Consider the following 115343-nt stretch of genomic DNA (forward strand, 5'->3'; position numbering starts at 1 on the left):
CGTAGGTGTAACCGCTGGCTCTGAGGTATGCACCGGGATTGCCCAAACTGTTTGCCTGCGGGAATTCGAGGGGTAAGGGTGTTTCCCATGTCATGTTGCCTTTAACCGTTTCCAGTGCAATGATCTGAGATGGCCAACCTTGATTGGTGAATTCCATGCTGATGGCATTACCTCCATAACCACCGGTACCACGGTCGTGCACAATTGGACCGAAATAGCGCTCAATGTTTTTCAATTGGTAGTGACACGTATCTTCTTTCATTAATTGAATGGCAACATGGGCCGGACCAAAATCTTCAGCTCGGGTTTTTGGAATGCCCGATTTGAGATAGGCTTTTGAGTAGGATTCTTCAATTAAATTATCTCGGTATTTAGAAAGATAGTCTTCAACTACTCCAGGTGTTGCATCAAATTGCGATTTACCTGTTGTAACCAGCAATGCTCTGATGCTGTCTTTGCTGTTCGCTTCTACTTTTAAGTGAAACACTTTCCCGTAATTCGGTCCATCAACACCTACAAAAGTTATGACATGCTTGTCTGTAGCATGTTCGAGCAAACTGTCTAGTATTTTCGCGCGCTGATTGATTCTCGCTTCTTCATTTGAATTCTCATTGTATTGATCCACTTTTTCATACAATCCCCACAATGCCAAACCAACGATAATGAGCAAAGGACCGGCAAAAGTGTACCAAGGTGTTTTTACGGGAATATTCTGTCGCCGGATGGTTTCCATCATCGCCGACGGCACTTCATATAGTTTACCCTCTTTACGAATGGCCCATTTCTTTCCCAATCCAAAAAACGGAATCCAAAACAAATGGAAATACGATTGGCGCACTTCTACTCTGTATTCTGAAGTATCTGCTGTTGTTAGATTCAGCTCTTTTGGTGTGTAGGTTTTGATGTGGAAATTATTCCAACCGAAGACGATGCTCATGGAGGGGAATTAACAATTAATAATTAATAATTAATAATGAAACAGCCGGCCTGTTAGCCACACTGTTTCTGTGTGTTTGTTTGGTTAAGATTTTACTTTGTAGGAAGATACAAGGATAATTGAGAATTAAGAATTAATAAGTAATAATTAATAATTGAACAGCGGAATACAGGAGCGAGGATGCGAGGAGACGAGGAACGAGGAAAGACAGAAAAAAAGAGGGGGAGGTGCGGGGGAATATAGGAAGGAGGCTAGTTTTGCGCAGCCAAAGCAGTCCCGCAGGCTAGGCCGTTGCGGGAAGGGACGAAATACAGTGAGACTGCCAGCGCTGCGTAATCGCCGCGTTCGCTGCGCCGCTGCGGTTATATTTAGGAGGTAGGATGAGAGTAACGAGGAAATACAAGGAAAGAAGGATGATAAAGAACAGGAAGACGCAGAATAATAATTAATAATCCTGTAAATCCTGATCGCGGTCAGGTTGATTGAATAGCGGAGGCTAATCTGTGTAAATCCGTACTAATTTGTGTATTCTGTGGTCAAAAGAAGGACGAAGAAGTTTGCTACACGCTCTTTGAGTAACTTCTCCCTCTTCTTTAACCTTTGCGTTTCCAAGCAGCGAAGCTGCGCAAAACTCACTCAATAAAAAAAGGGATTCGTAAGAATCCCCATTATTAATCATTAATTGCTTAATTATTAATTACTCTGCTACCACCTCTCCGGTGATCTTCAACTCCACTGGTGTATCTACACCGGCAATTTTCACATAAATGCTTTTGTTGAAAGGGCCGGGAGAAGCTGCATTAAAACCTGCAATGATTTTATCAGATTTACCCTTCATAACCGGCGCTTTAGGCCAGGTTGGAGTGGTACATCCGCAAGAAGCATTGGCTGTTTCGATGATCAAGGGAGTGGTTCCAATATTCGCGAACGTAAATTCGTGGGTCACCGGAACACCTCTTTTAATTTTACCGAAATCGTATGTCAGTTCTTTGAACTTAACTACTTCATCACTTTTCTTCGCATTTTGAGCGCTCAATGATCCTACAAAAAAGATCACGGCTAAAAAGAGAACAACTGGTTTCATCTATTCTTAATTTATGTTTTTAAAATTAATTGCCTGTTTTAATGGATGCTACAACGGTGTTTGCCGGAGCCGATGAAGGCGGCGCTTTGTACACCAGCCCTTTGATATTCAATACCTTCGACATTCCGCCATTGTAAATGATCGTCACCGTTTTATCGAATGGACCTTCCGCCGCGGCATTGTATCCCACTTTGATCTTTGTACTCGCTCCAGGTAAAATGGGCGCTTTATTCCATTCCGGAGTGGTACATCCACAACTCGCTACCACATTTTCCAATACCAATGGCTCGGTTCCATTATTAGTGATCTCGAAAAAATGCGTCACAGGTCGCCCTTGTTGAATCTTTCCAAAATCAAAAGTCATTTCTTTTACGACGATGATCTCCTTTTGGTTGGTTGCAACCCCTGTTTGAGATTTTGCTGCCAAACCTGAAAAGAGTACTAGAACGACGAGGAGTTTTTTCATGTTTTTCTTAATGAATTTTAAATCCCTTAAACGCTTATTTCTGAGACCTTTAGTATATATTGCTGAAAAATAAGCGGCTTTATCCAAAAATACCAATTTGGATCATCAAAAGCCAACAATTTTTAGGCCAGTTGACATTTTTTTAACAGTGGCAACAAATGAGTGTTAGTTTCTTATTTTTGCGCCATGGAAATCACTTCAACACAGGAATGGATGGTTAATGAAAAATTATCATATGAAAATTTTCGTGCCGAAGTTCTCAATGATTATCGTTTAGTGTGCGAAAGCCGTGAAACGAGCTTATTAGGCCGAAAAGAAGTGCTCACCGGGAAGGCCAAATTCGGCATTTTCGGCGACGGAAAAGAATTGGCTCAAGTGGCCGCTGCCAAGTTTTTTAAACCGGGTGATTTCCTTACCGGCTATTACCGCGACCAAACCTTCGCTTTCGCAACCGGAGTAGCCACTGTTCAAGAGTTTTTTGCTCAATTATATGCCGATCCGAATGAAGCGCATGACCCTCATAGCGCCGGTCGACAAATGAACTCACATTTCGCATCACCACTTATTGGTGCCGATGGTGAATTCTTGGATCAAGTAAATCGTAAAAACATTACATCGGGAATGGCCCCCACTGCCGCACAAGTTCCCAGAGCACTGGGCTTGGCCCTTGCTTCTAAAATGTTTAGAAACGAACCCCGCTTAAAAAAATTCAACCACCTCAGCAACAATGGTAATGAAATTGCATTCTGTACCACTGGCGATGCTTCCACTTCAGAAGGTCATTTCTGGGAAACCGTGAATGCTGCCGGAGTTATGCAAGTGCCCATCGCCTTCTTTGTGTGGGACGATGGATACGGAATTTCTGTTCCCAAACATGTTCAAACTACCAAAGGATCTATCTCCGAAGCAATGAAAGGATTGCAACGCGAAAATGGAACCAACGGTATTGATATTTATAAAGTGAAAGCCTGGGATTATGCCGGCATGTGCGAAGTGTTCGAAGCGGGTATTCAAAAGATCCGCGATACGCATGTTCCAGCCTTGTTCCATGTTGAAGAAGTAACACAACCTCAAGGTCATAGTACATCGGGTAGTCATGAGCGTTATAAGACTCCTGAACGATTGACTTGGGAACGTGAGTGGGATGGCAACAAGAAAATGCGTGAATGGATTTTAGAGAATGAATTGGCTGCCGAAGATGAATTGAATGATATAGAATTAGCCGCCAAAGAAATGGTGCGTGAAAGCAAGGCTCGCGCATGGGATGCTTTCTTCAAACCCATTCAGGAGCAAGTGACGAGAACACATGCTTTGCTCGATCGTATGATTGAAGCCAGCGGTGAAGAGTCTGAAGCCTTGCAAGTCATCAAACAAAAATTGGCGATCAATAGAGAGCCTATTCGTAAAGATGTATTGTCTACACTGCATGCGGCTTGCATAGCTTCACCTGCTTGCTCAGCAAAAGACGAAGCCAATGCCTATTTCAATGAATTAAAAACAGAAGGATACAAATACTACGGTTCTCATCTTTATAGTGAAGCGCCTAACAGTCCACTATTGGTTGAAGGAACCGAATTGGAGTTTGCACCCGATGCCCCTATGTTGAATGGCTATGAAGTGTTGAATCGTTATTTCGACACGCTGTTTGCCAACAACGATAAAGTATTTGCTTTTGGTGAAGACCTCGGAAAAATTGGCGATGTAAACCAAGGTTTTGCAGGGCTGCAAGCCAAACATGGAGAGAACCGAATTTTCGACAGTGGCATTCGTGAATTGGCCATTATGGGTCAAGGCATTGGTATGTCGATCCGCGGTTTGAAACCCATCGCTGAAATTCAGTACTTAGATTACCTCGTATACGGTTTGCAACCTTTGACCGATGATGCTGCTACGCTGCATTGGAGAAGCAAGGGTAGACAAGCTGCTCCAATCATTGTAAGAACGCGCGGTCACCGATTGGAAGGTATTTGGCATAGTGGTTCACCAATGGCCTTGATGCTTGCTTCTTTGAGAGGCTTGCACATATGTGTTCCGAGAAATATGGTTCAAGCCTTGGGCATGTACAATACCGTATTGGGCGGAAACGATCCGGCCATCATTGTAGAATGCTTGAATGGCTATCGTTTGAAAGAAAAATTGCCTTCTAATTTGTTAGAATATAAGGTTCCATTAGGTGTTCCCGAAATTGTAAGAGAAGGGTATGATGTAACTTTGGTGAGCTATGGTTCTACTTTAAGAATTGTATTGGAAGCGGCAGAAGTATTGGAGAAGATCGGAATTAGTTGTGAAGTAATTGACGTTCAGACACTGTTGCCTTTCGATCGTTATCACAAAATTTTAGACTCTCTTAAGAAAACAAATAGAATTGCATTCATTGATGAGGATGTGCCCGGCGGCGCTACTGCTTACATGTACAACAAAGTAATGGAAGAGCAGGGTGGTTATCGTTGGTTGGATGTAGCTCCTCGCACCATCAGCGGACAACACCACCGTCCAAGTTATGGCAGCGATGGCGACTATTTCAGCAAACCCAATATGGAGCAAATTGTAGACGAGATTCGCTTTATGATGCAAGAATAAAACTGATCTCATGAAACTTACGGCTTATCATGTTGATGCATTTACCGATCATGTTTTCGGCGGTAATCCGGCATCTGTTATTCCATTGAAGAAATGGCTTCCCGATGCATTGATGCAAAACATGGCCATGGAACATAACTTGGCAGAAACCGTGTTTTTTGTTCCCTCAGAAAAAAAGGGAATTGATTTTGATATCCGTTGGTTCACCCCTACATTGGAAATCAATTTGTGTGGTCATGCTACCCTAGCTTCAGCTCATGTAATTTTTGAAGAATTGGGTTGGAAGAAAAATAAGATTGTTTTTGATTCGAAGAGTGGTCCATTGGTAGTTAAAAAATCGAAGGGCATTTTGGAAATGGAGTTCCCAAGTTGGAAGCCGGGGCTTTATCACGATTATCCATCACAGTTAGCAGAAGCCTTGGGTGGGGTAGCCATTCAACAGGTTCTAAAATACAGAGAGATCATTGTGGTGCTCGAAAATGAAACCGCTGTGATCAATTGTAAACCGAATTTCGGTTTACTCAAACAAATCGGCACCTTTGTAGTGATTACTGCGCCGGGCGATTCGGTTGATTTTGTATCACGCTTTTTTGCCCCCACCGCCGGCATTGATGAAGATCCGGTAACGGGCTCGGCGCATTCGCAATTGATCCCTTATTGGAGCGAGCGATTGGGAAAATCGAGAATGATTGCCAAACAGCTCAGTGCAAGGGTAGGTGATTTAATTTGCGAACAATTGAATGAGGAGCGTGTTTTGATGTGCGGTACTTGTGTTAGTTATATGAAGGCCACTATAAAAATTTGATCATGTTGACGACGGAAGAAGTTCGATTTATACGTAACTGGGACATCCAGCGAAAAGGAGGAAAAGGATCTTATTTTGGATTGTATCTTTCTGTAGGCACCATTGTAGGAAGCATCGGCGTGTTCTTCCTGATGTCGATGATAAAATTTGGACTGCCTCCACTTCCTATATTAGTAACCATTCCCGCCATCAGTTTCACTCTCACTTTAATTTACTGCATCTATAGTTGGAACAGCAATGAAAAGCGCTGGAAGAAAATTATTAAGCGAGTAGTTGAAGAGGGGAAGAAGGTGAGTGACTTTACTGAGGAGGAGAGGTTTAAGGAAGTTTAGAGTTTTAGGTGATAGGCTTTAGGCTTTGGGCCGTTTGTTTTTAACAGCAGCAACGCGCTTCGTAACTGGAGCTAACTTTGCGACTCCTTTGCGGCCTCTGCGCTCTCTGCGGTGAAAAACTCTAATCAAGAAACCTCGCCTTCAACTCCGGCGTAGGCACCCAACAAGCCTCTTTCTTTCCAAACCATTTATACCGGTTTTTGGCCACCCAATTGTACACTCCATCTCTAATAAATTTCGGTACAATAATAAACGCATAAAGCAAACTCCAAGCTCCACCTAAGTGCTTCAGCATTCGCAAAGCGCCGGTGCTCTTTGTATAGAGCTTACCATCTTCCAATAACATAAAGGAGTTGAACTCGTTCGTGGGCAAGTTAAATTTGCGAAGTGTTTCTTGCCCGTAATTTCCTTGAAGTGATCCGAACAAAAACTGCCCCTTCTTATCGTGTTTGATAATAAACTGTACACTTGAGTTGCACAGGTTGCAGACACTGTCGAAGAGAACAATTTTTTCCATATTTTTTAGCTCTTAGGCTTTAGGTTATTAGGCCTTAGGCTAATTACCTAAAGCCCAAAGCCTAAAGCCTAAAGCCTAATGCCTTTATCTATCCCATATTATGAAACACCTTCTGCACATCATCATCTTGCTCGAGGCGTTCAATGAGTTTACTTACATCTTCCGCTTGTTCGTCGGTTAAAGGAACTGTTGTGGTAGGGATCCATTCCAATTCAGCGCTGATTGGAGTAAGGCTTCTTTCTTCCAATGCTTTTTGCAGGTTACCGAAATCGGTAAAGGCGCAACGCAACACTAAAATGGTTTCACCATTCTCACCACTGCCTTCTCCCAATTCTTCCAAACCAAAATCGATCAATTCCAGTTCTAAATCCTCAGCGTTCAAACCCTCAGGTTTCAATTTGAAAACACCCATTTTTTTGAACTGAAACGATACGCTTCCGCTATTACCCAAGGCACCACCGCCTTTGTTGAAATGACTTTTAACGTTGGCTACGGTACGAACGTGATTGTCGGTAGCAGTTTCCACCAATAAGGCCACTCCGTGAGGTGCATATCCTTCGTAAAGAATCTCCTCATAGTTGTCCATTTCCTTACCCATCGCACGCTTAATGGCCGCTTCTACACGGTCTTTAGGCATGTTTGCACTCTTCGCGTTCTGAAAGCAACGGCGCAGGGCTGCATTGGTAGCGGGATCAGGTCCACCGGCTTTAACGGCAATCGCAATCTCTTTACCAATTCTGGTGAACTGTTTCGCCATGCGGTCCCAGCGGGCGAACATACTGGCTTTACGTACTTCAAAAATCCGTCCCATAGTAACTTGTTTTTGGTTCCTTTTTTAGGGGGTACAAAGGTAAGGAAAGAAAGGAAGAAGAGAAAGAACAAGGGGAGGAACAGGGGGGGGCTAATTAATAATTAATAATTAATAATGAAACAGCGGGAATACAGGAACGAGGATAAGAGGAGACGAGGAACGAGGAAATACAGAGAGAATGCCAGCGCTGCGAAAACGCTGCGATCGCTGCGCCGCTGCGGTAAAAAAAGAACGCTGCGACTTCTTTGCGGCAATTTGCGGACTCCGCGGTGAACCTAACATGTTTATCTTAATTTTACACTCAATACCCCGACAGAAGTTCCTGCCACTAATTTAATCCCCTCATTATCAGCCTGCTCTGTATGCTGCAAAAACAAACTCAATACTCCCTTCTCACTCCACAAGGCCGGATCCAAGCAGGGCTCCCAATAACCTAAGTTCAAATTAGCCAACGAACGCAAGGTCCAATGCTTTGGTTCTTTTAAATTGATGTAAGCCGTCATGGGCTTGTTGCCAAAAGCCTGATCCCGAAAAATGATCCAAACCTGGTAACGATCGTTTCGGGAAATGGCCACCACTTGCGGCCTTGAAATGGGGATTTGCTTGGTGCCCACACCCGATAAACTGAAATCGGTTTTTCGGAAACCTCCCGATATCGTTTTCCAAACTCCACTTACATTGGTCACCAATTGATACTGCGGCACCGAATCCTTTTCGCCCTTCCAATACCCCGCTATGAATACCGCTTGCTTGCTCAAGGCAAACAAAGAAGTTTGATTGATCAATTCCGATTTTTCCGGAATGCGCACTAATAGTTCTGCAGTTTGTTCTTTGATGGGAATTTTATACTGTTGTCCTTTTGATTGCTGCCAATTCAACCCTCCATCAGGCGAGTAAGCATAACAGAGATCGTGGTTGCTCGATACATCGGCCGATTCTCTCCAAACCCAACTTAAATGAACGCCTCCAAATCTGTCTACATTCGCTTGCCAATACGCACTTCTCTTTCCTTCGCCATCGATCAAATTTTTATGAACTGTGGTCCAGCGCTTTTCTTTCAATAAATACCGTTTAAGTACAACCGAACCATTGCCTGAAAATCCATCGCGGTAGAGAAACAAGAGATCGCCTTTAGGTAAGGCATAGAACTCAGGGTAGGTGATGGTTTTCTCCAATACGCCGTCCATCGTATTCAACAATTCCAATTCTAAAGAGAACGGAGCTTTCGATCGGGCATAATGTAGCGGATGACCGTGGTGGTCCCATGATACGTGCAAATATCCCTCGCCGTCTACAATGATGCTGATACTGTTGTGTGCATCGGCTGTATTGGCTTTGTAGCGAGTGGTGGATATCGTCCAGTGTTTACTGTGAATGAAACGTTTTCCTAATTCAAGGTAGCCATTGCTGTTATAATAGGCAATGAATTGGGTGTCTTTGAAGGTATAGAGGGCGTTCTTACGGAAGATGACGGTGTTGATGGAATTGGAGGACCAAGCGGAGGTGCTGACAGTATCTATAGTTTTTTGTGAATAGGTGCATTGAGAATAGAAAAGCAGTCCTATAAATATGATGAAAGTAATAGTTTTCATGAGTGGAAAGATAAGATTTGTGGAAAGAGTTTTGACCACAGATAGCACAGATTTTAAATACAAGATTGACACAGATTAGAGGCTGAGTTTTATGTATTGCTGATAGTATATTATAAAAGTTTAGTCTCTCCGAAAGTGCGGCTTTTTTCACCGCAGCGGCGCAGCGTCCGCAGCGGTAACGCAGCGTTGCTTCCAATTTTCGAAGCGCAATTCTGCTTTTAAACACAAACGGCCCAAAGCCTAATGCCTAAAGCCTAGCACCTAGCACCAAAAACAAAAAACCTCTTCCACCGAAATGAAAGAGGTTTACTTATATTAAAGATTAGCCTAAGCTTCTTCTCCGGCATTCAATTTACTCGCTTTGCGGCTGTACCCAAAGTACACCAACAAACCGATCAACATCCACACCAAAGCAACCGTAAGGGTTTGTTCATCCAAGGCTACAATCATACCGGTACAAACAACCATACCGAGGATCGGAACCAATGGAACCAATGGGGTTTTGAATGGACGAGGAATTTCTGGTGATTTCACGCGCAAGATCCACACACCGGCACTTACCAACACGAAGGCGAATAAGGTACCGAAAGAAGTAAGATCCCCTGCAACACTACCCGGAACGAAAGCAGCAAACAAACCTACAAACACAAACAAGATCCAGTTGGCTTTGTAAGGTGTTTGGTATTTAGGATGCAATTCACCAAATGCTTTTGGAATCAATCCATCGTTACTCATGGTGTAGAAGATACGGCTTTGACCCATCAACATCACCAAGATCACAGAGCTGAAACCTGCAAGGATCGCGAAGGTTACCGCAGTGGCCAACCATTTGTACTTCAACATATAAGTACTGATGGCATACGCAACGGAAGCTTCTTTACCAGCTGTTTTGAATTCAGTGTAGTTGGCTACACCGGTCAATACGTGTCCGAATAAGATATACAGAATGGTACATACTACCAGTGAACCGAGGATACCAATTGGCATGTCGCGTTTTGGATTCTTCGCTTCTTGCGCAGCAGTACTCACCGCATCGAAACCGATGAAGGCGAAGAACACGATGGCAGCACCACCGAGTACACCACCCCAACCATGCTTGAATACACCTTCATGACCAGGCGTTCCCGCAGGAATCATATAAGGCTCGTGGTTCGCAGGGTTGATGTATTGCCATCCCAATACGATGAACAATAATACAATGGAAACCTTGATGATTACAATGATCATGTTCACAATTGCAGACTCTTGTGTACCTCTGATCAATAACAAGGTTAATAATAATAAGATGATCAAGGCAGGTGCATTCACCATACCATGAGAAACTGTTACAAGACTTGTTAAGTTAGCAGGAAGACTTTCAAATTGTTTGTCTGAAAGAACCAAAATTCCATCTTTAACCGACTTCGACAATTCAGGAACCGCAGAAACCAATTGGTTTACGGCGTCACCGCTAGCTTTGTACAAAGATTCAAAAGGAGAGTGGCACCATTCATACGGTATTCGCCCACCCAGTAGATTGTTCAAGTATTCACTCCATGCAATAGAAACCGTAGCGGCGCCCAATGCATATTCCATGATCAAAGCCCAACCAATGATCCAGGCCACCAATTCACCCATGGTAACATAGGAATAAGCATAAGCCGAACCGGCGATGGGAATCATAGAAGCGAATTCCGCATAACAGAGACCTGCAAATGCGCAACCAATAGCTGCTACAATGAAAGAGATGGTAACAGCAGGTCCTGCAGCTTCAGCAGAAGCGGCCGCTGTTCTAACAAACAAACCGGCTCCAATAATGGCTCCGATACCCAATGCAATCAAATTGCCCGCACCCAAAGTGCGTTTCAAGCCTTTTTCCGAATCAGAGGCCTGCGCCAATAGGACTGATAGCGATTTTTTACGCGTTAAACTCATAGCAGTTTATTATGTGATGAAATCTAATTTTAAAGTGTGTAAAATAAAGAAATATTCAAAATAAGCAGGAATTCTTTTATAAGAGGACTAAATTGTTGCCTAATGTTTGAATGTCCCATTTTTTTCGGATTTTGGGCCTTCAATACGCTTGTTAATTAAAGAATTATATGAGAAAAGGGAACCTCTTAACGGTATATATAATTGTTGCAATGATTCTTGGGGTGCTGCTCGGATACATTCTCCATAATAATATGAATCCGGCCGGCTTCAAAGACACTGCCGATAAGTTCAAGTTGCTGACAACCATCTTTTTACGTTTGGTGCAAATGATCATTGCCCCCTTGGTATTCTGTACCTTGGTAGTGGGGATCGCCAAATTAGGAGACATGAAAACGGTGGGTAGAGTAGGCGGGAAAGCCCTCCTATGGTTCGTTTCAGCATCGTTGGTGAGTTTGTTACTGGGTATGGTATTGGTGAACTTTTTCCAACCCGGTGCTGCTATCGATCTCAGCAATGCCGATACTTCGGGTGCCAAAGATTTGATTGGCAAAACCACCGAATTCTCCCTTGTGAAATTTGTGGAACACGTTTTCCCTAAGAGCATATTCGAGGCCATGGCCACCAATGAGATCTTGCAGATCGTGATTTTCAGTATCTTCTTTGGAGTAGCCACAACCGCCATTGGTGAACCGGCCAAACCCGTGATCAAAGCATTGGACGCTGCTTCCCATATCATATTGAAAATGGTGGGCTATGTGATGAATTTCGCACCACTGGGTGTATTCGGTGCCATTACGGCTGTGATCACTGTAAAAGGCTTGGAAGTATTCAAGTTTTACGGAAGCTATCTCTTGTACTTTATTATAGGAATTGCCCTGCTTTGGGTACTGCTATTGGGCGCCGCAACCTTGATCTTAAAAGACCGCGTTCCGCAATTATTGAAACGAATTTCGCAACCTTTATTGATCGCCTTTAGCACTACCAGTAGCGAAGCGGTGTTTCCAAAACTCACCGATGAATTGGTGCGCTTTGGATGTAAAGACAAGATCGTTTCCTTCATTCTTCCCTTGGGTTATTCTTTCAACCTCGATGGAAGCATGATGTATATGACTTTCGCCAGTTTGGCCATTGCGCAGGCTTATGGCATACATTTGGATTTGGGTACTCAATTAACCATGTTATTGGTATTGATGCTCACCAGTAAAGGAATTGCCGGTGTGCCGCGTGCTTCCTTGGTAGTAGTTACAGCTACTTGTGCCATGTTTAAAATACCACCCGAAGGAATTGCGTTGATCTTACCAATCGACCATTTTTGTGATATGTTTAGAACCGCTACCAATGTGGTAGGTAACAGTGTTGCAACAGCAGTAGTAACCAAGTGGGAAGGCGAACTCACTGATCCCATTGCTGAAGCGGTTAAATAGAAACTAGAAAAAAGAAGATGATGTTAACGATTTTGCTGGATTTCCATTGGGGTCAATTATTAAATCCTGAATTCTATATCAATAACGGCGGCCTTTGGCTGTTCCTTTTCATCGTGTTTGCCGAAACAGGCTTGTTCGCAGGCTTCTTCTTACCGGGCGACTCTCTGCTCTTTGTTGCCGGTATTTACAGCGATGATCTAGCCTCTTATATTTACAATACCGGTTACAGCTTTTCCAATTTGATGTTGCTGGTATGTTTAACTTCCCTTGCCGGTATTCTCGGCAACTTCACCGGCTATTGGTTTGGAAGCAAAGTGGGTCCTACTATGTACAGTTGGCGCGATCGGTTTTTATTTAAGAAGAAATACCTCTATCAAGCCGATGAATTCTTTAAAAAGCATGGAGGTGGCGCCATCATTTTCGCGCGTTTTCTTCCCATCGTGCGAACTTTTGCTCCTATTGTAGCAGGGATCGTAAAAATGAACAAAGCAAAATTTACTTATTTCAATATTGTTGGATGCATCGCTTGGGTAGTAACCATGCTCTTTGCCGGTCACTACTTGCAACAATTGTTTTTATCAAAACTGGGTATTGATCTGAAGAAACATCTGGAATTGATCGTGCTCGGAATTGTATTTGTTACAACTGCTCCTGTTATTTATAAAATGGTAACAGGCAAATCAACGAAAGACTAGACGCACTGCCATATGCAACAGAAACACCACTCCATCTTTAACATCGCGGTTATTGTGGCCGCCCTCGGTTATTTTGTAGACATCTATGATCTCTTATTGGTGACCATCGTGAAAAAAGCCAGTATGATGGATGTAGGCGCTACTGCTGAAACTTTGTTAGTAGACAGTGCCAAAGTATTGAACTGGCAGATGTATGGGATGTTGGTAGGCGGTATTTTATGGGGTGTATTGGGTGATAAGAAGGGAAGACTCTCTGTTTTATTCGGATCTATCATTTTATATTCTGTAGCGAATTTTGCAACAGGTTATGTTCAAACCGTAGATCAATATGCTTGGTGCCGATTGATAGCAGGTTTAGGATTGGCCGGTGAATTGGGTGCAGGTATTACATTGGTGAGTGAATTAATGCCGAAAGAAAAGAGAGGCGTTGGTACCTCATTAGTAGCAGGTATTGGCTTGTTTGGCGCGGTGGGCGCTTATTTCACGCATAAGATCACCGGCGACTGGCGTTTGTGTTATAAAATAGGCGGTGGCTTGGGAATCATGCTCCTTTTCTTACGAATCAAAGTAGCAGAGTCAGGAATGTTTGCCAGTGCGAAATCGGCGACTGTTTCTAGAGGGAATTTCTTGATGTTCTTCAACAATGCAAAACGATTTAAGAAATATGTATTGGCCGTTCTTATTGGATTGCCCACTTGGTATGTAATTGGAATTGTGGTGAATCAAAGCGATAAGTTCGCTGAGCATCTCTACGGTTCTAAAACAGTTGATTCAGGCAGAGCCATCATGTTTGCTTATGCGGGTATTGCTTTGGGTGATATTTCTATCGGACTTATCAGTCAATATTTCAAAAGCAGAAAGAAAGCCCTGTTGTTGTTTTATACCATGACGGTTCTATCGCTTGCAGCTTATTTCAGTCCGATCAATAACAGCGACGCTACTTTATATACCATTTCCTTTGCACTTGGTTTTAGCACCGGTTTCTGGGCCATTTTTGTGACGATGGGAGCGGAGCAGTTTGGAACGAATATCAGAGCCACGGCAGCTACTACTATCCCCAATGTGATACGGGGATCATTACCGGGAATCACTTTCTTATTCATCACCCTGTTTCAAAAAGACTGGGGTTGGAACATTGTGAAATCAGGCATTGTAACCGGTATTATTTGTATTCTCGTAACTTTGATCGCATTTTATTTTACTGAAGAAACATTCCATAAAGACTTGAATTATTTGGAAGAATAGTTGGGTCTTTCCAATACCATGAAGATTTTAATAGTTCGTTATTCCTCTATCGGCGATATCGTTCTCACCACTCCGGTGATCCGTTGTGTTAAAAAACAAACGGGCGCTCAAGTGCATTATGTAACCAAGAAAGCGTTCAAAACCATTATTGAGTCAAACCCCTATGTAGACAAGGCTTTCTACATCGACGATGAGAACTACAATTCCATTGTAGAACAACTGCAAATGGAGGCCTACGATTATGTGATCGATCTGCACAACAACGTTCGTACGCTGAAACTAAAGCGATTGCTTAAACGAAAAACGTTTTCTTTCTACAAACTCAATATTCAAAAATGGTTGCTCACGGCGCTTAAGATCAATGTGCTGCCCAAGAAAGTTCATATTGTAGACCGTTATATGGATACTGTGAAATCGTTGGGTGTTAAGAATGATGGTGCGGGATTGGATTATTTCATTCCTGAAAAAGATCAGATCAAAGACAGTGATTTGCCTTTGAGTCATGTGGCCGGATATATTGGTGTAGTCATTGGTGCGGCCCTTGGTACCAAACAATTGCCGGTAGAAAAGATCAAAGCCATTTGTACGGCCATCGATCACCCATTGGTGTTATTAGGAGGCAAAGAAGATGCGGCCAACGGCGAACTCATTGCTGCAATAGATCCCATCAAAATATACAATGCATGTGGCAAGTTCAATTTGAATGAATCGGCCGACTTGGTGCGAAAGTCTAAGTTCATCATCACTCATGATACCGGATTGATGCACATCGCCACTGCTTTCAACAAGCGTGTTGTTTCCATCTGGGGCAATACCGTTCCCGATTTCGGGATGTATCCATACTACGGCGAGCGTTTCTTGCAAACCCGTTCTCAACTCCCTTATGAAATTGTAGAAACCAAGGGGCTTTGGTGCCGCCCTTGTTCGAAGATTGGGTTTAAGACTTGTCCAAGGGGGCATTTTAAGTGTATGAAGAGGATTAGTGTGGAAGAGGTTGTTGCTGCAGTGCAGAGAGTGTGGTGAAGCGAAAGGCGTTGATCTTTAGATATAAGGGTATGAGGCCTTAGGCTTTAGGCTTTGGGCCGTTCTTGGTTGAAGGCGGAAACCCACTCCGTGAGAGGAAGTAGCGCTGCGAAAACGCTGCGATCGCTGCGCCGCCGCGGTAAAAAAGAAATTAATAATTAATAATGAAACAGCCGGCAGTCAGGTTGATTGATTATCGGAGGCTAATCTGTGAGAATCTGAAATAATCGGTGTATTCTGTGGTCAAAAAAGGAAATTTGACAAAGCATCTCTTTGTGTACCTTTTCTCTCTTCTCTAAACTTTGCGAATTCCAAGCAGCGAAGCTGCGCAAAACTCAATAACTTAAAACTCACAACTATAATAAACAAAGAAGGATGAACATCACTGCCCATCCTTCTCCACAACTATATCTTTCAAAAATTACAATGTCTTCAACACATCGTTCATGCTTCTTACAGCAGCTGCGCTCTTGTCGAACAAAGCTTGCTCATCAGCATTCAATTTGAAATCGAGGATTTTTTCCCATCCATTCTTACCAATTACTACAGGCACACCCAAGCAAATATCTTTCTGACCATACTCACCATCCAGTGCCACGCAGCAAGTAAACAATTTCTTCTCATCGCGCACGATGCTTTCCACCAATGCAGCACCAGCCGCACCCGGAGCATACCATGCAGAAGTACCGATCAAGGCAGTCAAAGTAGCACCACCCACCATGGTATCTTTCACAATTTTCTCTTGTTGCTCAGCGCTCAAGAAATTGGTAACAGGCGTACTGTTCCAAGTAGCGTGACGGATCAAAGGAATCATGGTAGTATCACCGTGACCACCCACAACCACTGCATTCAAATCGGAAGGGCTGCAACCGAGGTGTTGACTCAATTGATATTTGAAACGAGCACTGTCCAAAGTACCACCCATACCAATGATTCTGTTCTTTGGCAAACCGGTAGACTGCAATGCCAAATAGGTCATTGTATCCATTGGGTTTGAGATCACGATGATGATGGTGTTGGGAGAATATTTTAAGATGTTTTCAGCTACGCTTTTAACGATGCCTGCGTTCACACCGATCAATTCTTCACGAGTCATACCCGGTTTACGAGGCAAACCTGAAGTAATTACTACCACATCACTGCCGGCAGTTTTAGAGTAATCGTTGGTGCTACCGGTGATCTTTGTGTCGAAACCTAAAAGGGTAGCGGTCTGCATCATGTCTTGAGCTTTACCTTCGGCAACGCCTTCCTTGATGTCTAACAGTACGAGTTCAGTTGCCAATTCTTTGCGGGCAATATTGTCGGCACAGGTAGCTCCTACAGCACCGGCACCTACTACAGTAACTTTCATTGAGGAATGATTTATGATGTGAAATATTAATAGCGCAGCAAAATTAGTGAAATCGGGAGGATTTCCTATGCGAAAATCTTCTTAAGGTTGGCTAATGGTAAGTAGGGGGTAGATGGGGTTTTGAATGAAGGGTGTTAGGCTTTGGGCTTTAGGCTTTGGGCCGTTTGTGGTTGGATACAGAAACGTGCTCCGAGAATGGAAGTAACGCTGCGTTACCGCTGCGGGGTTCCTGAGCGAACCGAAGGTTCAGTCGAAGGACGCTGCGCCGCTGCGGTTAAAAACCCAAATTTTCGGTGTATTTTTTGTTAAATACCCTCTAAAAGCCGCTAAACCCTAGTAGCTTTACACACTCAAAATTGACCACTATGAAGGGAATGAAAGTACTATTGTTTGTATTGTTGACCGGTATGACTGCCTTTGCGCAAAACAAACCCGCTGTAAACCCCAACGATCCGCCCTACAAACGTTTTCCTTCCCTACCGCCGATTGATCTCCTTCGAGTAGATAGCTCGCACATCACCAAAGATGGCTTGAAAAAGCAGCCGACTATCATCATGTATTTCAGTCCCTCCTGCGACCATTGCAACCACCAAATGCAGGACATGCTAAAGCAAATCGATAAGATCAAGAAATTCCAATGGGTATTGGCTACTTACCAACCGATGCCTGAATTGCAAGATTTCATCAAGAAATACCAACTCACGAAGTATTCCTTTATTCAACTAGGAAGAGATGTAAAATTCACCTTGCCGGTATTTTATGGAATTCAAAACCTGCCTCACTTCGCTTTGTATGATAAGAAGTGGACACTTATCAAAACATTTGATGGAAATATCGCGATTGATAAGTTGGTGAAAATGATGAATAAGGAATTGAATTAATTGTAAGCCGTAGGCTTCGTCGTTGCGCACCTTTGCGGTAGAGGGAAAACCCTGAATATTTAGAGTCTCTTTTTACCGCAGCGGCGCAGCGATCGCAGCGGTAACGCAGCGCTACTTCCTCTCTCGGAGCGGATCTATCGTATTAACCACAAACGGCCCAAAGCCTAAAGCCTAACGCCTAAAGCCCAACACCCAACGCCCAACGCCTCAAAAAAAAATAAATTTTGCTCTTTACGAATTTTCCGTAGCTTTACGAAAACTTCGTAGATATGCTGGAGAAATTAACCGTTCAAGAAGAAGAGGCCTTACTAGCAGTATATGCAAGTGGTGAAGGAAGCGTGAAAAGCTTTTTGGAGCATTTGAAAGAAGCCGTGCCCTATACCACCCTAGCCTCCACCATCAAGAACCTGGAAAAGAAAGGCTACCTCAGCAGCAAAGCCGTGGGCAATACCTATTGGTACAAGCCTACCCTGAATGAGGAAGAGTTTAAGAAGCAGTACATGAACAGTGTGGTGAAGAACTACTTTGACAACTCTTACAAAGAACTCGTGAACTTTTTCGTGGAGCAGAAGAAATTAAGTCCTGCCGAATTGAAAGAGATCATTGATATGATTGAAAACGGTCATTCTTAAACCTAAATCCTTGCAATCATGAGTTTCCTGTTTGCATACATCATCAAATTATCGATCAGTTTAGCAGTGGTGTTCCTGTTTTACTGGTTCTTATTGCGCCGACTCACCTTCCACCAATGGAATCGTTGGTACCTCTTGCTGTATTCGGCATTGAGCTTTGCTTTTGCGAGCATTGATATCAGTCCGCTTTTAAAACAGCACGAAGAAGGCTATGGCGCCGTACAAACCTATATCCCTTCACTCGCCGAAAATCAGGTGATCCAATACGCGGTATCGCACGACTGGACATGGAAAGAAGCCGTGATAGTATTCATTGGCATGGGTATCACCATCATGTTCATGCGCTTATTGGTGCAACAGATATCTATTTACCGGTTGCGTAGGAAAAGTACTTTGATATCGGGAGAGGGTGTGCGTTTGTATCAGGTAGAAGCGCCGATCATGCCCTTCAGTTATGGCAATTCCATTTTCGTGAACCAGCACCAGCATGGTGAGGAGGAATTGAAAGAAATTATTAGACATGAGTTCATACACGTGAAGCAGCGTCATACCATCGACATGTTGGTAGCGGAATGGATCTGTATTTTGAATTGGTATAATCCCTTTGCGTGGATGATCAAGGCGGCTATTCGTCAGAACTTGGAATACATTGCCGATCAGTATGTGTTGAATCAGGGCATTGATAAAAAGACCTATCAATATTTGTTATTAAAAGTAATTGGAGTATCACAATTTAGTATAGCCACTAAATTCAATTTTGCGTCATTAAAAAAACGTATAGCCATGATGAACAAAATGAGAAGTGCGAAGATGCACTTGGTAAAATTTCTCTTTATTGTACCCTTAGCCGGGGTACTGTTGGTGGCCTTCCGCTCGGCCCAAGCATCGGAAGCGCAGCAACCAACGCTAACCTTGAACAACACCGACACGGTGCCCAAACCAGGCACTGCCACTGCCAAGCCCAAAGCCAAGGGTTGGAAGCAGATTAAGGTAATGAACGACAAGGCCGTGGTAGAAAAAGAAGACGGCACTAAGGAAGAATACGACCTCAGTGATCCAAAGCAGGAAAAGGATTTTCAAGACAAGTACGGCAAGATTCCTACGCCGCCTCCACCGCCCCCACCGGGAGCGAGATCGGGCCAGACCGCCCCTGTGCCACCGGTACCGCCAACCCCACCGGGAGCAGCAGCACCTGCACCACCACCTCCGCCCCCTCCAACTGCCAAACCCAACAGTAAGGGGTATATTATTAGTGTGGCCGACAATGACGGTGAATGTGTGGTGATCATTAAAGACAAGAATCGCAAGATCGTGCAATCGATGTTGCTAAATGACTGGGACAAGAACAAGGCGGCCAATGTAGCGAAGTATGGTGAATTGCCACCACCGCCACCGCCCATTCCTGCGATTGCACCGGTACCTCCTGTCGATGCCACTATCATTATTGCGCCCACACCGGCCCAGTATGAGAAAGCGGCATTGAATCCGGTGGAGCACAAGATCAGTGTAACCGGTACAAGCGTTGCCGTACCTAAGTCTGCAATAAGAATAAAGGGGACTGATGATCCCATTATTTATGTAGACGGGAAGATGATGCACGATGATTTTGATGTGAACTCGATATCGCCCAATGATATCAGTTCTATTAATGTATTGAAGGATGCGAGTGCGGAAAGATTCAATGAGAAAACGGGTCGACCTGTTATTCAAGTGTACACCAAAGCCGGTACCAGCGCAACGGGTAGCACTGAGTCAGGCAAAAACACCACTTCAGGTTCGGTTACGGTGAGCGATCGCACCGGAAGCAAGAGCAACTTTACGACTACCGGCGACGGGAAATCGGATGGCAACACCGTTACCATTAAATCAGGTAAGTCCAATATCACCGATCAATTCCACGGCTATTACATCATCAACGGCAAGGAAATGACGGAGCAGGAAGCCAAGTTGCAAGAAATCAACCCCAACGACATCAAATCCATCACCGTTTGGAAAGGCGAAAATGCCATCAAAAAATTCGGCGACAAGGGCAAGAACGGCGTGATTGAGATTGAGCTGAAATAGAAGAATTTTTGAATATATGGGAAAGCACTACTGCGAAAGCGGTAGTGCTTTTTTTGTTGGAAAATTAGTATATTCGTTAGGTTTAAGGTAGATTCTACATATAGTTGGTATCTCAAGTATGATACTTACTGTTTATAATACTACCTAATAAATGATATAGAAATTTTAGAATAGTATCAAGACTTTTAATGTTGCCAGCAACAGTATGAAGCCCAACTTTTCAAATCAATATAATGACCGACTCAAGACTTAAAAGAATCTTTCTCTCTTATTCTTATCACGACAAATCCCAAGCAGAGAAAATTGCAAAGAGGTTAATGAATACTGGCTTCGAAGTGGTTTCGGACTACTCTAATCTGTCATCGGACAGATACATGTTTGACGAAATAAAATATTTATTTCAGTCAAGTGATTTTGTTCTTATACTTCTCTCAAAATCACTTTTTGAGTCATCCAACTTTAGATTAGAATACTCAAGAGATTTTTTTTATCAAACAAGACAAAGAAAAGTAACAATTATTCCCGTTTTAATAGAGAAGTGTGATATACCAAGTGACCTTATTGAATTCGAAATATTTAGTCTGACTAATGACTTTGAAAAGGGGTTTGATCGGCTTCTTAAGAGAATCAAAGCAATTCCTGAAATATCTTTTGACAACTTCAGTGCGACGCGGTTTGAAGAATTAGTTTTCGATTTGTTGAAAGCCTACGGCTTTATAAATATTCAACGCGAACAAACAATTAATGATAAAGGCGTTGACTTTATTGCCGAATTTCTTTCCAGAAGTCCCTTTGGACTAAAAACGAAAGAAGTTTGGATGATAGAAACTAAGTTCTACTCCGAATCAAGGTTTGATATAAAAGCAATAAAGCAAATAGTAGAGTTGTATAAACATAAAAACAAAGAAGGTGCGAAAGTTCTTTTAGTAACTAATAGCCAGTTTACGTCTGTTGTTGAAGAGTATCTCGAAGACTTAAAGCGGTCCGACATTATTGAGATAGATTTAATTGATGGACTACTTTTAAAAAAGCTAATTGCAAAAAGGAGCAGATTGCTAAATAAATATTTTCTTAAATGAACGAGGTAAACGATTTTATTCAGAGATTGGATGCCTGTCCTTTAGGAAGAACAGGTTGGAGCCAATTTGAAGACCTTTGTACGGAAATTTTGGAATTTCTTTTCGTTCCTCCATTGAGCCAGTCACAAAGACAGGGAAGAACATATTCGGGAGTAAGTCGTCGAGATTCTATTTTACCAAATAGGAACGTGACGGCAACTAATGACGCAACTGCAAAAAATTGGCATCATCTGTTTCTTGAGCTAAATGCAAGAATGATACTTTTTGAGTTCAAGAATTACGATAATTCTGAAATTGGACATGATGAAGTAAATCAAACAAGGAATTATATGACGGCACCTATGGGAAGGCTTGCAATAATGATTTGCAGTAAAGAGCCAGTAGAATCAGCCCATAGACAGAGGAATACAGTTTTTACGCAAGATCAAAAAGTAATTTTGTTTCTAACAAAAGAACAATTGAAGGAAATGCTTGCGATGAAAGAGCGAGGTGAACAACCTTCAGACTTAATATTAGACCTGTTGGAAAGATTTTATATACAGCACGAATGAAAATAGCTTTGAGAAAGGTATTAGGAAACATTAGTATTTTCATTGCAAAGCATTGCAACTTCACCTATTTGATAGCATCAGCAGTAGTTCAGGAGCGATGTTCAATCTTGAGCTTTAGTTCTTAAAATTAAAAATTTGTTTTCAAGTGGACGTTTGTACTGGGCTGTATAATCTATGAAATCCCAGTTTAAGCGAATTTTTGAACGTTACAGGCAAGCTTAAATAATTAATGCAATTCGGACAGTGACGAAAAATAGTGGAGACTTTGCAGTCTGGCAGCTAAGTGGACTTTAAAGGAAAGATCTTTAACTACTCTACACAGATCAAAGAGTCGAAACTCTCTACCGATGCGAATGTTTTCTGATTTATCCCCTACAGCTGATTTATAGAATAAATTTAAACAATCAGAAGTGGAAGATTTATACTAGCCTTTCAAAGCCAGTCCAAAAACTCATGCTCGCAAAGGTTCTTAATTTGCTGACTTATTATAAAGATCAATGAATGATAATTCGTCCGTAAAAGTAGATATATTTGCATTAAACGCTAATTGATATGAGCAGGAAAGCAATTAACAGACTGAAAGCTGTTTTAGCGGAGCAAGGAAAGACAAATAAGTGGCTTGCTGAAAAGCTTTGCAAAAACGAAACAACTATTTCCCGTTGGTGTACAAATGAGGTACAACCCTCAATGGACACTTTTGTCGATATAGCCAAACTGCTTAACATAGATGTAAAAGAACTTATTAATTCTACTAAAAGATAAGTAGCATGCAGAATCAAATTCAAAACATAGCATTTGATAAAGTACCTGTTAATCCAGACTGGTGTTTTAAAAATGTACGTTCAGTTGAACAATGGACACATGGCTACCACAGGTATCCTGCAAAATTTCTTCCAAACTTGGTCAAAAAGCTAATAGAAGAATATACAAAAGAAAATGATTTGGTGGCGGATTTGTTTGCGGGATGTGGTACTACACTTGTAGAAGCAAAGGTTCAGGGCAGGAAGTCAATTGGTGTTGATATAAATCCTGTTGCAGAACTTATTACTAAAGCGAAAACAAATCCCATTGAGCCCGATAGATTGCAAAGACGGTTTGATTTAATAATTGAGAGTTTCGATTCTTTCAGGCTAAATGATTATACAGATATAGCCGTGCATGAGCGAATTGACTATTGGTTTACAAAAGAACATAAAGCGAGAATTGCATTTCTGTATGATAAAATACTTGCAACACGAGACAAAGCCGTAAAAGACTTTTTACTGGTATCGCTATCACATATTTTAAAAAATTGCTCCAAATGGTTGCAATCAAGTACTAAACCTCAGATTGACCCGAAAAAAAAGCCGACTGATCCTTTCATGGCATTTCAGACTCATGCCAAGCAAATGATGAAAAAGAACGCTGAGTTCCATAAGCAACTTTCTGAAAGCAATTACTTGAAAACAAAGTGTGAAATTCGATTGGAAGATGCTAGAAAAACTTCTATTCGTGCGAATTCAGTTGGAGCGATAATTACTTCGCCCCCTTATGTTACTTCTTATGAATATGCCGACATTCACCAACTCACCGCATATTGGTACGAATACATAACAGACCTTCCGGGCTTTAGAAAAAAATTTATTGGTACATTTTATTCTTTGAATCAAGAAATATTTTGCGATTCATTAATTGGACAGGAAACAATTAACAGTCTTTTAAAAAAGGACAAGCGAACAGCAAAAGAAGTTGCTAACTACTTTCAAGATATGCAATCAGTGGCTAAAGAAATGCACCGGATTTTAAAAAAGAACGGTTATGTTTGCTTGGTAATAGGCAACACAACATTTAAAAACGTAAAAGTAAAATCCGCTGAAGTATTTGCCGAAACACTAACCCTACTAGGGTTTGAGTTAGTTGAAATTATTAAAAGAAGTATTCCCTATAAACTTATCCCTACCATTCGGGATAGAAAGTCTGGTAGATTCTCTAAATTGAAAAATAAAGATAGCAAGCTGGTGTACCCAGAAGAATACATTTTAATCGCAAAAAAGAAATGAAATGACATCTTTAGATAATTTAGGTAATGTAATTGACCGCATACCTGTTGAAATAAGCTATAAAATCATCGAGCTCTTTTCGGCAGGACTTTATTCAAGTCCAAATAAAGCTTTTGAAGAATTGGTAAGTAATTCTTATGATGCAGGAGCTACGAGAGTCTGTGTATATGTGCCGCTTGATAAAACTCTGTCTGATTCCATTTTATGGGTTGCTGATAATGGTACATCAATGGATAAAGAAGGATTAAAACAATTTTGGAAAATCGGTTCATCAAATAAGAGGAAGTCTGAAAATCAAGAACGTCTTCCTATCGGGAAATTTGGAATTGGTAAACTTGCAACATATATATTAACCAATAAGCTAACATTAATTTGTAAAGCTGCGGATAGTAAATACTATGCAGTAACCATGAATTATTCCACCATCAACAAAGATTCGACAGAGACTATATCACTGGATGAAAAAGAATTAAAACTCGATGAAGTTAAATCACTATTAACCCCATTAGTAAAAAAGGGAAACCAAGACTTGCTAACATTTAAGCTTTGGGGAGACAACTGTGAAGAAACCTGGACTTTTGCAATTCTTTCTGACTTAAAAGCTAAAGCATCAGAGATAAAGGAAGGTAGATTGAAATGGATTCTGAGCACAGCATTACCACTTAATCCAAACTTTAACTTGAGTTTTAACGGTTCATCAATTCAATCAAGTAAAGAAAATATTACTCCATGGAAAACATGGGTGTTTGGCGAAGATGATCATGTTGCAAAAAATTCAAAGTATAATTATGAAGTTGGCGAATATAAGGATAAGCCTTGTGTTCACTTGCCTAATCTTAAAAATGTTGTTGGAAAAATTGACCTATACAGAGATTCTCTGCTTACTGGAAAATCTGAAGAACTAGGTAGAAGTAATGGAATCTTCCTTACAGTAAGAGACCGCCTAATTAATATTGACGACCCGTTAATCGGGATGGAAGCTCTTTCACATGGCGTGTTCAATCGTGTAAGAATTTCGGTTAATGCAGATGAGCTAGACGAATACATAACTTCCACAAGGGAGTCTATTAAATCTTCATCAGCATTAGAGGATTTGAGGGAATACATTAAAAGAAAATTTAGCCACACAAAGGACTGGTATTTTGCTACCGTTGAAGCAGAAGAGAAACAAAACAGAGCATCACATAAAATTGCTTATGCCTCTGCAAGCCTTTCAAGGAGGCCACTCATAGTTGCTGCCAAAAAATTTCTTGAAGGTGAATTAGGTGATTTGGTATTAACAGAAATACCGAATAATCTAACAGTACAGCAAAAGTTAGATTTAGTTGCAAAGCTTGAATCTGATTTAACCACAGATAGTGGTATAATACAGAAAGTTGAATGGGTTACATTAACTCCAGAAGAACCGATTGCTAAATTAGACTTAGTGAATGGTTTTGCTAAAATCAATATGATGCATCCATTCTTTGCTAACTTCCTTGACGAAGTGAAATCACTTTTGCCTTTTCAATTAATTGCTCTAACAGAAATTCTAACTGAGTGCTTTTTACTTGATAGCGGAATAAGTCAGGATGAGGTACGAGATATTATGTTTAAGCGCGATGCTATTTTGCGTGAATTAACTTTTAGTGACAAACCCAATGCACCATTTGTAGCTTCATTATTATATGCAACGCTCGGTGATTCTTCTGGTTTGGAGAAGTCCGTAGGACAAGCATTTAATTCTTTAGGATTTGAATGTACGCCCATAGGTGGAAAAGGAACTCCCGATGGCAAAGCGGTAGCATATCTTGGACCATTGAACTCAGCTGATAATTATTCCTTAACATATGATGCAAAGAGTACCTCAAAAGATAGAATAAAAGCTACTACGGCTCATATTTCAGGAGTTGCCAGACATAGGGATGACTATAAGGCAAATTATGCTTGTGTTGTAGCAATAGACTATGAAGGTGCTAACGACTCTGAATCAGCTGTAAACAAGGAAGCTAAAAAGAATAAAATAAATCTTATCAAAGCAAGCGACTTGGCGCTTTTGGTTTTATTGTCCAGTCCTAAACAAGTTGGCTTAAAAGAGCTAAAAGATTTTTTTGAAAACAATCACACTGTTATTGAAACAACAAGGTGGATTGAAAATTTACAATCAAAACAAGTAACTAGAGGCCCAATCAAAGAATTGCTACAAGAAGCCTTTAGTTATATTAAATCTGATACTGAGCAACCTAGTTTATATGCCTTAAGGGAAAGAAATAAAGAGCTAAAAAGGCATAGTGTAGAGAGCTTAAAAACATTGATTCAAAGCATAGAACGACTTGTTCCAAATTATATCAGCATATCGCATGACTATATTGTTAGTCTAAATGTACCTCCTGAAAGAATACTAAATGCAATCAATCAAACATTTGCAACTGATGTGCCTGTTGAGTTTCGAGATATGTATATAAATGCCTTTTCGTCAGGTAGATAGTATTGTCGTTAGACATGCTAATATTAAACTAGTTATGAGAAGATGATCTTGTCGATTTACTAAAGGTTTATATTTGAGTGAAAGTTTGAAATCTCAAATTACGGATACAAGCCTGAAACCAATTTCTACTTTTCGGCGGAGTGGACTCGAGACCACATAAGAAATGATGAAGGTTTGTGCAAGGAATTGTTTGAATATCAACTCGTGAAAAAGAAGGAGTGTGTTGGACAGCCTATTGCCTTTCAGAAATTTCAAGGAGAGATTTTGGTCGCTGAGATAGATAATACAATTTGTGATGGAGCGTCTATGGTAGAATCGGAAGGATTTATTGATGTTTACGACTGCCCGCCAATTGATACTTGGTTCTATCTTTCTCACAATGCATCCGGTGGACAGCTTTTGTATGCTTGGGTGCCCAAGCCATTTGTATATTATGTTCATGGGGCAATAAAAGTGAACTGTGTAGATTGCCTTTATTGGTATGGTGGCTGAGGTGTGGAAGTCAATTGCGGATTTGTTGGTTTTTTTTGAAGGATAGAATTTGAAATCGTATTTCTAAGAAAAGTGCCCCATTGTGCACCAATTAATATAGAATGATGTATCGCATTGTTATCATGCTTGCCATTTTTAACTTCTTAACTGAACCCTCCTTCAGCCAAACCCCCTCTTACTCCGGAAAAACATTTGTCAGTAAAAAAATTAAGAGTATTGAATTTTTGACTGATTCCAATTATAAGACGGACGAAAATTCGATTTCTTATTTGCAGTATAAGTTTAAGGATGATAGTTTGTTAGTAAGTAATTGGCAGTTTGAAATGTATCCGGGAAAGGCGCTAGCTTTTAAAGTATTAAAAAAAACAGCAGATACTTTATCGTTTGTTTTTGTTGCGGGGAACGGAAGCCAAGATACCATGGAGTTTTTAAACATTCAAAAACTCATTGTTCCCATAACTAACTTTGAGTTTTTTAGAGTAGATGTTTACGGCTTTCAATGTCTTGGACGAATAATAGTTAAGAACGACAAAACGGTTTATTATGCGCCTGATTGTTGTAGTGGTCCCTTAGCTACTTCTGTGAAATACCGAGTGACAAAACTGTCAGACCAACAGTACCAAGAGTTTCTTGATATGCTCTCAAAGTCTTTCATATTCCAGCTACCTGAAAAAAGAGGGACCAATAAGTATGATCCAACCTACTTTGATTTTATGGGAAAAATAAACAATCGCACTATTGTTAGCAAAGGTTGTGACCTATCAGCTATTCACTATAAGTTGATAGAGTACTTGTATCAAACGGTTGTGAAACGGTATTGATGAGAAATGAGTTTTTCCTAAAATTCCATATCTTCAAACTATATTCAATTTGTTATTTTGTCTAAACCTTACCATTATCTCCTTAATTTCTTACCCGCCATCCCCGCACTCCTCCTCTCCGGATGGTTGATCTATTCCAATGCCTCTATTGAGTCTTGTTCGGGACTTGTGCAAAGCATTTTTTTCGTCTTATCGAGCGTGTTGTTGATTGTACTTGCTCTTTGGGCACTGATACGAATGGTGGTGAAGTATGAGGAGAAATTAATTAGTAAGAGTTGGTTGATAGCGGTGAGTTGTTTGGTGGTGGTGGGTACGGTCTTTTCGTTTTTAGGATCGTCAGTGTGGCTTAGGTTGCGACTGGGGGCGCCTTTAGTGGAGGCCCGTACGCATCAGGGACAATATGATACGGGGGTTGTTACTTTGTATGAAAACAACAGGTATTATGAAGTGATAGGGTATATTGATTTTTCATGTAGTCGACTGGGTGAGTATACGATTAAGAAGGATACTTTGTTTTTGTGGGGTGATGCGTTTGAGAAGAGTGGAGGTGTGTTTGCGAATTCATATTTGATGAGTGATTCTGTGTGGGTGCCTATTGGGAAGGGAGCGAGGTTGAAGGTGAGAAAGCTGTAGGGGAGTTCACCGCGGTGATTTTTTGACCACAAATAGCACAGATTTTTACGGATTGACACAGATTAGAACCCGAAATTTGAAATAGCTTCACCGCGGCGGCGCAGCGGAACGCAGAGGATTTCGTTGCGTACCTTTGTGTTCTTTGTTTCTTTGCGGTAGAGGAAAAAGATCGAAAATTTTGATGACCGAAGTTAGTGAGAGAGTTTTTCTTGACCACAAATAGCCTTTAGATCAGATTTTTACGGATTGACACAGATTAGACCCCGGTATTCTATCAACCTGACTGCCGGCTGTTCAATTATTAATTATTACTTATTAATTATTAATTCTTATTCTGAATTCTTATTTAATTTCGCGCATATTTTACACTATGTTGCACGAGAAGATAGCCGCACGCTCTACCGGATTGGTTTTTTATGGTCTCACACCTCCAAAGGTTACCACCGATTTGGAACGCAGAACATTCATCGCCCAAAAACAAAAAGAACGTTTGCAAGGAATTCCCGTTGACGGACTCCTGCTCTACGATATCCAAGACGAAGCGACCCGCACCGACGAAGAACGTACCTTCAGCTTCGTTCCAACCCTAACTCCGGAAGACTACAGCCGTCAATACCTCGCCGACCTGGAAATCCCAAAAATCATTTATAAAAGCATTGGCAATCTGAACAAGGCCCAATTCACCGAATGGATCCTCGCCAATCAAGACGTGGAATACTCTGTGTTCGTAGGGGCTTCCTCCCGCAAACAAATTGAACTCACCAATTTCACTCTGAAAGATGCCTATGAACTGAAGAAGGAATTGGCCAATCATTTTGTATTGGGCGGCGTTACCATCCCCGAGCGACATACCCGCAAAGGCGACGAACACGAGCGTCTCTTTAATAAAAGCAATGACGGTTGCCGCTTCTTTGTATCACAATGCGTTTACAGCATGAACGATACCAAGAACTTATTGTCCGACTACTATTATTCTGCACTCGATAACAATCAAGAACTTCATCCCATCATTTTCACCTTATCACCCTGCGGTTCTCTCAGAACCCTGAAGTTTATGGAATGGTTGGGCATTGAAGTACCCAAGTGGTTGTACAACGATTTGAAGCACTCTAAAGACATCCTTGCTTCCTCCGTTGAAACCTGCAAGCACATCGCTTCCGAAATCATCGAATTCGCTGAGAAAAAGAAGATCCCAATTGGGTTCAATATTGAGAGCGTGTCTATTAAAAAAGACGAGATCGATGCGTCTACGCAGTTGTTAAGGGATATTGTGAAGTTTATGAAAGGCGTTTAAAGATGGTTCACCGCAGAGATCGCAAAGTCCGCTGAGAAGTCGCAGAGAGTTTTTGTTTTTTTTTCACCGCGGCGGCGCAGCGATCGCAGCGTTTTCGCAGCGACGTTCATTGCGAAAACGCTGCTAGGTCCCTGAGCTTGTCGAAGGGCCGACTCGAAGGGCATCTGTTTATGAAAGGAGAATAAGGGAAGTTTTTAAGTTTTTGAGTTGTTTAGTTTTTTAGTTGGGTGCCATAGAACTCAAAATTCAATTAAAGGGAAGTTATTTGGTTTTTTAGTGATAAAAATGTTTGTTGAGTCACAACTTAAAAACTAAACAACTCAACAACTCAATTACTTTTTCTCTTCTCCGCTCCAGATCCACTTCTTAATAACACTCACAATAGTTGTGGCAATAATAGCACCTGAGAACGCGAGGAAGATGTCTTTCTGCGCATCCCAAATATCACCTTGAGTACCTAAGTAGGCATCGCCTTGGGCAGGGAAGAACAGATCTGCAACCGCCCATTCGATCAATTCATAGAATGCACTTACAGATAGCGTGATCTCTATGGGCAATAACCACGACACTCTTACCGGATAGCCCAACCAACGCAAGAACAATTCGCGCATCGGATATGCCAAAAGGAATCCAAAGCTGAAATGCACAATACGATCGTAATGATTGCGCTTGGTATGAAAGAGGTCTTGCAAATAATACCCGAGCGGATTCTCGGCATAGGTGTACTTCGCCCCGTATACATGCAAGCAGATGTAAACAAAAATGAGCAGATAACTTAAATCGCTGAATTGATATTTCTTATAGGTAACAAACAAGAAGATCAGAAAAATAAAGGTGAGGGTATTCTCCAAAAACCAATTGTTGAGGTCAGAGGTTCCCACCAATGTACTGATCCATAAAGCAAAGAATAATACAATAAATGCTATTAACCAGTAATTCTTTTTTACGGGTGTGCGAAAGGTTGAGACGGCAACTGAGAAAGGCATGATAATTAATAGTTAAGAATTAATAATTAATAATGAAACAGCCGGGAAAGCCAATTAATAATTAATAAGTAACAATTAATAATTGAACAGCCGGCAGTCAGGTTGATTGAATACCGAGGGCTAATCTGTGTTAATCTTTTCAAATCGGTGATATCCGTGGTCAAAGAAAACTAACTCTTTCAGCGATTTCAGTCTTCAAAATTTTCAGTCTTTTTCCTCTACCGCAAAGAAACAAAGATCGCAAAGGTTCGCAACGAAAATCTCTGCGACTTCTTTGCGGTCTTAGCGCCCTCTGAGGTGAGCCTCCCCAAATCTAAAACCCTACTTTCCCCACTCGAAACGCCGTGAAATAAAAATTATTCGAAGCCCCAACAAACTCCAACTGAATATGCGGAAACGCAATTTGAAATTCATGCAAAGCTTTGAACTCTTGCGTTGGCACCGAAAACTCATCAAAGAAAATCAAATCACCCACTTCAAAGAAAGGCGCCAGAGAAGCCAATGTGAAAAGCGTCGCCGAATACAAATCAGCATCCAACATCACAATCTTACGTTTATCGTTTTGAAAGGTCTTTAGAAATCCGGGCAAGGTTTGTTGAAACAATCCGGCATAGAAACTTCCTCTGCTATCATTGATCTCAGGAGTTTGATTGTTGGCATTGAAGGTTCCCTTCTTATAAGCACCGAAATCTTCAGGTAAACCGGTGAAGGTATCAAAACCATAGAAGCGGCTATCGGGATGACTGTTCTTCGATAAATACCATTTAAAGCTTTGTCCACTGGCCACTCCAAATTCTAAATAAGAGATAGGAGTGGTGAGCAGGTTTTCTTTTTCTAGCAAAGCTTCATATAAGGGATAGCGCTTTTGATAATCCCATTTGGAAGGGAAATCATTTGGGGCCTTCGATTTATTGGTTGCAATCCATTTTGAAAGTAAACTTAAGTGCAGCAAGTTATCAAGCAATCCATGAAAAAAGCGGAAGATCACATGGAGACGGAGGTAAATGAATACGATCTTGGTATATCGAATCAAGAAAAATTTCATGGAGGTGCTGTTTGCGGCAAAAATAAGGATTTAAGTTAGTTCACCGCAACGAACGCAAAGAGCGAAGAGCTGTCGCAGAGATTCTTTAATTAAGCTTTGCGTCGTCCTAGCGCTCTCTGCGCCCTCCGCGGTGAACTATTTACCACGGATAGCACAAATTATTACAGATTCTCACAGATTAGAACCCGATATTCAATAATCCTAAAGCCTAACACCTAAAGCCTAACACCTAATGCCTAAAGCCTAAGGCCTAACACCTAAAGCCTAAAACCTACCTACTGCTTCACAATCTTCCTCACCAGCACCTTATCCCCAAACACCGCTCTCACATAATAAATTCCTGCAGCAGCGCCACTGATATTGAATTGATAATAGTTATTGCCTCCAATGGCCGCTTTGTCGATGATTTTTTGTCCCGATGCACTGAACACTTGAATGGCTATCAAGTTGCTTGGATTCGGGAAAAATTGCACGAGCATATTGCCTGAAGTTGGACTCGGCGTTACCATGAATCCCTTCGCCTTCAAATTCGGATTGATGGTAATGGTGTACAAATTGATATCGTCTAAATAGATATTGTTCTCGTATCCATTCGTATTTCTAAAAGCAATTAAAATAGGTCCCGATGAAATGTAATTGATCAAATTCACCGAGTCTTTTCTCCATTCTGTAGGTGCCGGTAAAAAGGCATTGGTGGTAGTACCTGTGCGGGTGATCAAACTGCTACCCCATTTTTTGTAGAGAGAAGTATAGGTAGCACCACAGTCAGTACTTACCAGCACTTCCAAAGTATCCCAAACCGTGTTGGTACCATTAACGGACGAATACACTGCCGCAGCAACTTGAAAAGTTAAATAGGCAGAGTCAACACCCGTTAAGTCTACCCTTGGTAAACGCAAATCATCTTTAGTACCTACATTATTGTTGTTGTAATTGTCAATCATTGCCGATGCAGATCCGGTTTTCGAAGCATTCAACGAACGGTTCCAAGTGCCTTTTGAATCGTTGTTCACAATATCCCATCCACTTGGTGGGAAGGTGGTGGTTTCAAATCCTTCGGTAATTGAAGCAACGGGACTATCGTACAAAAATGTTTTGCTTGCGCTATCATTACTGGCATCTCCATCCGCAGCTCCATTGGGATTGCTGATTGTGATCGCAATGATATGAGAGCCGGTAGCAACGTTTTTTGCCGGTAAACTGATGTTTACAGTGGCACTGTTGGCTGCAGAACCGGTCCAAGTATAATTGGCACTGGTACCATTGTCTAAAGTAGTGGTTACCACCAAACTGGTCAATACATTGCTTCCTTTGTTCTTCACCGTTATAGTAGGTGTGATGGTAGAAGCACAAACGCGGATATCCGGATTGTTAATTGAAATCAAAGCTGCATTGTTTGGATAAAAAACGGGTGCGCTACAAGCATTCGAGCTAAGTAAAGACGAACGATAGGTGAGCAAAGCGGCTTCCATTCTTGTTACTTGCTGTGTAGTAAACATTACCAAACATTGGTCGTAGCTATAGTCCATATAGTTCTGATACATGATACCGTTTCCCGTGGCAGTACATGCATCGAGCTTTATACCTGTGCCACATCCTGAAGTGGCGTCTGTTTGATTCGGAGTATCATCAACATAGTCGGTTCCGGTGCATGCACCGTTATCATCCCCCCAAATATGGTAGAGATTGAAATAATGCCCCAATTCATGGGTCAAGGTCTTTCCTCCGTTGTATTGTGCATATGATCCTCCGGGTAATGAATTGTAGTCAACCACTACACCTTGTGCCAAGGGGTCGCCATCGTTCGGGAACGTTGCATATCCTAGTACACCACCCGCCAAGGTACAGATCCAAATGTTTAAATAGCGATCGGGGTCCCAACTGTCAACACCGCCTGCTACACTGTATTTCACGCCATCATCGGTATAATTAAAAGAAGATTGAGAGGTAGTAACGCGATTAATACCGGTGGTTGGGTCACCATTTGGATCTTGCTGAGCCAAACAGAATTGTATAGACGATTTGCCTAAGAGCGATTTGAAATAACTCGGTATGCGGCTTGTATCGCCGTTGGTGCCACTATAGTCTTTATTCAAGGTATCGAGCTGCGCTTGAATTTGCGCGGCCGTAACTGCATTCGGATTGGTGAGTACGATGTGAAACACCACCGGTATGGAATACACTTGATCTGTTTTCAATTGTATGGCTCCGTTGCGAAGCTTTGTATTGAAGAGGTCGCGTTGTTGTTCAAACTGTTTTTGAAGATTGCTATTGCGTTGGAAGTGGCTTTGCAGTCGGTCCATGGTGCCGCATTTCGCAGCCGAGTTGTTCTTGGTTTTTTGGGCGAAAGAATGAAGAGAGCATCCAATTATTACTAGAAAAGCTAAAAAAGTACATTTTGATCGCATTCGCAGGAAATTTAAAGTGTGGCCGGATCTATACTAGAACCTGATTTCAGTATCATTTGTTTAAATAGATACGTAGAAATTAAGCAAAAGATAGCCCCGGAAATTGGAATGTATATAAAATGATGATGAAAAGGGCGATTTGGTGGGGAAAGGAAGTAATTAATAATTAAGAATTAATAATTAATAATGGAACAGCCGGAATACAGGAGGGAAGAAGCAAGATGGAGGAAATAAAGAGAAAGAAGAGGGGGAAGAACAGGGGGAAACGAGAACGAGGAAGCGGAAGGGAGGAAATATAGGGAATGCTAGCGCTGCGAAAACGCTGCGCCGCCGCGGTGAAAACTTCCTCGCCCCTCTGAAATCCCGAATTTTTCCCTAGTTTTGCCCTCCGCAAAAAGCGGAAACGATTCATTTTACAATAAAACAAACAATACAATGGCAAGTACATCAGATATCAGCCGTGGTATGATCATCAAATTAGACGGTAGCTTGTATTCAATTGTAGAGTTCGGGGAGAACAAAACTGCCCGCGCTGCTGCGAAAGTATGGGCGAAATTGAAAGGTGTAGACAACTCACGCAGTATCGAAAAAACCTGGAACAGTGGCGATACCATCTATCCCGTTCGCGTTGAACGCAAAAACTATCAATACCTCTATAAAGACGATACCGGCTACAATTTCATGGACAGCGAAACCTTCGAACAAATTGCTGTTCAAGAATCTATGGTTGACGCGCCTCAGTTCTTAAAAGACGGTCAGGAAGTAAGTGTTCTGGTAAACACTGAAACCGAAACTCCGATGAGCGTGGAACTTCCCGACAAAATTGTTTTGAAAGTAACTTATAGCGAACCCGGTATTAAAGGTGATACCGCTACCCGTACTTTAAAGCCAGCTACCCTCGAAACAGGAGCCACTATTAACGTGCCTTTGTTCGTAAATGAAGGGGAGTTGATCCGTGTAAACACCAAGTCAGGTGAATACGTAGAACGCGTAAAAGAATAATTAGCATAATTTATTATACCTAAGTCGTTAAAAGTGTTACTTTTAGTAACACTTTTTTTGATAAGGGCATTTTGTGTCCAAATGGCGATTTTGCCTTATCTTAGCCGCCAATTTTAACAGAACCGATCACTTAAAAACCCATTCTGATGGATTTCAAACAAATTCAGGAGTTGATTAAAATGATCAACAAATCCAACATCGGTGAAGTATCGATTGAGGAGAAAGGTTTCAAATTGACCATCAAACAAAAAGAGGAGCCCGTACAACAAGTGATTGCTGCTCCTACGATGGCGATGCCTGCCGCTGCTTCTTATGCTGCCGCTGCTCCTGCAGCTGCACCCGCTGCCGCCGCTGCACCTGCAGCCGATAAGCCAAAAGCTGCTGAAGCGAGCACCGATAACTTAGTTACCATTAAAAGTCCCATGATTGGTACCTTCTACCGCAGCCCATCTCCAGGTAAACCCGTGTTCGTTGAACCCGGTTCTGAGATCAATGCAGGCTCTGTAGTTTGTATCATCGAAGCGATGAAACTTTTCAATGAAATTGAAAGTGAAGTCAAAGGAAAAATCGTGAAAATTTTGGTTGAGGACGCTTCTCCAGTTGAGTACGATCAACCGTTATTCCTGGTAGAACCTGCCTAAGAAAATAGCTACTTGAATGAATCCCTTTTCATAATAGAAAGGGATTTGTTCATTGTACCCCCATTTTCAACTTTAATTAAACTCCATGTTCAAGAAAATATTGATCGCTAATCGTGGCGAAATCGCCCTTCGTGTGATCCGCACTTGTAGAGAAATGGGCATCAAAACGGTTGCCGTATATTCAACTGCCGATAAAGACAGTCTTCACGTGAAATTCGCTGATGAAGCCGTTTGTATTGGTAAGCCCGCTAGCTCTGATAGTTATTTGAATATCCCTCATATTATGGCCGCTGCCGAAATCACCAATGCCGATGGTATTCACCCCGGCTACGGTTTCTTGGCAGAAAATGCCAAGTTCGCTGAAATCTGTGGCGACCATGGAATCAAATTCATTGGACCTACTCCCGATCAAATTCGTTTGATGGGTGATAAAATCACCGCTAAAGATACCATGATCAAAGCCGGCGTTCCTGTGGTTCCCGGTGGAGAAGGTTTGTTGGAAAGCCTCGAACAAGCGAAAAGCTTGGCAAAAGACGTAGGCTATCCTGTTATCTTAAAAGCAACTGCCGGCGGTGGTGGTAAAGGTATGCGTGTGGTATGGAGCGAAGACGAAATGGAACGCGCCTACAATACCGCTCGCGCTGAAGCTGGTGCCGCTTTCAAAAACGACGGTGTATACCTCGAAAAATTCGTAGAAGAACCTCGCCACATCGAAATTCAAGTGGCCGGCGACCGCTACGGTAAAGTGTGTCACTTGAGTGAGCGCGATTGCTCTATTCAACGTCGTCACCAAAAATTAGTAGAAGAATCTCCCTCACCTTTCATGACTCCCGAATTGCGCCACCGCATGGGTGAAGCTGCTCGCAAAGCTGCCAGCGCTATCGGATATGAAAGCGTAGGTACCATCGAATTCCTCGTTGATAAACACCGCAATTTCTACTTCATGGAAATGAACACTCGTATCCAAGTAGAACATTGCGTAACCGAAGAAGTAACCAATTTCGATTTGATCAAAGAACAAATCAAAATTGCAGCCGGCGATCCTATCAGTGGAGCCGATTACGAACCAGCGATACACGCCATCGAATGTCGTATCAATGCTGAAGATCCTTACAACGACTTCAGACCTTCTCCGGGCAGAATTACGGTGTTGCACCAACCCGGTGGTCACGGTATTCGTATCGACTCTCACGTATATGCAGGCTATACTATTCCTCCTTACTACGATTCAATGATCGCAAAAATTATTGCGGTTGCTCGTACACGTAAGGAAGCAATTGATACCATGAGCCGTGCATTGAGTGAATACGTTATTGAAGGAGTGAAAACAACCATTCCATTCCATCAACAACTCATGAAGAATGAGAAGTTCATCAGCGGCGATTTCAATACGAAATTCCTGGAGAGCTTTAAAATGCAGTAATAGCGTGAAGTTGTTGAGTAGATAAGTTATTTAGTTTTTTAGTTGGGGGCCGTTAAGCGGCTCCCTTTTTTTTGAAGTTGCGTTGCTGGGTTTTAGGCCTTAGGCTTTTTATCACCGCAGAGGCCGCCAAGACCGCAAAGTATTCGCAAAGAGTTATTTTTTTCTCACCGCAGCGGCGAAGCATCCTTCGACTGTGCCTTCGGCCCGCTCAGGAACCTTCGCAGCGATAACGCAGCGTGAGCACTCTGTTTAGAAGCGAAGTCGTGTTCTTCACAACAAACGGCCTAAAGCCCAACGCCAAAGGCCCCAAACTTAATAACTTAAAACTCAAAAACTTAAAACTCAATATTTAATCCTCCCCACTTACTCGCCACCTTATAAATCACCTGCTCTACAATCGCATCCGGACAAGAAGCGCCGGAGGTAATTAAAATTCTTGTAGGCTTGTTCTCCGGAAGAAAATTTGGAGTAATACTTGAAGTTTTATTATGAAAATTGAAATGCTCAATTGAAAAATCGTCTCCAATTTTTTCGGGTCCGCTAATGAAATAGGTCGGCAATTTCTCTTCACACAATTCCACCAAATGGGTTGTATTCGAAGAATTGTAACCACCCACTACAATGGCTAAATCGGCAGGGGTATCTAACATAGCGGTTACAGCAGTTTGATTGTCCATAGTTGCATAACACAAAGTATCTCTCGTGTCTGCAAAGCGAGTAGCAATGGTTTCAGCGGTTAATCCATAATGAGCAATCATCTGTTGTTTCAAATAATCGGCAATGGCTTGGGTATCGCTAGCGAGCTGTGTAGTTTGATTCACTACACCAATTTTTTGTAAGTCTTTGCTTGCATCAAATCCTTCCGAGTATCTTCCTTTGAATTCTTCATAGAAATCTTCTGAAGGTTTTTTGCCGGTGATGTAATCGGCTAGTATGATGGCGTCGTTCATGTCATTCAATACTACAGCCGGTGCATTGGCACGTGCATGCGAAAACGTTGCGCGCGTTTCTTCGTGCTTGGGTTTACCATGAATGATGATGCTGTATCCTTTGTTCGCGATCTGTTCGCTTCTGTTCCAAACTTTTTCTACAAAAGGACAAGTAGTATTGTATTTTGATGTAGTGATTCCCAAACTGTTCAAATAAGCTTCCATTTCCAAAGTAGTACCGAAAGCAGGAATGATCACTACGTCATCAGATGTCAAACTTTCAAAAGGGATCAATTGCTTTCCTAACGTGTCTTGTAAGAACTGAACACCCATGGCTTGCAAATCGGCATTTACTTGCGGATTGTGTATCATTTCGCTCAACAGGAAAATACGTTTGCCGGGATTCTCTTCAATGGTTTGAAAAGCTATTTCTATAGCATTCTCCACTCCATAGCAAAAGCCAAAATGGCGCGCCAAATAAATTTGTAGGGGTCCAAGGTCTAAAAGGGTAGGACTGAAGTCTTTCTTCATTTTATCTGCCTCTTTTCTCGATTTTTTGATGGAGGCTATCAGAGGACTTCTATAATGAACCGGAACGTTAAATGATTTCATGTGCTTCGGGTGGCTTTCTTTAACACTATAACAAGCGCAAAGGTACAAAGTTGTGGCCAGCTAATGATTTATTCCGGTGGCAGGGCCTTTTAGCCTTGGCCTTCAAGTCTTATCTTTGACGATATGACACTGAAATCATTCAACCCGGTCCCTTGGTCAAAATCCACCACAATTTATGAGGTGAACGTGCGTCAGTACACTGTGGAGGGGACTTTCGAAGCATTTTCCAAGCATTTACCGCGGCTAAAAGACATGGGCGTTGGCACCCTATGGTTTATGCCTATAACGCCCATCAGCGTTCAAGGTCGATTAGGATCCTTGGGCAGCTACTATGCCTGTTCCGATTATACTGCCATCAACCCCGAATTTGGTACCATTGATGATTTTAGGGAGCTCGTGGCTTATGCCCATTCCCTAGGTATGAAAGTGATCATCGATTGGGTGGCCAACCATACCGGACAAGATCATATTTGGACCCAAACCAATCCCGGCTTTTATAAGAAAAATGCGGAAGGTGCGATGTATGATAGCAATGGATGGAACGATGTAATTGATCTGAACTACTACGACGGCCTCATGCGCAAAGCTATGATCGATGCCATGCGTTTTTGGGTATTAGAATGCGATATTGATGGATTTCGTTGCGATATGGCCCATTTAGTACCACTCGATTTTTGGAGAAGAGCACGTATGGAGCTTTCTGATGTAAAAGACTTGTTCTGGTTGGCTGAAACAGAAGACATTCACTACCTCGAAGTATTCGATGCTTGTTATGCTTGGACTTGGATGCACGAAACTGAAAAACTAGGAAAGGGTCAGCTTTCGGTTAGTCAACTCCGTAATGTATTGCATAATTATCAAGTAAGTTTTCCCTCCAATACCACTCAATTGTTTTTCACAAGTAACCACGATGAAAACAGTTGGAACGGAACCGAGTATGAGAAATACGGTCCCTTTGCAAAGCCCTTGGCGGTTATCAGCACCCTTTGGAATGGCATTCCTTTGATCTATAGCGGGCAAGAGCAACCCAATCACAAGCGACTCAAGTTTTTTGATAAGGATAGAATTGAATGGGGCGGTCAACCTGCCTTACATGAATTCTACAAAACCTTGTTTCAGCTTCACCGCGATCATCCTGCGCTCGCTTTCGGAAATGAAGTGCAATGGATTCCTACCAACGCCGATGAATATGTGATGGCTTTTGTACGACGCTTTGAAGGAAGAGAAGTATTGGCATTGATCAATCTTTCTCCCAATCATAGTTTTGTGCAATTGAAGGAAGGATACGTGAGTGGGGTATATGCGAATGTTTTCACACACGAAAAAGTGGATGTAATTCCTTTTCAGAGTTTTGAGTTGAGAGCGTATGAGAGTTTGATATTGGTGAAGTAGGTTGTTGGGCTTTAGGTGTTAGGTTGTTAGGCTTTAGGCCTTAGGCTTTGGGCTTTAGTCCATTCATTTTAAAGCGCGAATATTCACTTTCATATAAAAAAACTTTGCGAGGTTCCTGAGCTTGTCGAAGGGCCGGCCAACCGAAGGTTGAGTCGAAGACCTTATTGACGGACGCTGCGCTGCCGCGGTGAAGGACACACTAAAAATTTCGATCAGTTTACTCTACCGCAAAGAAAAGAAGAACGCAAAGGTACGCAACGCATGACGCTAAGTTGCTGCTGTGCTGACACAATTAAGAAAAAGAAACTCCACGAATACTTTGCAAGGTTTCTCAGCTTATCCTTAGCCTGTCGCGAGCGAACAGCAGGTTCCGCCGGAAGACGCTGCAGTTAAAAGACTTTTCAGTAATCAAAAAACCTAAAACCTAAAGCCCAATAACCTAAGGCCTAATAACCTAAGGCCCAAAGCCTAACAACCTAAGGCCTAACGCCTAATAAAAAAAGAGGCGCAAGCGCGCCTCTAATTATTAATTATTAATTGTTAATTATTAATTACCCCCCAGATTAATCACTAACGGATACACTCCCTCATAACCGGGATATACACCCTCTAACTTCACTGTTCCGGTTTGACCTTCGAGTGATTTTTTGAATTCATCGAGTGATTTTACTTCTTTGCCGTTCACTTTCGTAATTACATATCCTTCTTGCACACGCACACGGCTCAGAAGTCCATTTGATCCAATGGCTCTGATTTCAACACCACCCGCAACACCGAGTTCTTTCGCGAAGTCTTTGGTGATGGTTTGAAATTCTGCACCCAATTTATCGATGGTAGAATTCTTTACTACTTCGGTTGTTCCGGTAGAGTTGCGCAAGGTAATAGGAATGGTATATTCTTTTCCATCGCGCTTGTAGCTCACTTGAATTTTATCACCGGGACGGTAAGTTGCAATTTGTCCCACCATTTCAGCACCGCTGGTTACTTCTTTACCGTTAACTTTTGTAATGATATCACCTTTCTTGATACCGGCCGATTCAGCCGCACCATCTTTGGTTACTTCCATTACATACACTCCTTCTCCTTCTTTGATGCCATTTTCTTTTTTCAATTCTTCGCTCAAATTTTCACGAGGGTATTGAATACCGAGGTAAGCTCTTTGAACGGTACCAAATTTCATTAAGTCGGCAATTACTTTCTTCACGATGTTCACAGGAATGGTAAATGAATATCCTGCAAATGCGCCTGTTGGAGAAGCGATGGCAGAGTTGATACCAATTAGTTTACCATCAGTAGTGATCAAGGGGCCACCACTATTACCGGGGTTTACAGCCGCATCGGTTTGTAAGAAAGATTCTACGGGAGTAGCACTTTGACGTCTGTTGATATCAAGGGTTCTTCCTTTCGCACTGATGATACCTGCAGTTACAGTGGTTTCCAATGTTAAGGGATAACCAACAGCCAATACCCACTGACCTACTTTCACATCATCTGAGTTACCATAGATGAGGAAGGGTAAGTTCTTTGCTTCTATTTTGATCACTGCAAGGTCTGTTGCAGGATCAGTACCTACCACTTTAGCAGTGAAGGTTTTCTTGTTGTTCAAGGTAACGCTGATTTCATCGGCACCATCTACCACGTGGTTATTAGTAACGATGTAACCATCATCGCTGATGATAGCACCGGAACCTGAAGCACTTTGAGGCATGGAGCGAGAACGATCACCAAACAAATCTTCCATATCAAAATCGGGGAACATGTCTCCGAACGGTGATTTGCGTGGTAAATTATTGGTTTGCGTTCTTGTTACTTTGGTTTTGATGTGAACGGTAGCCGGTACAGCCGCATCTGCAGCTTTTGTAAAGTCGATGGCTCCTTCAGGTCCAATTGCACCGGTGAATCCGGCATAGTTTGCAGGAACTTTTCCTTGCTCTGTGCTGCCACTGGATGGATACTGATAGGTTCCGTCGTTCACGAAGCGGTTATAACCCCATACACTTGCGATGGAGGTAGCCGCGCTGATTAAGATTACACTTAAAACCTGTTTCATATGCATCTTCTGTTTTTCTTTGAATGATTCTTAATTCGGTTCTTACGGGGGCACAAATTCTGTGCCTTTCCAAAACAAATTAACGAAGGCTTTCGATCATTTGTTCCCAACGATTTTCCATTTAACAATAAATTTACTAAAGTCTTCGTAGATCGTGATAGGGAAGATACGAAAAAATCCGCAATTGGCCTGCATTTGCTGCCATTTGCGGATTTATTAGGGTTGGTTTATTAAGATTCCAACACCGGTCCTTTTGTGCTCGTTTTGAATACTTCAGCCCCTATTTTGGGCTTTTGGTTACTGTCAATTTGTTCAGATCGACCGCAAAAATTTCAGGGTATCCACTCCATCGGCAAAATCGGTGATGCCGGGGCACTGAGCCGATCCTAAGGGGAATTCCGGAGTTCCTACTAGTACCTGAAGGTCTTCTCTGTTCTGCAAAGACTGAATCACCGCTTCTTTCGATTCATAAAACTCATAATTGAGCTGGCTGATAGGGGAGAAGAGCGACGCATCTTCGTACAACAGCACATTTCCATTGGTCATATAAAACTTCTTATTGATGATCAAGATGGCCAATTGGTAATCGTAATTGTTTTTGAACTTGTGATGGTCGGCTAATGAAGCATATTTTTTGAATGCTTCTAAAAGCGGGATGAAATCGTAGTCTTTTGGCACATAAAGCTTGGTCACATTTCTGCAACCCAATCCAAAGTACTGAAATACATCATCGGCAAGGCTCGCCAGTTGTTCAGCGGTTTCAGTGCCATCTAAGAGGGCCGCTGAAGTCCGGTTTTTACGGATAATATGCGGATATTTTCCAAAGTATTGTTCAAAATAGCGAGCGGTATTGTTGCTACCAGTAGCAATATAGGCATCGCAGCCTTTCAGCAGTTCGCCGATCTGGATCAATGATCCTGTTTCGGGCGCCCATTCGCCTAATTTTTGGATAATGTGACGCATTAATACTTCATCTTTCGATGATAGTTTCACCATGGCCTGGTGACCTGCTAAAAAACAGCAAAGCAGGTCGTGAAAACCTACCAAGGGTATATTACCGGCCATAATGATGCCCACTTTCTTTACTGCCGCAACAGGTTCATTTAGCTGATAGGCTACCACTACTTTTTGTAAGGCTTCGGGCGAAAGATAACCGACTGCAATATTATTGATGGCCAGTTCTATGAATTCAGGAATGAACCATCCATTCTGCTGAGATGCACGAAGTTTCACCTCCTCCCATTGCGCCTCATTCGACAAAATATAATTTCTCAGTTTTTCTAATAATTCAATTCGTTGTTGTACATTCATTCCACCTAAATTTGTAGTGCAAAAATAATTGTATTCCACTCAATTAAATTTCTTTCCTTATGGCTATTAAGATTACTGAAGAATGTATCAACTGCGGAGCTTGTGAACCTGAATGTCCCAATAATGCAATTTATGAGGGCGGTGTAGAATGGGCAATTGCCGACGGTACAACGGTAAAAGGTAGTTTTACCCTTTTAGATGGTTCTGTGATCGATGCAGACACAAAAAATGCTCCTATCAGCGTTGATACCTATTTCATCGTTCCGAATAAATGTACCGAGTGTCAAGGTTTCCATGAAGAACCTCAGTGCGCCGCTGTTTGTCCGGTTGACTGTTGCGTTCCCGATGAAATGTACCAAGAAACGGTAGACGATTTGATGGCGAAGAAAGCAAAACTGCACATCTAAGCTATTTCTGATAAAAATTCATTAAAATCAGGTGGGGAATGCATTTTCTTCACCTGATTTCGTTTTTAGCTCGATTTTTGCCAATACTAGGCACATTTGGGCGAAAAGGCCCTTCCAAAACGGATTCCTTTTCGTTTATTTGCCAAAATTAAACTAGGATCAGATCCATGAAACCCGTAATTGCATTTGTAACCGGTGGCTATTCTACGGAAGCAGAAATTTCCTATAAAAGCGCCATCACTATTGAGAAAAACATCGACACTTCAAAGTTCGATTTCTATAAAATTGACATCACTCCCACAAGTTGGAATTGCGTTCACAATGGATCTAAAATAGAAGTGAACAAGCACGATTTCTCCCTTGAAATTGAAGGAAAAAAAATCAAATTCGATGCGGTATTGATTGGCATCCACGGAACACCCGGTGAAGATGGGAAATTACAAGGCTATTTCGATTTAGTAGGGTTACCCTATACTTCTTGTGATGCAGCAACTTCTGCGCTTACCTTTAACAAACGATATACTGTTGCCGTTGCCTCTTTCGGTGGCATTAAAACAGCCAAATCATTGCACCTCTTCACACACAGTCCGGTGAGTGCTGAAGCCATCTTGGCTCAGCTAAAATTACCGGTGTTCGTGAAACCCAATAACGGAGGCTCCAGTATTGGCATGAGCAAAGTGAACGAAGCTGCTGAACTTCCTGCGGCATTAGACAAAGCGTTTAAAGAAGATACCCAAGTATTGGTGGAGGAATTTATTTCAGGTCGCGAGTTTACGGTGGGAGTCTTCAAAACAACAGAAGACATTATAGTTCTTCCCATCACCGAGATCATTACCAAAAAAGATTTCTTCGATTACGAAGCTAAATATCAGGGGGCGAGTGAAGAAATTACCCCTGCGAAAATTACTTCGGAAATGCAAGAGCAAATTCGCAGTACGGCTAGAAAAGTTTATGAAGTATTCAATTGCCGAGGAGTGGTGCGCATCGATTTTATTTACAATGAAGAAGCGAAGCAACCGTACATTCTTGAAATCAATACGGTGCCCGGCCAAAGTGCTGCCAGCATTGTGCCACAACAGGTTCAAATTATGGGATGGAATTTGAAGGATTTTTATTCCTCACTCATTGAAGAAGCATTGACAAGAAAATAACCAATACGAATCATCGAAAAAAAGACAGCGTGTTTAAATCCATTACATCAAAGCCACTTTGGGTCAACATACTCTTCGCTTTTGGCGGATTGGCTGTTGTGTTAATATTGTTTATGTTTTCTTTGAACTTGGTAACCCGTCATGGTAAAACCATGACCATTCCGGGTGTAGAAGGGAGAACTTTTGCCGAGGCAAAACGTATTTTGGAAACAGCAGGATTTGACGTAGAAATTCAAGACTCAATTTACAACGATACAGCTGTTGCAATGGCAGTTCTACGTCAGTTTCCTGCAGCCGATGAAGTAGTAAAAGTAAACCGCACTGTTTATTTAACGATCAACCGTTCTGTTCCTCCAACAATCGAAATGCCTTTATTGGAAGGCCTCAGCTTTCGAAATGCTCAGTTGATGCTGAAGCAATATGGATTGAGAATGGGAGATACGTTGTATCGTTCCGACTATGCAAAAAATTCGGTATTGGAACAACAAATGGGCGGTGCCCGAATCAAGCCCGGTACTAAAATTAGCATGGGAACAAAGATTGATTTGATATTGGGCAGCGGTGCCGGAGCAGATCAGTTTTCAGTTCCTGAGTTGGTGGGATTGACCTATACAGAAGCTAAATTTGTATTGGAATCGAATGGACTCGTATTGGGAACTGTAGTGGCGGATGGGGTATCGGACTCCGCTAGTGCGTATGTGATCAAACAGAATCCGGAACGTTTTACGATGGACAATCGCATCAATAAAATGCGTCAAGGCCAAAGCGTCGATTTGTTTTTAAGCATAGATCGTCCGGTGATTGCCCCTCCGGTAATTCCAGACACAACAAATAAAAATTAAAACCCTTTCAATAATGCAAACTATTTCTGCTGCTGATGTAAAAGCCCGTTTGGATGCGGGTGAAGCATTGAATCTCGTAGATGTAAGAGAACCTTTCGAAAATGCTGATTTTAATATTGGTGGAGTATTGGTTCCTCTCGGAAAAATTCAAACCATGCAAACCGATGATATTGATGAACTGAAAGATCAAGAAGTAATTGTGTATTGCAGAAGCGGCAACCGCAGTGGCCAAGCTTGTCTTATCCTCGAAACCATGGGCTTTAGCAATGTAAAAAATTTGGTTGGTGGAATGATGGGTTGGGAAGCAACTTACGGAAGATAAGTTGTTGAGTTATTAAGTTATTTAGTTTTTAGTGGGCTCCGTGAGGGGCCTTTTTTTATTAGGTAGTAGGCTTTAGGTTGTTAGACTTTAGTTGGTCACTGTGATAGAATGCTGTTTTCTTACTTATGAATCTATTCGTTCTAATAAAAAAGCCTGTCGTAATAAGTTACAACAGGCTTTTCAAAAAATATAAAATTAAAAAAGCCGAGGCTTATAATTAAAAGTATACAACTTTTCTTTTGAGTATTACAACCTAAAGCCCAAAGCCTAATGCCTAACGCCCAAGGCCTAACGCCTAACGCATAACACCTACAACTTAAAATTCACCGCCACCATCACATTTCTTCCCGCCATTGGAAAGTAATAATTGGCAGTAGTAACGGTTCCTCCGTATTGATAGCTATACGTGTAACCATTTGGTTCATACATCTTGTTAAGTACATTGTTCAATTGAAAAATTAAACGCGTTTCTTTAATTGTAGATCCTGTAATAAGGTATTGAAGACGAAGGTCGTGAACACCATAGCCGGCGAGGCTTCTCTGCTTATCAGATGTATTGTCGAGGTATTGACGACTCACATATTTGCTTACAAAAGCAATGCTCGCGTTTTTGAAAGGCGTTGCTGTAATGGTTGAACCTGCTACAATGGAAGGCGATAAAGCAATATCGGTAGTGCCATGTGGAATTACTTTTTGATTGCCATTAGGGTCATCATAATTGTCGTAGTATTCTACAAAGTTCTTGATCTTGTTCGCACTCCAAGTAAAATTACCTTGAGCGGTTAACCAATTTTGAATTTTGTAGGCACCTTCCAATTCGATGCCTGCACGGAAACTTTTATCAATATTGGTGCGTGTGTACGCACCTACATCATTGATTTTACCCGTGAGCACCAAGTGGTCTTTATAATCCATGTAGAAAGCAGTTGCCGACCAATGGTAATTTAAACTGCGTTTTTCCAATCCCATTTCAAAGTCGATAAGTTTTTCAGGTTTTGGAACCTGTGTAGCGCCTGCTTCAAAATCATCTCTGTTAGGTTCTTTCTGAGCAACGGCTACAGAGCTGAACCATTGGAGCTTTCCTTTTGAATACGTGATCCCCAATTTAGGATTGAAGAAATTGTAGCGTTGGTTGATGTTAACGGTTGGATTGTCTCTGAATCCATCGATGGTGTATCCAATAGATCGATACTGAACATCGGCTACCAATTGCCAAAACTTGTTAAGCTTGATTTGTTCTTTAATGTAAATGTTTACGTCGGTCTTTTTTGCTTTGTGGTCGTACCAACGGGTATTTGGGTCGATGCCTGCCTTGGCCCAAATGATCTCGCCAAAATGATGACCATCGTATTGACTCCATCCACCACCAATTGTAGTAGCAGTAATAGCACCTTTTCTTTGTAAAGAAAATACTTGACCGTAGAAATTATTATCTAACCAGAGTTGACGAATGAGGTCGGTTGTTTTCACAGTATCGGTGCCCACAATATAGTTGGGTAGTCCGTATCTGCTGTATTTTACATCGGCTTTGTATTGCTCGTAGTATCCCTTTCCTTTTGTTAAAAACAATGCGGTATTGAATTGCCATTGCTTGTTGAACTCATGATTGAAGAACAATTGATAATGATCTTGCTGATAATTATCTGTTTCATTTTTATAAGGATCACCCGGTTTTTCAGTGCCGGCATAATTCACTCTTCTATTCGTAGCCAAATCGGCATCCGTAACACCGTACCAAGCTTGGTAGGTTTTCTCTTTGCCGGTAATAATATTGAAACGAAGCGATGATTTCTCAGTTAGATACGCAGTTGAAAAATAGAGTGAACCTAAATTGGTACTCGCTCTGTTGATGTAGCCATCACTTTGAATTTTCGACATGCGCATGTCAACCGTAAAATGGCCGCCAATCAATCCGGTTCCGGCTTTCACTGTATGCTTCCATGTGTTAAAGGATCCAACGCTGTTATTAAATTCTGCATAAGCATTGGTATTTACTTCGTTAGTGGAGAAGTTCATGGATGCTCCAAATGCGCCGGCACCATTACTAGAAGTTCCAACGCCCCGTTGAATTTGAATGGATGAAACAGAGGATGCTAAATCGGGAAGGTTTACAAAGAAAAGACCCTGCGATTCTGCATCGTTGTAAGGAATGCCATTGATGGTCATATTGATACGAGTAGCGTCGCTTCCGCGAATACGAATGCCGGTATATCCTATGCCATTGCCGGCATCGGAGTTAATGACTACCGATGGGGTTTGATTCAAAAGAAAAGGGAGGTCTTGACCAAGATTTTGAGCTTCAATAGTAGCTTTTGAAATATTGGTTTTAGTGAAAGGAGCTTTGTCTGCTGCGCGCAGGGCTTTTACTTCCACCGGTTGCATGAAAAGTTTCCAAGGCTGTAATTGTACGGTAAAACGGGCCCCTGGGGCAACAACGCTGTCCCATTTCTTGTAGCCAATGGCTGTTACTTGAACTTGATAGGTCCCTGATTTGAGTTTTCCGAATGAAAAACTACCTGATTCTGTAGTGGCTAAACCTTCCGACTTGTTTAAAAATACGGTGGCGCCGCTGATAGGCTGGTTGGTTTGGGCGTCTGTGACTTGCCCGCTAATTGTTTGGGAAACTGCACTCAGTGCAGTTGCGATGAAGCATACCCCCAAAAACAATTTTTTCATGATTCGTGATTTAGACGTTAAAAAAAATTGATTTGTGGAATGCTGCGATAGTGAAGACGTACTACTCCTAATGAGCTCGCGAGTAGTGGCAACCTTCCCTGCGCAGGCATTACCCTGTTCAGGTTCAACGGGTCTTATCTCAGCCAGGTTTTTGATGAAGCGCTTCAAAATCAAAAACTTAGCACCCCGGGAACTTGAGTTCGAATCCATTATTGGTTCGAAACTTGCGACGCAAAGATAGGGACAAAAAATTATTTCAAGGGCCTGTAACATTTGAGCCGCTGGTTCGTCCTACCTCTGTTGTTCACCGGTCAATAACATGCATCAATGCAACATTGTTTGAATCGGGAAGTCTATAAAACATAAAAACATACATATGAAACGTCTTTTTCTAGGTCTTTTAATGATCGTATCAGTATCAAGTGTGAGCGCACAAAAAATCAACGATGAGAATGTAGAGAAAAGAGAAGTAGCTTCTTTTCATGGAATCAAAGTACAGCAAGGAATTAAAGTATATTTGAGTCAGGGTAGCGAAAGTTCTGTAGCAGTGAGTGCAGATGAGATCAAATTCCGTGATCAAATTCGCACAGTGGTAGAGAATGGTATTTTGAGAATTTATTTCGACAATGGAGATGATTGGAAAATTTGGAAGCAGTTCGGCAACAAACATTTGAGAGCCTATGTTTCGGTTTCTAAATTGGATTTGTTGAAAGTAAGTTCAGGTGCAAATGTGGAGTTTACAGAAGAAGTAAATGCCGGCAGTTTAGAAATGGAAATTACCAGTGGTGCAACGGTGAATGGTAAGATAAAAGCCGAGTCTATTTCAGTTGATATGAACAGCGGTGCTACTGCTACACTAACAGGTACGGTGAGTGGAGAAATTAAAGTAGAAAGCAGCAGTGGTGCTATCTTTAGAGGATATGATTTGAAGGCAGTGAACGGTGATTTTAAAGTATCGAGTGGTGCAGGTGTTCAAACCTATGTAAGTAAAGAATTGTCGGCCAGCGCCAGCAGTGGTGGGTATATTCACATCAAAGGCGAGGGTTTGATCAGAGATATTAAAACAAGCAGCGGTGGCGCTGTAACACGCAAAAGCTAATAAGGTACTAACAACTTAAATGTTCAACACATGAAATCAGTAGTATTCGCCCTCGTAGGCATGTTCACAGTTGCAGTAGCATCTGCTCAAAAAGTGATCAACGATCCTAATATTGAAACAAGAAAAGTTTCCGGAAGTTTTCACGCCATTCGCGTTTCAAATTCTGTTGATCTTTATTTGTCGCAAGCCAATGAAGAAGCCGTTGCTGTGAGTGCAACAGATGTTGAAAGCAGAAATAGAATTAAAACAGATGTGGTAGACGGTGTATTGAAAATTTACATTGATGCCGAACATCAGTGGTGGAAACAAAATGGTAAGAAGAAGTTTAGAGCTTATGTTTCTGTAAAAAGCATCGATAAATTAGTATCGAGTGGTGCGAGTGATGTGTATGTAAGTGGTGTATTAAAAGGCGAAAAGTTGAACTTGGAATTGTCGGGCGCTAGTGATTTCAAAGGATCAGTTGATTTTACTACAGTTGATGCCAACATTAGTGGGGCATCTGATATTGAAATCAATGGAAAAGTAAACAAGTTGAAAGTTGAAGCCAGTGGTGCCAGCGATTTCAAAGGGTTCGATTTAACTGCTGATGAATGTGATGTACAAGCGAGTGGTGCCAGTGATATCAAGATCACTGTAAATGAAATCATCGATGCTCATGCCAGCGGCGCCAGCGATATTCGTTACAAAGGCAATGCGAAGATCAGAGATATTAAGGCCAGTGGTGCGAGTAGTGTAAGAAGAGCGTAGTTGATGAGTGAATTAGTCAATTGGGGAATTTGAGATCACTTGATTTCTTTTGTAATAATTAAAGAATACAGATAGCCATGAAAGGCGTTCCTTGGAAAGGGAACGCTTTTTTTATTGGGCGTTGGGTGTTAGGTTTTTAGGCCTTGGGCTTTAGGCCTTAGGCTTTAGGCCTTGGGCCTTGGTTCTTTGATGAAAGCGTGCTGCGTTCTCTGAATTATAAGAGGCCGGTATATACGATTGAAGGCTTGGCGTATTTTTTCAATGTTTTTTATTTGATGTCCGACCCTGAAGGGGTTGCTAAATTGGTAGAAAGGGAAAATAATGCAATGCGATCGACCTTTTAGGAATCGACCGTCAATAGCTGCAAGGAATCGTGATTTAATGCCCGACCCTGTAGGGGTCGAATATTAGTAGAAAAAGATCGTGGATTGGGGTTCGACCCTGAAGGGGTCGCACGTGGTAAAGATCAAAGTGAAAGGGATGTTGAATATTGGGTACAAGCTAATTGCGAATCGCTTCGCTTACGGGACAGGCTGCTTGCGCCAACTGCTGTACTAGATTATTTATCAAGCTTACGCTTGTTGTAAAATCCGCGAGCTTATCCCGAATCGCTGGCTCTCGGGACTCCCAGCACCGAACAAATTCCTGCGAAATAGATATCATATCCTCGTAATAAGACATCAATTGGTTATTGATCACCTTCATTCTAGAAGGCTTATTCAGGAGCTTCAAATCGATTATTCTATGTTACTCCAAGAGTTTGTTTAGCGCAATCGACCCCAGAGGAGTCGTATATTGGTAGAAAAGGATTGTGAAACGGGGTCCGACCCTGGAGGGGTCGCATGTGATAAAGATCAAAATGAAAGGGATGTTGAATATTGGGCACAAGCTAATTGCGAATCGCTTCGCTTATGTGGTAGGCTGCTTGTATAAGGGGCACAAGCTAAGCCAGAATCGCTTTGCTCACGGGTTAGACTGCTTTTATATTGGGCACAAGCTAAGCCCGCATTGCTTCGCTTATGTGATAGGCTGCTTGTATTTTGGGCACAAGCTTACGCTTGCGCCAACTGCTGTACTAGATTAATTGTCAAGCTTACGCTTGGTGTAAAATTCGCGAGCTTACGCTCGCTCCCAGTACCGAACAAATTCCTGCGAAATAGATATCATATCCTCGTAATAAGATATCAATTGGTTATTGATCGCCTTCATTCTTTATTAAAACAAAAACCTGTTGTGTGCAATCGACCTCGGAGGGGTCGCATATGATAAAGATCAAAATGAAAGGGATGTTGAATATTGGGCACAAGCTAATCCCGCATCGCTTCGCTTATGTGATAGGCTTCTTGTATTTTAGGCACAAGCTTACGCTTGCGCCAACTGCTGAATTAGATTATTTATCAAGCTTACGCTTGTTGTAAAATCCGCGAGCTTACGCTCGCTCCCAGCACCGAACAAATTCCTGCGAAATAGATATCATATCCTCGTAATAAGATATCAATTGGTTATTGATCGCCTTCATTCTTTATTAAAACAAAAAACCTGTTGTGTGCAGTCGAACCTGGAGGGGTCGCATATCAGTAGCACAAGAAGATGATGCATTGTATTCGACCCTGAAGGGGTCGCACAAAATCTATTAAAATGGTTGAAAATAGTTTGGGAAGAGATCAATGATTTTTTCCGTCGCCGGCTGTTCCCTCTGCGACTTTCCCTCCTCTGCTTCTCCGCGATTAAAAACAAAAAACCCCGCAATGCGGGGCTTTCTTTTGTTGCGAAGGGGAGGATCGAACTCCCGACCTTCGGGTTATGAGCCCGACGAGCTACCGCTGCTCTACTTCGCGATGTGGAGTGCAAAATTAGCGCAATTTCATTTCTCCTCCAAATATCATTTGAATTTATTCCTCATTTGTCCATTTATTTACCAGTAAATTTGCCCCAATTAAAGGCAGCGCATGTTTCAGGCAGGTTATGTAAATATTTTCGGAAAACCCAATGCCGGCAAAAGCACTCTCATGAATGCTTTGCTGGGAGAAAAATTGGCCATCATTTCCGACAAGGTTCAAACAACTCGACACCGTATCAAAGGCATCATCAATGAACCCGGTTATCAGATCATACTTTCCGATACCCCCGGCATCATTGAACCCAAATACAAACTCCATGAAAAAATGATGATGGCCGTAAAAGGCGCCCTCGAAGATGCCGATGTTGGACTCCTCTTGGTAGACGGCAAAGCACCCATCGAAGAACAACACCAAATTTTTGTCGCCCTCCGGTTAAAAGTTCCCTGCATAGTAGTGATCAATAAACTCGACATTCTTAAGCCCGCCGAAGCTCAAGCCATGGTCGAATTCTTCACCCAACAACCCTATGCAAAACAAGTGCTTTCCATTGCTGCACTTAAGAAAAATGGTTTGAAAGAATTACTCGACGCCATTCTCAAATATTTACCCGAAGGTGACCCCTTCTATGATACCGATGATTTAACCGATCTGCCTACCAAATTCTTTGTAGGTGAAATGATTCGTGAAAAGATCTATCATCTTTACAAAGATGAAATTCCTTACCACACCGCTGTAATGGTAAATGAGTTCAAAGAGAAGACCACCCTCATAAAAATTGTAGCCGATATCGTTGTTCAACGCGATACGCAAAAAGGCATCTTACTGGGCGAAGGCGGAAAAATGATCCGCCAACTCGGTACCGAAGCCCGCAAAGACATCGAACAATTCCTCGGTCAAAAAGTATTCCTCGAACTTTTCGTAAAAGTAAAACCCAAGTGGAGGGATAATGATTTGATGTTGAGGGAGTATGGGTATTAGGGCAGGAAACGAGGAGGGAGGAATAAAGAGAAAGAACAGGAAGAGGAACAGGGGGATACAGGAGACGAGGAAACGAGGAACGAGGATAAGAGGAAATACAGAGAAGGAACAGGAAGATGAGTAGGAGGGAGCGCTGCGTTACCGCTGCGGTCTCTGCGTGGTTCCTGAGCGAACCGAAGGTTCAGTCGAAGGACCGCTGCGGTAAAAAAGAAGTGGTCAAAAAGCCTAACGCCTAAAGCCTAAGGCCTAACACCTAAAGCCTAACACTTAACACCCAGAACTCAAAGCTTTACCTAAATGCTATCAGTGGTAAAAAACTACGCTGTGAGCTACTTCCCATCCTTCTATAAACTTTGCGCTTGTGTTTTAACGATTCGAAATCAAACAAAATCGTATCTTCCTACCATTCAACACTACATTGTTTCATCCTCCTAAACTTCTATTATGAAACATTCAATCTTATTCCTTAGCCTACTAAGCATTACAAGTGCTGCATTTTCGCAAGTAACCTTGGAATCGCAGCCGGTGGGCACTTCAAGAGATGGAGTATTGGTAATGTATGGCAGCAGCTCCATGGGCAACAAACGCATTCCCTACGATAAAATCAGCGGATCTCCTTTCTGGAAAACCGAATACATCAACGCAATGATCATCGATCGTGGCAACCAAATACTGGGAAAAGCCCCTGTAAAACTGAATTTGTATACCAACGAAGTATATTTTCTAACCCCTAGAGGAGAGGAACGAGTGGCAGCCGCGGGCAAAGTGCGGAAAGTTATTTTTTATAAAGACGAGAACTATAAAGAAGTACTGGCCATTTTTGAAAACAATGTATCTACCATTATCGAAAACAACCCTCAAGCTGAAAATTCTTCCTTTGTGCAGGTGATGAACGAAGGCAATTTTCAATTGCTCAAGCATATCAAAATGAATTTCGTAACGGCCGATTCTCTTTTCGGAACCATGAAACGCTATTATTTCTCCGATCAGTCTTTGTACTATTTCAATGTAAAAGGTCAGATTCATCGCTTGAAAAAACTTAACAAAGACAATGTGTACGAACTTATTGGAAACACTACCGGTTACGATGCCTGGATCAAACAAAACAACCTCAATTTGAAAAAAGAGGAAGACCTCTTGCAATTCCTGCAACATGTAAACGAAACTTCGAAGTAAACTAACTGATACTAAACGAGTTAAAAGGCTTTCTCCAAACCGGGAAAGCCTTTCTTGTGTGCTTTCTTTTCAGTTAAAAGCCCTAATCCGCTTGGAAAAGCGTACTTTTGCCGCTGCATTTTTCATGTCAGAACAACAAAGCATCAAGGATTATGAGTTTTACAGTGGCTATAGTAGGTAGACCGAACGTGGGTAAGAGTACGTTTTTCAACCGTTTATTGGAACAACGGAAAGCAATTGTGGACGACGTAAGTGGGGTAACCCGCGACCGTCAATACGGTGTTGCTGAATGGGCCGGTAAAACCTTTAACGTAATTGATACAGGTGGTTTCGTTCCTCTAAGTGAAGATATTTTTGAAAGAGAAATAAAGAAACAAGTATTGATCGCCGTTGAAGAAGCCAATGCGCTGATCTTCATGGTAGATGCCGCAACCGGCATTACCGACCTCGACGAGGCTATGGCCGATGTATTGAGAAGATCCAATAAGCCGGTTTTCTTGACTGTAAATAAGGTAGACAACCACGATCGTTTGCTTGAAGCTACGGAGTTTTACAGCTTGGGAATCGATCGTATCTTCTTTCTTTCAGCCATGAGTGGAAGCGGCACCGGTGAGGTATTGGATGCAGTAACTGATTTGATCACAGAAGATCAATCTGCAGCAACAGTGGAAGAACAAAAACTTCCCAAATTCGCCATCATTGGTCAACCCAATGTAGGTAAATCATCTCTTTTGAATGCCTTGGTAGGGCAGGAGCGCACCATTGTAAGTGATATCGCCGGAACAACCCGCGATACCATTCACACTCACTATAACTTATTCAACAAAGAATTCATTCTTATTGATACAGCGGGTATTCGTCGCAAGACAAAAGTGCACGAAGACCTAGAGTTCTACTCAGTAATTCGTGCTATCAAAGCCATGGACGAAGCAGATGTTTGTTTAATGGTATTGGATGCCGAAAAAGGAATTACTGCTCAGGATTTGAACATTTTCAGTTTGGCGGTGAAGAAGGGAAAGGGTATCGTGATTTTGGTAAACAAATGGGATTTGATGACCAAGTCTACCAATACCGCTCGTGACTACGAGAAAGAATTGAAAAACCGCATTGCACCGTTCACGGATGTTCCAATTCTGTTCGTATCGGCTACTGAGAAAACGCGTATCCATAAAGCCGTAGAAACCTGTTTGGAAGTATATGACAATAAGCAGCGTAAGGTTGGTACTTCAGAACTCAATGACATCATGTTGAAGGCTATTGAGAGCTATCATCCTCCGGTGGTAAGAGGTCATCCAATCAAGATCAAGTATGTTACCCAGTTGCCAACCCATGTTCCGTCTTTTGCCTTTTTCTGCAATTTCCCGGACGATGTGAAGCAACCGTACAAAAACTACCTTGAAAATCAATTAAGAGCGAAGTTTAACTTCACCGGAGTGCCGGTTCGCCTCTTCTTTAGAAAGAAGTAATTTGATTTAAATCAAATTTTGATATTAGAAAACCAAAAATATGAGAATTTGTAAGCCAAATTTTAAGAAACTATTTGGTTATTATAAAATTCTTAATAGTTTTGCGCTCATTAAAAATTACCAAAAGTAAGTTCAAATGAAAAAATTATTCTTCGTTTTAGCTGTTGCAGGCTTCGTAGCTTGTAACGACAGTGGCGCTGCTGCTGAAGAGAAAAAAGATACTGCTGCTCCTGCTGCTGTAGACACAACTGCAAAACCAGTAGATACTGCTGCTAAGGCTGTAGATACTGCTGCTAAAGCTGTTGACACTGCTGCTAAGAAGTAATTTAAACTTTTTACCTTCTTGCAAGAAGTTCCCGACCACAGGTGGTCGGGATTTTTTTTGCCGGTATTTGTAACCGGATCTTAATTACAACTAGTTGTAAAACACAACTTTATCTGATTCATACTATTGTTTTCGGGTTTTCATGGACCTAGCTTTGCGTTCAAAGAAGCACCATGAAAAATCATCTTCTCCTTTGTTTGGCATTGGCGGTCCTCCAAAGTTCCGCCCAAGCTCAGATAAAAAAATGGACCGGGGCCGCCAACGATAGCCAATGGTTGAATACACTCAATTGGGAGGGGCAAACGCTGCCATCGGCAACAGACTCGGTTGTATTGGATCATTCGTTCGTCCAAGGAGCGTATAAGGTGGTATTGCCGACAGCTTTAGTAGCAATTAAAGCCTTGACCATTGATTCCGGTCCCAACGGTTCTATTGAGCTGGAATTACCCTCAACCAGCAGCCTCGCACCAGCTCTTCAACTAGCGGGCTCCATTCAATTGCTGGCCAATTCACAATTAACGAACCGATCGGCTGCAAACGGGGCTTCCGCCATTCAAACCGGCGATTCGGTGTATGTTTACAGTGGAGCTCGTTATGTACACCGGTCCACTTCTCCTCATGCCGCCTTCTTAAATAGCTTCTCCAAGTCCGATTCCTGCGTCAACGGAATTCTTTGTTTTGATGTACCGGGAACGGCTTCTTATACACTCAGTTTAAGCAATCGGGTTTTAGGGAAATTGGTATTGCAGTCGAAAGCTGCCGCTGCTGCACGAACGTATGTGGCAACCGGGGTGAATCCGGTTCAATTGAAAGGAGGGTTGGAAATCGATTCCAATACAACGCTTAGTTACAATGCCACCAGTACGGTGCATGTTTTCGGAGATTTCATACTCAACGGTACTTTGAATATGGGCCCCGGTGCCAATGCCATTTTTTTGAAACTCTATAAAAGCTGGACTGGAACGGGTCAAGTTGTAGAGTCGGGAGCCGGCACTCCAGTAATTGAATGGAATGGAACGAGCTTGCAAGACTATCAGTTTAAAGGACAAATAAAAGATCAAATTTCACTTCAATCTAACAATGCCATCGGCATCTCATTGAAACAACCGTTGACGGTGAACTATGGTATTCGGTTGCTCAAGGGCGTTGTATACAGTGCTGCCGATGCGCCCTTTATTTTAGATAGCAATGCTACTGTACTTGCCGACACAAGTGTTAATGCCGCCTATATAGATGGGGTTGTAGTAAGAAAGGCAATGAAAGGGAATCAGACTTATTTGTTTCCTATCGGTAAAGACAAATACCAACGATGGATTCGGGTGAAAGGAATTGCGGGAGATGTACAGTTAGTGTATAGGAAAATTGCCGCTTCATCGGTTACTGCGTCCATTGACAGTAGTTTGAAAAGAGTAAGTGGAGTGGAATATTGGACACTTACTGCCAACGGTAGCGGGTACTTACAAACAGAACTTTCCTTTAACTCAGTAAACAGCGGAGGGGTCACAAATTTGAACGCGCTTCAGGTTGCCTATACACCGGGATGGATGTGGTTCAATGGAGGAAACGAAGGCACCACCGGTTCAGCTGGCGCCAGCGGATCGGTTTGGAGTGATACCCTCCCTTTTGTTTCAAGTACACCACTGCATCTTACATTGGCCAGTGCCATTAAACAAGAAAATCCATTGCCCATTCAATTTCTCCGATTGTATTCAAAGCCATTGACAGAAAACACCTTGATTGGGTTTACCGTTTCAAGCACGGAAGCCATTCAATCATTTGAAGTGGAATGGATTGATGTGGATGGACAGGCTCATTTTAATGAAGAAATATCGATAGTTCCTAACAAGTACACATACGAGTCTAGTATTAAAAATTTTGAAGAATCTATAGGTTTTAGAGTGAAAGTGAAGAAGTCGGGAGTGGCACTTTACTCTTCTATTCATCGCTTTCCGAGTTGGTATCGAACCCTTGATTGGGAATTAAAATTGATACAGGCGGGTCGTTCTGCTCCGAAATTGTATTGTTATTCTTCCTTAACTCAAAAAGCTCAATTAATAATTTATTCAAGTGTAGGTACAACTATTCACACGCAAAGAGTAGATATAAGAAAAGGAGCGAACGTATTTGAATTACCTATTTATGCGCTTACTTCCGGTTGGTATACCGTTTCAGTAGTGACAGCAAATGGTGAAAGAAAGGTGGTGAAGGGGGTGGTTAATTAGTCGATGTGATGGTGTGAAATTATGCGAAAGCTTCGCATTTGATAATAATAGTTTCTGAATAGGTCTTGTCATATCAAAAAACAAGCCCCTCTTTCTAGAGGGGCTTCTGCTATTTTAGCTTTTTTATTAGTAGTTGAATTTGTTTTTTGTAGGATTCGAGTGCCGCTTTTTCTTGATTGATAAAACTGTTCTTCTTTAAATCTCCTACTACAATATTCATTTCTTCTGTGCTGCCATAAACCATTTTACGGAACTCGTTTTGATAGTCTTTGGCGCGCGATTCATAGATACCTTCTGCCATCCAGGTTTTCACTTCAACAGATTCACTGAGCAATTCACAGAATTGATTGTAGTCGGCTTTCTTTAAATGCAAGCCTGTTACCTCTTTCAAGATTGCTAATGCATGAAGCCATTTTTGATCTTCGTATAGAGTTGCTTGCTTTTGATAAAATTCGTGGACCATGTTCCAATTCTTTACTCTGCCATTAACGATGCTAGTGGTTAGCTGCTGAACGGCTTCTTTTGGAACGAGTTGACCACCGATATTATCCCATTCATTTACTTTTAAAGTAGTAGGAATGGCGGCTTTTAAGTCTTGCCACGATTTGATCTTATGACGCTTAATAAACTCTATGCAAGTACTGGTGGCATGAAAGCGAATCAATTGTAAGAATAAATGATAAGCTTGAGTTACTTTAACCAGTTTTACATTACGGTTGGTATTTTCGAATCCATCAGCCAGAATCTCTACTTGTTCTACTTGAGGATCTTTGCTCAGGAGCGCTTGTTTGCCCAATTCAATAGCAGCAGCATCACTTATTTTTGATTTTTTGCCACTTTGTTTGTGCAAAGCTCTACCGGTAAATAGTTCAAAAGAGGTAAGGCTGTCTTTCATTTCATTGATCGTGTCGGGAGCAAGGAAATGATATTCGATGTTTTGAGTGCGTACAATGCGTTTGTCGCGATCTGTATATTTCCATGAATTGCGTGCCAAGGCATACATGTTGTACATGAACCAGTATCCGGGCATCACAATCAATTGATCCTTGCTAACATCATTGCTCACCAAGCTAAATGGGATGGTGATGTTAAGCTCGGCAGGATAATCGCCTTTTGCAAGAATGGTATAGCATGCGAATTTCGAATTGTGTTTCAAGCTTACACAGAGGCCCGGCCAGAATCCGCGACCGGCAATGATTTCGCCGTCTGGGCTACGACTGTTGTGATTCGAACCGATGGTTGCTCCGGCAGCCATATTGCTTTGTCCGGAAACCAAGGCCGCACACAAAAACGAGTTGTTATGGTGTTGTTCGTGAGCCGGAAAGATCAAAGAATTCAACACTTCACAACAAGAGATAGTGGAATTGTTTCCTAAGTAGGAGTTGATCAAACGAGCTCCGTACTTTAATTGAGAATGTGAGGCTAATACAAAACGCACCGCCTTTACTCCATAAAATATTCTACAGCCATGTTCAATAATGCCATTCACCAATTCACAACCTTCTCCAATTTGGGTAACGGCATCGGGAGTAGAATTGATGGTAACATTTTTTATTTTGTTCGCTCCTTTTAAGTAAGCATCGGAGCCAATATTTACATCTTTTAGAATTCGGCAATTTTTCACTACGGTTCTATCGCCAATACTGCCATAGAAGCCCCTTTTATTACTAAAATGTCGATCGGTAAATTGTACGAATTTTTCTTGTAGCGCATTGTTATCGCGGAAGCGTGTCCATAAGTAGGCATCTCCGGGTAACATTCCATCAAAAGGAATGATACTGCGACCAGCATTTTCATTACAGATCTCCATCCAAACACGCTTGCTTTCCGGTTCATCCTCTTTTAAAATTCCATTGCCAAACTTCGCATATTCAGTTGTGGCAATTTCATTGACGTTTACTAAGATAACATCACTGCCAACGATGTAGTGTGAGATGTAGTTTACGTTATCAACTACCACATTGTTGCCAAAGTCGCAACTTATGATGGTGCTATTGTACAAACCTACCGGGCGACGGAGGTTGTGAAATTCCAAATAATAGGGTTCTAATTTTCCAATGCGAACAAGTCCGAAGAACTTACAGTTTTGTACGAGTTCGGGGTTGAAGGCATCGTTTACTAGAATTTTATTCCAATCATCGGAAGTATTCCTGTTACGAACCAATGCTTCAATTTCGTAAGCAGTTAAGCGACGGTATTGAATGCCGCTATTGTTTTGTTGATTTCTCAAATAATACTCGTCTTTCCCTTTAGGAATGTGAGTATCGCCAATAAAATTATAGCCGAGTGTTTGTACCGGACTTTTCTTAATATGGTTCATTGGTCAGTTAGATTGAGCAAGTGCATAAAACAACACTGTGATAGTTGTTACTATCACAGTGCTTTTATTTATTCTACCGTAACGCTTTTCGCGAGGTTTCTGGGTTTGTCTACATCCAACCCTTTCACTACGCCTATATAGTAGGCTAGTAGCTGCATGGGGATGGTGCTCAGCATTGGGGCCACAATTTCATGTGCTTCCGGTACTTCGATCACATCATCGGCCATGCTTTTGATGAGTTCGTCGCCTTCGGTAATCACGGCAATTACTTTTCCTTTGCGTGCTTTGATTTCCTGAATGTTACTTACAATTTTTTCGTGGTAAGAATCTTTTGTAGCAACAAACACCACAGGAAGCTGATCGTCTACAAGTGCAATAGGGCCATGCTTCATTTCTGCGGCAGGATATCCTTCTGCATGTATGTAAGAGATCTCTTTTAATTTCAATGCACCTTCTAGAGCAATGGGGAAATTATAGCCGCGACCTAGATACAAGAAATCTTTGGCGTCTTTATATTTTTCGGCTACTTTTTTGATATGCTCGCTTTGTTTCAATGCCTCAGCAATTTTATCAGGTATTGCATTCAATTCATTGAAGAGCTTGTTGAAAAGGGATTGATCAAGCGTTCCTTTTTCAACTCCAATTTTTAAAGCAATCATGTACAACACAGCTAACTGTGCAGTAAATGCTTTGGTACTTGCTACGCCAATTTCCGGTCCGGCATGGGTATACGAACCTGTTGTTGAAATACGAGCAATGGATGAACCTACCACGTTTACAACACCAAAGATGATGGCTCCTTGTTCTTTAGCGCGTTCAATGGCCACTAAAGTATCTGCTGTTTCACCACTTTGTGAAATAGCAATGATCACATCGCCTTTATTGATGACCGGGTTTCTATATCGAAACTCAGAAGCATATTCAACTTCAACCGGAATTCTACATAGTTCTTCAATTACATATTCTGCTAACAAGCCTGCATGCCAACTGGTACCACAGGCCACAATAATTACGCGTGGTGCATTTTTTAATGCATCAATGTGTTTTTGAACACCCGACATGATCACTGTGTTGCTGGCAGCATCTAAACGACCTCTCAAACAATCGTACACCGTTTGGGGTTGTTCGAAAATTTCCTTGAGCATGAAATGTTCGTAACCGCCTTTTTCGATAGCCGCCAATTCGAGGTCAAGCTTTTGAACATAAGGAGTCAACTTTTCATTACCGAGATTTTTGAGGATCAATTCATCGGGGCGAACGATAGCCAGCTCATAGTCGTTTACATACACCACTTCTTTGGTATATTCCAACATAGGGCTCGCATCGGATCCGAGAAAATGTTCTCCTTTACCAATGCCGATCACCAAGGGACTTCCTTTACGAGCTGCGATGATGGTATCAGGATCGTCTTGATCCAATAAAAGAATTACATAAGCACCTACTACACGTTTAAGTGCAATACGTACGGCTTCTTCCAAATTACAGTTGTTATTGCTTTTGATTTCTTCGATGAAATTCAGCAATACTTCTGTGTCGGTATCACTTTTGAAAGTGTATCCTTTTTTAATCAATTCCCCTTTTAATTGGGTATAGTTTTCGATGATACCGTTATGGATCATCGCTAATTTTCCACTGGCAGAGGCATGGGGGTGCGCATTGCGATCGCTAGGTTCACCGTGGGTTGCCCAACGGGTATGTCCGATGCCGGTATGGGCATGAACGTTTACGCCAACCAAAGATTCTTCAAGGTCAGCAACTTTGCCTTTCTTTTTGTGAACTTTCAGTCCGCCGTTCAAGAGTGCCACTCCGGTGCTATCATAGCCACGGTACTCCAGTCGTTTCAGACCTTTAATAATTAACGGGTACGCTTCGCGTGGGCCCGTATAGCCAACAATGCCACACATAAATTTTAAGGTTTAGGTAAAGAATTCAGAGGTTTATAACGTTTTTTATAAAGTAATAGTATAAAATTAGAATCTTATGCGCTGATTCTTATTAATTTACCTGTTTACCGCTATTACTGGAGTATTTGCTGCAAGAACAGGAAAGCGAGGGAAAAATAGATAATTAATCCGGTTACGTCAACCATGGTAGCCACAAAAGGAGCGGAACTTACCGCCGGATCGGCGCCAAGTCTTTTTAAAAGCATGGGGAGCATCGAACCACTGAGGGTTCCCCACAATACCACACCCAAGAGAGAAAGGGCAACGGTTATTCCAACCATCAGATAATGAGGTCCGTATACATGAGGAAAAATATTGGACCATACCATGATTCTTATGAATCCAATAGCTCCTAGTACGGTTCCTAACAACAATCCCTGAATAATTTCTCTTCTCAATACTCTCCACCAATCGGCTACTGAAATTTCACCCACAGCCATGGCTTGAATGATAAGCGTAGAGGCTTGGGATCCGCTGTTCCCCCCACTCGAAATGATTAACGGCACAAACAAGGCCAATACAACCGCTTTTGCTATTTCATCTTCAAAATAACCCATGGCGGTTGCAGTAAGCATTTCTCCTAAAAAGAGGACAATGAGCCAAACCACCCTTTTTTTGAAAAGCTTCAGTAAGGGCATTTCCAAATAGGGTTCATCGAGGGCTTCGGTACCCCCAATTTTTTGCATGTCTTCACTGAACTCTTCATTGGCAACCCACAAAACGTCGTCGATGGTTACAATTCCAAGCAGGATATTTTTATCGTCGATTACAGGCAGGGCCACCCTGTTGTTCATTTTGAAGGTTTGGTTGGCAACTTCCTGGTCGTCGTTAACATGCAGGGTGATAAAACGGTGGTCGATAATGTCGATTACCAGTTTTTCCGGGCTGGCCAAGATGATTTCTCGAATTCGGATATCATCAATGAACTGACCTTTGTCGTTAACCACGTACACAACATCAATGGTTTCACTGTTTTTCCCAACGGTTCGAATGTGTTCTAATACCTCAGCCACGGTCCAATCGATAGAAATCGCGATATAATCCGGCGTCATCAATCTACCCACACTGCCGTCGGGGTACCCCAATAGCGATAGCGTGATTTTGCGTTCTTCCGGGTCCAGTAGTTTGATGAGTTCCTTAACTACCTCGCTGGGCAATTCTTCCAAGAATGAAGTACGGTCATCCGCCGGCAGTTCATTCAGTAATTCTGCTGTTTTGAATGGAGGAAGCTCCTGAATGATGGTTTTTTGTGTAGGTAGGTCCAGAATTTTGAATACTTTGGCAGCGCGGTGAACGCTCATATTGCCCACAATTTGTGATTCGTATTCCGGGAAGTCGTTGATGAGTTCGGCTACATCACTAATGTTCTGGTCGTTTAAGAACTCACGAATATTCAATACATCTTCTGCTCGAATCATTTCGAGGAAGGTTTGCTTGATATCCACTTGTTCAAAATCCAAACTCATACTGCAAATTACATAAATAATTGAGTGATTTTCACGATAATGTGCTTAATTACATTTCTTATAAACGCTCAAAACCGACTTCTTATGGTGTTGCCCTGCTTATATATTGGACCTACTGAAAATATGGGGAGGGGGGTGTTTACTGATGAAGACCTTGCCCTTGGAACCATTATTGAAATTGCACCGGTTATTGTGATGAGTGCTGCAGATAGGGAGCATCTTGACAAGACCTTACTTCACGACTATATCTTTATTTGGAATCCTCCTTCTGGCCAGTGTTGTATGGCCTTGGGGTATGTTCCTATCTATAATCACTCTTACGAAGCCAATTGTTTGTATGAAATGGATTACGATGATGAAACAATAAAAGTAACAGTGGTGAAAGAGGTGAAAGCAGGTGAGCAGTTGTTCATTAATTACAATGGCGACCCCGATGAAAAAGAACCAGTTTGGTTTCACAAAGAAGGCAGTTGATTGATGAATTGACCAAACAATGAAGGTGTGAATCTTAATCAAAGCGATAAATCGCGTTGCTACAGTTATTTTCCAAAAAGAAGACCACCACGATAAATCGACGGTGGTCCTTCAGTCTATCAACCAAGCGTGTATTTGAAAATTCAATAAATAAGAAGAGCCATTTCAGTATTAATTCCCTTTGGCCTGCGGCCAAGGCTCTTGCCATTACAGGCTGTCCCAATTATTAATAATTACTTATTCATTGTTAATTCTCACCAATGATACACAAATCAATACGGATTTAAGCTGATTAATAGCTGTTGTTCAATCAGTCTGATTGTTCATTTTAAACCGCGGCGGCGCAGCGTCCTTCGACTGTGCCTTCGGCCCGCTCAGGACAAGCCCGCAGCGGTTTCGCAGCGCCCCCTGTTCATCACCCTGCTCTTTCTTGATCTTGCCGGCTGTTTCATTATTAATTCTTCATTATTAATTATTAATTAATCCGTGTATCGTCCTCCCGCCGTAATCCACGCCACAATTTTATCCTTATCTACTTGAGGTAAACTGCCGCTTGGAGGCATGATCGATGGATTGGCATCAATGGCTCTAGCTTTGATACGGTCTTTATTAAGTACAATGGTACAGTCGTTGGTAAAATTCAATCCACCTGTTGGAGTTCCGCCGCTATGACATCCTGATACCGCACAATTGGTTTGAATAACAGCTTTGGCTGCGGTAAACAAAGCACCGGCTGAAAGCGTTCCAATTGTTATTGTTGTGCTATTGGTGCAACCTGCAGCGTCTTTTACAGTAATTGTATGACTTCCCACCGCTACCGATGAAAAATTAGCTCCCGCTTGAAAAGCGCCGGCATCGAGTTTATAGGTAAGGCCTGTGCTACCACTGGCTGTTACGGCAATGGTTCCTGAAGCAGTACAGGGATCAGAGCTTGTTCCTGTAGCTGTTACAACAATGTTCACGCCCGTGCAATTATTCTTTTCCCCTACGGTGAAGCTTCCGCTTCCGGTGCATCCTTTAGCGTCTTTAGCAACCACCGTGTAAGTTCCTTTTGCGAGTGAAGCAAAAGTGCTGCTGGTTTGAAAAGTTCCGCCATTGATGCTGTAGGTGAAAGTGCCTGACCCACCTGCTGCGGTTACTTTAATGCTTCCGGTAGCACTCCCGGCATCTGAATCGGTAATAGTAGCATCTACACCAATGGTTACGCCGGTACAAGAGCTTCCTGTAGTGCCGTCGCCTCCTCCTTTGCTGCAGGCAGAGAAAACAAGCAATCCACCTATAACAACAATGATGGATATGCGAAATAAAGTGCGCTTCATGAACAGTTGGTTTTAAGTGTTAAGAAAAAGGGAGGTTATTTAAAGCGTGGTTGGTATTTTAAATGAAACATAGCTCCGTAGGTAGTGATATCCATTTGACCGAAGCCAACACCTTGTATCGGAACTTTTATAAAGGGTTCCAATTCTACGGAGAATTTATTGCCAATTTTTTGTTCTACACCCGCAGAGATATTGGCTACCCCAAACCAGTAATTGGATTGAGACTTGGTATCCCAATTTTTCTGTGTGTATTGGCCGGCTCGAGTATAATAGTAATCGTAGTTCTGGTGTGTCATGATATAAGAAGACACTCCTGCGCTGGCATACAAACGCGTATTGTTTTTGGCAAAAGCATTGTAGCGAATGTTAAGAGGGATGTCTATCATTTCGCAGAATCCTTCTACATAATGCAGGGTTACATAAGTAGTCCAGTAGTGTTTTGGTGGATTGAAATTCTGCGGCAGTGCTTCATAGAATTTCTTGGTAAAGATCCCGCCACTTACAATTGACCAGCGTTTATTCAAATCATATTGAAACAAGAGTCCACTATTAAAACCGGCATTGGTTGATTTTGTACCATGAATGGCGCTGTAATCAAATCCTCCAACCAAGGAGATGCTAAAGCCGGGTTTGAAGTTCGATTTCGAAGGAATTTTGATCGGAGTTTTCGCCGACTGATTCTCAAACATCGGAGTAATGGCTCTAGGTGAAATTCGGAAAGGCCTTTCAATTAACGCAAGGGGCATACCAATCAATGAGGCTTTGTAATTAGCTTCCGAAGCTTCGAGATTTGTTGATTCCGAGTGTGCAAGATTTCCTTTATTAGTGGGCGTAACTAGTTGATTGTTTTTTCTATTTCTAATAGAAGAAATGGGTACTGATTTTACAACTTCAAAATTAGAAGGAATAAAATTGTTGTTATTTATATTTTTCTGCGATTGAGTTTGAAGGCGAATCCTTTTCGATTTACCAGTCTCCACTATTGCTTCAGTTGTTTGGCCTTTAGTAGCGGAATTCTCAGCAGCTTGTTTTTGATCCTCAGTACTTGAACTTGGTTTATTGGAAGATGATTTCGATGATGTGCTTTCGGGCTCTATTGTTTTTAACGCATCGGATGGATCTTCGGAAACAATTGTTGGTTGTTCACCGGAAGCCGTTTTGGCTGTACGAGTTTGATCTGTACTTGGAGTAGTTGATTCAATCGGCTTGGAATTAATTGCGGTAGTATCGTTATTGGGCTGAGTAGCACTCCAATACCACCAACCGCTCAAGCTTCCGATTAATAGAAAGGGAAGGAGGATCCACAACAGACGTCTACGCTTGCGCTCTTGGTCTGTAGGCATTTCCTTGTCCAAAGATTTCTCCAAAGCATCCCAACCTGCTGCCGTAGGCTCAGGCTGAAACTGCTCAGCAGCTTCCCGGCTGAATTGGTCCATATCGTTGTCAGAAAGGGGAAACATAGCTGTTAAAATTCGATTTGTTTGATAATAGTTTTCGTAGGTTTTCTCTGGCTTTTGATAAGTTGGATTTTGACGCTCCTACACTGATGCCTATCCGCTTCGATATTTCTTCATGACTCAGCCCTTCTATCACAAATAAATTAAACACCGTTCTATAAGACGGAGATAATTCTCTAATGGCTTCTATAATTTCTTTGTAAGAAAGTATATCAATTCCATTTTCGCTACTGTCTTTGATTTGATCTGATTCTACCGGAAGACTGTGTCCGGTTACGGAAGTGTGTCTTTTTCTGTAATGATCGATACAGGTATTCACCAAGATCCGCTTGAACCAACCTTTTAGAGAAAGCAGAAGATCTGCTTGCCGACCTTCATCAAATAATTGAATGTTTTTATAGAGTTTAATAAACCCTTCATTCATCATTTCTTCTGCTTCTTCCATATGCGATGCATACCGATAACAAACCTTGATTGCAAAGCCACGGAGAAGGTAATACAATTCCTTCTGGCAAGAACGGTCGTTCTGCCGGCATCCATGGAGCAGGTTACTTATTTTCTCGTTATCAGTGAGCAAAGGGAATGGTTTGGTTTAGCCTTCGCAAATGTTAAAATAATTACGTGAATACGCTAACATTGGTTGCCAAAGCCTGCAAACTATTCATTAGAAGGCTTTTACCAAATTGGCTGGCGGTTTGGCTATTACTTGCAGGGTTCCGTTGATAAATGCCTGGACCTGAATGTATTCTCTCTGGGGCAGCAGGCCTACTAATTTGATGCTTCCAATAGTACCTGTGGTTTGCATCCAAGCGTTAACTTGCTGATTTAGACGGGCTTGAATAACCGTTTTATTCCTTTCTAAAAGTGCTGCAATGTCGAAAACGGTTTGATCTTTGAGGGTTTTTAGAATTTTCTTACGAAACAATCCCTTACCCATATTCACAAGGATATCCTTTGTATCGATGGAGAAATCAATATCGGGCATGGTTAACACTTGTGAAACTGTATCTAGCTGTGGTGTACCGCTTAAATGCAATATGCCTTTTCGGTTTCCGGTGAAACTTATGTCTATTGATAATTTCCCTGCATTGGTACCACCAATGGTAACATCTTTAATTACAAATGTGCGTCCTTCCACATCAAAGGGCTTGTTTTGAAGACTGTCGTTGAGCAATTTGTTTAAGAAACTGTATTGGTACACGGCATCCAAATAGGTGCTGATTCCATTGGATACAGCAGTTGTTTGCAAGGGAGATAAAGCTTTTTTATTGATCAGACTGCTGCTGTCGGAAGCGAATTTAGGACTACCCGTATAACCTACCGAAAAAATCAATGTGTCTTTGTAAATATTCATTCTACCCATTCTGAATTGAGTTGGGTTGATATTGATATAGCCATATTTACTAAAAGGGAATACTCGTGCTCCTTCGGAACGCCATTGCTTAAGCATTGCATGGTTGTTGATGGCTTTTACGAAATTGTCAAATGCTACTGCATAGGTGTTGATCGATGCTTCTATGCTATCGAGAATTTGTTCGGTAATATCAGTTTGTAGAATAGTGACTTCGCATTTATCAAGCGCTTTGTTTTGCTCAAGTCGAGTGGTGGTTTTGAAGCTGTGATTGGGTAAGAGTTCCAGAAAAGAGCCGATACTTACATCCACTCGTCGAAGCGGCTCATTGCCAAATCCACAACTTCCTCCTACCCAAGGAGAAACCTGCTTGTCGAATGCACATACCGATTTACTTCCGGCAATTTGATACTGTCCTCTAAATGAAATGGATACTTTATTGTTTACGCAACTGAAGCTAAAGGGTGATCGAATGAAGCGGTATTTATACCTAAAATCGCACCCACTTTGTGTATAATCGGGCCATTTGTCGTTGGTGAATTGCTTCGCCGTACCACTATCCATCATTGTTAGCAGTGGTTTCATGTAAATTTTTACCGGTATATTGATTTCCGATTGTGGTAAACTTGGCAAATAATGCGCTGCAGGCTCATCTGTTACTAGCTTTTTTGATGAACCACAAGAATACAAAAGCAATGCTGCTGCTAATAAGGCTATAAGGTTGTGAGTAGTGTGTTTCATGGCTGGGAGATGGAGCAAAGATAGAAAAATAGGGGGAAAGAGGAGCGAGGAAACGAGGATGAGAGGAGACGAGGAAACGAGGATGCGAGGAAATACAAATGCCCGATAATGCATCGCACTTTAATTGATCCATTAATTTCGTAACAAAGCAACACGACCCTGTAGGGGTCGCACATCAGTAGAGAGAGGAAACGAGGATAAGAGGAAACGAGGATGAGAGGAGACGAGGAGGAGAGGAGACGAGGATGAGAGGAGACGAGGAAACGAGGATGCGAGGAAGTACAACTGCCCGATAATGCATCGCACTCTAGTTGATCCATTAATTTCGTAACAAAGCAACACGACCCTGTAGGGGGCGCACAGCAGTAGAGAGAGGAAACGAGGATGAGAGGAAACGAGGAAACGAGGATGCGAGGAAATACAAATGCCCGATAATGCATCGCACTCTAATTGATCCATTAATTTCGTAACAAAGCAACACGACCCTGTAGGGGTCGCACATCAGTAGAGAGAAGAGACGAGGATAAGAGGATACGGGGATAGAGGGAATACAGAGAAAGAACAGGGAGAAGAACAGGGGGAATGCGAGAGCTAATTGGCTAATTTGAAAATTGGTGAATTTGGGAATGAAACACAGAAGATAAGGCGGTCAATTTATAAACGGGATGCTTCTATCTAAGCACCACCGTCGATTTGTCGCGGCAGTGTTTTATTTAAGGAGCGTGTAGCAACGCGATTTATCGCGTTGAATAAAAGATGTATAAAGTGCCGAGCCCCTTTACTTTGCGGTAAAGTAAAAGAAGACTTACCAGGAATTATTAGCTCCGGTTCCCGGGCGTTCATTCCAAACTTGCTTCCAGTTACCTTTTACATCTTTCAATGGTATCTTACTGATTTGTGAATTGATATTTTCGATTCGGTCTTTGAAAATGGGGTGAGTGCTCAGAAACGCAGGAGGCTCTTCTCCCTTCGTTTCACTGTTGAGGATTTTCATGAGATCCGCCATTCCATGTAAATCTATTCCGGATGCCGCCATTTTTTCCATTCCCTTATTATCGGCTTCCGTTTCCAATGAACGCGAATAAGACAGCCCTTTCAGCGCCTGTCCCTGTTCGGCCATAAAAGCGATCATGCCTCCATCTGATCCGAAAAGTATCAACCAAAAGGCCTTTTGACTCAAGGATCGAAACAGGTTTCTTAAAGTATGACGTTCCGAAATATGCGAAGACTCGTGTCCCAACAAAGCAGCTAATTCTTCCGGTGTTTTTATCTTTTTCAACAACGCATCGTACACTACAATAGGGCCACCGGGAACTGCATACGCATTGAGAATAGGAGAGCGAACCACTGTTATTGACACAGGATAGGTACTGTCGAAAGCCAATGATTGATAGAATCGATTGATCCATTTAGTGGCGTCTTGATCAATAGCTTGACCACTTATCGACGATTTTCCCATCGCCTTCCCTAATTCAATTTCTTGATCCTTGGGAAAGTTTCTGGCCATTCTATCGCCTAACCAAGGTAATAACAGAAAATAAGTAGCAACAATAAATCCTATTACAATCACGCCAATCCAAACCAACTTCGCCATTCCTGAGCCCCAAACTTTGTGCGTTGTTGGATTGATGAATTTCTCATGTTTAAAAGCTCTTCTTATTTCAGCAATGGTTAAAGGTTCTGTAATAATGAGTTGACCCTGTAAATTTTGATGCGTCAATTTTATTCCGGAGCCATAAGGTTCTATTGATGCAATTTCAGCACCAATCCAATTGATATCCGACTGCATTCCTTCGTTTACAATACGAATGGTAAGTGTTACTGAACTCACAAACAATTCAGCTTGGAATTGTTGTCCTGAAGCATTGATGTATTTGCCTGAATAAGGAGTCGCCATATTCGAAAATACTACTATTTTGGTTTATTCAATTACGCAGAGAGCGGATCGAGCTTTTTTGACTTGTCCTATATAATATTGGTCAACACTGATTCCTACAACTACAAATAATTTGTTTTGGATAATGTCGAAGTATGTTACATGAATATCTTTGCTGCCAACAAATCCAGTTTTGAAGATCCCTTTTCCACTAGCATCAACTTTGCCGATGGCATCATTGGCAGTTACATAGAACAATTCACCATTGTCATTGGCTTTGATAACGTTAAAATTTAAGCTCTTGCTATAGTCGTCCAATAAAGTCCTTGGCACAACTGCTGAAATAGTATTGGTATTCACATTGAAAACATAGCTTGCCGCGTAGTATTCAGTATTGCTAAAGCTTGCGGGTAACGCTTCTACTAGCGTAATAACCAACTTTGTTAGATCCTTGCTGCGGTGAACGTATAAATTACCTTTTGGTGCATTGGGTGAGGTATAGGGAGCACTCATGGCATTCGTTGCTGTTGCTGCAATTTGGAGTTTCGTTTCTGCATTCACAACTTTCAAAGAATCCCCGGTGAGAATGAAAAGTAAAGGTCTTCCGGAAGCATCCAATCCAGCACCTTGGCATCTGCTCAAATCCTTTTCAATGCCGGAACTAATAAAGTATGTGATTCCTTTTTCTACTCCATTTACGCTGTAATAGGTATTTAAATTTTTTATAAATCCTCCATTCTGACTTTTGTAGGTTCCTGAGTAGTTCGTGGTTATGTAATCCCCGTTTGCATAGATCCCGTTTCTTCCATAGCTGTTAACATATTGCTTGCTGCTACCTTCATAGGTTAAGTTTGGGTTGTAATACCAAAGAGTGGTGCTTCCTTGTGGGTAATTGTAATACTCACCGGGCTCCCCTGCTAATTTTGCTGAGAAATTCGGTGGTGTAGTAGGTGCTGATAAACTGTCTCCTGTAGTAAAATGAAATGCTCTCCTATATCCTTTGTAAGAAGGAAGACCTACGCTGGTAGTTAATGACGTGAAATTGTGGATCCATTCAACTCTATTTCTTCCGTCCCATCCAATGGAAGCGGTACTTTGAAAACATTTGTCTTCCTGATTCCAATTAAATACCTCTGCTATTTTGCGAACTCCTTTTCCCGAAATTACGAGGCTTATATCATTAGAATTTGGGCCTCCTGAACCACTGTCAGATTTTTTTGAACAACTTAACAGAAACAAAGCCGCTACTATTAGGGTTAAGACTAAACTTCGAGTATACATTTTATTTTAATTTCTCCAAAAATAGCACTCGAGAATTTTTTCTGGGTACCGTTAACTGGGTATATTCATGACTGTTGTGTTTAAGCTTATCGTATCGAATGTGATTAACTGTTCAAAATATTGATTGGCGTCAATAATTTTTGAGCCGTTATTCCAAATTCCCGACTGACCGGCATTGATAAAATTATCCGCAGGCCCCACCGCATTTACCATCATTGCCACACAAGAATGTTGTTCAGAAATCTCACGCAGTTGAGCATGCGCGTTCTGCACTCCTGTTTGGGTTTTTGCTACAGATGCAAAATAAATATCTGTCGGATGTTGAAATGCTGCTTTAGCATGAGCTTCTACTGATACTTCATAACAAATAGCCGGCGCAATATTGAGTGCCTCGTTCAAATATACTTGTTGTGTTCCGGGGTCAAAGAATGGAACTTCATCGGCATGTAAATACTGTTTCTCATACAATTGCTTGGGCTTTGTTGGGTGAAAAAATAAAAGCCCGATACGCGGTTTCGACTTTGTTTTTATCGGCAGACTTATTCCAATGATTTGATGCTGTTTTATGGCAAGGTTTTGAAAAATCGTTAGACGTGGGTCGTCTATTTCAAACGCCAACTCTTTCGCTAATTCAGGTTCGTAGTTCGTTATCGATAACTCAGGGAAAATGATAAGATCGCTTCCTTCAGCGTATTCAATACAATGAATGTGATGTTCAATATTCGTGTCAATGTTTCCTTTTTTGCTTTGCGTTTGCGCCAGTGTAATCTTCATCTTATCTCGTAAAATTTAAAAAGCCACTTGTATTCAAGTGGCTTTCGTTTTAAAATCGGTAGAATTTCCAATTGGTTTCAAAGTCTTTCGACAAAGGCTGATTTTTCAAAAGCGCTCTCACCATTTCAACCGGCATGGCGTTTTCTTTCATCACCGCATCGTGGAATTGTTTGTAGGTCATTTTCTTCGTATCAACCAATTCTCTTTTCAATTCAAAAAATTGCAATGCTCCAATCATATAGGCAATCTGATATAAGGGACCATAGCCTCCTGTAAAGGAGCGACGTACTTCGCCTTCTGCATTGGCTCTCTCATGCCCAACACGGTCAACCAAGAAGTCAATGCATTGTTGCGGTGTCCATTTTCCTAAATGATAATTCAACGAGAAAATGATACGGGCACAGCGGTGCATTCTCCAGAATAACATACCTACTCTGTCTTCTGCATTTCTAGGGAAGTTCATGTTCCATAAAATCATTTCCCAATACAAAGCCCATCCTTCTGTCCAGAACGGTGTATCGAATTGACGGTATACCCTGAATCGATTGTTCATGTATTGTTGCAAGTGATGACCTGCAATTAATTCATGATGCACGGTTGCTCTAGAGAAATGTGGATTGTTTCCACGCATACTCATCAACTTGTCTTCATGTTGCATGGTATTGGTAGGGTAGGAGATCAGAATTTGTTCTCCTCCTAAAAAGAAGGGACTTGTGAGTTGGCGTTGTGGACTCATCATTCCCATTCGCCATGTTTCTTCTGCAATGGGAGGAATGGTGATGAGGTCGTACTTTTTCAAGAAAGCCAAACTTTGATTCATCAGATCTAAAATAGCTGCGGGTTGTTCGCCGGGAGGTACGTAGGAGTTTTTTACTTTTTCAAGTGCTGCTTTCCAATTATCGCCGAAGCCCAATTCTTTGCTGGCTTTCAACATTTCTGCATCACACCAAGCAAATTCTTTATTCGCAATGGATACTAACTCTTCAGCAGTATATGGAATCATTTCATAACTCAACTGTTCTTGTAGGGCAGCAGCTCCAATTGGATTGCCGATGATGCCGCTGCCATCGTCTTTTTGAGTGCTGACGGCAATATTGTTTTTTACCAAATTGGTATAGGCTTTCAGTAAGGAGTCTGTTTTTTGATAGGGTTTATCAGCCCACCACGTAAACATGGGATCGTATCCGAAGTAAAATTGGTAGTAAGATTTCAATGCATCTTGCATGCCCATCAATGCTTCAGTAGCTCGTTTCGCTTGTGCTTCGGGAAGTGCTTTGTTTTGTTTGGCTTGTTGAATTGCCGTTACAAGTTTGCCTTGTAAAGCAATTAGCTTACGTGCTTCTTGTTCGCCATTAATAGTAGTACCTCTGCGGCGAGTTTGCTCTAAGGAATAGATTTCTGATGCAAAAGGAAACAATGTATTGAGAGACTCGTATTCTTTTGCAGATGATTCCAATTCTTGCAATGAAAATTTCAAATCTCTTTTGAAAAGAATATAGTCTACTTGTCCTTCCTTACTTAGCTTATCAAAATTGATGGCGTCTAGTTGAGAAAGGTAGGATTGATAAAAGGTTCTTAAGCGATTGGTTCTTTCGGGAGAGAGATTAATGGCATAGAAGCGAGTGAGGCTTCCGTAATCTGCTTGAAAATTCACCATCAAGTGATGAATTTCGCTGGTTTGCTGTGCTCTTGAACCGAAAGCAATACATAAAAGTAATACTACAAGAACCGATTTTTTCATGATGCGTTAGTTTGGCTAAATATAACGCATTCTGCGCAAGCGGTAAAACCACTAGCGAATTAAAACGGTGGTTCCTTTCTTGAAAACGGGTGCTCCGGTGTCTCGGTCTACATATTGTAATGTCCAAACATATGTTCCCGTGGGTTGAGCATTGCCTTTGAGTGTGCCGTCCCATTTTTTCGTCCAGTCTTTGGTTTCGTAAATCAACTGACCATATCTATTGAAGATTTTGAACACCAGATTGTCTGCCTTGTAAGCATTCAATGGGTAAAGAAAATCGTTCTTCGAATCGTTGTTGGGCGTGAATGCATTGGGCACTGCGATGATACAGGTATTAACGGCTTTGATGCTTACGATGCTGGTATCGAAGCAATTCAAACTATTGCCAATGATGAGTCTTGCTTTATAAAAAATCTCTTTGGTAGCCGTAGGTGCAGTATAGGTTTGTGCCGGTGGGTTTTGAAGAATGCTGGTATTGCCGTTGCCAAAATCCCAATTCCACGTGGTGATCTTTCCGGTGCTTTGATCAACGAACACCGCTTCGTCTCTTGGGCAAACTACTTCCGGATATTTGAAAGCGGCGTTGATACCATTGTCGAGATTAATCACTTTTATCACGGTGTCAACACACACTCCATTCGATACAATCAACTGAATGCTTTTATTTCCGAATTCTGTATAGTATAAAGAAGGGTTTTGTAAAGTGGAACTTAAGGTGTTGTTGGAGAACCAGGTCCAACTGGTAATTCCGTTGCCACCGGGATGCGAAAGGTGAATGGTGTCGGTAATACATCCCAAGGCAGTTACATAGTTAAAATCAGCATTTACAGTATCTTTTGCGAGAAAGGCAATTGCTGAACCGGCGGGTGTTTGCTGCGCACAATCGTTGAGTATGGTATTGCCATCGGATCCGGTTTGAAGCGTGAGAGTATAGGTACCACCTACTTCAATAGCTTTGCCGAGTGTAATTTGAATGGTTGTTGAAGCGGTATTGGTGCCACTGCAATTACCTGTAGCGCTTACAACAGGAATTGTTTCAGGACCGGTCAATACAAAATCTGAACCATTTGCAGCAATTGAACTACAAAGGATGGGTTGTTTCATCACAAGGGTAAGTACTTTGGGTGCGCAACCAATAGGTTTAATACTGTCTATTGGAGTAGGGGCCACCGGAAAAACCACGAAGTCGATTTTCTCGCCTACATTAATGGGACGATCGCAATTGTCTAAGAGCGTATTTCCATCAGACCCATTTTTCATTGTGATGCTGTAATTACCGGGGGTTAAAGGACCACTGATGGTGAGTACCACAGAGTCCATATCAAATCCGGTATTGCAAGATGCTGCTTTTGCACTCACAATAGTTCCATTTGCAGGGCTAAGTTGGAAGTCGGATCCATTAGCTGCCAAGCTGCTGCATTTCATTTTTTTATTGAGCTTGACCCCGATTGTTAAACCACCGCAACCCGATAGAACTGATTGCAAAGCCGGTAGTTTTGGATCAGTAATAGAGGCCGTACCACCTTTGAAAGCGAGTTTGTATCCGTTTTGTGATGGAGAAAAAGTTGTAAAGTGACTTACGAGTAACAAGTATTCATGGTCCTTTTTCAAGGTAGGCATTGAACTGAAGGTAGGATAAGCATCTCCCGCGCAATTGACCAATGTTGTTCCTTGAGCAGAAGCTCCTGTAATGCCCGGACGGCCCGACCAGTTGCAGGCTACAAATAGAGTACCGTTGGTAAAAACGGAATTAGGGTCTAGTCCGGTGATATCAAAAATTTGCCAATCGTAGTCGTCGGCTAAATCATTTGGAATGATTTCAAAACCTAAAGTGCCTGCTTGATAGCAAGTAAACTTGTACCAAAAAGGGTTTTGATCACTAAGCGTAGCATTGGTACATGGGCTTGGAATGGTTTTACCACCGCAATATGGAACAGTGCTTTGTGTGAAGGTGTCGACCCCACAAACCGGAAAAGCGGTACTTGGATTCTGTCCCAAATTTGTACAAACCTGGGCACGGCTGATATAGAAACTAAGGACTATTAATAAGAATATGGATATGCGTTTCATCATGATATAAGACCCGCAAAGGTACTGGTTTGCTGCCTTACCTGTGTAAAGTAGGCGTTAAACTCGGTAATGGCGGAAAAATCATGCCAAACACTCTTCAATATTGCGGGTAATGGTTCCCACGATCTTTTCAAGTGGCAAATCGTTTTCGTCGCCACCGAAAGGATCCTCAATTTCTTCTGCTATGAGTTCCAGACTTGCTAACACAAAGAAAATGAACAATACCACCGGGATGGCCCAAAATTCTAAATTGAATACATATCCAAATGGAAGCGTTACGCTGTAGATAAAGATGAACTTCTTGATGAATACACTATACGAAAGCGGAATGGGAGTGTTCTTGATTCGTTCGCAGGCCCCGCATGTATCGGTAAAATTATTGAGTTCATTGTTCAACATCAAAAGCTGCTCGGAAGTAATAATGCCCTCTTGCTGTACACGAAACAATCGTTTTGCGATAAGCATGGCTACTTGATTTGGCAAGTGTTTGCTGTAATCAAGGTTTCCGAGCTCCGGATGGGCTTCACTGTCTAATTCCAATCGAGTTGTTTCGAGGGCCAAATGCGATTTTAGAATTTTTGCATAGAGGGGGATGGCTTTTCTGAAAAAATCGCGGTGCTCTTTGTGCGAGCTAGGTATCAAAGCATTTATTTTAATGGCCATGTTTCGGCTGCTATTAACTAAGCCGCCCCATAATTTTCTTCCTTCCCACCAGCGATCATAAGCAGTATTGGTTCTAAACACAAGCAACAAACTCAATACAAAGCTAAGACTTGTGTGTAGCAGACTTAAACTACGAAGGGGGTGATCTTTAGGAAGTTTCCAATGATACAATTCTAACCAGGCTACCAAAGCCGTAAAGCCGGCCAAAATAAGCATGAATATAAAAAGCGTTTTAATGGTATCACCTCTATGCAGTTTAAAGATAAAATACCACCATTCCTTAGAGTTGTAACTGATCATACCCAAAGGTAAAAAAATGCTTTGGTTTCCAAGATCGAAAATGCCGGTAGTTACTTTCGGGGTCTTTTAAATCTTATACTCTAAAAAATATTCTTTTCTGATACAAAAAATACAGCATACCCCATTCCAACGCAAATACCAATAGCGATGCCAAAATAGCTGCCAGCAATTGAGGTATGTGAATGTAAGAGAGTAGTTCAGTGCCAATAAAACTTACATAACCGGTAAACCAACGATGACCTACAATTTCAAAGAATAGATAAATGAACAACGAATTCATGCCCACTACCTGAACAAATAAAAGGTATTTATTGTGCCCTTTAATATCGATCCACCAATAAAAGAAAACCATGATTAATAAACACCATCCCAAAGAAGCTACTGTAAAAGAGCTGGTCGCAATTCGTTTGATGATGGGAGTGATGTGTGCCCAATCTAAGCTAAAGCCTACTATTAAACAAACAATGCCCGCTATAGCAAATTGTTTGAGAGCTTTGCTTTCATCTTGAAGTAGAAGTTTACCACATACAGCCCCGGCAATGGTATGAACGGCAGTAGGAATGCAATTAATAGCCACCCAGCCTCCTTGATTTATTTTTCGCATCAAAATCCAATCCATATAGTTCCCGAAATTGTGCTGATCTGTAAACGGCTGATCAAAGCCGGGAATATTGGTAAATCGGTACAATGCTTCGGTTAATAATAATAATCCGATTGATACTAGTATCTGATTTACAATTGAAAACTCGAAGATCAAAAATGCTACTAGCGTGGTAAACGATAGCTGTGTTAGAACATCCCACAATTCAAAACTCAGGCCTGTTTTCCGAACAGCATAATCCAATACACCCCAGAAAAACAACCAACCACTTCGTTTCAATACTTTTTTAAAGGAATCGCCCCAACTCATTCCTTTTTGTTTTTGTGTATGTAGAGAATAGGCGAGTGCAGTTCCCGACATGAACATAAATGCCGGTTGTATCAGATCCCAAAAACGCAGACCATTCCAGGGATGATGGAAAAGCTGTTCTAATGGTGCGGCCATGAATGTGCCTGAGCCGGCTGTTGCTAAGTGTTCATACAAGCCGGTAGCCTCTAATGCCAATAACACCATGATCCACCCTCTCATGGCATCGAGAGCAAGCGATCGTTTGGGTAGTGAAGGAGCTGTCATGTTGGAAAGTAATTAATAGTTAACATTTAATAATTAAGAATACTGGCACTTTTCATTGTTTTGCTTAGCTCAAGTAAACTTCGGTGGTTAATTGTAGCGATAATATTTCTCTTTCCCGGCCTCGCTTTTTAATGCCCAATTATTAATTATTACTTCTTAATTCTTAACTTCTCAACTGATTTTCTTCCGATACGTCAGCGGCGAGGCATCGGTCATTTTCTTGAATATCTTATTAAAGTTGGAAACCGTTTTGTAACCCGACTCAAAAGCAATTTCTGAAATGCTCAGGTCTGTTTCTAACAACAATTTACAGGCATGCGCAATACGTACTTCGTTTAAGTACTCAATGAAATGTTTTTGCATTCGCTTCTTAAATATTCTACAAAAACTTTGAGGTGTTAAATGCGCGAGATCCGATACTTCTTGAAGCGATATATCACGCTTAAAGTGCTGCTTCACATAGTTCAATACTTCCGTTATCCGATCATTGTGCAACTGTGTATTGGCGGGGGTATAGGATTCTTTGTTGATATACTCCAAGTCTTTACTATCTGCTAAAATTGACAATACTTCCAATAAACCAATGATGATTTCGAAGTCTTTCTTTTTTGCCAACTCTCTTAGCTTCTTATCCAATAAACCATGTGTTTTTCCGGTTACTTTAATCCCTCTTACTGCTCCGGCAAATAAATCCTTTATCTTTTTTACTTCTTTCAACGCATAAAAGGTATCGCTGAAAATATCTCTATTAAAGTATACTACGATCGCTTTGGCTTTAAGTTTATCGAGGCCGCTGTAATATATTTCATCATTCAACCATACATGCGGTGTATTAGAACCAATAAAAATCATATCGCCGGAATCAAAGGGTTCTACGGTGTTTCCAATGATTCTTTTGCCATGACTTTCCAATACGTACACCAATTCTAGTTCAGGATGATAATGGAAGGGTGATTGAAAGAAGGACTCTTCTCTTTCAATCACAGACACATAGCTGTTCAGCCGGGGTGTTATTTCGGTTCTTTCTACTTTCACTTTTCGAGCGCTTAACGTATCGTAAAAATAATGCTATTTTGAATCGATTCCACTATTCATTGATGGTTCGTTCTACTCTTCTATCGGGTATCAGCCAAATGATGGCTACCACAAAATACAGGGCAAATCCAAGATAGGGAATAAAGAAACTTGAAACGAGGGCGGCAGAGTAAATAAACAAGGATATTTTTTCTTTGAAATCATTTCCAACGGCTTTTACCACCACCGATTCATTTCCGTGGATCCGTACCAAGGCCTTCGTGAGCAAGAAATAAAACAAAGCCGCCATAAATAATACAATTCCGTACAATACCATGGGCCATTAGCCGAAATGATTTTCTCCCATCCAAGCAGTTGCAAAGGGGAGTAACGACAGCCAAAACAGCAAGCCCATATTCGCCCATAAAACCGGGCCATTTACCTTGGTTACTGTATGTAATAAGTGATGGTGATTGTTCCAATAAATACCCACGTATAAAAAACTGAGTACATAACTCAAAAAAACCGGAGCCAACGGCAACAGTGCTTCTATACTTGCATCGTGTGGAACTTTTAGCTCCAAAACCATGATAGTGATGATAATGGCAAGAACGCCATCACTAAAGGCTTCTAATCTCCCTCTTCCCATTGTTTTTCTTTAAAAATAGGCATTTTACCCCGTTCTTGTGCTGATTTGGGCATTCCTTCCTATTTAGGTAAATTTGCGGTTCTATTGAATCGGCAAAAGCCTGCATTCCTTAATACGAAAAGAGTTATGAGTCAACCGAAAAGATATTTAGTTACGTCTGCATTACCATATGCAAATGGTTTGAAGCACGTGGGGCATTTGGCCGGAGCCTATATCCCAGCTGATATTTACGTTCGCTACCTAAGATCACAGAAAAGAGATGTTGTGTTTGTATGTGGAAGCGATGAACATGGAACTGCCATTCCTATTCAAGCTACCAAAGAGGGAACAACCCCTCGCGCAATCATCGATAAATATCACGAAGCAATGAAGCAAGATTTTGAAGACTTGTCGATGAGCTTCGATATCTACCACCGTACCAGTGAGCCTATTCATCATGAAACAGCCCGCGAATTCTTCACCTATCTACACGATCGTGGTGAACTAGAGGTAAAAGAATCAGAACAATATTTTGATGAAGCTGCCAATAGCTTTTTGGCAGATCGCTATATTAAAGGAACCTGCCCAAATTGTGGCAGCGACAGAGCATTCGGTGATCAGTGTGAGAATTGTGGGAGAACCTTGAGTCCCGATGAATTGATCAATCCTGTGAGTACTTTAAGTGGGCAAGCGCCTGTAAAAAAGAAAACCAGTCATTGGTACCTTCCTTTAGGAAAACACGAAGAGTTTTTACGCAATTGGATTTTAGAAGAACATAAAGACGATTGGAGAGCCAGTGTGGTTGGCCAATGCAAAAGCTGGATCGAAGGAGGTTTACAAAGCAGGGCTGTAACCCGCGATCTAGACTGGGGTATTCAAGTGCCCTTGCCCGATGCAACCGGTAAAGTATTGTATGTGTGGTTCGATGCGCCTATTGGCTATGTGAGTGCCACCAAACAATGGGCCATTGATAACGATAAAGATTGGAAACCGTATTGGTACGATAATGACACACAGCTAGTGCATTTCATCGGAAAAGACAATATCGTATTCCACTGTATTATCTTCCCCATCATGTTGAAATTGCATGGCAATATTCTTCCTACGAATGTTCCAGCAAATGAGTTCTTGAATCTGGAAGGGGATAAAATGAGCACCAGTCGTGGTTGGAAATTGGATATGCGAGACTTTATCAACGATTTTGTGAAGAAAGAAAATGGGGGCGGACAATGTGTAGACATGCTTCGCTACTATTTAACACAAATTGCTCCGGAATCAAAAGACAGTGAGTTTACTTGGAAAGGATTTCAGGATGCTGTTAACAGTGAATTGGTTTCCATTTTTGGTAACTATGTGAATAGAACTTGGGTATTGATGCACAAACTTTGCGGAGGGAAAGTGCCTGCATTGCATGCCGATGTGATGGATGAAAAAGACAAGGCTATCATAGAAACCATTGCCAAAACCAAAACAACCATTGAACAATTACTAGAGCAGTACAAGTTTCGAGAAGCCTTGTATCAAGTAATAGATTTGGCAAGAGCCGGTAATCGTTACATGCAAGAAAAAGAGCCGTGGATTGTGGCCAAGCGCCTTAATGAGGATCCTGCCGCTCAAAAGCTGATCGATAATTGCATGCATTTGTGTTTGCAATTAAGTGCCAACTTGGCCATTTTTATTAATCCGTTCTTACCCAATACCGCAAAAACCATGTTGCACATGATGAAAGTGGTAGATAAGATTTTGGATTGGGAAAATGGTGGCAAGCTGAAACTATTGAGCGTGGGCTACAGTTTAAGAGAACCTCAATTGTTGTTCAGAAAAATCGAAGACGAGGAAATTGCGGCTCAAATTCAAAAGTTGAAAGACAGTTTAGCAAAGGCAACAGCAGCTTCTGCTCCAACAGTTGAAGCGAAGAAAGAAGAGCAAGCGGCGAAGCCTTCCATCGTTTTTGATGATTTTGCCAAAATAGATTTACGTGTTGGAACAATTAAGGCCGCTGAAAAGGTTCCGAAGGCCGATAAGTTGTTGAAATTAAGTGTTGATATGGGTTCTGAAATTAGAACCATTGTAAGCGGCATTGCATTGCATTTTCAGCCGGAAGCAATTGTGGGCAAGCAAGTGGTAGTGGTGGCTAATTTGGAGCCAAGAAAAATGCGCGGTATTGAAAGCAATGGAATGATCTTAATGGCTTCTGATAGTGAAGGAAAACTTCATTTTGTAAGTCCCGAATCAATGATCAATGCGGGTGCTGGTGTAAGCTAAGCGCGGCCGGTATATAGAGCTAATTTCGCATGCAAGTCTTCTGGTCGGAAAGGTTTTTGAACATAGTCGTTAAAACCTGAATTGATCAAGTGGGCTTGCATGTTTTCATATAAAGCTGCTGTAAATGCAATCACCGGTATTTTGGTGTCTACATTTCTGATATGCGCCAGTAGTTCATGTCCGTCCATTTCCGGCATTTCCAAGTCAACCAGCAAAGCATCGTAGGTATTGTTTTGAAACATCTCCCAAGCTTCTTTACCATTCACAGTTTCAGTTAACACAACATCCCATTTATCAAGCACTGCTTTTGCGATCAACATGTTGATTGGATTGTCTTCAGCTATCAAAATGCGCAAGCCTTTCAATGGTTTCAATTCACGAACCACTTCTTCATTTACATAGGAGGCTGGTTTGTGGTCTAAATCGAGTTGAATCGTAAAGTAAAAGCAAGAACCATGATTGGCTACACTGTCTACTTGCAGCTTTCCGCCATACAGCTCAACAATTTTGGAACTGATTGTTAAGCCCAGACCTGTACCACCAAATTTTCGTGTTGTGGCAGATTCAACTTGTGTGAAAGAGTCGAAAATTGTTTGCTGTTTTTCAGGAGGAATGCCAATGCCGGTATCCCTCACTTCAAAGCGAATGGTGCAAGCGTGGCTATTTTGAGTGATTTGTGAAACCTTCATTTCAACCGACCCTTGCTCCGTGAATTTCAAAGAATTTGAAACCAAGTTGTTCAATACTTGATTCAAGCGAGTTGGGTCACCAATGAAATTTTTATTTTGTAATCTGGGGTCTACATTAATTTTTAACTCAATGTTCTTTTCTTCGAATTGTTTTTCGAAGAGTTGTTGAATAGTGGTAATGTTTTTCCATAAATCGAATGGGGTACGTTCCAAATCCATTTTACCCGCTTCAATTTTGCTGAAATCTAAAATCTCATTGATCAAATTTAACATGTGTTCTGAAGAGTACTTCAAAACTTCAAAGTATTGCTTTTGCTCAGGCAGGTATTTTTCTTGACGCAATAAATTAGCGGTACCGATGATTCCATTTAATGGAGTGCGCAATTCATGGCTCATATTCGACACAAAGCGCGTTCTGGCAAATACCGCTTGTTCTGCTTTTTCTTTGGCGGTTTCTAATGCAGCCCGAGCCTCTTTGATATCGCTAAAGTCCAATACATTGATCTTCTTAAAATCTTTTCCTTCAATAGTGATAGGAACAATGCTTACATAGCCTGCAAAGGATTTCCCTTCTTTAGTAACACAGTTCAATTCGCCTTGCCAAGGTTCGTCGGTGTCGTCGTGTAGTGCTGCATTGAAAGAGGCAGATTGCTCGGGCGACAAACCAATGAACAGATTACTGATAGTAGTTCCTACGATCTCCTCTTTGCGTCCTGCTTGGAATAGTTTTACACTTTGGTTGTTACAGTCAGTAATGAAACCGCTTTTTAAATCCATGATGAAAACTGCATCGAGAGAGGTATTGTAAACGGAATCAAGGTAGCGTTGCTTGCTAACAAGGCTTTTTTCTTTGATGAAATTGTCTTTCATCATATGATAAGAGAGAACACCGCCAATTACAAACGACACAACTGCGTTGATCAATAGGTTTATTTGCTCATTTTCCTGATCAATATTTTGAAGCGTGCTTCCTTTAGGACAAACGATGAAGGTGATGATAAGCATGATAAACGTGAAGGCGTAAATCGTGCGAATCTCTGCATAGTTCTCCTTTTCACTGATGAAATTGGCTATTACTACAATCAAGAAATAGAAAAAGTAGGCCCCGGATCCCATTCCCTCAACAAAACAAAGCAGAAAGGCAGTTACATTCAGAAAAAGTGGAAGAAGGATGATCGTGATCTTGTTGTATCCTTTGTTGTGAAGTACTAACAAGAAGATGCTGTACACTGCTCCCGATATGGTGATGGCTAGGCTGTAGCGAATATCTGATAAGTAATTGAAGATGCAGGAAAGCGTAAAAATGCCAAGCAAGATCAATTGTGCCAATTTGTAACGGTCAATAAATCGTTGCCCGTCTTTGCGTTCAACAATTCTGACCCAACTTATTGCTTGTTTTAGCATTTGTTGCCAACGAGGTAAACTTATGGAATTCTCCATGGATGCCGATCAATTTAGTAATGCAGATACGAATCTGATACACTGAAAACGATGCTTTTATCGCGCTATTGTAGTATTTTCAGATCGTACTTCCATCCATTGAAAGTAAACCTAATTTACTGAACAATAACTAGATAAAAATACAGAAAGCTTTTTTCTAATTCATCCAATTATCTATATATTTTACTAAGTGTATTTCAGTAGTAATCAAAAAAATATTTTTCGTGAGGCAATAAAATATTTTCAAAACTTTTGTTCCGGCCCCCCAAAAAATGCAAAATCTGCAGTCCTTTTTTTCCATCTTTTATTTTATGCTCTCAATTTTATAGTTATCTTCGATTTAGAATTAGTTGCATAACTAACTAATTTTGCTGTCATATTTTAAAATCTTCGTTCATGAAACGTAGCATCAAAAAAGTAGCCGTTTTAGGTTCCGGAGTAATGGGGTCAAGAATCGCTTGCCATTTTGCCGGAGTAGGAGTTCAAGTATTGCTGTTAGACATGGTTCCCAAAGAAGCCACAGAGTCAACCAATGCCGCCGCTCGCAACAAACTTGTAAACGACGCTTTACAATCTGCCATCAAATCAAATCCATCGCCGGTTTACACTAAAGATGTAGCCAAAAGAATCAGCACCGGTAATTTCACTGATAATATGAAAGAGATCGCAAATTGCAATTGGATCATTGAGGTAGTAGTAGAGCGATTGGATATCAAACAACTTATTTTTACCGAAGTTGAAAAGTACCGTAAGCCGGGTACACTCATCAGTTCCAACACTTCGGGTATTCCTATACACATGATGTTGGAAGGACGTTCCGACGACTTCAAAAAGCATTTTTGTGGTACCCACTTCTTCAACCCTCCTCGTTATTTGCGGTTGCTGGAAATCATACCCACGCCCCAGACCGACCCTGAGATCGTTGATTTCCTCATGCACTATGGCGACCTTACCCTTGGTAAAACAACCGTATTGTGTAAAGACACGCCTGCTTTCATTGCCAACAGAATTGGCGTGTTTGGTATGATGGCCATTTTCGGGTTGGTAGAAAAAATGGGGTTGACCATCGACGAAATTGATGCATTAACAGGGCCCATCATTGGCCGTCCAAAGTCTGCCACCTTCCGTACGGCAGATGTTGTAGGTATTGACACCTTGGTGAAAGTAGCGAAAGGTGTTGCGGAGAATTGTCCCAATGATGAACAAAGAGCCTTGTTCGAAATACCTTCTTGGTTACAAAAAGTAGTAGAAAACAATTGGCTGGGAGATAAAACCGGTCAAGGTTTTTTCAAGAAAATAAAAGGTGCCGGTGGTGAAAAGGAAATTCAGGTGTTGAATCTGAAAACCTTGGAATACGAAGCAAGAAAGAAACCGAAATTCGCTACGGTGGAAGCGGCTAAGCCTATTGACGATTTGAAGCAACGCTTAAAAGCCTTGTGTACCGGAATGGACAAAGCCGGTGATTTCTACCGTCATTTTCATTATGGCTTATTCTCTTATATCTCTCACCGCATTCCGGAGATTGCCGATGAGCTGTTTAGAGTAGATGACGCCATGATGGCCGGTTTTGGATGGGAGATTGGTGCGTTTGAAAGCTGGGATGTTTTGGGTGTTCCCGGAACTACAGATAAAATGAAAAAAGCGGGGTATGCTGTGCCTGCATGGATCGATGAAATGTTGGCTAGCGGCATCACTTCTTTCTATAAAGTAGAACAAGGCAAGCGTTATTGTTATGATGTTGCTAGCAAAAGCTACAAAGCCCTTCCAGGTGGCGATGCTTTCATTGTAATGAAGCATTTCGAGCATCAAACGGTATGGAAGAACAGTGCCTGCAGAACATACCACCTAGGCGACGATGTTTTAGGCTTAGAATGGTCAACTAAAATGGGAAGCATTGGGGGAGAAGTGTTGGAAGGAATTCAACAATCCATTGCTTTAGCTGAATCGAAATACAAAGGCTTGGTAATTGCCAATGATACCTTGAATTTTAGTGCCGGAGCCAACGTAGGCATGATTTTCATGCTGGCCATAGAGCAAGAATACGATGAGTTAGACATGGCCATCCGCTTGTTCCAAAACACGATGATGCGTGCCCGTTATTCTTCGGTTCCGGTGGTAGTAGCACCCCATGCACTTACTTTAGGAGGTGCATGTGAGTTGAGCTTGCACAGTGATAAAGTTTGCGCTGCCGCAGAAACCTATATTGGCTTGGTTGAATTGGGGGTGGGCTTGATTCCCGGTGGCGGTGGTACCAAGGAATTTGTGTTGAGAGCTGCCGATGAAATGCATGAAGACGAACCGGAAACCATCACCCTTAAAAACAGGTTCCTCACCATTGCAACAGCCAAAGTTGCTACTTCTGCTCAAGAAGCATACGGTTTAGGAATACTAAGAAAAGGGCAAGATGAAATCATCATGAATCAAAGCAGAAGGGTAGCTGCAGCGAAACGTTCCGTAATAGAGCTTTTTGAAGCAGGGTATACCATGCCTGCACAGCGAAAAGATATTAAAGTGCTCGGTCGCTCTGCATTGGGTGCACTTTTATCGGGTATCCATGCTATGAATACGGGTGGATATGCTACTGATCACGATGCATTGGTGGCGAAAAAACTCGCCTATGTGATGTGCGGTGGCGATTTGAGTGAACCTACCTTGGTTTCAGAACAATATTTACTCGATCTCGAGCGCGAAGCATTTCTGAGTTTAACGGGAGAACGTAAAACCCTGGAGCGTTTACAAAGCGTTCTTAAGAGTGGACGTCCCGTTCGTAATTAAAACACTGCATTCGCCACATATTTATTCATGCATGCATAATTTTCTTATCTTGATGGAAAGAATGCATGCATGTCTGTTTTAACATTACAACATCTATCTAAAAAGTATGGCCGCATTCAAGCCTTGCAAGATGTAAGCTTTGAAGTGCCGGAAGGTTGCGTATTTGGGATTTTAGGTCCTAACGGAAGCGGAAAAACGACTTTGCTGGGTATTATCATGAATGTACTCCAGCCTAGTGGAGGTGATTTCTCTTTTTTTAACGAACCGGCCAGTGCGGCTCTCCGCAAAAAAATTGGTACACTCTTAGAAACGCCTAATTTCTATGCGTATCTCAGTGCAGTCGATAACCTCAAAATTGCAGCGGCGATCAAAGGCGTTCCCGAATCGGATATTGACCGAGTATTGGAATTGGTAGCACTCACCGAAAGAAAGGATTCCAAGTTCAGCACCTATTCTTTAGGAATGAAACAACGATTGGCCATTGCGTCCTGTTTGTTGGGCGACCCAACCGTGTTGGTATTTGATGAACCTACCAACGGGCTCGATCCTGTGGGGATTGCTGAAATCCGCAATTTGATCATTCAATTGTATAAGCAAGGCAAAACCATTATTATGGCCAGCCATTTGCTTGATGAAGTTGAAAAGGTTTGTACGCATGTAGCTATATTACAAAGAGGCAAACTATTGGCATCGGGTAATGTAGATGAAATTTTAGTGAATGAAGATATTGTAGAAGTTGCCTCTACAAATTTGGACGCGCTGGCAGAACTTTTGAAAGACTATCCCGAGCTTGTAAGAATGGTGCCTCAATCTCAATTCTTGGAACTTTACTTTACTACAGGAATGGTATCAATGGAGAGCTTGAATCAATTCTGTTTTTCAAAAGGTATTGTATTGCAGCATTTGCGGCTAAGAAAGAAAAGCCTCGAAACTAAATTCTTTGAACTCACCCAAAACAAGTAATCATGCATTTATTAAAAATAGAATGGTTAAAAGTTAGATCCTATCGAACTTTCTGGATTTTGTTTGGGGGGTTCGTTCTTTTGTTTCCATTGACTTTTTATTTTTTCATTGACAAATACAACGAATCGGTCGATAACAATGCGCAAGGGAAAATGATCTCTTCCTTGCTCGATAATCCTTCCTTCTTCCCAAAAATTTGGCACAGCGCGTCGTGGTTCGGTGGATTGTTTTTTATCCTCGTTGGGATGTTACTGATACTTCTTGTAACCAATGAAGTGCAGTATAGAACTCATCGTCAAAATATTATCGATGGGCTGTCGAGAGAGGAGTTCATGCTTTCTAAAATGCTGGTGGGATTGGTATTGGCAATTGCAGCTACCCTTGTTGTGATTCTTTCGGCGCTTGTAGTTGGATTGATCTTTTCAAAAGACACGAGCCATCTTTTTGAAGGAATGAAATACATAGGCTTTTTCTTCTTAATGGCACTTCAATACTTGATGGTGGCATTGGTCATTGCTTTTCTAATTAAACGAACCGGCCTAGCTATTATCATTTACTTTGCTTTCGTATTCATCATTGATAATTTGCTTTGGGTTTCTTTGATCAAGAACAACTCAAAAGTTGGATATTTTCTTCCCTTAGAATCTACTGATTCTCTGGTGCCCAATCCTTTTATTCCGAGAATGATGGCACAAAGAAATGTGGAAGACAGTAGTTTGCTGATTTGCGCAGCTATCTATTTTGTGCTGATGGCAGTGTTGATTATGAGGTATTTCAAAAAAGTGGACTTGAAGAATTAATAATTAGCAATTAATAATTAATAATTGAGGGCTCTGGAGTATGTCTGTAGTGAGTAAGTGAACTTGATTGCATTGTTGTTCATTTTGCGGGGAACAGCCGGAACGCAAAGTTATTGTGGTTGGAGGTTGGAGAGGCTGTAGTTAGTTAAGTATTTGGCAGCAAGAGTTTCGGAGAGTCTTTTACTTAAGAGCGCAGAGGCCGCTTCGCGGGGGAATACAGAACCACGGAGTCACAGCGGCACGGAGGAGTTTTTTCTTATTAGCTTTTATGCTTGTTTTCTTTTTCACCGCGGCGGCGCAGCGGTCCTTCGACTCCCAGTTTCGCTTCGCTCAACTGGTCGCTCAGGAACCTCGCAGCGACAGCGCAGCGTTGTCTCAACCCCCTGTATTCCAATATCACATTCTCAAACCCTCAAATTATCCAATTGTTACTTCCTCTCTTCCCGCAACGGCTTCGCCTGCGGGACTAAAATTTCCTCTCTCCTCGTCTCCTCTTTTCCTCGTTCCTGTCTTCCCCCTGTTCTTCCCCCCTCTTCCTTCTCTGTATTTCCTCCTTCTTCTTTCCACGGTCCAAATTTTACCACAGATAGCCCAGATTATTACAGATTCCCACAAATTAGCCGCCGATATTCAATCAACCTGACTGCCGGCTGTTTCATTATTAATTCCTAATTATTAATTAGTATTTTCTTTCCACCGCGGCGGCGCAGCGATCGCAGCGTTATCGCAGCGTTGGCAGTCTCTTTGTATTTCCTCCTTTCTCGTTTCCTCCATCCTCCCTTCTGCATCGCGGCTGTTTCATTATTAATTATTACTTATTAATTATTAATTATTAATTGCCCGGCTCGTTCTTATTCAACAATTCCTTAATCGCCACATCAATAGTCGGAAATTGAAATCGATATCCGGCAGAAAGTATTTTCTTATCGGAAACCGTTGCACTTTTCAGAACCTCTATGCTCATTTCACCCAGCATTATTTTCAATACAAAGGAAGGAACAGGTACCGGTATGTATAAACTGCCGCAGGCAATTTGACCAAGCACCGACATCAAGGTGTGATTGTTTACCGGTGCGGGCGCCGTTGCGTTGTAAACGCCCTGAACAGTTGGACTAGCAATGGCATAATCAATCATTCCCACCAAGTCTTTCACATGTATCCAACTTACAACTTGCTTACCATTGCCAAGCGTAGGTACAATTCTGAAGCGAACCGGATTGTAGAACTCTTTGAAAGCCCCACCATTCTTACTTAACACGATCCCTATGCGGTAAGTGATGGTTCGTATAGAAGTAGATTTGAGTACTGCAATACTTTCCTCCCAAGCTTTACAGGTGGCGCCTAAAAACTCTGTATCGGCCGGGGCCTCCTCCGAGAAGGGATGAGGGTTTGGAACAACCGGATCGGCTCCGTACCATCCGATAGCAGAAGCCTGAATAAAAGTGTGAACTTTATTTGGTAGGGAAGTAAGGGCTTTCGTCAGGGTATGACCACTTTGCACGCGGCTTTCCAAGATTTCTTGCTTTCGTTCTTGCGACCAGCGCTTATCAGCCACACCTGCACCCGCTAAGTTTATCACAACGGTTGCCTGCTCAAGTGCCTTTGCATCCACTGTTTGTGTGCGAGTGTCCCAAACGGCATAGGCTATGCCATTAGTTGGTATTCGCTTCTCCCTACTTAAAATGATCACTTTATGCCCCTTTGAAGCAAAATGACTCGCTAAATCTTTTCCCACCAATCCCGAACCTCCGGCTATGATAATTGTTTCCATTTTGTATTATTATTAGCAACGTTCCATATTAATATTACGTAAATTTATATAAGTCAACCATTCCTGAAATTGTTTATGAAGCGCAGTTTACCACTGGCCTTTTTCTGTCTTTTTATTTTACAGTTGAGTGTGCTTCAAAGTTCAGCTCAACATGTAAAATACCTCCCTAAATTTCCTTTCCCGATTCGTTCCAGCGACAATGTTCAAATTATTGGACAATTGGGTTCGAGCTATTATCTCTACTATGCCGCACTTAACGCTGATCCACAGGTTATCAAATTCAATAATGATGGATTGTTTGAAAAGGCAATTCCGCTCCCCTTTATCAATGCAAGCACATTGCAAGCAGTAAACCTTTTTGCAGAAAACAATGAGCTTTTATTCATAGTACAAAGCATTGTTGATCGAAAACTGGTATTGACCAGCACCGTGCTTGATTCAACCGGATCGCAAGTTGGAGCAACTCGAGAACTGGATGCTACACCGCTCGCATCCTATGGCTCTTCTGCACTGTACAAATTGGTTACAACAGAAGATCGGAATAAGTTTCTTGCCTACAGAATCGTAAGCGGATTCTCTACGCAGCAAGTATTGTTTGAAGGAATTGTTTTGAATGAAGTTGGTAAAGAGGAGAAGCGCTACAGCAATTATATGCCGTTAGAAGCTGAACTGGAAACGGTATCTGCACCCTATTTGGCACCGGGTGGGGAACTTTTCGTAGCGGTTCATGATATCGCTTCAAATTACAAACTTGGCACCAAGGTGAAGCTCTACTATGTGAACGGAACCAGCGAAGGACCAAAGTTTGCAGAACTTTATATTAAGCAATACAAGCCCATTGAATTGTTGTTCGATTGGAATGCCGGTTCGAAACAACTTGCTATTGGCAGTGTCTATCAAGATTTTTATACCAAGAACGTGGAAGGGGTTTTGGCCGGATTTTGGACACCCGGTAAAAAAGTATGGGACACGATTATTACACACGATATTGATAAAAAGTACAAGAAGGTTTTGAAATCGGGGGTTTACAGCATCCCATTTACAGAAGTAACCAATACCCTTCAACTTCGCTATTTTAAAGTGTTAGAAAAAGGGTCGATCATGTTTGTGGGCGATTTGTACAACAATTTCAGTATGTACCGAGGAACCATTAATAATGGGCTTACCAATCCTTCTCAACGAAACTCGTTAGCCAGAACAGGCACTTCGCAACAACAGCCTGTTACTCCGGTCATTTCCACTACCAGAGGAGCGGGAGAAAGAGTAGGAGCCTACAATCCAACAGCAAGTTCTATTGCAACGCAGAATGCGGCAGATCGTGCCCGACAAGCAGCCATGCTGAACAACAATACGCAAAGCCCAAGCTTGCAAGCAGCCGGCGACAACTTTCAACCCAAGATGGTTTCTGTGCCTAGTTTTGCGATGGGGGATGTAAGCCCTCGAGATGCAGGGAATGTTTTGCTGTTTAATAAAATGCTCGACTATAAAACTGTGTTGATTTATACCGATACTAAAACTAAAGTGGAATTGAAAAAGTGGGTTCGAAACTTATATGTTCCGGGCTCTCCTTTTACCAATGTGTTGTTGTTGCCCGATTCGGAGAAGAGCTTTAAAGTGTTGAATTATGAGATCAATGGAAAGAACATTCCTTATTTGCAGTCAAGTTCAGTAAGTGTTGACCAAACTTCGGAGAAGAATACTGTGGTTCCCGGTGGAATGCCCTTTCTGTTTTTCAAGAAAAATATAGCGTATACTTCTAAAAGAAGCCTGCTTACGCTTTATCACGATGCTGAGAATAATTTAACAGGGTTGGCTACCATTCAATGGTAAACTTCGGGAGCAAAAATACTATTGATACTTAATGGGATTCCGGCGAAAGGATAGGATGTAGCGCTTGATGTTCATCCAAAAAGCCAAAATAAAATAAAGAATAAGAGGCGACCCCATTGTAAGGAAAGAAATGTACACAAACCAGGTTCTAATTCTACTGGTAGCGATACCAAGGCGCTCGCCAATTGCGGTACAAACGCCAAATACATGCCATTCAATAAAATATCGGAATCGGTTCATAACTCTAAATTAGGAAAAAATACTCCTTCCAAACAATGATTCCTGTAGAATGTTTAATGATTTTGGAGTAAATTCGCGACAGCAATTTGTACGTACAAATTGCGTTAGATAGCGGCTTTGGGCCTCAAAATCAACGAACTAAGGAGATTCCTGTAGTTCTAGACCCAAGTCCTGTATTAAACCAGATTTTCAACTTTTTTCAATTCATTCTTCATGGTATTCGATCTCGACCTCATTAAAAAGACCTACGCGGAGATGCCTGCAAAGGTGGATGCCGCTCGCAAGGCACTGGGACGCCCCCTCACATTGGCGGAGAAAATTTTATACGCCCACCTTTGGAACGGCGTAGAACTGAAAGATTATGAAAGAGGAAAAGCGTATGTTGACTTCGCGCCCGATCGCGTTGCAATGCAAGACGCAACCGCTCAAATGGCGCTTTTGCAATTCGATACCACCGGTCGTAAAAGAGTGGCTGTTCCCTCTACTGTTCACTGCGATCACCTGATTGTAGCGAAAAACGAAGGGAAAACCGACCTCGTAAAGGCGGTTTCTGAAAATGAAGAGGTTTATAATTTCTTGTCTTCAATCTCAAATAAATACGGAATCGGTTTCTGGAAGCCAGGAGCCGGTATCATCCACCAAGTGGTTCTAGAAAATTACGCGTTCCCAGGTGGAATGATGATTGGTACCGATAGCCATACGGTGAATGCCGGTGGTTTGGGTATGATTGCCATTGGTGTGGGTGGTGCCGATGCCTGCGACGTTATGGCCGGCCTTAGCTGGGAATTGCTGATGCCTAAATTAATTGGTGTGAAACTGACCGGTAAATTGAACGGTTGGACTGCTCCCAAAGATGTTATCTTGAAAGTAGCCGGTATCTTAACTGTAAAAGGTGGTACCAACGCTATTGTTGAATATTTCGGTGAAGGTGCAACCAGCATGAGCTGCACCGGTAAAGGAACCATCTGTAACATGGGTGCTGAAATTGGAGCTACTACCTCTACTTTCGGTTACGACGACAGCATGGCTCGCTACCTCAAATCAACCGGAAGAGCCGAAGTAGCTGCTGCTGCCGACGCGGTAAAAGACTACTTAACAGGCGACCCTGAAGTGTATGCGAATCCTGAGAAATATTTCGATCGCGTAATCGAAATCAACCTAAGTGAATTGGAACCACACTTAAACGGTCCATTCACTCCGGATTTAGCAACTCCTATATCTAAGATGAAAGAAGAAGCTGCTAAAAACGGCTGGCCTACAAAAGTAGAAGTGGGTTTGATCGGTAGCTGTACCAACTCTTCTTATGAAGATATCAGTCGCGCTGTAAGCTTGGCAAAACAAGTGGCAGAGAAGAACCTCAAAACAAAAGCAGAATTCACCATTACTCCCGGTAGTGAGCTTGTTCGTTACACTATTGAGCGTGATGGCTACCTCGATACTTTCTCGAAGATCGGTGCTACGGTATTCGCCAATGCTTGCGGACCCTGTATCGGTATGTGGGATCGTATGGGCGCCGACAAACAAGAAAGAAACACCATCGTTCACAGTTTCAACAGAAACTTCGCGAAACGCGCCGATGGCAACCCCAATACATTAGCGTTTGTGGCATCACCTGAGTTGGTAACCGCTTTGGCCATTGCCGGAGACCTTACCTTCAATCCAATCACAGATACCTTGATCAATGAAAAAGGCGAGGCCGTGAAATTGGATCCACCTTCAGGCGATGAATTACCTGTTAAAGGATTTGCTGTTGAAGATGCAGGATATCAAGCTCCTGCTGAAGACGGTAGCAAAGTGATCATTGATGTAAAATCAGACAGCAAGCGCTTACAATTATTATATCCATTTGCAGCTTGGGAAGGAACTGATCTGAAAGGATTGCGTTTGTTGATCAAGGCAAAAGGTAAATGTACTACCGACCACATCTCAATGGCGGGTCCCTGGTTGAAGTTTAGAGGTCACCTCGACAACATCTCTAACAACATGTTGATTGGTGCAGTGAACTTCTACAACGAAAAAACCGACAACGTTAAAAACCACCTTACCGGAGAATACGGTCCTGTTCCTGCAACGCAACGGGCGTACAAAGCTGCAGGCATCGGTTCAATTGTAGTGGGTGATGAAAACTATGGTGAAGGTTCTTCAAGAGAACACGCCGCTATGGAGCCTCGTCACTTAGGCGTTCGCGTGGTATTGGTGAAAAGCTTCGCTCGTATCCACGAAACCAACTTGAAAAAACAAGGTATGTTGGCGTTGACCTTTGCTAACAAAGAAGACTACGATAAAATTCAAGAAAATGATGTGATCGATGTAGTAGGCTTAACCAGCTTTACTCCGGGTACTCCATTGACCGTGGTATTGAACCATGCCGATGGAAGTTCAGATTCGATTGTTGCTAACCACAGCTACAACGCTCAACAAATTGAGTGGTTCAAAGCAGGTGGCGCCTTGAATGTGATTAGATCAGAATTCTCGAAGCACTAAGCAAGAGATTGAATTATAAGGAAAAGGAGTTCGTGGTTTCGCGAGCTCCTTTTTTAATTAATAATTAATAATTAACAATTAATAATTATACGATTCCGCAAGTATAGGTTGTACAATGCATTGTTTAAGTTCTGATTGTATTGTAAATAGAAGAATTAGTTTTCGCAATAATTTGCGGGCTTATGTTAGGTAGAGAAAATATTATCAAAAAGAGATCACTGCTATTTGCATTAGATGTAATAGCGTTTGGTGAAAAATTTAGTTGCAAACACCAATTTGTAATTGCTAATCAACTAATACGGTCCGGAACTGCAATTGGCGCTTTGGTGCATGAGTCACAATTTGCAGAGAGTAAGTTGGATTTCATTCATAAACTAAAAATTGCATTGAAAGAGGCCAATGAAACGCTTTATTGGCTTAGCTTATGCGAACAATCAGAACAGCTTCCAAAAGATTCAAACCTGAAATTACAAACCGAAGAAATAATAAAAATTCTTGTAGCTATAGTCAATTCTACAAGGAAAGGGAGTAAAGAATTAAGAGTTAATAATTAACAATGAACGCGTTGATGCCAAATTATTAATTATTAATTCTTAATTGTTAATTAAACAGTTTTTTTTGGCGGCAACGCAAACGCCTTCGCTTCATCTTCAAATTGCCCCTTATGCGAACCATCGCAAAATGGTTTGTTTTTAGAATGACCACAGCGGCACAGAGAAATGATCTCTCTTCCACCTAAATCGTATTGATTTCCCTCTTTATCGAAAATCTGAAAATCGCCTTCTACTTTAATAGAACCGTTAGGGTTAATGGTAATTTTGGTTGACATACAGTTTTTGTTTATTCATGCAAGTTACTACTTTTTGCGGTAGCTGTTGATAAGCAACGCGTACCATTTCCGTTGCACAAATTATTACATTCGCCCATCAACTAATTCCTCCTTTCCTCTTTCCTCGCTTCCTCGTTCTTGATCAATACCGTATATTTGACTAAAGTAAATTCATTCGCTTGCAGCGCTCCGAATTCATACAATCTCTTTCTCTTTTGGGTGTAGGTTCCATGATGCCAACAGGCAATGAACCAGAAGTAAAACATCCGCAACGCCCTCCATATCTAAAAACAGGAGGAAAAATTGCCATTACATCACCCGCGGGTTACATTACATTGGAACAAATTCAACCTGCAGTTAAGATGATGCAAGGGTGGGGATTTGAAATTGTAATAGGAGATACCATTGGAAAAAGAGAAGGCACCCTTGGTGGTTCCGATATTGAACGTGCTGCCGATTTTCAACGCTTTTTAGACGATGAATCTATCGGCGCCATCATGTGTGCTAGAGGAGGATACGGCGTAGTGAGAATGATGGATCGATTGAACTTCGAAAAATTCAAGAAGCATCCAAAGTGGATCATCGGATTTAGTGACATAACATTTTTGCACAGTCATTTGAATCGACAAATTAACCTTGCCTCTATCCACTCTAAAATGTGCAATAGCTTTCCTGATGATTGGGAGCAAGCCGATGAAGTCCAGAAATCGTCTATTACACTCATTAAAGATTGTTTGATGGGGGAGCCCATCCTTACTACTGCATTGGCCAACCAAAGCAATCAAATGGGTATTGCAAAAGGAGTTTTAGTTGGTGGTAATTTGAAATGCATTGAGTCGATGGCCGGTTCTCATTCCGATCTCAATACAAAAGGAAAAATTTTAGTAGTTGAAGATACCGGTGAATATTTATACAGCATCGATCGAATGTTTTGGAACTTAAAAAGAAGTGGAAAGCTCGAAAACTTGAACGGATTGGTTATAGGAGGGTTTAAAATAAAACCCGATGATCCGGGAGAAGAATTTGGAAAGAGTTTAGAACAAATTGTACTTGAAAAAGTAAAAGACTACGGTTATCCGGTAAGTTTCGATTTTCCGATCGGGCATCAAAAAGACAACCGCCCCTTAAAGCTAGGAATCTCCTATCAGTTGGAAGTAACAGCTGATGGCACTACCTTGCGTGAACTATAAGATGAATCCATTATCATGATAACTATTCCTCCATATTTGAAAAAAGGTGACCTAGTAGGCATTACTTGCCCGGCAGGCTATATGTCCACTGAGAAACTGCAAACCTGCATTAACAGCCTAGAGCAATGGGGCTATCAAGTGAAGTTGGGTGCCACCGTGGGCAGTAGCTCCACCAATTATTTCTCCGGAACCGACGCAGAAAGAGCCGCCGATTTTCAAGCAATGCTAGACGATTCTGAAATAAAAGCCATTCTTTGTGGGCGTGGTGGTTACGGTAGTTCTCGAATCATTGATCAATTGAATTGGAAACAATTCAAAAAGCAGCCAAAATGGATCATCGGATTCAGTGACATCACGGTTTTTCACAGTCATCTCTATTCGAACTACGATGTTGCTAGCATTCATGGTCCTATGGGAGCAGCGTTTAATAATGGTGGAGTAGATACTCCTTATGTACAATCTTTGAGAAAACTATTGAGTGGAAAAACGCCGCTCATTGAAGTAAATGCTCATTCATTGAATAGAAACGGATTTGGTGAAGGGCCCTTGGTTGGTGGGAATCTGAGTTTGCTGGTGCATCTATTGAGTACTTCTTCTGAAATCAAAACAAAGGGGCGAATCTTATTCTTAGAAGATTTAGACGAACAAATTTATCATGTTGACCGCATGATGCTTCAGTTAAAACGCGCCGGAAAATTAGATAAACTGGCCGGTTTAATCATTGGAGGATTTAGCGGAATGAAAGATACCGAGCGCTCCTTCGGTAAATCGGCTTTCGAAACCATTGCCGATTTAGTTGAAGAATATAAGTATCCGGTTTGCTACGATTTTCCTATAAGTCACGAAACTGCCAACTACGCTGTAAAGCATGGTGCCAACTACAGTTTGCATGTAACAGAACAGGGAACGAAACTTTTTGAGTCTTAATTGAGCCGAACCATTATTATTTAATGGTTACTCTAGCTTCCGGAAAATTCAACAAGTCGTTATGGCTACCACCTTTTACGGTTATTAATGTGTCGCCCGGTTTGAAAAGTTTTGATAGCGCTGCACTGTTTCGATAAGAGATCACTCCGTCATCGGTTCCATGAATGAGTGTAACAGGAGCCGTTACTTTTTGCAAATATTGATAAGTAGGAAAACCGAAAGAAATCATTCTGTTTAACGGATATAAAAACAGATAAGGGCGCGCCACATTTCTAAAATCATAGTAAGGGGCTTCTAAGATCAATTTCCTACAATCTCTAATGGATGCCAATTGCGCCGCAATGCCTGTTCCTAGACTTCTTCCATAAATTACTATTTGATTGGGTTGGAAATGAGGTCGAGCGTATTTGTAAAGCTGCAAAGCCCATTCATATAAGTTCTGTTCTGTGAAGTTTCCGGTAGCTTTCCCAAACCCCGGATACTCTAACATCCAAACCTCATATCCTTGAGCTACCAAGGGAGGAACAGCATTCAAATAGTGAGAAATATTATCTCTATTACCGTGAAAGTACAACACTACACCTTTGGCGGTATCTGGTGTTTTGAATTGAACGAAATGAAGAGTAGACTGATCGTTTACGGGAATGAAAATCTCCTTTAGTTTTCCCTGGTAATTGTATTGATAGTCTTGGCTTAAAACTGTTGGGTGAAAAAAGATCTTGTCTTGTACATAATAAAAAACAATTCCAATGATGGAATACACCAATACAAGTACTTTGATCCAACGAAAGGCAATTTTCTTCCACATAATCATTCCTTAAGGATGTCGCGAATAAAACTATGGTATTCGTTGAACGAAGGTAAATTATTATGACCACCTCCCACAATTCTAATCAATGTAATATAATGTGGGTTAATGCTTCTAAGTTTTTCACTATGTGAAATGGGGATCAATCGATCTTTGGTTCCGTGAATGATATAAGTATGGCATTTCACATTTTTGATCCAAGCATCCGTTCTTAAATGATACCTTAATACCCAACGAACAGGTAAGAAAGGTAGAAATCGCTGTGCTACTTTTTTGAAACTATAATAGGGAGCATCCAAAATTAGATAGCGTGGGTTATTGTCTGATGCAAGTTTGGTGGCAAAGCCGCTTCCCATGCTTCTCCCATATACTATCAAATGATCTTCCGGATACTGTTTTCGTAGTGAATCGTATACAAATTGTACATCTGATAACATACTTTTCTCTGAACGCTTTCCCGTGCTTTTTCCAAAGCCTCTATAATCGATGAGCACTACATCATAGTCGTAGCGGTAAAAATCCGCTGCATATTTTGCCCATCCCTTGATGCTTCTGGTGTTTCCATGAAAATAGAGCACCAATCCTTTTGGATTGTTTCTGTGGAAATGTAAACCATTGATGCGAACACCGGGTTCAACATCAAAAAAGAGTTCACTGAAAGGCACATCGTATTTGAAAATGAATTCTTGGTGTAATTTTTCAGGCTTGAAGATGAAACGTTCTTGAATGAAATAGGCCAGTACCGAGAGCAGTACAATTCCGAGCAGTAAATATGGTAGGTAGGCAATCATTCCTATCCTAAGATAAGAAAACTAACCAAGCTTGAAAATCTTCTTCCAAGCTTCCATGCCTCCTTTGAGATTGTAAAAAGTAGTGGAAGGAAAACGAGGCTCTAAACGTTGTAATGCAATACCACTTCTGATGCCCATTTTACAATAAAATACCACCGGCTTCGAAGCATCAATTTGATCCAAATGTTCCATGATCTCCGGCAAAGGAATCCAAAGCCCTCCAATATTAAATTGGGCTCTTTCGTAATCTTCTCTTACATCTATTAATTGAAAATCCTGGTCGTTGTCGATCCAGGATTTCAACTCATTTGGTTCAATATAATTCATGAAAACTGATCAAATTAAACTTCCTCTTCGTTGTAAACTCGTTTCAACTTCAAGTCGGGAACTGGTGACACAATCAAAGGGAATTTTTCAATAGTTACATTCGCAGTATCCAATCCAAATCCTCTTTCTTCTGAAAGACTCAATTCTTTTAACCAGAAGTACATGCGCATAATGATACGTTCGAAATAAGGGAGCTCATTGTCTTGGCTCAGGTACTTCTCCATCACAATAAATTGGAAATCGCCAACCACATTGTTACGTTCTAAACTTTCGTACCTGCTAGTGATGTTCACTTCTTTATTCGCCACCAAATCGGCCACCACTTTACGGAACATCAGGTTAATCTTAGGTTCCATTCTGAATCCTAAGCGGAATTCAACTCGAATGATGTCATTCGGAATGATATGATCTACGGAGTATTCGCAAGTATAGGGGTCGTCTAAGGTATCAACGTGCACAAACCAATAGATATCCGCACGTTTCGGTTTTTTATTAAGAATGGAATAAATGATCTTGTGTTCAATCTCTTTAGGATTGTTGGCACTTGTAAGGTACACCAAGTGTGTTGCATATTTAGGAACCGTACGGTCGTTGCTCAATTCCTGAATTTGTGGGATGTAGTGTTCCAAGCGCACAAATTCAACGTACCGATTTTTGATTTTTCTACTGCGGAACCAAATATACATGACCGCGAAAAGTCCACCACCTACAATTAGGGTTACATAACCACCGTGAGGGAATTTATCGAGGTTGGCAAAAAGGAATGAAAATTCAATTGCCAAATACACTACTAAGAATAGATAAATTAAAAATGAAGCGGCTCGCTTGGTAATGAGAAAATTAGCGAAAAGAATAGTAGTAGCAATCATACACATGGTAATGGCCAAGCCGTAAGCTGCTTCCATGTTGGAGGACGATTGGAAGTACAAGGTGATACCTGTACATCCTAAAAACAACAAAACGTTGATTCCTGGAATAAACAATTGACCTCTTTCCTCTGAAGGGAAGTTGATCTTCATTTTTGGCCAAAGGTTCAATCGCATCGCTTCACTTACCAATGTAAATGATCCGCTGATCAAGGCCTGACTGGCAATAATGGCCGCCATAGTAGCAATGGCCACACCCACATAAAGAAACCAGCCCTGAGGCATGATGCTATAAAATGTTGATTTCAGTTCTAAAGCATTGGGGAATTGCGCTAAAAACTCCGGTTTTTTCAAAAGGTCTTCATTCGCAAATACCTTCCCTTTTTGCGTGAGCAACCAAGCACCCTGCCCAAGATAGTTCAGTATCAAGGTTGATTTTACAAAGATCCAAGAGATGCGAATATTGTCTCTTCCACAGTGGCCCAAATCGCTGTACAAGGCTTCAGCCCCGGTGGTACAAAGGAACACGGCACCTAAGATCCAGAACCCTTTTGGATACGTGGTGAGCAATTGTATGGCGTAGTGAGGAGAGAAAGCTTTTAGAATATCGAGGTCGTCAGAAATATGACTGATACCAATGGCAGCCAGCATGACGAACCAAATAAACATCATTGGTCCGAACAATTTCCCAATGGATGCTGTTCCAAATTGCTGAAGGAAGAACAGCAGCGCGATAATGGCTACTACGATGTATACGATGGTGGTTTGCGTAATGTCGTGGAAAGCAGGCACCTGCTTCAAACCTTCAATAGCCGAAGCTACGGAGATGGGAGGCGTGATCATACCATCGGCCAGGAGGGCGGCTCCGCCCAGCATGGCAGGAATCACCAACCATTTTTTCTGGCGGCGAACCAAGGCATAGAGGGAGAAGATCCCACCTTCCCCACGGTTATCGGCCCGGAGGGTCAGTATTACGTATTTAACAGTGGTTTGCAGGGTCAAGGTCCAAATAATACAAGACAAGCTCCCCAAAATGAGGTCTTCTCTTATTTCACGGCCATTGATAACTGCGTTGAAAACGTAGAGTGGAGAAGTTCCAATGTCTCCATAGATAATTCCTAATGCGATCAGTAAGGTAGCAGCGCTAACTTTGTTGATATTATGTTTGCCCACGGTAAGAAAACTTGAAGTTCTGATGCCGGCCAACCGGCTACAGTTGTTGTCATAGTGTTAAAATGACACAACAAAGGTATAGGTAAAAAAACTAAATAGCATCCATTTTTATTGTATTTAACTGTGTAAATACCCGAAACCCCGCATCCCCAACCCTGAGAACCAATTTCTTAAATTTGAGGATAAAGTTTGGGCGAGGCAACCACAATCCGTAATTTGGCATATAAGATGCTGCTATAAAGAAGATGAAGATGAAAATCCATACAACAATTAAAGGCATTTGCTTGCTGGTATTAGGCTTGATTAGCGTAACAGTTCAAGCACAGAAAATCTCTTATACTGAACCCGAGCACGAGGATACCAAGCGCACTAATTTCGAAATCATCGGCAAAGTTGGGGGGAATTTCCTCGTTTTTAAGAATAACCGAAATATGAACGATATCAGTGTTTATGATGCTGATATGAAATTCGTTGATAGGGTTAAACAAACCGATATGGACGATCGATGGATCAATGTTGACTTTGTTGCCTACAGTGATTTCGCCTGGATGATCTATCAGATCCAAAAACGCAATATCGTTTATTGTATGGCGGTAAAAATTGATGGTAAAGGGAAACGCATTACAGAGCCTGTAGAACTGGATACTACGAAAATTGGTTGGTCGGCCAACAATAAGATCTATACTACCATTTTTAGCGACGATAAGAAGCAGATCATGGTTTTCAAAATAAACAGCAAGGATTCTCGCAATTTCAAATTCACCACCTTACTCTACAACAGTCAATTAGAACTCAAGTACAAGCACCGTCTCGATATGCCGATGGAGGAAACCAACGATTTCTTTACCGACTTTATGCTCGATAACGAAGGGGATATGGTGTTTGGAAAATACATAAAGAAGAACGGATCGGAATTGATCACCGATTTGCGCATTGTTACAAAAGCTGCATCTGATTCACAGTTCACCGTAGCCGGCTTGAAAACCAAAGACGTTATTTTGGATGATATCAAGTTGAAAGTAGATAATACCAATAAACGCTATATTTTCTCTGCTTTGTATTACAAGCAAAAAAGAGGGAATATCGATGGATTGTATACCGCCATATGGGATAAGAATACAAGAGCCATGATGCGCGAACAAGAATATGTGTTCAACGAAGAAATGCGCAAATTGGCCAAAGGCCCTGAGTCGAATATCAAAACAGCGTTCGATGATTTCTTCATCAACAATATCATTGTTCGAAAAGACGGTGGGGTATTACTTTTTGCAGAATCGTCCTACACAACGTCTAGAGGAACTACATTTGATCGCTTCGGTTATCGCAATTTCTACAACAATCCATGGATGACGCCACTGAATTATTATTACTATTCTCCCTATTCTAGTCCATACAATAGTTTTTATTGGGATCGTTGGAATTATGGCCGCGGGAACAATCAGAATACCCGTTTTCATTCTGAAAACATCATGATCTTCTCAATAGACGCAGCAGGAACCTTAGAATGGAACAATGCCATTCCCAAGGCTCAATACGATGATGAGTCAGATGCTTTGTTATCTCATTTCTTGATGATTACCGGAAGTGAAATACAAGTAGTATTTAATATGTATGAGAGAAGAACCATGTTATTGAACAATCAAAGTGTTGCTCCCGATGGTAAAATCACCCGCTTTCCTACCTTGAAGAATTTGGACCGCGATATGGATTTTTTACCACGGTATGGAAAACAAGTGAGTTCTAAAGTGATGATTTTGCCTTGTTTTTACCGAAACAATCTTACGTTTGCCAAAATCGAATTTTAAATAGTTGTCGTGACAGGCATTTTTCGTCAAAAAAACTCTTCCAATACCTTGCTGCTGTTGGTGTACGCACTGGCACTGAAATTCCCGATATTCATGCACCCGGTAGGGCCGTTGGTTCAGGAGGAAGACAACTTTCTATTTACTATTTTGATTCAATTCTTGCGAGGTCTGCACTTGCCTAATTTGGTGTATTCTTTTCTGAGTTTTCTCCTCTTATTTGTACAAGCCAGTATTTTCAATCGTATTTGCAACAATAATAAGATGTTGGCCCGCCCAAATTATCTGCCGGCCATGTCGTATATCTTGATTACCTCCTTGATGAAAGAGTGGAGTTTGTTTTCAGCGCCCTTGCTTGTAAATACGATGCTCATTGCTTTGTTCTATCGGATGATTGAATTGTACAATTCGAACAAAGCGGTAACGGCCATTTTTAATATTGGTTTTGTAATGGGGGTCACCACTTTGCTCTACAAACCTGCGATTCTCTTTATACTATTGATTTGGTTAGCACTTTTCATCATGCGGCCCTTTGCCATTCGTGAGTGGTTGTTGGGGCTCTTGGGTGTTACCACTCCTTACTATTTTTTAGGAATCATCTTATTTCTGAACAACCAGTTTGCTTGGACCAAAATACTCCCCATTATTCACTTTACCTTGCCTGTGTTACCCAATTCAGTAACGATAACACTCAGTATTTTGCTATTGATGTTGGGGTTTGTTATTGGCGGGTTCTATGTTCAAAATAACTTGAACAAGATGTTGATTCAGGTTCGGAAAAACTGGAGCTTGTTGTTGCTCTATTTGATGGTAGCAGCGCTTATGTTATTGACCAATGGGAAAGAAAACTACGTAAGTTGGTTGCTCTTTGCTGTTCCACTTTCAGCCTTCCATGCTTCTGCCTATTTCTATCCCAATAACAAGACTTTCCCCATGGTTTTACAGTGGAATATTTTCGCTTTTGCGATATATATCAACTATATGACCTAAGTTTTGCACGCCTTTTTAAAATCCCATCTTTTCAAGTACCTTTGCGGCATCAATAAAAATCCCCAGAATATGAAATTCGGAGTGGTAGTATTCCCCGGTTCTAATTGCGACAGAGACATGCAAGATGCCCTTCAAAATGATTTGAAGCAAAACGTAACAATGTTATGGCATAAAGACAAGGATCTCAGTACGTTTACTACCGAAGATTGTATTGTCTTACCCGGTGGATTTAGCTATGGCGATTACTTGCGTTGCGGCGCCATTGCGCGTTTCAGCCCTATGATGCAGAGTGTAATTGAATTCGCCAATGCAGGAGGTAAAGTACTGGGGGTGTGTAATGGGTTCCAAATTTTATGCGAATCGCAGCTTTTACCCGGCGTATTATTGAGAAATGCCAACCAACAATTCATTTGTAAGAACGTATATATCAAGGGAGTAGGTTCCGATAAGGCGCTCAGTATCCCCATTGCGCACGGCGAAGGTCGTTACCACGCTGATGCCGATACCCTGGCTTCTTTGGAAAAAAACAACCAAATCATCTACCGCTACTGCGATGCACAGGGCAATATTACTCCTGCCGCCAACCCTAATGGCGCTACCAAAAACATCGCAGGTATCTGTAACGAAGGCAGAAATGTGTTTGGAATGATGCCGCACCCGGAAAGAGCCTGTTCAGATACCCTCGGAAATACTGATGGTAGATTGATTTTCAAGGCTTTAGTAATGAATGGCATCGCTCAAGCTAAATTGGCCTCTCTCGTATAATATTTTTTGCAAACCATTAGCATTCTAAAAGCGAACTTTACCGTTTATATCTAAGATCAAAGTTTGTTACATGAAAGCATTTTACACTCTTCTGGCCGTATTAGTGGTAAGTATCAGCACCTCATTTGCACAATCGAGCAAACAGGTGAACTGGAGTTTCACCGCCAAAAAAATAGCTGATAAAACTTACGAAATTCACATGACGGCTACCATTAATCCTGAATGGCATATGTATGCTCAAAATGCAGGAGTAGAGGGGCCGCTTCCAACAAAATTTACGTTTACAAAGAACCCATTGGTAAATGCCGATGGTGAAATTAAAGAAGTAGGTAACCTGATTAAAAAGAACGAAGAGATGTTTGGTGGCATGGTGAACTACTACGAAAAAAAGGTAGAGTTCGTAAAAGTGGTGAAGGTAAAGGCGAATGTAAAGACAGCCCTTGCAGGGAAAGTATTGTTTTTGGTTTGTGGCGAGCGAGAGTGTTTGGTACCTTCTGAAATCCCCTTCACCGTTCAAATCGGAGGATAATTAACTACATTTACGTGATATATCGGGTTTCTGTTTCAGAAGCCCGTTTTTTTAATAAGCGAATAGACGATATGAAACGCAGCGTACAGCTCTTGTTGATAGGTTGTTTGACTCTTTTGTTTGGAAATATTCAAGCGCAAGATTCATTGGTGAATCCCGCAAAATGGAACTTTAAAATTGTAAAATGGGAACAGGGACATTACACTATTGCCGCCACTGCATCTATAGACAACGGTTGGGGTGTTTTTGCTCCTGAAATGAGCGATGATTTTCCCAATACAAGAGTAGCGTTTGATTCGGGCGTAACGGTTTCGAATCTTCAATTGAAATCGGAAGGCAACACGGTGAAAGAAAAGAACTCACTTTTGGAAGCCGATGTTCAATATTTCAAATCGAATGGCACCGTATTACTATCTTTTGATGCGGCCCCTAATAGTTTGATCAAAGGCGCCTTGAAATACATGGCCTTTAAAGCCGATAATTTTACCAATCCCATCGATGTTCCCTTTAAAATCAAAATTGATGCATCCGGTGCGGCCACACTGGTATCGGCTGAATTAGCCGGATCAACTAGCGGAGCAGCGCGAATTAAACGAAATGCGATTGATGTTGATCATCCCACTTATGATGTTGGAGGAACCGGTGCAGAAGGAAAGAAAAGCTTATGGTCTATTTTTTTACTTGGTATTGCCGGAGGACTTTTAGCACTCGTAATGCCTTGTACTTTTCCAATGATACCCATGACCGTTAGTTTCTTTACGAAAAAGGCAACGGATCCCAAGAAGGGAATTCGCAATGCTTTTCTCTATGGGTTTTTCATCTTCCTGATCTACGTGATTATCAGTGTTCCTTTTTATTTCTTGGAAGCAGGGAATGCTGCTATACTTAATAATATTGCAACCAATGCTTGGTTGAACTTATTCTTTGCAGCCATCTTTTTGGTGTTTGCACTTTCCTTTTTTGGACTCTATGAAATTGGCTTGCCCAGCAGTATTGCAAATAAGGTAGATTCAAAAGGCGATATGGGAAGCATTGGCGGTATCTTTTTTATGGCAATGACGCTAGCCATCGTGTCGTTCTCTTGTACCGGTCCTATCTTGGGAACCTTACTGGTAGGGGCTTTGACCGATAATGGCGGCGCCATTCAATTAACCGTTGCGTTGGCCGGATTTGGAATCGCGCTCGGGCTGCCATTCGGTTTGTTTGCCTTGTTCCCTCGTTTCTTGAATTCATTACCCCGCTCCGGAAGTTGGATGAATACGGTGAAAATTGTATTTGCCTTTATTGAACTAGCCTTAATGATCAAGTTCATTAGCAATGCCGATTTAGTAGAGCATTGGGGAATTTTGAAGCGTGAAACCTTCTTTGCCATTTGGATTGCCATTGCATTGGCTACTTCTTTGTATTTGTTTGGTGTGTTGAAATTTAGCTACGATCCACCACCGCCTAAATTGAGTTTGGGAAGAAAAATACTTGCAACGATCTTTTTGATATTTGCTCTATACATGGTGCCCGGTTTAACCAATACCAAGTATGCCAACTTATCGCTGATCAGCGGATTTCCTCCGCCGTTGAGTTATAGTTGGTATGGAAAGAAAGGGACTACCGAAGGGCGCGTAGAACCTCAAGTGGTGAATGATTACGAAGCGGCATTGGCATTGGCAAAAAAAGAGAACAAGCGCATCCTGATCGACTTTACCGGTTGGGCTTGTGTGAACTGTAGAAAGATGGAGGAAAATGTGTGGACCGATCCGGAAGTAAAAGAGATCATCGAAAAGAAATACATTTTGTTGAGTTTGTATGTTGATGATCGAAGAGTGTTAAAGGACGAAGATCAATTTCTTTATACCAATACAGAAGGTGCCAAAGTACCGATCAAAACAGTAGGCGATCTCTACAGCACTTTCCAATCGGAAAACTTCAAAAACGCTTCTCAACCTTTGTATGCAGTAATCACTGCCGACGAAAACCTAATCACCAAACCTGTAGGATATACGCCAAATGTGAAGGAGTATAAGGCTTGGTTGGAGCAGGGGCTGAAGTAATTAATAATTAAGAATTAATAATTAATAATGAAACAGCAGAGTGCAGGAGCGAGGATGAGAGGAGACGAGGAGCGAGGAGAGGAGGACAAAGACTTTGCGAATGCTTTGCGGTCTCTGCGCTCTTGGCGGTGAATGCATTACTTAAAGCCTAACACCTAAGGCCTAAAGCCTAACACCTAAATCACAGAACTCACCACTCTTCCCAAAAAAAATCGGCTCACATGTTCGTACCATGTGAGCCGATTAGTTAGGCGTCATACTGGGTCAGCCTTCAGAGCAATTCTTTCGTATGAGGGAGAACCAGCATGACAATATTATCACTCAAGCAGTATTGTAAATTTACGGACAGCTAGTTTTGGAACCATATCACATCCGTTAAAACTTACTTAAACCAATTAGAGAGCGATTTTCTTTTGCAACATCATTTTGCGGAGGTTAATTAACCCGTAACGCATGCGACCTAAAGCCGTATTGATACTGCAATTTGTTAAAGCTGCAATTTCTTTAAAGCTTAAATCGGCATAGTGACGTAAGATGATCACTTCGCGTTGATCGTCGGGCAACAAATCCAGCATTTGACGAACGCGGTCGTGGCTTTGACGCTTCATCATTTTGGCGTCAGCACCTTCTTCTGTGAAGTTCAACACTTCGAAGATGTCGCGATCATCGCTGGTTTTAATGGCGGGAGTGCGTTTTACTTTGCGGAAATGGTCTACACACAAGTTGTGCGCAATACGCATTGCCCAAGGCAAAAACTTACCTTCTTCGGTGTAACGTCCACCGCGGATGGTATCAATAATTTTAATGAGAACGTCCTGGAAGATGTCTTCAGCTAAATACTTGTCTTTTACCAGGAATAAGATGGAGGTGTACATTTTGTCCTTGTGACGGATAACGAGGACTTCGAGCGCATTGAGATTTCCCTCTTGGAAATCTTGGATTAGTTCATGGTCGGTTTTTTTACGTAGGGAATTCATAAAACTTCTACGGGTTTTTGAAGGTGATAGGATATTTGTTATGTTATGGATTTTATTTAAAACGGCTTTTCGGAGTAGAAGTGCTCAATTCAATAGGCGAAACAGTTTAGTTTGTTATTCAAATGTGAATTATGTGCTAAAGATATACACTTTTGTGAAAAAACCAAACTTTATGATAATTTTTAAAATATTTTTCCTCCGATGTGAATAAGATGACAAAAATTTTAGTTTTTTCTTGGAGGGACCTTCGTAATTTTCCGGTCTATTTATGAGGACGGAGAGTAAATCTAGCACAAAATCCACAAATAAATCACATTTGTCAGCTGCTGACGAAATTTTTATTCAAGGAGCCCGCGTTCACAATCTAAAGAACGTTTCCGTGGGTATCCCGCGCAATAAGTTAGTGGTAGTAACCGGTGTTTCCGGTTCGGGTAAAAGTTCCTTGACCATTGATACCCTCTTTGCAGAAGGCCAGCGTCGCTACGCCGAAAGCTTGAGTGCCTATGCGAGGCAATTCATGGCAAGAATGGTGAAGCCCGATGTGGATTTCATCAAAGGGCTCTGCCCTGCGATCGCTATTGAGCAAAAAGTAATTACAAGAACCCCCCGCTCTACAGTAGGTAGTATGACCGAGATCTACGACTATCTCCGACTCTTCTTTGCTCGCGTTGGAAAAACCATCTCTCCTGTTTCGGGTAGGGAAGTGAAGAAAGACGATGTAAAAGACGTAGTAACGGCTATCGAAGGATTGAAGAAGGGTTCCAAAGTAATGATCATTGTTCCTTTCAAACAACATAAGAACCGAAAGCCTGCAGAAGAGCTGAATATTCTAATGCAAAAGGGCTTTACTCGATTATACGAGAACGGTGCTCCACTTCGCATCGAAGATTTATTGGAAGACGCCTCTTGGAAGCCCACAAAAGCCTGCTATATTTTAATTGATCGTATCGTAACAAAAGAATTTGAGGAGGAAGATCTTCACCGCATCGCCGATTCTGTTACCACCGCTTTCTATGAAGGTGAGGGGGCCATGGAATTGGAAATCGATGGTGACAAACACCTTCACTTCTCCAATAAATTTGAATTGGATGGAATCGTTTTCGAAGAACCCGTTCCCAATCTCTTCTCATTTAATAACCCATTTGGCGCTTGTCCAACCTGTGAAGGCTTTAGTCAGGTATTGGGTATTGATACCGATTTGGTAATTCCTGATCGACGACTCAGTATTTACGACGGAGCTGTTGCTCCATGGAAAGGTGAAAAGCTGGGTTGGTGGAGAGACCAATTCATTAAAGGCGCGCGCAAATCAGATTTCCCGGTTCACAAACCCATCATGGAACTCACCAAAGCACAATACAAAACCTTGTGGGAAGGTGGGGCCGATATGCTTGGGATCAATGATTTTTTCAAAGAAGTAGAATCGAATCTATATAAGGTACAATACAGAGTGTTGCTCTCACGCTACCGTGGACGCACCACCTGTCCTGATTGTAATGGCTACCGGCTTCGAAAAGAAGCACTGTATGTGAAAATTGGAGGAGCTCATATTGGAGAGCTTTGTGAAATGCCGGTAAAAGATTTGAAAAAATGGTTCGATGAGTTGAAGCTTTCTACCTATGAGAAAGAAGTAGGAAAGAGAGTATTGTTGGAAATTCATCACCGCCTTAAAACATTGCTCGATGTGGGGCTGGGGTATTTAACCTTAAGCAGATTGGCCAATACTTTAAGTGGCGGAGAAAGCCAGCGCATACAATTAACCCGCTCTTTAGGAAGCAATCTGACTAACTCCTTATATATATTGGATGAACCTTCGATCGGACTGCACGCGCGCGATACAGAACGCTTGATCAAAGTATTGAAAGAATTGCGCGATCTAGGTAATACCGTTGTAGTAGTAGAGCACGATGAGATGATGATGCGGGAAGCCGACTATATTATTGACATGGGACCTTTGGCTTCTCATTTAGGTGGTGAAGTGATAGCCCAGGGAAATTATGATTCCATTATTAAGAACAAAGAAAGCTTAACCGGAAAATACTTAAAGGGAGAACTGGGTATTCTTCCTCCAAAGAAAGTACGCAAGTGGCGCAGGTCTGTAAAAGTGGAAGGAGCCATGCAGAACAATCTGAAGAATATTTCTGTGGAATTTCCATTACAAATATTAACGGCAGTAAGCGGAGTGAGTGGCAGTGGTAAAACCACCTTGGTAAAACAGATATTGTATCCCGCTTTGCAAAAGATCAAAGGATTGGCAGGAGATAAAGTGGGATTGCACAAAGCTGTTACCGGTGATGTGGAATTCATTACACAAATTGAAATGGTGGATCAAAACCCCATCGGAAAAAGTTCAAGAAGCAATCCGATTACTTATATCAAAGCCTACGATGAAATCCGTGATTTGTATGCCAGTCAACCACTAAGCAAATTACGCGGATTTCAACCCAAGCATTTCTCTTTCAATGTTGATAGTGGGCGCTGCGATACCTGTAAGGGTGAAGGCGAACAAGTAGTAGAAATGCAGTTTCTTGCGGATGTGCATTTAACTTGTGAAAGCTGCGGCGGCAAACGTTTTAAAGAAGAAGTATTGGAAGTGCATTACCGCGAGAAAAACATTGCTGATATTTTGGAAATGAGTGTAGACCAGGCAATCGAATTCTTTAAGGATGAGAAAGATATTGTAAACAAAATCAGTCCGCTTCAAAAGGTTGGACTTGGTTATATCAAACTTGGACAATCTTCGGATACTCTATCGGGTGGTGAAGCGCAACGGGTGAAATTGGCTTCTTTTCTTGGAAAAGGAAAAGCTCAAGGGCATATACTATTTATTTTCGACGAGCCAACAACAGGTTTGCATTTTCACGATATCAATAAATTATTGGAATCTTTTAATGCCTTGATCGATCAAGGACATTCCATTCTCGTAATTGAACACAATACGGATGTGATTCGTTCGGCAGATTGGGTGATCGATTTGGGTCCCGAAGCCGGTGACGGTGGCGGTACACTGGTATATAGTGGTGAACCGGCAGGATTAAAATTGGTGAAAGGCAGTCAAACAGGGAAGTTTTTATAAGTATTCAGTTTTGAGTTTTAAGTAGTAAGTTTTTCAATGCCATCTTAAAACTTATAACTTTAAACTCAAAACGCTCTAGAATTCAAACTCATACATCTTCACAAGTCTTCCTCCATCCGTTTTCTTGTTGTATGCTGATACGCGGACTTCGAAATCGCTGTTCTTATATACGGCATATTTGCCTCCTTTGATGTCTTCGTTTTTAACAGTGGTGAATTGGTGTTCGAAAAGCCAGACTAAGAATTTCTGGTATTCTTCTTTATTGTAGGTTCGATAAATTGTGAGTCTCGAATCTATGTGTTCTGTTTTTATTTCTGTATAAGAAAAGGAACGAACCCATGTTTTATCATCTTCTATTTTTTCAACACTGGTATAATACTTCGAAACGGATGAAGCTGCGGTATCCATTTCTTTTTGCAACAACGTAAATCCTGATTTTTTCATCAGGGTATCTATTAAAGCGCTGTTTTTGGTTCGAGTACCAAAGAAGTTATCGGCGCTTAGCGATTGTGCACTTGTACTAATTCCATTCAGTAAAAGCACCAAAATAAATACCCCTCCAACAAAGGCCTGCTTTTTTGAAATGGTTTGAAGATTTCTGTAAAAAAAATGCGCCATGAATTTCATGGCGCAAACATAGTTGATGTAAACTAAAAGAAAACTTAAACTAACGAAAGCGATCGGCACTTTTCACGAGTTGTTCGTCTTTATAGATGGCTCTTGCCGCCAGCACCAGAAATACCGGCATGGCAAAAGTAAAGATCGAAGTTAGGGCGTATTTCCCTTCGGTATATTTCTGAGATTCAACGAAATAAAGAGTGATCAACAAAAGTGAAACAATGATGGCGGCTGCCGTAAGTCTTAACTGCAGTTTCCTATTCTTAAATAGAAAAAGAGTAATGGCCGAAAGTACCGTTACACCTACTGTAAGCAATAACATCAAAAAATTGCTGGTACCGTTCAATTCTGACCAAACTTTAACTCCAGTAGCATCAGTGATGTTGCCACCAAAGAAAGCCAGTTTTAAAGTAACAACCGACAGTACGCCTGCTATTAGTAACCAAATGGTTTGAATGCGTTGAATCATATTGTGAAATTAACCTAATTCTGGATAAAGTGGGAACTGTTGCATAAAGCTGTGAACCTGCTCTTTTACAGCAGCTACTTTGGCTTCATCGTCGATATTCATCAATACCGTATCAATGAACTCAACAACAGTTTCCATGTGCGCTTCTTTCATGCCACGAGTAGTGATGGCAGGAACTCCCACACGAATACCTGAAGTAACGAATGGCGATTTATCATCGAAAGGCACCGCATTTTTATTCAAAGTGATGTGCGCTTTGTCGAGTGTTTCCTGTGCTTTTTTACCGGTAATATTTTTATTGCGAAGATCGATCAACATCAAATGGTTGTCGGTACCTCCACTAATCAAATTGTAACCACGTTTTACGAAGGCGGCTGCCATGGCTTGCGCATTGGCAATGATTTGCTTTCCGTAGGCTTTGAAGTCGTCGGATAAGATCTCTCCGAAAGCCACTGCTTTTGCAGCAATCACATGCTCCAATGGCCCACCTTGCATACCGGGGAATACCGCTAAGTCGAGCAATTGACTCATGGTA

The 115343-nt window shown here is 41.6% G+C and carries 94 protein-coding genes, 1 tRNA gene and 1 riboswitch (2 of these 96 running past the window's edge); of the genes, 50 read left to right on the top strand and 45 right to left on the bottom strand.

Going from position 1 to position 115343, the window contains the following annotated elements; translation table 11 throughout:
- From ACQ2HE_RS10360 to ACQ2HE_RS10370, 3 genes are all read right to left on the bottom strand, one after another.
- On the bottom strand, positions 1-937 hold the 5' portion of the coding sequence (locus ACQ2HE_RS10360; protein ID WP_430899791.1) for a hypothetical protein. 113 nt of this gene lie to the left of the window's left edge; only the first 937 of its 1050 coding nucleotides appear in the window; its start codon is at positions 935-937; the stop codon falls past the left edge of the window.
- 697 nt (positions 938-1634) lie between these two features.
- Entirely contained in the window at positions 1635-2021 is a 387-nt protein-coding gene (locus ACQ2HE_RS10365; protein ID WP_430899789.1) for a DUF1573 domain-containing protein, read from the bottom strand.
- A gap of 25 nt (positions 2022-2046) precedes the next feature.
- A complete protein-coding gene (locus ACQ2HE_RS10370; protein WP_430899787.1) occupies positions 2047-2487 on the bottom strand; it encodes a DUF1573 domain-containing protein in 441 nt (146 codons plus the stop codon).
- 186 nt (positions 2488-2673) lie between these two features.
- On the opposite strand from ACQ2HE_RS10370, the gene ACQ2HE_RS10375 reads away from it, so the two are divergent.
- From ACQ2HE_RS10375 to ACQ2HE_RS10385, 3 genes are read left to right on the top strand one after another with little or no spacing between them, the layout of a single operon-like run.
- Positions 2674-5067, top strand: a complete 2394-nt coding sequence (locus ACQ2HE_RS10375; protein ID WP_430899785.1) for an alpha-ketoacid dehydrogenase subunit alpha/beta — start codon at positions 2674-2676, stop codon at positions 5065-5067.
- 10 nt (positions 5068-5077) lie between these two features.
- Positions 5078-5872, top strand: coding sequence for a PhzF family phenazine biosynthesis protein (locus tag ACQ2HE_RS10380; protein WP_430899783.1), 795 nt, complete (start codon positions 5078-5080; stop codon positions 5870-5872).
- A gap of 2 nt (positions 5873-5874) precedes the next feature.
- Positions 5875-6204, top strand: coding sequence for a hypothetical protein (locus ACQ2HE_RS10385; RefSeq protein WP_430899781.1), 330 nt, complete (start codon positions 5875-5877; stop codon positions 6202-6204).
- 121 nt (positions 6205-6325) lie between these two features.
- Here ACQ2HE_RS10385 and ACQ2HE_RS10390 read toward each other — a convergent pair whose 3' ends face one another.
- From ACQ2HE_RS10390 to ACQ2HE_RS10405, 4 genes are all read right to left on the bottom strand, one after another.
- Positions 6326-6721, bottom strand: coding sequence for a thiol-disulfide oxidoreductase DCC family protein (locus ACQ2HE_RS10390; RefSeq protein WP_430899779.1), 396 nt, complete (start codon positions 6719-6721; stop codon positions 6326-6328).
- A gap of 88 nt (positions 6722-6809) precedes the next feature.
- Entirely contained in the window at positions 6810-7532 is a 723-nt protein-coding gene (locus tag ACQ2HE_RS10395) for a YebC/PmpR family DNA-binding transcriptional regulator (protein WP_430899777.1), read from the bottom strand.
- A gap of 284 nt (positions 7533-7816) precedes the next feature.
- Complete coding sequence (locus tag ACQ2HE_RS10400) at positions 7817-9124, bottom strand: BNR repeat-containing protein (RefSeq protein WP_430899775.1); 1308 nt, start codon at positions 9122-9124, stop codon at positions 7817-7819.
- A gap of 327 nt (positions 9125-9451) precedes the next feature.
- Positions 9452-11038 carry an amino acid permease gene (locus tag ACQ2HE_RS10405; protein WP_430899773.1) on the bottom strand — a complete coding sequence of 529 codons (1587 nt, stop codon included), beginning with the start codon at positions 11036-11038 and terminating at the stop codon, positions 9452-9454.
- A 167-nt stretch (positions 11039-11205) separates the two neighbouring features.
- Here ACQ2HE_RS10405 and ACQ2HE_RS10410 point away from each other — a divergent pair, with 167 nt between their 5' ends.
- From ACQ2HE_RS10410 to ACQ2HE_RS10425, 4 genes are read left to right on the top strand one after another with little or no spacing between them, the layout of a single operon-like run.
- The gene (locus ACQ2HE_RS10410) at positions 11206-12462 is read left to right on the top strand and encodes a dicarboxylate/amino acid:cation symporter (protein ID WP_430899771.1); all 1257 of its coding nucleotides are present in this window, start codon (positions 11206-11208) and stop codon (positions 12460-12462) included.
- A 17-nt stretch (positions 12463-12479) separates the two neighbouring features.
- The gene (locus ACQ2HE_RS10415; protein WP_430899769.1) at positions 12480-13157 is read left to right on the top strand and encodes a DedA family protein; all 678 of its coding nucleotides are present in this window, start codon (positions 12480-12482) and stop codon (positions 13155-13157) included.
- 12 nt (positions 13158-13169) lie between these two features.
- Positions 13170-14402, top strand: coding sequence for an MFS transporter (locus tag ACQ2HE_RS10420; RefSeq protein ID WP_430899767.1), 1233 nt, complete (start codon positions 13170-13172; stop codon positions 14400-14402).
- Positions 14403-14420: 18 nt separating this feature from the next.
- Positions 14421-15425 (top strand): glycosyltransferase family 9 protein, encoded by a 1005-nt coding sequence (locus ACQ2HE_RS10425; RefSeq protein WP_430899765.1) that lies wholly within the window; start codon positions 14421-14423, stop codon positions 15423-15425.
- Between the two features lie 421 nt (positions 15426-15846).
- Here the strand turns inward: ACQ2HE_RS10425 and mdh are convergent, their stop codons facing one another.
- A complete protein-coding gene (gene mdh / locus ACQ2HE_RS10430; RefSeq protein WP_430899763.1) occupies positions 15847-16776 on the bottom strand; it encodes a malate dehydrogenase in 930 nt (309 codons plus the stop codon).
- 365 nt (positions 16777-17141) lie between these two features.
- On the opposite strand from mdh, the gene ACQ2HE_RS10435 reads away from it, so the two are divergent.
- The 12 genes from ACQ2HE_RS10435 to ACQ2HE_RS10490 all read left to right on the top strand — a co-directional run bounded on the left by ACQ2HE_RS10435 (position 17142) and on the right by ACQ2HE_RS10490 (position 29729).
- Positions 17142-17657, top strand: a complete 516-nt coding sequence (locus ACQ2HE_RS10435) for a TlpA family protein disulfide reductase (protein WP_430899761.1) — start codon at positions 17142-17144, stop codon at positions 17655-17657.
- 269 nt (positions 17658-17926) lie between these two features.
- Complete coding sequence (locus tag ACQ2HE_RS10440) at positions 17927-18289, top strand: BlaI/MecI/CopY family transcriptional regulator (RefSeq protein ID WP_430899759.1); 363 nt, start codon at positions 17927-17929, stop codon at positions 18287-18289.
- 18 nt (positions 18290-18307) lie between these two features.
- On the top strand, positions 18308-20353 hold the full coding sequence (locus ACQ2HE_RS10445; RefSeq protein ID WP_430899757.1) for a M56 family metallopeptidase: 2046 nt from the start codon (positions 18308-18310) through the stop codon (positions 20351-20353).
- 233 nt (positions 20354-20586) lie between these two features.
- Positions 20587-21432, top strand: coding sequence for a TIR domain-containing protein (locus ACQ2HE_RS10450; RefSeq protein WP_430899755.1), 846 nt, complete (start codon positions 20587-20589; stop codon positions 21430-21432).
- Positions 21429-21983 carry a hypothetical protein gene (locus ACQ2HE_RS10455; protein WP_430899753.1) on the top strand — a complete coding sequence of 185 codons (555 nt, stop codon included), beginning with the start codon at positions 21429-21431 and terminating at the stop codon, positions 21981-21983. Before ACQ2HE_RS10450 ends, ACQ2HE_RS10455 begins: the two co-directional genes overlap by 4 nt.
- A gap of 552 nt (positions 21984-22535) precedes the next feature.
- Positions 22536-22745 carry a helix-turn-helix transcriptional regulator gene (locus ACQ2HE_RS10460; protein WP_430899751.1) on the top strand — a complete coding sequence of 70 codons (210 nt, stop codon included), beginning with the start codon at positions 22536-22538 and terminating at the stop codon, positions 22743-22745.
- Between the two features lie 5 nt (positions 22746-22750).
- Complete coding sequence (locus ACQ2HE_RS10465) at positions 22751-24022, top strand: DNA methyltransferase (protein ID WP_430899749.1); 1272 nt, start codon at positions 22751-22753, stop codon at positions 24020-24022.
- Position 24023: 1 nt separating this feature from the next.
- On the top strand, positions 24024-26489 hold the full coding sequence (locus ACQ2HE_RS10470) for an ATP-binding protein (RefSeq protein WP_430899747.1): 2466 nt from the start codon (positions 24024-24026) through the stop codon (positions 26487-26489).
- Positions 26490-26693: 204 nt separating this feature from the next.
- Positions 26694-26981, top strand: a complete 288-nt coding sequence (locus ACQ2HE_RS10475) for a hypothetical protein (RefSeq protein ID WP_430899745.1) — start codon at positions 26694-26696, stop codon at positions 26979-26981.
- Between the two features lie 101 nt (positions 26982-27082).
- A complete protein-coding gene (locus tag ACQ2HE_RS10480; protein WP_430899743.1) occupies positions 27083-27802 on the top strand; it encodes a hypothetical protein in 720 nt (239 codons plus the stop codon).
- 57 nt (positions 27803-27859) lie between these two features.
- Positions 27860-28435, top strand: a complete 576-nt coding sequence (locus ACQ2HE_RS10485) for a hypothetical protein (protein ID WP_430899741.1) — start codon at positions 27860-27862, stop codon at positions 28433-28435.
- 370 nt (positions 28436-28805) lie between these two features.
- Complete coding sequence (locus ACQ2HE_RS10490) at positions 28806-29729, top strand: methylenetetrahydrofolate reductase (RefSeq protein WP_430899739.1); 924 nt, start codon at positions 28806-28808, stop codon at positions 29727-29729.
- Positions 29730-30061: 332 nt separating this feature from the next.
- Here the strand turns inward: ACQ2HE_RS10490 and ACQ2HE_RS10495 are convergent, their stop codons facing one another.
- The 3 genes from ACQ2HE_RS10495 to ACQ2HE_RS10505 all read right to left on the bottom strand — a co-directional run bounded on the left by ACQ2HE_RS10495 (position 30062) and on the right by ACQ2HE_RS10505 (position 34063).
- The gene (locus ACQ2HE_RS10495; RefSeq protein ID WP_430899737.1) at positions 30062-30715 is read right to left on the bottom strand and encodes a DUF2238 domain-containing protein; all 654 of its coding nucleotides are present in this window, start codon (positions 30713-30715) and stop codon (positions 30062-30064) included.
- 313 nt (positions 30716-31028) lie between these two features.
- Positions 31029-31760: a TylF/MycF/NovP-related O-methyltransferase gene (locus ACQ2HE_RS10500; protein ID WP_430899735.1), complete on the bottom strand. Its 732-nt coding sequence runs from the start codon at positions 31758-31760 to the stop codon at positions 31029-31031.
- Positions 31761-32035: 275 nt separating this feature from the next.
- Positions 32036-34063 carry a M43 family zinc metalloprotease gene (locus tag ACQ2HE_RS10505; RefSeq protein WP_430899733.1) on the bottom strand — a complete coding sequence of 676 codons (2028 nt, stop codon included), beginning with the start codon at positions 34061-34063 and terminating at the stop codon, positions 32036-32038.
- A gap of 540 nt (positions 34064-34603) precedes the next feature.
- Between ACQ2HE_RS10505 and efp the strand changes: the two genes are divergently transcribed.
- The 3 genes from efp (at position 34604) to accC (ending at position 37234) form a co-directional block, all read left to right on the top strand.
- Positions 34604-35170: an elongation factor P gene (efp, locus tag ACQ2HE_RS10510; RefSeq protein WP_430899731.1), complete on the top strand. Its 567-nt coding sequence runs from the start codon at positions 34604-34606 to the stop codon at positions 35168-35170.
- 146 nt (positions 35171-35316) lie between these two features.
- The gene (gene accB, locus ACQ2HE_RS10515) at positions 35317-35811 is read left to right on the top strand and encodes an acetyl-CoA carboxylase biotin carboxyl carrier protein (RefSeq protein WP_430899729.1); all 495 of its coding nucleotides are present in this window, start codon (positions 35317-35319) and stop codon (positions 35809-35811) included.
- An 85-nt stretch (positions 35812-35896) separates the two neighbouring features.
- The gene (accC, locus tag ACQ2HE_RS10520; protein WP_430899727.1) at positions 35897-37234 is read left to right on the top strand and encodes an acetyl-CoA carboxylase biotin carboxylase subunit; all 1338 of its coding nucleotides are present in this window, start codon (positions 35897-35899) and stop codon (positions 37232-37234) included.
- 335 nt (positions 37235-37569) lie between these two features.
- Here accC and ACQ2HE_RS10525 read toward each other — a convergent pair whose 3' ends face one another.
- Positions 37570-38823, bottom strand: coding sequence for a 4-hydroxy-3-methylbut-2-enyl diphosphate reductase (locus ACQ2HE_RS10525; RefSeq protein ID WP_430899725.1), 1254 nt, complete (start codon positions 38821-38823; stop codon positions 37570-37572).
- A 75-nt stretch (positions 38824-38898) separates the two neighbouring features.
- On the opposite strand from ACQ2HE_RS10525, the gene ACQ2HE_RS10530 reads away from it, so the two are divergent.
- Positions 38899-40167, top strand: coding sequence for an alpha-amylase family glycosyl hydrolase (locus tag ACQ2HE_RS10530; RefSeq protein WP_430899723.1), 1269 nt, complete (start codon positions 38899-38901; stop codon positions 40165-40167).
- 547 nt (positions 40168-40714) lie between these two features.
- On the opposite strand, the gene ACQ2HE_RS10535 is transcribed toward ACQ2HE_RS10530, so the two are convergent.
- Complete coding sequence (locus tag ACQ2HE_RS10535; protein ID WP_430899721.1) at positions 40715-42217, bottom strand: Do family serine endopeptidase; 1503 nt, start codon at positions 42215-42217, stop codon at positions 40715-40717.
- Between the two features lie 312 nt (positions 42218-42529).
- Positions 42530-43528 carry an acyl-CoA reductase gene (locus ACQ2HE_RS10540; RefSeq protein ID WP_430899719.1) on the bottom strand — a complete coding sequence of 333 codons (999 nt, stop codon included), beginning with the start codon at positions 43526-43528 and terminating at the stop codon, positions 42530-42532.
- A gap of 59 nt (positions 43529-43587) precedes the next feature.
- Between ACQ2HE_RS10540 and ACQ2HE_RS10545 the strand changes: the two genes are divergently transcribed.
- The 4 genes from ACQ2HE_RS10545 (at position 43588) to ACQ2HE_RS10560 (ending at position 46250) form a co-directional block, all read left to right on the top strand.
- Complete coding sequence (locus ACQ2HE_RS10545) at positions 43588-43935, top strand: 4Fe-4S dicluster domain-containing protein (RefSeq protein ID WP_430899717.1); 348 nt, start codon at positions 43588-43590, stop codon at positions 43933-43935.
- A 167-nt stretch (positions 43936-44102) separates the two neighbouring features.
- Positions 44103-45086, top strand: a complete 984-nt coding sequence (locus tag ACQ2HE_RS10550; protein WP_430899715.1) for a D-alanine--D-alanine ligase — start codon at positions 44103-44105, stop codon at positions 45084-45086.
- 29 nt (positions 45087-45115) lie between these two features.
- The gene (locus ACQ2HE_RS10555; RefSeq protein WP_430899713.1) at positions 45116-45928 is read left to right on the top strand and encodes a PASTA domain-containing protein; all 813 of its coding nucleotides are present in this window, start codon (positions 45116-45118) and stop codon (positions 45926-45928) included.
- 13 nt (positions 45929-45941) lie between these two features.
- On the top strand, positions 45942-46250 hold the full coding sequence (locus ACQ2HE_RS10560) for a rhodanese-like domain-containing protein (RefSeq protein WP_430899711.1): 309 nt from the start codon (positions 45942-45944) through the stop codon (positions 46248-46250).
- A 309-nt stretch (positions 46251-46559) separates the two neighbouring features.
- On the opposite strand, the gene ACQ2HE_RS10565 is transcribed toward ACQ2HE_RS10560, so the two are convergent.
- A complete protein-coding gene (locus ACQ2HE_RS10565; protein WP_430899709.1) occupies positions 46560-48926 on the bottom strand; it encodes a TonB-dependent receptor in 2367 nt (788 codons plus the stop codon).
- A gap of 78 nt (positions 48927-49004) precedes the next feature.
- Positions 49005-49125, bottom strand: a riboswitch (TPP riboswitch).
- Between the two features lie 177 nt (positions 49126-49302).
- Between ACQ2HE_RS10565 and ACQ2HE_RS10570 the strand changes: the two genes are divergently transcribed.
- Both ACQ2HE_RS10570 and ACQ2HE_RS10575 read left to right on the top strand, forming a co-directional pair.
- Entirely contained in the window at positions 49303-50025 is a 723-nt protein-coding gene (locus ACQ2HE_RS10570; RefSeq protein ID WP_430899707.1) for a head GIN domain-containing protein, read from the top strand.
- A 30-nt stretch (positions 50026-50055) separates the two neighbouring features.
- Positions 50056-50772, top strand: a complete 717-nt coding sequence (locus ACQ2HE_RS10575; RefSeq protein WP_430899705.1) for a head GIN domain-containing protein — start codon at positions 50056-50058, stop codon at positions 50770-50772.
- Positions 50773-52538: 1766 nt separating this feature from the next.
- Here the strand turns inward: ACQ2HE_RS10575 and ACQ2HE_RS10580 are convergent.
- Positions 52539-52610 (bottom strand) — tRNA-Met (locus ACQ2HE_RS10580).
- Positions 52611-52721: 111 nt separating this feature from the next.
- Here ACQ2HE_RS10580 and era point away from each other — a divergent pair.
- The 5 genes from era (at position 52722) to ACQ2HE_RS10605 (ending at position 58780) form a co-directional block, all read left to right on the top strand.
- Entirely contained in the window at positions 52722-53591 is an 870-nt protein-coding gene (era, locus tag ACQ2HE_RS10585; RefSeq protein ID WP_430899703.1) for a GTPase Era, read from the top strand.
- Between the two features lie 444 nt (positions 53592-54035).
- Positions 54036-54767: a hypothetical protein gene (locus ACQ2HE_RS10590; RefSeq protein ID WP_430899701.1), complete on the top strand. Its 732-nt coding sequence runs from the start codon at positions 54036-54038 to the stop codon at positions 54765-54767.
- Between the two features lie 152 nt (positions 54768-54919).
- Positions 54920-56233 carry a ribosome biogenesis GTPase Der gene (gene der, locus ACQ2HE_RS10595; protein ID WP_430899699.1) on the top strand — a complete coding sequence of 438 codons (1314 nt, stop codon included), beginning with the start codon at positions 54920-54922 and terminating at the stop codon, positions 56231-56233.
- A gap of 136 nt (positions 56234-56369) precedes the next feature.
- On the top strand, positions 56370-56558 hold the full coding sequence (locus ACQ2HE_RS10600; RefSeq protein WP_430899697.1) for a hypothetical protein: 189 nt from the start codon (positions 56370-56372) through the stop codon (positions 56556-56558).
- Between the two features lie 173 nt (positions 56559-56731).
- On the top strand, positions 56732-58780 hold the full coding sequence (locus ACQ2HE_RS10605) for a hypothetical protein (RefSeq protein WP_430899695.1): 2049 nt from the start codon (positions 56732-56734) through the stop codon (positions 58778-58780).
- A gap of 109 nt (positions 58781-58889) precedes the next feature.
- Here ACQ2HE_RS10605 and ACQ2HE_RS10610 read toward each other — a convergent pair whose 3' ends face one another.
- The 3 genes from ACQ2HE_RS10610 to mgtE all read right to left on the bottom strand — a co-directional run bounded on the left by ACQ2HE_RS10610 (position 58890) and on the right by mgtE (position 64509).
- Positions 58890-61100 carry a DUF4954 family protein gene (locus ACQ2HE_RS10610; protein WP_430899693.1) on the bottom strand — a complete coding sequence of 737 codons (2211 nt, stop codon included), beginning with the start codon at positions 61098-61100 and terminating at the stop codon, positions 58890-58892.
- 68 nt (positions 61101-61168) lie between these two features.
- Complete coding sequence (glmS, locus tag ACQ2HE_RS10615; protein ID WP_430899691.1) at positions 61169-63004, bottom strand: glutamine--fructose-6-phosphate transaminase (isomerizing); 1836 nt, start codon at positions 63002-63004, stop codon at positions 61169-61171.
- A gap of 113 nt (positions 63005-63117) precedes the next feature.
- Positions 63118-64509: a magnesium transporter gene (gene mgtE / locus ACQ2HE_RS10620; RefSeq protein WP_430899689.1), complete on the bottom strand. Its 1392-nt coding sequence runs from the start codon at positions 64507-64509 to the stop codon at positions 63118-63120.
- 84 nt (positions 64510-64593) lie between these two features.
- Here mgtE and ACQ2HE_RS10625 point away from each other — a divergent pair, with 84 nt between their 5' ends.
- The gene (locus tag ACQ2HE_RS10625; RefSeq protein ID WP_430899687.1) at positions 64594-64983 is read left to right on the top strand and encodes an SET domain-containing protein; all 390 of its coding nucleotides are present in this window, start codon (positions 64594-64596) and stop codon (positions 64981-64983) included.
- Positions 64984-65462: 479 nt separating this feature from the next.
- Here the strand turns inward: ACQ2HE_RS10625 and ACQ2HE_RS10630 are convergent, their stop codons facing one another.
- From ACQ2HE_RS10630 to ACQ2HE_RS10695, 14 genes are all read right to left on the bottom strand, one after another.
- Complete coding sequence (locus ACQ2HE_RS10630) at positions 65463-66302, bottom strand: hypothetical protein (protein WP_430899685.1); 840 nt, start codon at positions 66300-66302, stop codon at positions 65463-65465.
- A gap of 35 nt (positions 66303-66337) precedes the next feature.
- Positions 66338-67762 carry a porin family protein gene (locus ACQ2HE_RS10635; protein WP_430899683.1) on the bottom strand — a complete coding sequence of 475 codons (1425 nt, stop codon included), beginning with the start codon at positions 67760-67762 and terminating at the stop codon, positions 66338-66340.
- Entirely contained in the window at positions 67746-68336 is a 591-nt protein-coding gene (locus tag ACQ2HE_RS10640) for an RNA polymerase sigma factor (protein ID WP_430899681.1), read from the bottom strand. Before ACQ2HE_RS10640 ends, ACQ2HE_RS10635 begins: the two co-directional genes overlap by 17 nt.
- A gap of 87 nt (positions 68337-68423) precedes the next feature.
- Entirely contained in the window at positions 68424-69851 is a 1428-nt protein-coding gene (locus ACQ2HE_RS10645) for a DUF4403 family protein (protein ID WP_430899679.1), read from the bottom strand.
- Positions 69852-70656: 805 nt separating this feature from the next.
- Positions 70657-71748 carry a M48 family metallopeptidase gene (locus ACQ2HE_RS10650; RefSeq protein WP_430899677.1) on the bottom strand — a complete coding sequence of 364 codons (1092 nt, stop codon included), beginning with the start codon at positions 71746-71748 and terminating at the stop codon, positions 70657-70659.
- A gap of 24 nt (positions 71749-71772) precedes the next feature.
- The gene (locus ACQ2HE_RS10655; RefSeq protein ID WP_430899675.1) at positions 71773-73008 is read right to left on the bottom strand and encodes a hypothetical protein; all 1236 of its coding nucleotides are present in this window, start codon (positions 73006-73008) and stop codon (positions 71773-71775) included.
- A 51-nt stretch (positions 73009-73059) separates the two neighbouring features.
- The gene (locus ACQ2HE_RS10660; protein WP_430899673.1) at positions 73060-73782 is read right to left on the bottom strand and encodes a carbon-nitrogen hydrolase family protein; all 723 of its coding nucleotides are present in this window, start codon (positions 73780-73782) and stop codon (positions 73060-73062) included.
- Between the two features lie 49 nt (positions 73783-73831).
- Entirely contained in the window at positions 73832-75523 is a 1692-nt protein-coding gene (locus tag ACQ2HE_RS10665) for a DUF885 family protein (RefSeq protein ID WP_430899671.1), read from the bottom strand.
- Between the two features lie 51 nt (positions 75524-75574).
- Entirely contained in the window at positions 75575-77596 is a 2022-nt protein-coding gene (locus ACQ2HE_RS10670; protein ID WP_430899669.1) for a T9SS type B sorting domain-containing protein, read from the bottom strand.
- A 78-nt stretch (positions 77597-77674) separates the two neighbouring features.
- The gene (locus ACQ2HE_RS10675; RefSeq protein WP_430899667.1) at positions 77675-78556 is read right to left on the bottom strand and encodes a bestrophin family protein; all 882 of its coding nucleotides are present in this window, start codon (positions 78554-78556) and stop codon (positions 77675-77677) included.
- Positions 78557-78629: 73 nt separating this feature from the next.
- On the bottom strand, positions 78630-79730 hold the full coding sequence (locus ACQ2HE_RS10680; RefSeq protein ID WP_430899665.1) for an acyltransferase family protein: 1101 nt from the start codon (positions 79728-79730) through the stop codon (positions 78630-78632).
- A 171-nt stretch (positions 79731-79901) separates the two neighbouring features.
- On the bottom strand, positions 79902-80765 hold the full coding sequence (locus ACQ2HE_RS10685; protein WP_430899663.1) for an AraC family transcriptional regulator: 864 nt from the start codon (positions 80763-80765) through the stop codon (positions 79902-79904).
- 52 nt (positions 80766-80817) lie between these two features.
- A complete protein-coding gene (locus ACQ2HE_RS10690) occupies positions 80818-81081 on the bottom strand; it encodes a hypothetical protein (protein WP_430902445.1) in 264 nt (87 codons plus the stop codon).
- Positions 81082-81087: 6 nt separating this feature from the next.
- Positions 81088-81393 carry a TMEM175 family protein gene (locus tag ACQ2HE_RS10695; RefSeq protein ID WP_430899659.1) on the bottom strand — a complete coding sequence of 102 codons (306 nt, stop codon included), beginning with the start codon at positions 81391-81393 and terminating at the stop codon, positions 81088-81090.
- Between the two features lie 126 nt (positions 81394-81519).
- On the opposite strand from ACQ2HE_RS10695, the gene metG reads away from it, so the two are divergent.
- Entirely contained in the window at positions 81520-83637 is a 2118-nt protein-coding gene (metG, locus tag ACQ2HE_RS10700; RefSeq protein ID WP_430899657.1) for a methionine--tRNA ligase, read from the top strand.
- Here metG and ACQ2HE_RS10705 read toward each other — a convergent pair.
- A complete protein-coding gene (locus tag ACQ2HE_RS10705) occupies positions 83634-85766 on the bottom strand; it encodes an ATP-binding protein (protein WP_430899655.1) in 2133 nt (710 codons plus the stop codon). The genes metG and ACQ2HE_RS10705 overlap by 4 nt on opposite strands.
- Before the next feature lie 396 nt (positions 85767-86162).
- On the opposite strand from ACQ2HE_RS10705, the gene ACQ2HE_RS10710 reads away from it, so the two are divergent.
- The 3 genes from ACQ2HE_RS10710 (at position 86163) to ACQ2HE_RS10720 (ending at position 90304) form a co-directional block, all read left to right on the top strand.
- Positions 86163-88541, top strand: coding sequence for a 3-hydroxyacyl-CoA dehydrogenase/enoyl-CoA hydratase family protein (locus ACQ2HE_RS10710; protein ID WP_430899653.1), 2379 nt, complete (start codon positions 86163-86165; stop codon positions 88539-88541).
- 69 nt (positions 88542-88610) lie between these two features.
- Positions 88611-89504, top strand: coding sequence for an ABC transporter ATP-binding protein (locus tag ACQ2HE_RS10715; RefSeq protein WP_430899651.1), 894 nt, complete (start codon positions 88611-88613; stop codon positions 89502-89504).
- A gap of 2 nt (positions 89505-89506) precedes the next feature.
- Entirely contained in the window at positions 89507-90304 is a 798-nt protein-coding gene (locus ACQ2HE_RS10720) for an ABC transporter permease (protein WP_430899649.1), read from the top strand.
- A gap of 832 nt (positions 90305-91136) precedes the next feature.
- Here the strand turns inward: ACQ2HE_RS10720 and ACQ2HE_RS10725 are convergent.
- Complete coding sequence (locus ACQ2HE_RS10725) at positions 91137-92075, bottom strand: TIGR01777 family oxidoreductase (protein ID WP_430899647.1); 939 nt, start codon at positions 92073-92075, stop codon at positions 91137-91139.
- A 75-nt stretch (positions 92076-92150) separates the two neighbouring features.
- On the opposite strand from ACQ2HE_RS10725, the gene ACQ2HE_RS10730 reads away from it, so the two are divergent.
- Positions 92151-93905 carry a hypothetical protein gene (locus ACQ2HE_RS10730; RefSeq protein WP_430899645.1) on the top strand — a complete coding sequence of 585 codons (1755 nt, stop codon included), beginning with the start codon at positions 92151-92153 and terminating at the stop codon, positions 93903-93905.
- A gap of 18 nt (positions 93906-93923) precedes the next feature.
- Here the strand turns inward: ACQ2HE_RS10730 and ACQ2HE_RS10735 are convergent, their stop codons facing one another.
- Positions 93924-94145 carry a PspC domain-containing protein gene (locus tag ACQ2HE_RS10735; protein WP_430899643.1) on the bottom strand — a complete coding sequence of 74 codons (222 nt, stop codon included), beginning with the start codon at positions 94143-94145 and terminating at the stop codon, positions 93924-93926.
- A gap of 213 nt (positions 94146-94358) precedes the next feature.
- On the opposite strand from ACQ2HE_RS10735, the gene ACQ2HE_RS10740 reads away from it, so the two are divergent.
- Both ACQ2HE_RS10740 and ACQ2HE_RS10745 read left to right on the top strand, forming a co-directional pair.
- Positions 94359-96629, top strand: a complete 2271-nt coding sequence (locus tag ACQ2HE_RS10740; protein WP_430899641.1) for an aconitate hydratase — start codon at positions 94359-94361, stop codon at positions 96627-96629.
- Between the two features lie 182 nt (positions 96630-96811).
- Positions 96812-97183 (top strand): four helix bundle protein, encoded by a 372-nt coding sequence (locus tag ACQ2HE_RS10745; RefSeq protein ID WP_430899639.1) that lies wholly within the window; start codon positions 96812-96814, stop codon positions 97181-97183.
- Positions 97184-97233: 50 nt separating this feature from the next.
- Here the strand turns inward: ACQ2HE_RS10745 and ACQ2HE_RS10750 are convergent, their stop codons facing one another.
- Complete coding sequence (locus ACQ2HE_RS10750) at positions 97234-97458, bottom strand: CDGSH iron-sulfur domain-containing protein (RefSeq protein ID WP_430899637.1); 225 nt, start codon at positions 97456-97458, stop codon at positions 97234-97236.
- A gap of 179 nt (positions 97459-97637) precedes the next feature.
- Between ACQ2HE_RS10750 and ACQ2HE_RS10755 the strand changes: the two genes are divergently transcribed.
- Both ACQ2HE_RS10755 and ACQ2HE_RS10760 read left to right on the top strand, forming a co-directional pair.
- On the top strand, positions 97638-98648 hold the full coding sequence (locus ACQ2HE_RS10755; protein WP_430899635.1) for a S66 peptidase family protein: 1011 nt from the start codon (positions 97638-97640) through the stop codon (positions 98646-98648).
- A gap of 15 nt (positions 98649-98663) precedes the next feature.
- On the top strand, positions 98664-99575 hold the full coding sequence (locus tag ACQ2HE_RS10760; RefSeq protein WP_430899633.1) for a S66 peptidase family protein: 912 nt from the start codon (positions 98664-98666) through the stop codon (positions 99573-99575).
- A 16-nt stretch (positions 99576-99591) separates the two neighbouring features.
- On the opposite strand, the gene ACQ2HE_RS10765 is transcribed toward ACQ2HE_RS10760, so the two are convergent.
- The 4 genes from ACQ2HE_RS10765 to ACQ2HE_RS10780 are packed head-to-tail and all read right to left on the bottom strand — an operon-like array spanning position 99592 to position 103573.
- The gene (locus ACQ2HE_RS10765; protein WP_430899631.1) at positions 99592-100383 is read right to left on the bottom strand and encodes an alpha/beta hydrolase; all 792 of its coding nucleotides are present in this window, start codon (positions 100381-100383) and stop codon (positions 99592-99594) included.
- Between the two features lie 2 nt (positions 100384-100385).
- On the bottom strand, positions 100386-101174 hold the full coding sequence (locus ACQ2HE_RS10770) for an alpha/beta hydrolase (protein WP_430899629.1): 789 nt from the start codon (positions 101172-101174) through the stop codon (positions 100386-100388).
- A 21-nt stretch (positions 101175-101195) separates the two neighbouring features.
- On the bottom strand, positions 101196-101501 hold the full coding sequence (locus ACQ2HE_RS10775) for a rhodanese-like domain-containing protein (protein WP_430899627.1): 306 nt from the start codon (positions 101499-101501) through the stop codon (positions 101196-101198).
- A 14-nt stretch (positions 101502-101515) separates the two neighbouring features.
- Positions 101516-103573 (bottom strand): KUP/HAK/KT family potassium transporter, encoded by a 2058-nt coding sequence (locus ACQ2HE_RS10780; protein ID WP_430899625.1) that lies wholly within the window; start codon positions 103571-103573, stop codon positions 101516-101518.
- A 218-nt stretch (positions 103574-103791) separates the two neighbouring features.
- Here ACQ2HE_RS10780 and ACQ2HE_RS10785 point away from each other — a divergent pair, with 218 nt between their 5' ends.
- From ACQ2HE_RS10785 to ACQ2HE_RS10805, 5 genes are all read left to right on the top strand, one after another.
- Positions 103792-105345: a hypothetical protein gene (locus tag ACQ2HE_RS10785; protein ID WP_430899623.1), complete on the top strand. Its 1554-nt coding sequence runs from the start codon at positions 103792-103794 to the stop codon at positions 105343-105345.
- Positions 105346-105354: 9 nt separating this feature from the next.
- Positions 105355-106332 carry a hypothetical protein gene (locus ACQ2HE_RS10790; protein WP_430899621.1) on the top strand — a complete coding sequence of 326 codons (978 nt, stop codon included), beginning with the start codon at positions 105355-105357 and terminating at the stop codon, positions 106330-106332.
- A 69-nt stretch (positions 106333-106401) separates the two neighbouring features.
- Positions 106402-107097, top strand: a complete 696-nt coding sequence (gene purQ / locus ACQ2HE_RS10795) for a phosphoribosylformylglycinamidine synthase subunit PurQ (protein WP_430899619.1) — start codon at positions 106402-106404, stop codon at positions 107095-107097.
- A 70-nt stretch (positions 107098-107167) separates the two neighbouring features.
- Positions 107168-107626, top strand: coding sequence for a protein-disulfide reductase DsbD domain-containing protein (locus ACQ2HE_RS10800; protein WP_430899617.1), 459 nt, complete (start codon positions 107168-107170; stop codon positions 107624-107626).
- A 71-nt stretch (positions 107627-107697) separates the two neighbouring features.
- Entirely contained in the window at positions 107698-109671 is a 1974-nt protein-coding gene (locus tag ACQ2HE_RS10805; protein WP_430899615.1) for a protein-disulfide reductase DsbD family protein, read from the top strand.
- A gap of 395 nt (positions 109672-110066) precedes the next feature.
- Here the strand turns inward: ACQ2HE_RS10805 and ACQ2HE_RS10810 are convergent, their stop codons facing one another.
- Positions 110067-110648: a sigma-70 family RNA polymerase sigma factor gene (locus ACQ2HE_RS10810; RefSeq protein ID WP_430899613.1), complete on the bottom strand. Its 582-nt coding sequence runs from the start codon at positions 110646-110648 to the stop codon at positions 110067-110069.
- Positions 110649-110964: 316 nt separating this feature from the next.
- Here ACQ2HE_RS10810 and uvrA point away from each other — a divergent pair, with 316 nt between their 5' ends.
- A complete protein-coding gene (uvrA, locus tag ACQ2HE_RS10815; protein WP_430899611.1) occupies positions 110965-113721 on the top strand; it encodes an excinuclease ABC subunit UvrA in 2757 nt (918 codons plus the stop codon).
- Positions 113722-113796: 75 nt separating this feature from the next.
- Here the strand turns inward: uvrA and ACQ2HE_RS10820 are convergent, their stop codons facing one another.
- The 3 genes in view from ACQ2HE_RS10820 to ACQ2HE_RS10830 are tightly spaced (at most 9 nt apart) and all read right to left on the bottom strand, a layout consistent with a single transcriptional unit that may run on beyond the window.
- A complete protein-coding gene (locus ACQ2HE_RS10820; RefSeq protein WP_430899609.1) occupies positions 113797-114408 on the bottom strand; it encodes a hypothetical protein in 612 nt (203 codons plus the stop codon).
- Entirely contained in the window at positions 114389-114808 is a 420-nt protein-coding gene (locus tag ACQ2HE_RS10825; RefSeq protein WP_430899607.1) for a DUF4293 domain-containing protein, read from the bottom strand. The genes ACQ2HE_RS10820 and ACQ2HE_RS10825 overlap by 20 nt, the downstream gene beginning before the upstream one ends.
- Positions 114809-114817: 9 nt before the next feature.
- Positions 114818-115343, bottom strand: the final stretch of a protein-coding gene (locus tag ACQ2HE_RS10830) for a serine hydroxymethyltransferase (RefSeq protein ID WP_430899605.1). The gene runs 755 nt beyond the window's last position; 526 of the gene's 1281 nt are visible here — the last part of the coding sequence; its start codon lies off the right edge, out of view; it ends in the stop codon at positions 114818-114820.

The sequence above is a fragment of the Endoryza foliicola genome (genome assembly GCF_050589245.1).
GTDB classification, from domain to species: Bacteria; Bacteroidota; Bacteroidia; order Chitinophagales; family Chitinophagaceae; genus Endoryza; species Endoryza foliicola.

Excerpts from the sequence above, each read along its gene's own strand:
- ACQ2HE_RS10365 (WP_430899789.1), bottom strand. The coding sequence starts at position 2,021 with ATGAAACCAGTTGTTCTCTTTTTAGCCGTGATCTTTTTTGTAGGATCA.
- ACQ2HE_RS10370 (WP_430899787.1), bottom strand. The coding sequence starts at position 2,487 with ATGAAAAAACTCCTCGTCGTTCTAGTACTCTTTTCAGGTTTGGCAGCA.
- ACQ2HE_RS10375 (WP_430899785.1), top strand. The coding sequence starts at position 2,674 with ATGGAAATCACTTCAACACAGGAATGGATGGTTAATGAAAAATTATCA.
- ACQ2HE_RS10380 (WP_430899783.1), top strand. The coding sequence starts at position 5,078 with ATGAAACTTACGGCTTATCATGTTGATGCATTTACCGATCATGTTTTC.
- ACQ2HE_RS10385 (WP_430899781.1), top strand. The coding sequence starts at position 5,875 with ATGTTGACGACGGAAGAAGTTCGATTTATACGTAACTGGGACATCCAG.
- ACQ2HE_RS10390 (WP_430899779.1), bottom strand. The coding sequence starts at position 6,721 with ATGGAAAAAATTGTTCTCTTCGACAGTGTCTGCAACCTGTGCAACTCA.
- ACQ2HE_RS10395 (WP_430899777.1), bottom strand. The coding sequence starts at position 7,532 with ATGGGACGGATTTTTGAAGTACGTAAAGCCAGTATGTTCGCCCGCTGG.
- ACQ2HE_RS10400 (WP_430899775.1), bottom strand. The coding sequence starts at position 9,124 with ATGAAAACTATTACTTTCATCATATTTATAGGACTGCTTTTCTATTCT.
- ACQ2HE_RS10405 (WP_430899773.1), bottom strand. The coding sequence starts at position 11,038 with ATGAGTTTAACGCGTAAAAAATCGCTATCAGTCCTATTGGCGCAGGCC.
- ACQ2HE_RS10410 (WP_430899771.1), top strand. The coding sequence starts at position 11,206 with ATGAGAAAAGGGAACCTCTTAACGGTATATATAATTGTTGCAATGATT.
- ACQ2HE_RS10415 (WP_430899769.1), top strand. The coding sequence starts at position 12,480 with ATGATGTTAACGATTTTGCTGGATTTCCATTGGGGTCAATTATTAAAT.
- ACQ2HE_RS10420 (WP_430899767.1), top strand. The coding sequence starts at position 13,170 with ATGCAACAGAAACACCACTCCATCTTTAACATCGCGGTTATTGTGGCC.
- ACQ2HE_RS10425 (WP_430899765.1), top strand. The coding sequence starts at position 14,421 with ATGAAGATTTTAATAGTTCGTTATTCCTCTATCGGCGATATCGTTCTC.
- mdh (WP_430899763.1), bottom strand. The coding sequence starts at position 16,776 with ATGAAAGTTACTGTAGTAGGTGCCGGTGCTGTAGGAGCTACCTGTGCC.
- ACQ2HE_RS10435 (WP_430899761.1), top strand. The coding sequence starts at position 17,142 with ATGAAGGGAATGAAAGTACTATTGTTTGTATTGTTGACCGGTATGACT.
- ACQ2HE_RS10440 (WP_430899759.1), top strand. The coding sequence starts at position 17,927 with ATGCTGGAGAAATTAACCGTTCAAGAAGAAGAGGCCTTACTAGCAGTA.
- ACQ2HE_RS10445 (WP_430899757.1), top strand. The coding sequence starts at position 18,308 with ATGAGTTTCCTGTTTGCATACATCATCAAATTATCGATCAGTTTAGCA.
- ACQ2HE_RS10450 (WP_430899755.1), top strand. The coding sequence starts at position 20,587 with ATGACCGACTCAAGACTTAAAAGAATCTTTCTCTCTTATTCTTATCAC.
- ACQ2HE_RS10455 (WP_430899753.1), top strand. The coding sequence starts at position 21,429 with ATGAACGAGGTAAACGATTTTATTCAGAGATTGGATGCCTGTCCTTTA.
- ACQ2HE_RS10460 (WP_430899751.1), top strand. The coding sequence starts at position 22,536 with ATGAGCAGGAAAGCAATTAACAGACTGAAAGCTGTTTTAGCGGAGCAA.
- ACQ2HE_RS10465 (WP_430899749.1), top strand. The coding sequence starts at position 22,751 with ATGCAGAATCAAATTCAAAACATAGCATTTGATAAAGTACCTGTTAAT.
- ACQ2HE_RS10470 (WP_430899747.1), top strand. The coding sequence starts at position 24,024 with ATGACATCTTTAGATAATTTAGGTAATGTAATTGACCGCATACCTGTT.
- ACQ2HE_RS10480 (WP_430899743.1), top strand. The coding sequence starts at position 27,083 with ATGATGTATCGCATTGTTATCATGCTTGCCATTTTTAACTTCTTAACT.
- ACQ2HE_RS10490 (WP_430899739.1), top strand. The coding sequence starts at position 28,806 with ATGTTGCACGAGAAGATAGCCGCACGCTCTACCGGATTGGTTTTTTAT.
- ACQ2HE_RS10495 (WP_430899737.1), bottom strand. The coding sequence starts at position 30,715 with ATGCCTTTCTCAGTTGCCGTCTCAACCTTTCGCACACCCGTAAAAAAG.
- ACQ2HE_RS10500 (WP_430899735.1), bottom strand. The coding sequence starts at position 31,760 with ATGAAATTTTTCTTGATTCGATATACCAAGATCGTATTCATTTACCTC.
- ACQ2HE_RS10505 (WP_430899733.1), bottom strand. The coding sequence starts at position 34,063 with ATGGACCGACTGCAAAGCCACTTCCAACGCAATAGCAATCTTCAAAAA.
- efp (WP_430899731.1), top strand. The coding sequence starts at position 34,604 with ATGGCAAGTACATCAGATATCAGCCGTGGTATGATCATCAAATTAGAC.
- accB (WP_430899729.1), top strand. The coding sequence starts at position 35,317 with ATGGATTTCAAACAAATTCAGGAGTTGATTAAAATGATCAACAAATCC.
- accC (WP_430899727.1), top strand. The coding sequence starts at position 35,897 with ATGTTCAAGAAAATATTGATCGCTAATCGTGGCGAAATCGCCCTTCGT.
- ACQ2HE_RS10530 (WP_430899723.1), top strand. The coding sequence starts at position 38,899 with ATGACACTGAAATCATTCAACCCGGTCCCTTGGTCAAAATCCACCACA.
- ACQ2HE_RS10535 (WP_430899721.1), bottom strand. The coding sequence starts at position 42,217 with ATGAAACAGGTTTTAAGTGTAATCTTAATCAGCGCGGCTACCTCCATC.
- ACQ2HE_RS10540 (WP_430899719.1), bottom strand. The coding sequence starts at position 43,528 with ATGAATGTACAACAACGAATTGAATTATTAGAAAAACTGAGAAATTAT.
- ACQ2HE_RS10545 (WP_430899717.1), top strand. The coding sequence starts at position 43,588 with ATGGCTATTAAGATTACTGAAGAATGTATCAACTGCGGAGCTTGTGAA.
- ACQ2HE_RS10550 (WP_430899715.1), top strand. The coding sequence starts at position 44,103 with ATGAAACCCGTAATTGCATTTGTAACCGGTGGCTATTCTACGGAAGCA.
- ACQ2HE_RS10560 (WP_430899711.1), top strand. The coding sequence starts at position 45,942 with ATGCAAACTATTTCTGCTGCTGATGTAAAAGCCCGTTTGGATGCGGGT.
- ACQ2HE_RS10565 (WP_430899709.1), bottom strand. The coding sequence starts at position 48,926 with ATGAAAAAATTGTTTTTGGGGGTATGCTTCATCGCAACTGCACTGAGT.
- ACQ2HE_RS10570 (WP_430899707.1), top strand. The coding sequence starts at position 49,303 with ATGAAACGTCTTTTTCTAGGTCTTTTAATGATCGTATCAGTATCAAGT.
- ACQ2HE_RS10575 (WP_430899705.1), top strand. The coding sequence starts at position 50,056 with ATGAAATCAGTAGTATTCGCCCTCGTAGGCATGTTCACAGTTGCAGTA.
- era (WP_430899703.1), top strand. The coding sequence starts at position 52,722 with ATGTTTCAGGCAGGTTATGTAAATATTTTCGGAAAACCCAATGCCGGC.
- ACQ2HE_RS10590 (WP_430899701.1), top strand. The coding sequence starts at position 54,036 with ATGAAACATTCAATCTTATTCCTTAGCCTACTAAGCATTACAAGTGCT.
- der (WP_430899699.1), top strand. The coding sequence starts at position 54,920 with ATGAGTTTTACAGTGGCTATAGTAGGTAGACCGAACGTGGGTAAGAGT.
- ACQ2HE_RS10600 (WP_430899697.1), top strand. The coding sequence starts at position 56,370 with ATGAAAAAATTATTCTTCGTTTTAGCTGTTGCAGGCTTCGTAGCTTGT.
- ACQ2HE_RS10605 (WP_430899695.1), top strand. The coding sequence starts at position 56,732 with ATGAAAAATCATCTTCTCCTTTGTTTGGCATTGGCGGTCCTCCAAAGT.
- ACQ2HE_RS10610 (WP_430899693.1), bottom strand. The coding sequence starts at position 61,100 with ATGAACCATATTAAGAAAAGTCCGGTACAAACACTCGGCTATAATTTT.
- glmS (WP_430899691.1), bottom strand. The coding sequence starts at position 63,004 with ATGTGTGGCATTGTTGGCTATACGGGCCCACGCGAAGCGTACCCGTTA.
- mgtE (WP_430899689.1), bottom strand. The coding sequence starts at position 64,509 with ATGAGTTTGGATTTTGAACAAGTGGATATCAAGCAAACCTTCCTCGAA.
- ACQ2HE_RS10625 (WP_430899687.1), top strand. The coding sequence starts at position 64,594 with ATGGTGTTGCCCTGCTTATATATTGGACCTACTGAAAATATGGGGAGG.
- ACQ2HE_RS10630 (WP_430899685.1), bottom strand. The coding sequence starts at position 66,302 with ATGAAGCGCACTTTATTTCGCATATCCATCATTGTTGTTATAGGTGGA.
- ACQ2HE_RS10635 (WP_430899683.1), bottom strand. The coding sequence starts at position 67,762 with ATGTTTCCCCTTTCTGACAACGATATGGACCAATTCAGCCGGGAAGCT.
- ACQ2HE_RS10645 (WP_430899679.1), bottom strand. The coding sequence starts at position 69,851 with ATGAAACACACTACTCACAACCTTATAGCCTTATTAGCAGCAGCATTG.
- ACQ2HE_RS10650 (WP_430899677.1), bottom strand. The coding sequence starts at position 71,748 with ATGGCGACTCCTTATTCAGGCAAATACATCAATGCTTCAGGACAACAA.
- ACQ2HE_RS10655 (WP_430899675.1), bottom strand. The coding sequence starts at position 73,008 with ATGTATACTCGAAGTTTAGTCTTAACCCTAATAGTAGCGGCTTTGTTT.
- ACQ2HE_RS10660 (WP_430899673.1), bottom strand. The coding sequence starts at position 73,782 with ATGAAGATTACACTGGCGCAAACGCAAAGCAAAAAAGGAAACATTGAC.
- ACQ2HE_RS10665 (WP_430899671.1), bottom strand. The coding sequence starts at position 75,523 with ATGAAAAAATCGGTTCTTGTAGTATTACTTTTATGTATTGCTTTCGGT.
- ACQ2HE_RS10670 (WP_430899669.1), bottom strand. The coding sequence starts at position 77,596 with ATGATGAAACGCATATCCATATTCTTATTAATAGTCCTTAGTTTCTAT.
- ACQ2HE_RS10675 (WP_430899667.1), bottom strand. The coding sequence starts at position 78,556 with ATGATCAGTTACAACTCTAAGGAATGGTGGTATTTTATCTTTAAACTG.
- ACQ2HE_RS10680 (WP_430899665.1), bottom strand. The coding sequence starts at position 79,730 with ATGACAGCTCCTTCACTACCCAAACGATCGCTTGCTCTCGATGCCATG.
- ACQ2HE_RS10690 (WP_430902445.1), bottom strand. The coding sequence starts at position 81,081 with ATGGTATTGTACGGAATTGTATTATTTATGGCGGCTTTGTTTTATTTC.
- ACQ2HE_RS10695 (WP_430899659.1), bottom strand. The coding sequence starts at position 81,393 with ATGGGAAGAGGGAGATTAGAAGCCTTTAGTGATGGCGTTCTTGCCATT.
- metG (WP_430899657.1), top strand. The coding sequence starts at position 81,520 with ATGAGTCAACCGAAAAGATATTTAGTTACGTCTGCATTACCATATGCA.
- ACQ2HE_RS10705 (WP_430899655.1), bottom strand. The coding sequence starts at position 85,766 with ATGGAGAATTCCATAAGTTTACCTCGTTGGCAACAAATGCTAAAACAA.
- ACQ2HE_RS10710 (WP_430899653.1), top strand. The coding sequence starts at position 86,163 with ATGAAACGTAGCATCAAAAAAGTAGCCGTTTTAGGTTCCGGAGTAATG.
- ACQ2HE_RS10715 (WP_430899651.1), top strand. The coding sequence starts at position 88,611 with ATGTCTGTTTTAACATTACAACATCTATCTAAAAAGTATGGCCGCATT.
- ACQ2HE_RS10720 (WP_430899649.1), top strand. The coding sequence starts at position 89,507 with ATGCATTTATTAAAAATAGAATGGTTAAAAGTTAGATCCTATCGAACT.
- ACQ2HE_RS10725 (WP_430899647.1), bottom strand. The coding sequence starts at position 92,075 with ATGGAAACAATTATCATAGCCGGAGGTTCGGGATTGGTGGGAAAAGAT.
- ACQ2HE_RS10730 (WP_430899645.1), top strand. The coding sequence starts at position 92,151 with ATGAAGCGCAGTTTACCACTGGCCTTTTTCTGTCTTTTTATTTTACAG.
- ACQ2HE_RS10735 (WP_430899643.1), bottom strand. The coding sequence starts at position 94,145 with ATGAACCGATTCCGATATTTTATTGAATGGCATGTATTTGGCGTTTGT.
- ACQ2HE_RS10740 (WP_430899641.1), top strand. The coding sequence starts at position 94,359 with ATGGTATTCGATCTCGACCTCATTAAAAAGACCTACGCGGAGATGCCT.
- ACQ2HE_RS10745 (WP_430899639.1), top strand. The coding sequence starts at position 96,812 with ATGTTAGGTAGAGAAAATATTATCAAAAAGAGATCACTGCTATTTGCA.
- ACQ2HE_RS10750 (WP_430899637.1), bottom strand. The coding sequence starts at position 97,458 with ATGTCAACCAAAATTACCATTAACCCTAACGGTTCTATTAAAGTAGAA.
- ACQ2HE_RS10760 (WP_430899633.1), top strand. The coding sequence starts at position 98,664 with ATGATAACTATTCCTCCATATTTGAAAAAAGGTGACCTAGTAGGCATT.
- ACQ2HE_RS10765 (WP_430899631.1), bottom strand. The coding sequence starts at position 100,383 with ATGTGGAAGAAAATTGCCTTTCGTTGGATCAAAGTACTTGTATTGGTG.
- ACQ2HE_RS10770 (WP_430899629.1), bottom strand. The coding sequence starts at position 101,174 with ATGATTGCCTACCTACCATATTTACTGCTCGGAATTGTACTGCTCTCG.
- ACQ2HE_RS10775 (WP_430899627.1), bottom strand. The coding sequence starts at position 101,501 with ATGAATTATATTGAACCAAATGAGTTGAAATCCTGGATCGACAACGAC.
- ACQ2HE_RS10785 (WP_430899623.1), top strand. The coding sequence starts at position 103,792 with ATGAAAATCCATACAACAATTAAAGGCATTTGCTTGCTGGTATTAGGC.
- purQ (WP_430899619.1), top strand. The coding sequence starts at position 106,402 with ATGAAATTCGGAGTGGTAGTATTCCCCGGTTCTAATTGCGACAGAGAC.
- ACQ2HE_RS10800 (WP_430899617.1), top strand. The coding sequence starts at position 107,168 with ATGAAAGCATTTTACACTCTTCTGGCCGTATTAGTGGTAAGTATCAGC.
- ACQ2HE_RS10805 (WP_430899615.1), top strand. The coding sequence starts at position 107,698 with ATGAAACGCAGCGTACAGCTCTTGTTGATAGGTTGTTTGACTCTTTTG.
- ACQ2HE_RS10810 (WP_430899613.1), bottom strand. The coding sequence starts at position 110,648 with ATGAATTCCCTACGTAAAAAAACCGACCATGAACTAATCCAAGATTTC.
- ACQ2HE_RS10825 (WP_430899607.1), bottom strand. The coding sequence starts at position 114,808 with ATGATTCAACGCATTCAAACCATTTGGTTACTAATAGCAGGCGTACTG.